109 protein-coding genes and 2 pseudogenes (2 of these 111 running past the window's edge) are annotated in these 115,343 nt (G+C 37.8%); 29 read left to right on the top strand and 82 right to left on the bottom strand.

From position 1 onward, the window contains the following. Positions 1–1,369 carry the 3' portion of an aldehyde dehydrogenase (NADP(+)) gene (locus HLV59_RS09095; RefSeq protein WP_171429804.1) on the top strand. 209 nt of this gene lie to the left of the window's left edge, so only the last 1,369 of its 1,578 coding nucleotides appear in the window; the start codon falls outside the window, past its left edge; it ends in the stop codon at positions 1,367–1,369. 80 nt (positions 1,370–1,449) lie between these two features. Here the strand turns inward: HLV59_RS09095 and HLV59_RS09090 are convergent, their stop codons facing one another. Next, a complete protein-coding gene (locus HLV59_RS09090; protein WP_031948380.1) occupies positions 1,450–2,070 on the bottom strand; it encodes a TetR/AcrR family transcriptional regulator in 621 nt (206 codons plus the stop codon). Positions 2,071–2,236: 166 nt separating this feature from the next. Between HLV59_RS09090 and HLV59_RS09085 the strand changes: the two genes are divergently transcribed. Together HLV59_RS09085 and HLV59_RS09080 are read left to right on the top strand one after the other, a co-directional pair. After that, a complete protein-coding gene (locus tag HLV59_RS09085) occupies positions 2,237–3,814 on the top strand; it encodes an MFS transporter (RefSeq protein ID WP_171429803.1) in 1,578 nt (525 codons plus the stop codon). Then, positions 3,811–4,896 (top strand): HlyD family secretion protein, encoded by a 1,086-nt coding sequence (locus tag HLV59_RS09080; protein ID WP_171429802.1) that lies wholly within the window; start codon positions 3,811–3,813, stop codon positions 4,894–4,896. Before HLV59_RS09085 ends, HLV59_RS09080 begins: the two co-directional genes overlap by 4 nt. 89 nt (positions 4,897–4,985) lie before the next feature. On the opposite strand, the gene HLV59_RS09075 is transcribed toward HLV59_RS09080, so the two are convergent. From HLV59_RS09075 to HLV59_RS09055, 5 genes are all read right to left on the bottom strand, one after another. Beyond that, entirely contained in the window at positions 4,986–6,329 is a 1,344-nt protein-coding gene (locus HLV59_RS09075; protein ID WP_087088603.1) for an MFS transporter, read from the bottom strand. A 111-nt stretch (positions 6,330–6,440) separates the two neighbouring features. Continuing rightward, positions 6,441–7,142, bottom strand: a complete 702-nt coding sequence (locus HLV59_RS09070; RefSeq protein ID WP_171429801.1) for a fumarylacetoacetate hydrolase family protein — start codon at positions 7,140–7,142, stop codon at positions 6,441–6,443. A 31-nt stretch (positions 7,143–7,173) separates the two neighbouring features. After that, positions 7,174–7,812: a maleylacetoacetate isomerase gene (gene maiA, locus HLV59_RS09065; RefSeq protein WP_171429800.1), complete on the bottom strand. Its 639-nt coding sequence runs from the start codon at positions 7,810–7,812 to the stop codon at positions 7,174–7,176. Next, positions 7,809–9,029: a 3-hydroxybenzoate 6-monooxygenase gene (locus HLV59_RS09060; protein ID WP_171429799.1), complete on the bottom strand. Its 1,221-nt coding sequence runs from the start codon at positions 9,027–9,029 to the stop codon at positions 7,809–7,811. The genes maiA and HLV59_RS09060 overlap by 4 nt, the downstream gene beginning before the upstream one ends. A 27-nt stretch (positions 9,030–9,056) precedes the next feature. Further along, positions 9,057–10,094: a cupin domain-containing protein gene (locus tag HLV59_RS09055; RefSeq protein WP_171429798.1), complete on the bottom strand. Its 1,038-nt coding sequence runs from the start codon at positions 10,092–10,094 to the stop codon at positions 9,057–9,059. A 154-nt stretch (positions 10,095–10,248) separates the two neighbouring features. Here HLV59_RS09055 and HLV59_RS09050 point away from each other — a divergent pair, with 154 nt between their 5' ends. Beyond that, positions 10,249–11,142 carry a LysR family transcriptional regulator gene (locus HLV59_RS09050; RefSeq protein WP_171429797.1) on the top strand — a complete coding sequence of 298 codons (894 nt, stop codon included), beginning with the start codon at positions 10,249–10,251 and terminating at the stop codon, positions 11,140–11,142. 99 nt (positions 11,143–11,241) lie between these two features. Here HLV59_RS09050 and HLV59_RS09045 read toward each other — a convergent pair whose 3' ends face one another. The 3 genes from HLV59_RS09045 to HLV59_RS09035 all read right to left on the bottom strand — a co-directional run bounded on the left by HLV59_RS09045 (position 11,242) and on the right by HLV59_RS09035 (position 15,745). Continuing rightward, positions 11,242–12,633: an amino acid permease gene (locus tag HLV59_RS09045; RefSeq protein WP_171429796.1), complete on the bottom strand. Its 1,392-nt coding sequence runs from the start codon at positions 12,631–12,633 to the stop codon at positions 11,242–11,244. 108 nt (positions 12,634–12,741) lie between these two features. Next, positions 12,742–14,307 carry a CoA-acylating methylmalonate-semialdehyde dehydrogenase gene (locus HLV59_RS09040; RefSeq protein WP_171429795.1) on the bottom strand — a complete coding sequence of 522 codons (1,566 nt, stop codon included), beginning with the start codon at positions 14,305–14,307 and terminating at the stop codon, positions 12,742–12,744. Positions 14,308–14,362: 55 nt separating this feature from the next. Beyond that, positions 14,363–15,745, bottom strand: a complete 1,383-nt coding sequence (locus HLV59_RS09035; RefSeq protein WP_171429794.1) for an aspartate aminotransferase family protein — start codon at positions 15,743–15,745, stop codon at positions 14,363–14,365. Between the two features lie 96 nt (positions 15,746–15,841). Here HLV59_RS09035 and HLV59_RS09030 point away from each other — a divergent pair, with 96 nt between their 5' ends. Then, positions 15,842–16,759 (top strand): LysR family transcriptional regulator, encoded by a 918-nt coding sequence (locus HLV59_RS09030; protein ID WP_125698678.1) that lies wholly within the window; start codon positions 15,842–15,844, stop codon positions 16,757–16,759. A 98-nt stretch (positions 16,760–16,857) separates the two neighbouring features. On the opposite strand, the gene HLV59_RS09025 is transcribed toward HLV59_RS09030, so the two are convergent. The 3 genes from HLV59_RS09025 to HLV59_RS09015 form a co-directional block, all read right to left on the bottom strand. Beyond that, positions 16,858–17,043 carry a hypothetical protein gene (locus HLV59_RS09025; RefSeq protein WP_125739880.1) on the bottom strand — a complete coding sequence of 62 codons (186 nt, stop codon included), beginning with the start codon at positions 17,041–17,043 and terminating at the stop codon, positions 16,858–16,860. 99 nt (positions 17,044–17,142) lie between these two features. Continuing rightward, the gene (locus HLV59_RS09020; protein ID WP_171429793.1) at positions 17,143–17,502 is read right to left on the bottom strand and encodes a hypothetical protein; all 360 of its coding nucleotides are present in this window, start codon (positions 17,500–17,502) and stop codon (positions 17,143–17,145) included. A 231-nt stretch (positions 17,503–17,733) separates the two neighbouring features. After that, a complete protein-coding gene (locus tag HLV59_RS09015) occupies positions 17,734–17,949 on the bottom strand; it encodes a hypothetical protein (RefSeq protein ID WP_016145359.1) in 216 nt (71 codons plus the stop codon). Positions 17,950–18,300: 351 nt separating this feature from the next. Here HLV59_RS09015 and HLV59_RS09010 point away from each other — a divergent pair, with 351 nt between their 5' ends. After that, on the top strand, positions 18,301–18,477 hold the full coding sequence (locus HLV59_RS09010; RefSeq protein ID WP_016145360.1) for a hypothetical protein: 177 nt from the start codon (positions 18,301–18,303) through the stop codon (positions 18,475–18,477). 251 nt (positions 18,478–18,728) lie between these two features. Here HLV59_RS09010 and HLV59_RS09005 read toward each other — a convergent pair whose 3' ends face one another. The 18 genes and pseudogenes from HLV59_RS09005 to HLV59_RS08925 all read right to left on the bottom strand — a co-directional run bounded on the left by HLV59_RS09005 (position 18,729) and on the right by HLV59_RS08925 (position 31,546). Beyond that, positions 18,729–18,965, bottom strand: a complete 237-nt coding sequence (locus HLV59_RS09005; protein WP_016145361.1) for a hypothetical protein — start codon at positions 18,963–18,965, stop codon at positions 18,729–18,731. Positions 18,966–19,158: 193 nt separating this feature from the next. Further along, the gene (locus HLV59_RS09000; RefSeq protein ID WP_087088582.1) at positions 19,159–19,299 is read right to left on the bottom strand and encodes a hypothetical protein; all 141 of its coding nucleotides are present in this window, start codon (positions 19,297–19,299) and stop codon (positions 19,159–19,161) included. Between the two features lie 279 nt (positions 19,300–19,578). Next, entirely contained in the window at positions 19,579–19,896 is a 318-nt protein-coding gene (locus HLV59_RS08995; RefSeq protein WP_031948392.1) for a hypothetical protein, read from the bottom strand. A 100-nt stretch (positions 19,897–19,996) separates the two neighbouring features. After that, the gene (locus HLV59_RS08990; protein ID WP_125698676.1) at positions 19,997–21,034 is read right to left on the bottom strand and encodes a hypothetical protein; all 1,038 of its coding nucleotides are present in this window, start codon (positions 21,032–21,034) and stop codon (positions 19,997–19,999) included. Positions 21,035–21,162: 128 nt separating this feature from the next. After that, positions 21,163–21,264 (bottom strand): annotated as a pseudogene (locus HLV59_RS18645) (TetR/AcrR family transcriptional regulator); the annotation flags it as partial. 413 nt (positions 21,265–21,677) lie between these two features. Further along, positions 21,678–22,139: a hypothetical protein gene (locus tag HLV59_RS08985; protein WP_171429792.1), complete on the bottom strand. Its 462-nt coding sequence runs from the start codon at positions 22,137–22,139 to the stop codon at positions 21,678–21,680. Positions 22,140–22,257: 118 nt separating this feature from the next. After that, entirely contained in the window at positions 22,258–22,737 is a 480-nt protein-coding gene (locus HLV59_RS08980) for an SMI1/KNR4 family protein (protein ID WP_171429791.1), read from the bottom strand. 66 nt (positions 22,738–22,803) lie between these two features. After that, positions 22,804–23,310, bottom strand: a complete 507-nt coding sequence (locus HLV59_RS08975) for a DUF2247 family protein (protein WP_171429790.1) — start codon at positions 23,308–23,310, stop codon at positions 22,804–22,806. A 101-nt stretch (positions 23,311–23,411) separates the two neighbouring features. Continuing rightward, positions 23,412–23,696, bottom strand: a complete 285-nt coding sequence (locus HLV59_RS08970; protein ID WP_320158873.1) for a hypothetical protein — start codon at positions 23,694–23,696, stop codon at positions 23,412–23,414. Positions 23,697–24,009: 313 nt separating this feature from the next. Next, positions 24,010–24,588 carry an SMI1/KNR4 family protein gene (locus tag HLV59_RS08965; protein WP_171429789.1) on the bottom strand — a complete coding sequence of 193 codons (579 nt, stop codon included), beginning with the start codon at positions 24,586–24,588 and terminating at the stop codon, positions 24,010–24,012. Between the two features lie 78 nt (positions 24,589–24,666). After that, a complete protein-coding gene (locus tag HLV59_RS08960; RefSeq protein ID WP_171429788.1) occupies positions 24,667–25,182 on the bottom strand; it encodes a hypothetical protein in 516 nt (171 codons plus the stop codon). Between the two features lie 134 nt (positions 25,183–25,316). Then, positions 25,317–25,646 carry a hypothetical protein gene (locus tag HLV59_RS08955; protein WP_228721994.1) on the bottom strand — a complete coding sequence of 110 codons (330 nt, stop codon included), beginning with the start codon at positions 25,644–25,646 and terminating at the stop codon, positions 25,317–25,319. Between the two features lie 56 nt (positions 25,647–25,702). Continuing rightward, entirely contained in the window at positions 25,703–26,266 is a 564-nt protein-coding gene (locus HLV59_RS08950) for a TetR/AcrR family transcriptional regulator (RefSeq protein ID WP_216606768.1), read from the bottom strand. Between the two features lie 743 nt (positions 26,267–27,009). Beyond that, the gene (locus HLV59_RS08945; protein WP_171429787.1) at positions 27,010–27,567 is read right to left on the bottom strand and encodes an Ltp family lipoprotein; all 558 of its coding nucleotides are present in this window, start codon (positions 27,565–27,567) and stop codon (positions 27,010–27,012) included. 306 nt (positions 27,568–27,873) lie between these two features. Beyond that, positions 27,874–29,103, bottom strand: a complete 1,230-nt coding sequence (locus tag HLV59_RS08940) for an NADH:flavin oxidoreductase/NADH oxidase family protein (protein WP_171429786.1) — start codon at positions 29,101–29,103, stop codon at positions 27,874–27,876. 28 nt (positions 29,104–29,131) lie between these two features. Next, positions 29,132–29,986, bottom strand: coding sequence for a metal-dependent hydrolase (locus tag HLV59_RS08935; RefSeq protein WP_171429785.1), 855 nt, complete (start codon positions 29,984–29,986; stop codon positions 29,132–29,134). Positions 29,987–29,999: 13 nt separating this feature from the next. Continuing rightward, the gene (locus HLV59_RS08930; protein WP_171429784.1) at positions 30,000–30,746 is read right to left on the bottom strand and encodes an acetoacetate decarboxylase family protein; all 747 of its coding nucleotides are present in this window, start codon (positions 30,744–30,746) and stop codon (positions 30,000–30,002) included. Then, positions 30,743–31,546 (bottom strand): SDR family NAD(P)-dependent oxidoreductase, encoded by an 804-nt coding sequence (locus HLV59_RS08925; RefSeq protein ID WP_171429783.1) that lies wholly within the window; start codon positions 31,544–31,546, stop codon positions 30,743–30,745. Before HLV59_RS08925 ends, HLV59_RS08930 begins: the two co-directional genes overlap by 4 nt. A 107-nt stretch (positions 31,547–31,653) precedes the next feature. Here HLV59_RS08925 and HLV59_RS08920 point away from each other — a divergent pair, with 107 nt between their 5' ends. Then, positions 31,654–32,721 carry an AraC family transcriptional regulator gene (locus tag HLV59_RS08920; RefSeq protein ID WP_171429782.1) on the top strand — a complete coding sequence of 356 codons (1,068 nt, stop codon included), beginning with the start codon at positions 31,654–31,656 and terminating at the stop codon, positions 32,719–32,721. A gap of 52 nt (positions 32,722–32,773) precedes the next feature. Here the strand turns inward: HLV59_RS08920 and HLV59_RS08915 are convergent, their stop codons facing one another. Next, entirely contained in the window at positions 32,774–33,631 is an 858-nt protein-coding gene (locus HLV59_RS08915) for an SDR family oxidoreductase (protein WP_171429781.1), read from the bottom strand. Positions 33,632–33,757: 126 nt separating this feature from the next. On the opposite strand from HLV59_RS08915, the gene HLV59_RS08910 reads away from it, so the two are divergent. From HLV59_RS08910 to HLV59_RS08885, 6 genes are all read left to right on the top strand, one after another. Beyond that, positions 33,758–34,117 (top strand): winged helix-turn-helix transcriptional regulator, encoded by a 360-nt coding sequence (locus HLV59_RS08910; protein WP_163120134.1) that lies wholly within the window; start codon positions 33,758–33,760, stop codon positions 34,115–34,117. Positions 34,118–34,223: 106 nt separating this feature from the next. Further along, positions 34,224–34,658, top strand: coding sequence for a winged helix-turn-helix transcriptional regulator (locus HLV59_RS08905; RefSeq protein WP_031948403.1), 435 nt, complete (start codon positions 34,224–34,226; stop codon positions 34,656–34,658). 348 nt (positions 34,659–35,006) lie between these two features. Further along, the gene (locus HLV59_RS08900; protein ID WP_171429780.1) at positions 35,007–35,810 is read left to right on the top strand and encodes an oxidoreductase; all 804 of its coding nucleotides are present in this window, start codon (positions 35,007–35,009) and stop codon (positions 35,808–35,810) included. A 41-nt stretch (positions 35,811–35,851) separates the two neighbouring features. Continuing rightward, positions 35,852–36,850, top strand: a complete 999-nt coding sequence (locus HLV59_RS08895) for an NADP-dependent oxidoreductase (RefSeq protein WP_171429779.1) — start codon at positions 35,852–35,854, stop codon at positions 36,848–36,850. Positions 36,851–36,950: 100 nt separating this feature from the next. Beyond that, positions 36,951–37,520, top strand: coding sequence for a TetR/AcrR family transcriptional regulator (locus tag HLV59_RS08890; RefSeq protein WP_061875112.1), 570 nt, complete (start codon positions 36,951–36,953; stop codon positions 37,518–37,520). Positions 37,521–37,661: 141 nt separating this feature from the next. Then, the gene (locus tag HLV59_RS08885) at positions 37,662–38,681 is read left to right on the top strand and encodes an MBL fold metallo-hydrolase (RefSeq protein WP_016145380.1); all 1,020 of its coding nucleotides are present in this window, start codon (positions 37,662–37,664) and stop codon (positions 38,679–38,681) included. Between the two features lie 57 nt (positions 38,682–38,738). Here the strand turns inward: HLV59_RS08885 and HLV59_RS08880 are convergent, their stop codons facing one another. Next, complete coding sequence (locus HLV59_RS08880; RefSeq protein WP_031948407.1) at positions 38,739–39,107, bottom strand: hypothetical protein; 369 nt, start codon at positions 39,105–39,107, stop codon at positions 38,739–38,741. Between the two features lie 405 nt (positions 39,108–39,512). Between HLV59_RS08880 and HLV59_RS08875 the strand changes: the two genes are divergently transcribed. Beyond that, entirely contained in the window at positions 39,513–40,061 is a 549-nt protein-coding gene (locus tag HLV59_RS08875; RefSeq protein WP_016145382.1) for an RrF2 family transcriptional regulator, read from the top strand. Between the two features lie 157 nt (positions 40,062–40,218). Continuing rightward, positions 40,219–41,424 carry an NAD(P)/FAD-dependent oxidoreductase gene (locus tag HLV59_RS08870; protein WP_171429778.1) on the top strand — a complete coding sequence of 402 codons (1,206 nt, stop codon included), beginning with the start codon at positions 40,219–40,221 and terminating at the stop codon, positions 41,422–41,424. 94 nt (positions 41,425–41,518) lie between these two features. Here HLV59_RS08870 and HLV59_RS08865 read toward each other — a convergent pair whose 3' ends face one another. Next, a complete protein-coding gene (locus tag HLV59_RS08865; protein WP_031948411.1) occupies positions 41,519–42,211 on the bottom strand; it encodes a type 1 glutamine amidotransferase domain-containing protein in 693 nt (230 codons plus the stop codon). A 156-nt stretch (positions 42,212–42,367) separates the two neighbouring features. Here HLV59_RS08865 and HLV59_RS08860 point away from each other — a divergent pair, with 156 nt between their 5' ends. Further along, the gene (locus HLV59_RS08860) at positions 42,368–42,784 is read left to right on the top strand and encodes a MerR family transcriptional regulator (protein ID WP_031948412.1); all 417 of its coding nucleotides are present in this window, start codon (positions 42,368–42,370) and stop codon (positions 42,782–42,784) included. A gap of 76 nt (positions 42,785–42,860) precedes the next feature. Beyond that, positions 42,861–43,667, top strand: coding sequence for a type 1 glutamine amidotransferase domain-containing protein (locus HLV59_RS08855; RefSeq protein ID WP_031948413.1), 807 nt, complete (start codon positions 42,861–42,863; stop codon positions 43,665–43,667). A 60-nt stretch (positions 43,668–43,727) separates the two neighbouring features. Here the strand turns inward: HLV59_RS08855 and HLV59_RS08850 are convergent, their stop codons facing one another. The 3 genes from HLV59_RS08850 to HLV59_RS08840 all read right to left on the bottom strand — a co-directional run bounded on the left by HLV59_RS08850 (position 43,728) and on the right by HLV59_RS08840 (position 47,040). Further along, complete coding sequence (locus tag HLV59_RS08850) at positions 43,728–44,795, bottom strand: saccharopine dehydrogenase family protein (protein ID WP_171429777.1); 1,068 nt, start codon at positions 44,793–44,795, stop codon at positions 43,728–43,730. Positions 44,796–44,810: 15 nt separating this feature from the next. Continuing rightward, entirely contained in the window at positions 44,811–46,049 is a 1,239-nt protein-coding gene (locus HLV59_RS08845; protein WP_171429776.1) for an NADH:flavin oxidoreductase/NADH oxidase family protein, read from the bottom strand. 160 nt (positions 46,050–46,209) lie between these two features. Next, on the bottom strand, positions 46,210–47,040 hold the full coding sequence (locus HLV59_RS08840; RefSeq protein WP_004792098.1) for an alpha/beta fold hydrolase: 831 nt from the start codon (positions 47,038–47,040) through the stop codon (positions 46,210–46,212). 329 nt (positions 47,041–47,369) lie between these two features. Between HLV59_RS08840 and HLV59_RS08835 the strand changes: the two are divergent. Beyond that, positions 47,370–48,264: pseudogene (locus HLV59_RS08835) on the top strand (acetoacetate decarboxylase). 379 nt (positions 48,265–48,643) lie between these two features. Further along, a complete protein-coding gene (locus HLV59_RS08830) occupies positions 48,644–50,254 on the top strand; it encodes a bifunctional 3-(3-hydroxy-phenyl)propionate/3-hydroxycinnamic acid hydroxylase (RefSeq protein WP_171429775.1) in 1,611 nt (536 codons plus the stop codon). 33 nt (positions 50,255–50,287) lie between these two features. Here the strand turns inward: HLV59_RS08830 and HLV59_RS08825 are convergent, their stop codons facing one another. From HLV59_RS08825 to hcaE, 9 genes are all read right to left on the bottom strand, one after another. Beyond that, positions 50,288–51,184, bottom strand: coding sequence for a LysR substrate-binding domain-containing protein (locus tag HLV59_RS08825; RefSeq protein ID WP_171429774.1), 897 nt, complete (start codon positions 51,182–51,184; stop codon positions 50,288–50,290). 1 nt (position 51,185) lies between these two features. Continuing rightward, positions 51,186–52,376 (bottom strand): MFS transporter, encoded by a 1,191-nt coding sequence (locus tag HLV59_RS08820; RefSeq protein WP_171429773.1) that lies wholly within the window; start codon positions 52,374–52,376, stop codon positions 51,186–51,188. Positions 52,377–52,544: 168 nt separating this feature from the next. Continuing rightward, positions 52,545–53,750: a 3-(3-hydroxy-phenyl)propionate transporter MhpT gene (mhpT, locus tag HLV59_RS08815; RefSeq protein WP_144729816.1), complete on the bottom strand. Its 1,206-nt coding sequence runs from the start codon at positions 53,748–53,750 to the stop codon at positions 52,545–52,547. Between the two features lie 419 nt (positions 53,751–54,169). Next, positions 54,170–55,390: a 3-phenylpropionate/cinnamic acid dioxygenase ferredoxin--NAD(+) reductase subunit gene (gene hcaD / locus HLV59_RS08810; RefSeq protein WP_081173830.1), complete on the bottom strand. Its 1,221-nt coding sequence runs from the start codon at positions 55,388–55,390 to the stop codon at positions 54,170–54,172. A gap of 10 nt (positions 55,391–55,400) precedes the next feature. Beyond that, entirely contained in the window at positions 55,401–56,357 is a 957-nt protein-coding gene (locus tag HLV59_RS08805) for a 3-carboxyethylcatechol 2,3-dioxygenase (RefSeq protein WP_081173828.1), read from the bottom strand. Positions 56,358–56,419: 62 nt separating this feature from the next. Continuing rightward, positions 56,420–57,235 (bottom strand): 3-phenylpropionate-dihydrodiol/cinnamic acid-dihydrodiol dehydrogenase, encoded by an 816-nt coding sequence (hcaB, locus tag HLV59_RS08800; protein WP_171429772.1) that lies wholly within the window; start codon positions 57,233–57,235, stop codon positions 56,420–56,422. A 2-nt stretch (positions 57,236–57,237) separates the two neighbouring features. After that, positions 57,238–57,564, bottom strand: coding sequence for a 3-phenylpropionate/cinnamic acid dioxygenase ferredoxin subunit (hcaC, locus tag HLV59_RS08795; RefSeq protein ID WP_081173824.1), 327 nt, complete (start codon positions 57,562–57,564; stop codon positions 57,238–57,240). Further along, positions 57,564–58,124: a 3-phenylpropionate/cinnamic acid dioxygenase subunit beta gene (hcaF, locus tag HLV59_RS08790; protein ID WP_081173822.1), complete on the bottom strand. Its 561-nt coding sequence runs from the start codon at positions 58,122–58,124 to the stop codon at positions 57,564–57,566. Before hcaF ends, hcaC begins: the two co-directional genes overlap by 1 nt. Further along, the gene (gene hcaE, locus HLV59_RS08785; RefSeq protein WP_171429771.1) at positions 58,121–59,524 is read right to left on the bottom strand and encodes a 3-phenylpropionate/cinnamic acid dioxygenase subunit alpha; all 1,404 of its coding nucleotides are present in this window, start codon (positions 59,522–59,524) and stop codon (positions 58,121–58,123) included. The genes hcaF and hcaE overlap by 4 nt, the downstream gene beginning before the upstream one ends. Before the next feature lie 264 nt (positions 59,525–59,788). Between hcaE and hcaR the strand changes: the two genes are divergently transcribed. Continuing rightward, positions 59,789–60,688 (top strand): DNA-binding transcriptional regulator HcaR, encoded by a 900-nt coding sequence (gene hcaR / locus HLV59_RS08780; RefSeq protein WP_081173819.1) that lies wholly within the window; start codon positions 59,789–59,791, stop codon positions 60,686–60,688. Positions 60,689–60,800: 112 nt separating this feature from the next. On the opposite strand, the gene HLV59_RS08775 is transcribed toward hcaR, so the two are convergent. The 12 genes from HLV59_RS08775 to HLV59_RS08720 form a co-directional block, all read right to left on the bottom strand. Continuing rightward, complete coding sequence (locus HLV59_RS08775) at positions 60,801–61,661, bottom strand: alpha/beta fold hydrolase (RefSeq protein ID WP_171429770.1); 861 nt, start codon at positions 61,659–61,661, stop codon at positions 60,801–60,803. 173 nt (positions 61,662–61,834) lie between these two features. After that, complete coding sequence (locus HLV59_RS08770; protein WP_171429769.1) at positions 61,835–63,145, bottom strand: OprD family outer membrane porin; 1,311 nt, start codon at positions 63,143–63,145, stop codon at positions 61,835–61,837. 414 nt (positions 63,146–63,559) lie between these two features. Beyond that, on the bottom strand, positions 63,560–64,579 hold the full coding sequence (gene dmpG / locus HLV59_RS08765; protein ID WP_081173813.1) for a 4-hydroxy-2-oxovalerate aldolase: 1,020 nt from the start codon (positions 64,577–64,579) through the stop codon (positions 63,560–63,562). 11 nt (positions 64,580–64,590) lie between these two features. Beyond that, positions 64,591–65,496 carry an acetaldehyde dehydrogenase (acetylating) gene (locus HLV59_RS08760; protein ID WP_081173811.1) on the bottom strand — a complete coding sequence of 302 codons (906 nt, stop codon included), beginning with the start codon at positions 65,494–65,496 and terminating at the stop codon, positions 64,591–64,593. An 11-nt stretch (positions 65,497–65,507) separates the two neighbouring features. Beyond that, positions 65,508–66,305 carry a fumarylacetoacetate hydrolase family protein gene (locus HLV59_RS08755; RefSeq protein WP_171429768.1) on the bottom strand — a complete coding sequence of 266 codons (798 nt, stop codon included), beginning with the start codon at positions 66,303–66,305 and terminating at the stop codon, positions 65,508–65,510. A 477-nt stretch (positions 66,306–66,782) separates the two neighbouring features. Further along, positions 66,783–68,078, bottom strand: coding sequence for a DcaP family trimeric outer membrane transporter (locus tag HLV59_RS08750; RefSeq protein ID WP_171429767.1), 1,296 nt, complete (start codon positions 68,076–68,078; stop codon positions 66,783–66,785). Between the two features lie 149 nt (positions 68,079–68,227). Continuing rightward, the gene (gene aliA, locus HLV59_RS08745) at positions 68,228–69,868 is read right to left on the bottom strand and encodes a cyclohexanecarboxylate-CoA ligase (protein ID WP_081173767.1); all 1,641 of its coding nucleotides are present in this window, start codon (positions 69,866–69,868) and stop codon (positions 68,228–68,230) included. Between the two features lie 140 nt (positions 69,869–70,008). Continuing rightward, the gene (gene aliB / locus HLV59_RS08740; protein WP_081173765.1) at positions 70,009–71,166 is read right to left on the bottom strand and encodes a cyclohexanecarboxyl-CoA dehydrogenase; all 1,158 of its coding nucleotides are present in this window, start codon (positions 71,164–71,166) and stop codon (positions 70,009–70,011) included. Between the two features lie 14 nt (positions 71,167–71,180). Further along, positions 71,181–71,963 (bottom strand): 2-ketocyclohexanecarboxyl-CoA hydrolase, encoded by a 783-nt coding sequence (gene badI / locus HLV59_RS08735; protein ID WP_081173763.1) that lies wholly within the window; start codon positions 71,961–71,963, stop codon positions 71,181–71,183. 48 nt (positions 71,964–72,011) lie between these two features. Further along, on the bottom strand, positions 72,012–72,779 hold the full coding sequence (gene badH / locus HLV59_RS08730) for a 2-hydroxycyclohexanecarboxyl-CoA dehydrogenase (protein WP_081173761.1): 768 nt from the start codon (positions 72,777–72,779) through the stop codon (positions 72,012–72,014). A 471-nt stretch (positions 72,780–73,250) separates the two neighbouring features. Beyond that, positions 73,251–74,447: an acyl-CoA dehydrogenase gene (locus HLV59_RS08725; RefSeq protein WP_081173759.1), complete on the bottom strand. Its 1,197-nt coding sequence runs from the start codon at positions 74,445–74,447 to the stop codon at positions 73,251–73,253. Between the two features lie 33 nt (positions 74,448–74,480). After that, the gene (locus tag HLV59_RS08720; protein ID WP_171429766.1) at positions 74,481–75,635 is read right to left on the bottom strand and encodes an acyl-CoA dehydrogenase family protein; all 1,155 of its coding nucleotides are present in this window, start codon (positions 75,633–75,635) and stop codon (positions 74,481–74,483) included. Positions 75,636–76,032: 397 nt separating this feature from the next. Between HLV59_RS08720 and HLV59_RS08715 the strand changes: the two genes are divergently transcribed. The 3 genes from HLV59_RS08715 (at position 76,033) to HLV59_RS08705 (ending at position 80,019) form a co-directional block, all read left to right on the top strand. Next, complete coding sequence (locus HLV59_RS08715; RefSeq protein WP_081173755.1) at positions 76,033–76,893, top strand: IclR family transcriptional regulator; 861 nt, start codon at positions 76,033–76,035, stop codon at positions 76,891–76,893. 73 nt (positions 76,894–76,966) lie between these two features. Continuing rightward, positions 76,967–78,679: an electron transfer flavoprotein-ubiquinone oxidoreductase gene (locus HLV59_RS08710; RefSeq protein ID WP_171429765.1), complete on the top strand. Its 1,713-nt coding sequence runs from the start codon at positions 76,967–76,969 to the stop codon at positions 78,677–78,679. Between the two features lie 122 nt (positions 78,680–78,801). Then, entirely contained in the window at positions 78,802–80,019 is a 1,218-nt protein-coding gene (locus HLV59_RS08705; protein ID WP_081173751.1) for a CaiB/BaiF CoA transferase family protein, read from the top strand. 52 nt (positions 80,020–80,071) lie between these two features. Here the strand turns inward: HLV59_RS08705 and HLV59_RS08700 are convergent, their stop codons facing one another. The 3 genes from HLV59_RS08700 to HLV59_RS08690 form a co-directional block, all read right to left on the bottom strand. Beyond that, positions 80,072–81,004 (bottom strand): electron transfer flavoprotein subunit alpha/FixB family protein, encoded by a 933-nt coding sequence (locus HLV59_RS08700; RefSeq protein WP_081172975.1) that lies wholly within the window; start codon positions 81,002–81,004, stop codon positions 80,072–80,074. A gap of 17 nt (positions 81,005–81,021) precedes the next feature. Then, positions 81,022–81,771, bottom strand: coding sequence for an electron transfer flavoprotein subunit beta/FixA family protein (locus HLV59_RS08695; RefSeq protein WP_016140229.1), 750 nt, complete (start codon positions 81,769–81,771; stop codon positions 81,022–81,024). 70 nt (positions 81,772–81,841) lie between these two features. Beyond that, a complete protein-coding gene (locus HLV59_RS08690) occupies positions 81,842–83,152 on the bottom strand; it encodes an MFS transporter (protein ID WP_171429764.1) in 1,311 nt (436 codons plus the stop codon). A gap of 278 nt (positions 83,153–83,430) precedes the next feature. On the opposite strand from HLV59_RS08690, the gene HLV59_RS08685 reads away from it, so the two are divergent. Next, a complete protein-coding gene (locus HLV59_RS08685; RefSeq protein WP_171429763.1) occupies positions 83,431–84,201 on the top strand; it encodes an enoyl-CoA hydratase/isomerase family protein in 771 nt (256 codons plus the stop codon). A gap of 196 nt (positions 84,202–84,397) precedes the next feature. After that, positions 84,398–84,874 carry a MarR family winged helix-turn-helix transcriptional regulator gene (locus HLV59_RS08680; RefSeq protein ID WP_081173743.1) on the top strand — a complete coding sequence of 159 codons (477 nt, stop codon included), beginning with the start codon at positions 84,398–84,400 and terminating at the stop codon, positions 84,872–84,874. 231 nt (positions 84,875–85,105) lie between these two features. On the opposite strand, the gene HLV59_RS08675 is transcribed toward HLV59_RS08680, so the two are convergent. Genes HLV59_RS08675 through HLV59_RS08650 form a run of 6 tightly spaced genes read right to left on the bottom strand, consistent with a single transcriptional unit; the run spans position 85,106 to position 92,275 of the window. Continuing rightward, on the bottom strand, positions 85,106–85,723 hold the full coding sequence (locus tag HLV59_RS08675) for an NIPSNAP family protein (protein WP_081173741.1): 618 nt from the start codon (positions 85,721–85,723) through the stop codon (positions 85,106–85,108). Beyond that, positions 85,720–87,456, bottom strand: coding sequence for an FAD-dependent oxidoreductase (locus HLV59_RS08670; RefSeq protein ID WP_081173739.1), 1,737 nt, complete (start codon positions 87,454–87,456; stop codon positions 85,720–85,722). The genes HLV59_RS08675 and HLV59_RS08670 overlap by 4 nt, the downstream gene beginning before the upstream one ends. A gap of 12 nt (positions 87,457–87,468) precedes the next feature. Beyond that, on the bottom strand, positions 87,469–89,244 hold the full coding sequence (locus HLV59_RS08665; protein WP_081173737.1) for an FAD-dependent oxidoreductase: 1,776 nt from the start codon (positions 89,242–89,244) through the stop codon (positions 87,469–87,471). 5 nt (positions 89,245–89,249) lie between these two features. Beyond that, on the bottom strand, positions 89,250–90,077 hold the full coding sequence (locus tag HLV59_RS08660; protein ID WP_171429762.1) for a sugar phosphate isomerase/epimerase family protein: 828 nt from the start codon (positions 90,075–90,077) through the stop codon (positions 89,250–89,252). Continuing rightward, entirely contained in the window at positions 90,067–90,882 is an 816-nt protein-coding gene (locus HLV59_RS08655) for a shikimate dehydrogenase family protein (RefSeq protein ID WP_081173733.1), read from the bottom strand. The genes HLV59_RS08660 and HLV59_RS08655 overlap by 11 nt, the downstream gene beginning before the upstream one ends. A gap of 37 nt (positions 90,883–90,919) precedes the next feature. Then, entirely contained in the window at positions 90,920–92,275 is a 1,356-nt protein-coding gene (locus HLV59_RS08650) for an MFS transporter (RefSeq protein WP_081173731.1), read from the bottom strand. Between the two features lie 209 nt (positions 92,276–92,484). Between HLV59_RS08650 and HLV59_RS08645 the strand changes: the two genes are divergently transcribed. Next, a complete protein-coding gene (locus HLV59_RS08645) occupies positions 92,485–93,255 on the top strand; it encodes an IclR family transcriptional regulator (protein ID WP_081173729.1) in 771 nt (256 codons plus the stop codon). 89 nt (positions 93,256–93,344) lie between these two features. Here the strand turns inward: HLV59_RS08645 and HLV59_RS08640 are convergent, their stop codons facing one another. After that, a complete protein-coding gene (locus HLV59_RS08640) occupies positions 93,345–94,553 on the bottom strand; it encodes an MFS transporter (protein ID WP_171429761.1) in 1,209 nt (402 codons plus the stop codon). A 101-nt stretch (positions 94,554–94,654) separates the two neighbouring features. Between HLV59_RS08640 and HLV59_RS08635 the strand changes: the two genes are divergently transcribed. Then, on the top strand, positions 94,655–95,272 hold the full coding sequence (locus HLV59_RS08635; RefSeq protein WP_081173725.1) for a TetR/AcrR family transcriptional regulator: 618 nt from the start codon (positions 94,655–94,657) through the stop codon (positions 95,270–95,272). A 38-nt stretch (positions 95,273–95,310) separates the two neighbouring features. Here HLV59_RS08635 and HLV59_RS08630 read toward each other — a convergent pair whose 3' ends face one another. The 5 genes from HLV59_RS08630 to HLV59_RS08610 form a co-directional block, all read right to left on the bottom strand. After that, a complete protein-coding gene (locus HLV59_RS08630) occupies positions 95,311–96,657 on the bottom strand; it encodes a carbohydrate porin (RefSeq protein ID WP_171429760.1) in 1,347 nt (448 codons plus the stop codon). 199 nt (positions 96,658–96,856) lie between these two features. Beyond that, positions 96,857–98,209 (bottom strand): MFS transporter, encoded by a 1,353-nt coding sequence (locus HLV59_RS08625; RefSeq protein ID WP_081173721.1) that lies wholly within the window; start codon positions 98,207–98,209, stop codon positions 96,857–96,859. An 87-nt stretch (positions 98,210–98,296) separates the two neighbouring features. Then, positions 98,297–98,629, bottom strand: coding sequence for an NIPSNAP family protein (locus HLV59_RS08620; protein WP_081173719.1), 333 nt, complete (start codon positions 98,627–98,629; stop codon positions 98,297–98,299). Continuing rightward, on the bottom strand, positions 98,619–100,403 hold the full coding sequence (locus HLV59_RS08615) for an FAD-dependent oxidoreductase (protein WP_171429759.1): 1,785 nt from the start codon (positions 100,401–100,403) through the stop codon (positions 98,619–98,621). Before HLV59_RS08615 ends, HLV59_RS08620 begins: the two co-directional genes overlap by 11 nt. A gap of 311 nt (positions 100,404–100,714) precedes the next feature. Continuing rightward, positions 100,715–101,521, bottom strand: a complete 807-nt coding sequence (locus tag HLV59_RS08610) for an IclR family transcriptional regulator domain-containing protein (RefSeq protein WP_005305842.1) — start codon at positions 101,519–101,521, stop codon at positions 100,715–100,717. 190 nt (positions 101,522–101,711) lie between these two features. Here HLV59_RS08610 and HLV59_RS08605 point away from each other — a divergent pair, with 190 nt between their 5' ends. After that, a complete protein-coding gene (locus tag HLV59_RS08605; RefSeq protein ID WP_081173715.1) occupies positions 101,712–102,452 on the top strand; it encodes an SDR family NAD(P)-dependent oxidoreductase in 741 nt (246 codons plus the stop codon). Positions 102,453–102,909: 457 nt separating this feature from the next. On the opposite strand, the gene actP is transcribed toward HLV59_RS08605, so the two are convergent. The 10 genes from actP to HLV59_RS08555 form a co-directional block, all read right to left on the bottom strand. Beyond that, complete coding sequence (gene actP / locus HLV59_RS08600) at positions 102,910–104,562, bottom strand: cation/acetate symporter ActP (protein ID WP_016145390.1); 1,653 nt, start codon at positions 104,560–104,562, stop codon at positions 102,910–102,912. After that, on the bottom strand, positions 104,555–104,866 hold the full coding sequence (locus HLV59_RS08595; RefSeq protein ID WP_016145391.1) for a DUF485 domain-containing protein: 312 nt from the start codon (positions 104,864–104,866) through the stop codon (positions 104,555–104,557). The genes actP and HLV59_RS08595 overlap by 8 nt, the downstream gene beginning before the upstream one ends. 27 nt (positions 104,867–104,893) lie before the next feature. Next, positions 104,894–106,528 carry a long-chain-fatty-acid--CoA ligase gene (locus HLV59_RS08590; protein WP_171429758.1) on the bottom strand — a complete coding sequence of 545 codons (1,635 nt, stop codon included), beginning with the start codon at positions 106,526–106,528 and terminating at the stop codon, positions 104,894–104,896. Positions 106,529–106,672: 144 nt separating this feature from the next. After that, positions 106,673–108,556, bottom strand: a complete 1,884-nt coding sequence (locus HLV59_RS08585; protein ID WP_171429757.1) for a sigma 54-interacting transcriptional regulator — start codon at positions 108,554–108,556, stop codon at positions 106,673–106,675. Positions 108,557–108,579: 23 nt separating this feature from the next. Continuing rightward, the gene (locus HLV59_RS08580; RefSeq protein WP_171429756.1) at positions 108,580–109,347 is read right to left on the bottom strand and encodes an SDR family NAD(P)-dependent oxidoreductase; all 768 of its coding nucleotides are present in this window, start codon (positions 109,345–109,347) and stop codon (positions 108,580–108,582) included. A 19-nt stretch (positions 109,348–109,366) separates the two neighbouring features. Beyond that, complete coding sequence (locus tag HLV59_RS08575) at positions 109,367–110,527, bottom strand: acyl-CoA dehydrogenase family protein (protein WP_171429755.1); 1,161 nt, start codon at positions 110,525–110,527, stop codon at positions 109,367–109,369. Then, entirely contained in the window at positions 110,524–111,252 is a 729-nt protein-coding gene (locus HLV59_RS08570; RefSeq protein ID WP_171429754.1) for a histidine phosphatase family protein, read from the bottom strand. The genes HLV59_RS08575 and HLV59_RS08570 overlap by 4 nt, the downstream gene beginning before the upstream one ends. Next, positions 111,245–111,589 carry a hypothetical protein gene (locus HLV59_RS08565; protein ID WP_081173708.1) on the bottom strand — a complete coding sequence of 115 codons (345 nt, stop codon included), beginning with the start codon at positions 111,587–111,589 and terminating at the stop codon, positions 111,245–111,247. The genes HLV59_RS08570 and HLV59_RS08565 overlap by 8 nt, the downstream gene beginning before the upstream one ends. Continuing rightward, the gene (locus HLV59_RS08560) at positions 111,586–112,575 is read right to left on the bottom strand and encodes a phosphotransferase family protein (RefSeq protein ID WP_062848810.1); all 990 of its coding nucleotides are present in this window, start codon (positions 112,573–112,575) and stop codon (positions 111,586–111,588) included. The genes HLV59_RS08565 and HLV59_RS08560 overlap by 4 nt, the downstream gene beginning before the upstream one ends. 274 nt (positions 112,576–112,849) lie before the next feature. Beyond that, the gene (locus HLV59_RS08555; protein ID WP_171429753.1) at positions 112,850–114,652 is read right to left on the bottom strand and encodes an acyl-CoA dehydrogenase C-terminal domain-containing protein; all 1,803 of its coding nucleotides are present in this window, start codon (positions 114,650–114,652) and stop codon (positions 112,850–112,852) included. Between the two features lie 371 nt (positions 114,653–115,023). On the opposite strand from HLV59_RS08555, the gene HLV59_RS08550 reads away from it, so the two are divergent. After that, positions 115,024–115,343, top strand: partial view of a phytanoyl-CoA dioxygenase family protein gene (locus tag HLV59_RS08550; RefSeq protein ID WP_171429752.1) — the 5' end (the start) only. It continues 523 nt past the right edge of the window; the window shows 320 of its 843 coding nt (coding positions 1–320); the start codon lies at positions 115,024–115,026; its stop codon lies beyond the right edge, outside the window.

The raw sequence follows: 115,343 nt of genomic DNA, 5'->3' as shown, positions 1-115,343 counted from the left end.
AGAAAACATTGCCGATGAACTTGATGCCTTGGGTAATGATTTTTTAGAGATTGTCTCACAGGAAACCGCTTTGCCACTTGCACGCTTACAAGGTGAACGTGGCCGTACCAGTGGGCAAATGCGCCTGTTTGCTAAAGTGTTACGTCGTGGTGATTTTTTAGGTGCCCGTATTGATACAGCTTTGCCTGAGCGTCAGCCTTTACCTCGTCCAGACTTGCGCCAGATTAAAATTGGTATTGGCCCTGTGGCAGTCTTTGGGGCAAGTAACTTTCCACTCGCTTTTTCAACTGCGGGTGGTGACACTGCTTCTGCACTGGCAGCTGGTTGTTCGGTAGTGGTGAAAGCGCATAGTGGTCATATGGCGACAGCAGATTTTGTGGCTCAGGCAATCGAACGTGCTGTCGAAAAATCAAATATGCCTAAAGGTGTATTTAACATGATCTACGGTAATGGCGTGGGTGAACCCTTAGTGAAACATCCTTTAATTCAGGCTGTGGGTTTTACAGGTTCATTACGTGGTGGCCGTGCTTTATGTGACATGGCAGCAGCCCGTCCACAGCCGATTCCCGTATTTGCTGAAATGAGCAGTATTAACCCGATGCTGATGTTGCCGGAAGCCTTGAAAAACCGTGGCGATAAAATTGCACAGGACTTGGCAGATTCAGTTGTTTTAGGCTGTGGTCAGTTCTGTACCAATCCGGGTTTAATTTTAGGTATTAAATCAGCCGAATTTAGTCAGCTCATTCGTAACCTAACCGAAATTATGGGCGCTAAGCCTGCACAAACTATGCTGAATGCCGGAACCTTAAAAAGCTATACCGCGGGTCTTGAGCATTTAACACAGCATCAAGGCATTGAACATTTGGCAGGTCAAGCCCAACAAGGCAATCAGGCACAGCCACAACTGTTTAAAGCTGATATTGAGTTGTTATTGGCAGGTGATCAGCTTCTGCAAGAAGAAATCTTTGGGCCAACAACTGTCATCATTGAAGTTGAAGATAAAGCCCAACTTGTGCAAGCCCTACAAAGTATGAATGGACAACTGACAGCAACTTTAATTGCCGATGAAGCAGACTTCACCGAGTTTGCAGATGTGGTTCCAGTATTAGAAGAAAAAGCCGGTCGATTACTTATAAATGGCTACCCAACGGGTGTTGAAGTATGTGATGCCATGGTACACGGCGGACCATATCCAGCGACTTCTGATGCAAGAGGTACCTCAGTTGGAACCTTGGCAATAGACCGTTACTTACGTCCAGTGTGTTATCAAAACTACCCGCAAAGTTTATTGCCGGAAGCCTTAAAAGACAGCAACCCATTGCAGATTTTAAGACTTGTAAATGGTGAAATTACCAGAGAAGTAATCTAATAAAATAAAAAAAGAGACCGCTAGCTGGTCTCTTTTTTAAATTTCTACATTCAGAACTTGGTAGGAAAAAATTTCCTAAATTAACTTGGTTTGTAATTTATATTTTTTAAAAATAAATCAACTGCATACTCAACCCAAGTACTAATTTCATTATCAGAAATTGTATAATTAGGATGTGTTAGACATTTTAGATGCGCATCACTTCGCAGTAATGCTAAAAATATATTTGCTGCTATAGCGGCAGAAGAATTCAATTCAATTTCTTTATTTTTTTGAGATTTTTCAAGATAACCTGCAATAATATTTGCAAGTTTTTGTGGCCCTACTTCAAAGAATTTTTCAGATAACTCTGGAAAGCGAACTGCTTCTGCAATACAAACTCTAAAAAATGCCAAGCCTGAATGCGACAATATAAAACACAGATAGGTTTTTCCCATCTCGGTTAAAGCTGACCGTAAATTTTCAGCTTTTGTCTCGACTAAAATAATTTGCTCTTGCATGTTCGTGCATTGTCTTTCAATGACGGCAGCAAACATCACTTCTTTATTTTTATAACAACCATACATGGTTGCTTTTGAAACGCCCGCTTCCTTTTGAATCATGTCTGTTGTTGTGCCACTAAAACCATGGGTCAGAAAAAATTTGGTAGCTGCATCCAGAATTTTTTGATTTTTTTCATTAGTTTTAGTTGAACCTGACATATTGACCTTATAAAAATTTTAGCGATTTCGTCCTAAGTGTAACTCATCGAAAAGTTAAAAATCGAGAATTGACGGGAATTTAATTAAAGAGTAGAGTACCGATCGGTACAGTACAGTAAATATCTGCTCCGTGCAATGAATGGAAGTTTAAGATTTAAGGTAAAAAATGAATACAAAGCCACTCATCGGTTTAGCAGGTGCAATATTTGCTGCAATGACTGTTGAATTTAACAACCGAATTACCAGTATTACCTTAGTCGACATACGCGGCGCGATGGGAATTAGTGTTGACGCCGGTTATTGGGTCAACAGTATTTATGCCAGCACCATGATTATTGGCATGATCCTGTCCACGAGTTGGGCCGTTATTTTTTCTATGCGAAGAGTTCTGCTTTTTGCGATAGGACTTTGCCTTGTTTCTAGCGTTTTGATTCCATTTAGTCCCAATATAGAAATATTTTATCTATTACGTGGCTTACAAGGTCTCGCCAATGGTTTAACCATTCCTTTGCTCATGGCCTGTGCACTTAGATTTTTAGGACCTGACATTCGGCTATGGGGCTTAGCTTGCTATGCATTAACCGCAACATTCTTTCCGAACTTAAGTGCTGCACTCGCTGCTTTTTATTTAGATGTGATTGGCTGGAAAATGATATTTTTCCAAACCATTCCTTTTTGTGCGCTAAGTGCTGCTCTGGTTTATTTTGGTATTCCACAAGACCCATTAAATTATTCAAGAATAAAAACTTATGATTGGATGGGTGCCGTTTTAGCGATTATTAGCTTAGCAAGCCTGAGTACAATATTGTTGCATGGCAATCATTTAGACTGGTTCCATTCTCAATTAATTTGTGTCTTGGCTTTAATCACTGCCATTACTTTACCTTGGTTTTTCATACATGAATGGCGTTATCCGTCACCATTAATTAAACCGCAAATGCTCGAAATTCGAAATTTTGCGTATGCAATTTTTGCTTTATTTTGCTTTGTCATTATTGGTATGTCTACCAGCACATTACCACTGAATTATCTCAGTGCTGTGCATGGCTATAAACCGACCCAGACCATGTGGATTGGCTTACAAATTGCGGCATTGCAATTTATCTATATTCCTATTGTTGTGAAGCTTTTAAATCAGGCTTGGGTGGATAGCCGATATGTGCATGGGTTTGGTTTACTTCTAGTCATTGCGGGCTGCCTAGGTGCAAGCCAACTTGATACTACATGGAATCAAGATCAGTTTTATTTTTGGCATGCAATCTCATGTTTGGGGCAAACCTGTGTCGTGCTCTCGCTCTTAATGATGGGAACAAACAGTGTTCACCCAACTATGGCAATTTATGCATCACCGATGATTAACACCCCGCGTGCTATTAGCGGTGTACTGGGTGTTTGTATTTTGGATTGGATAAACCGAGTACGCGGTGAATACCATTCAACACGGCTGATTGAAAATACTGCCCAACATGTTTTCCAAAATATTCAAGGCCCTGTTATTAATCCGCTTACTCCCCCTGTGCTTAACGCAAATGGTGCAGATCGTATTTCAGGTGGTTTATCTGCCCTAAATTCTGCGATTCAAGCGCAACAATCTGTTTTAGTTATTAGCGATCAATATCTCATCTTAGCTGGCCTTACCGCTATTTTGTTCATTGTGATGTTGATTTTGCCAGTTCGAACTTATCCGCCACGTATTGCTCTCATTAAGTTAATGAATAGTCATAACTCAGGAAAATCTTTATGAGTACTCTCGAAGCCCAAGACACCACCCACACTGAACAACCCAAGTTAACCAAGGTGCAATTTCTCAAAAAGCATTGGGTTATGGCTATTGCGTTCATTATTGTCTTAGCATCTATTTTGTGGGTTTTAAAACTTATATTTTTGCCATCTTCGGTTGTTGAAACAGACGATGCGCGTGTGGATGTAGAGTATTCAACCATTGCCCCTAAAGTATCTGGCAATATTGAAGAAATTTATATTAAAGATCATCAGACCGTAAAAAAAGGCCAACTTTTAGCAAGGATTGATGCACGTGATTATCAAGCTGCTTTGGCAGAAGCTGAATCTAATTACGCAAAAGCACAAGCTGATGTGAGTGAAGCAATGCTGGCGGTAGAAAGACAACCGACTGTTATTCGAGAAACTGAAGCACAGCTGAGAAAAGTAGAAGCTGGAATTAAACTTACCAAAGACAACACGGCGCGTTATGAGCAACTACAGGCACTTGGGGCGGAGTCTAGATTAATTACACAGCAATCTAAGACTACTTTGACTGAACAATATGCTGACTTAGACAGCAGTAAAGAAAAAGTGATTGATGCACAGTATCAGCTCAATCAATACAAGATTCAGGTACAAGCCAAACAAGCTGCTCTTAAACAAGCACAAGCAGCACTTGATAAAGCAAAACTGAATTTGAGCTATACAGAGGTTCGTGCGCCTATTGATGGCATGATTGGTCAAAAGTCAGCTAACGTAGGTAACTTTGTGAGTGCTGGTAATCCACTCATGGTGGTTGTACCTTTAGACCAAGTCTATGTAGAAGCAAACTTCCGTGAAATTGAGCTAAAACAAATAAAAATTGGACAACCTGTTAATGTCTATGTAGATGCTTATAACGTTGAGCTAAAAGGCGTAGTAGATAGTTTTTCTCCTTCTACTGGCGCATTTTTCTCTCCAATATCAGCGACCAATGCAACTGGTAATTTTACTAAAATCGTTCAGCGTCTTCCTTTACGAATCAAGCTCATTGAAAATCAAAAAGACGTTAAATTATTACGCCCTGGTTTATCGGTTTTAGTATCAATAGATACGAATAAATAGATACGAATAAATAGATAGTCTGATTTTAAAATATGAGAAAAAAGAGACCATTTACGGTCTCTTTTTTAATTATAGAGTTATAAGACTGTTCAGCTTAGGTTAGTTAAAACTTGGTGGTGTTCTTTTTTGAGGTGTTTAATGAGTAACAACGAAACCGCTGCACAAAAAGCAGGTATCGCTAAAATGCTTAGAATTTCAAAACTGGAGAGATTTAATGACATTAACCAACCACCCATAATTGATCCAACAATCGACCCTGAGCGCCCTACTGCATTGGCCCAACTTACCCCTGTTGCACGGCAATGTGTTGGATAAAAACTAGATGCAAAAGCATTTGCTCCTACTTGCGAACCACTAATTCCGGCACCCACACCAAACATAGCAAACATCAATAAAGCCGTATTTGCCTGTTCAATTCCAAATCCTAAACAAATCAGGAAAAAACCACCAAAAACATAAGCCGTACTTAAAATTTTGGTTGCATCCATCTTGTCCATCAGTAGGCCTAAGACAATCGCACCAATGGTTCCACCTATTTGAAAAATTGAAGTCAGCCATGACGCGTTGGATAAATTAAAGCCCTCATTGGTTAATAAAGTAGGCATCCAACTTGAAATCATATAAATAATGAGAAGGCTCATAAAAAAGGTAAACCAAATCAAAAAAGTGCCTAAAGCAAAGCCTTTATTAAACAAATCTTTCAAACTTGATTTTTCGACTTCATTGACTGTTGGAACCAACGTAGGAGTACTATTTAAATGCGGTGCGATACGGTGAATAATCTTTTCAATTTTCTCGGTGCTCTTCTTTTTAAGCACTAAAAATCGGATAGATTCAGGTAATAAGAAATATAAAAAAGGTACGGTCGCTAACGGCAATACGCCCCCAATGAGCAAAATACCGTGCCAACCAATATGCGGAAGTAACTGAGCAGAAAGAATACCGCCAAGAGCAGATCCAATGGTAAAACCACAAAACATCATCGTCACTAAATTAGAACGGCGAGATGTTGGCGCATATTCAGAGGTTAAAGTAATTGCATTGGGTAAAGCCCCGCCTAAGCCCAAACCAGTGAGAAATCGCCAAATAATCAGGGTTTGTAAATCTGCTGAAAAAGAGGCAAAAACACTGGCAATTCCAAACATAATGACCGAACCAATCAAAATCGGTTTACGGCCTAATTTATCGGATAACGGTCCAAAAATGAGTGCACCAGCCATCAGTCCAAACAAGCCAGCGCCAAATAAAGGCGCCAAATCGGTTGCTTGCAACCCCCATTCAGCTTTTAAAGCAGGTGCAATAAACCCAACTGCCGCGGTATCAAAACCATCAATCGCAACAATCAAAAAACACAACCACATAATTAATTTTTGCAAAGACGATAGCGGTATTTCATCAATGAAACTTTGTACGTCTATAGAATTTTGAGACATGAGAGCTCCTTTCGCCAATACATTGGCGTATATGCAATCCTTAGCAAAGATGCCCAACTGTATTTTTTATTTAGGTTGAGCACCTATTTCAATAAATCAGTTCAATTTGATTTATTTCACATTCACCGTAATTCCAGTCAGTCCGGTAATATCTGCTCGCATAACATCACCTTTCACTACCGCACCCACGCCTTCTGGAGTTCCTGTAAAAATCAAATCACCTGCTTTTAGTTCAAATAGCGTCGATAAATTGGCAATCGTTTCGGCCACAGACCAAATCAGGTGACTGACATCGCTGTGCTGTTCAGTTTTACCATTTACCGTTAAATGAATATCGGCACTATTGATTTCACCCGTTTGAGTAATCGGATGAATTGGGCCAATTGGCGCAGAAAAATCAAAAGCCTTACCGATTTCCCATGGGCGGCCTTTTTCACGCATTGCCATCTGTAAATCACGGCGAGTCATATCTAAACCAACGGCATAGCCATAGATATAGTTCACTGCATCTTCAACCGAAACATTTTTGGCATCTTTACCAATCGCAACAACCAACTCGATTTCATAATGAAAATTTGAAGTTTCAGATGGATATGGAATATCAACCGCATCTGTATTTACTGGAACAACCGACTCAAGGTCATTTGGCTTACAAAAGAAAAATGGTGGTTCACGGTCTGGGTCAAAACCCATTTCACGTGCATGAGCAGCATAGTTACGGCCAACACAATACACACGGCGTACTGGAAATTTATGCGCTGAGCCGTGAATAAATAGACCCGCAGTGGTCATTGGTTCAAAAATAAATGACATGTTAAATTCCTTCTATTAAGTTAATCACGACTCAAAATGCGTCGGCCTGCTGTTCAGGTGCCGCTTTTTGAAATGCTTCTAAGGTCATGCAATGTTGGTAAATTTCATTAATGTTTGGATAAGCCGATAAATCGACTTTAAAGCGCTCGGCAGAAACTACTTGTGGAACTAAATAGGCATCTGCAATGGTCGGTTGCTTGCCATAGCAGAACTTTTCGCGACTCTGGTCTTGTTCCAAAATATGCTCTAAAGCAGCAAATCCATCCTGAATCCACTTGGCACACCATGCATTAATTTGTGCTTCATCCAGCCCTAAGGTCTGGCGTAAATATTCAAGAACACGCTTGTTGTTTAAAGGATGAACGTCACATCCAACTAATGCAGCAATGGCACGGACTTTTTCACGACCCAACGCATCTGTAGGTAATAAAGCGGGTTCGGGATATTGTTCTTCTAGCCATTCGATAATGGCTGGACTTTGCAACAAGTTTCCCGACTCAGTTTCAAGTACGGGTACAAACCCTTGCGGATTTAAAGCTTTAAAAGCAGCTTGATGGTGTTCATTTTTAGCGAGCGAGATATAAGTCGCTTCATAGGCCAAACCCTTTAGGTTCAACACTATGCGAGTTCGATGCGATGTACCGCTACGGAAAAAACTATAAAGTTTCATGCCACATTCCCGTGATAGTTTTTCACTGCATCAAGGCAGTTATTGACATTCCAGCCATATAACCATTCCATTGCATCATAAAAACGTTCAGTAGGACGTCCACGCCACAAATCGTTGCGAACCAAGCGTTGCACACCTTTGGCATGGTAAATTTTGCCCATTTCACGTGAAGACAAAACTATGCGTGCTGTACGTGCCACACGTGCTTTTTGGTAAAGATCAAAAGCTTTTAAAATGTCATGGTCGGTAATACGTAACGCTTCGCCTAAAGTTACGGCGTCTTCCATTGCCATACATGCACCCTGCGCCATATATTGCGTGGTGGGATGTGCTGCATCGCCAAGTAATGTCACACGGCCAAAAGTCCATGTTTCAATCGGTTCACGGTCTGCGGTTGCCCAGCGACGCCAACTTTTAGGTAACTCAATCAATTGCCGGGCTTTCGGGCAAATCCCTTGAAAATAAGACAGCACTTCTTCTTTAGAACCATCGGTTACGCCCCACTGTTCTTGCTCACGGCTATGGAACGTCACTACAACGTTATATTCCTTTCCACCGCGCAGTGGATAATGTACAAGGTGGCAATTTGGCCCTACCCAAATACTGGCTGCATTCCATTTCAAGTCTTCAGGAAACTCGCGTTCAGGTACTACAGCACGGTAAACCACATGACCTGTAACCAATGCAGGGTCACCTACATAAGTGTCACGCACAACAGATTTAACCCCGTCCGCACCGATAACTGCCTGACCATGATATTTCTTCCCGTTTTGATCAGTAATCGTTACACCAGCATCATCTTGGTCAACTTTTTGAATATAACAATTAGTGATAATTTCTAAGTTGCCGTATTTTTTAGCGCCTTCGACCAATGAACCATGGATATCGGCACGGTGAATCACCGCATATGGGTTACCGAAACGTTCACGGAATTTTTCATCGGTTGGAATTTTGCCGACTTGATATTCGTCAATTGCATCATGCATAACCATATAGTCGGTATAGACCGCTTTACTGCGAGCAATCTCACCAATTCCTAGCGCATCAAAGGCATGAAATGCATTCGGGCCTAGTTGAATTCCTGCGCCGATCTCACCAATTTCAGGTGCCTGTTCAAAAACCTGTACCTTAAAACCTTGTTTTGCCAAAGCGAGTGCAGCTGCAAACCCGCCAATGCCGCCACCAGCAATTAATATCGGTTGTTGAGTATTTGACATGATTTATATCCTTATAAAATTTTCTATTTACTGGCGCTCACGCACAGAGTACAAACCCAGTTTCCGTTGTAAGGGCGCTTCATCTGCAATAAACAAATAACATGGTTGATCTGAGGTATTGATTAAATCAATATGAGAAAAACATGGCGCACATGCCGTATCAGCTTTGTTTAAATTGAAATCTTTCTGATCAATTTTGACTTGCAGCTGACCGTCAATCACATGAAAAATTTGGGCAGTAGACCGCGGTTGGAGCTGTAAAGTTTCATTTGGTCTGAGCATTAAAGCTGAGTAACCAATAATATTTTGGCAGTCATCACCAGTTTCAGGATTGATGTAAGTCACCTGAATTGGAGCTTGATGGTTTTTATCATCTGCAAGCGCATGCAAAACTTTTTTGGTTTCTTTCCAAGAGTAGCGTATGATCGGATACGAGACATTTTCACGGGTAAAATGTGCAGTTGGCACAATGCCCGTTCCATAATGATGGGCATTTCCGGCATTGGTCACTTTTTGGATTTCACCCGGTTGTACATAAGAAGCTTCCATGTAATAAACCAAAGGTAAATCCAGCACATCTAACCAAATGACAGGCTCATCGCCATCATGTCCATGTTCATGCCAAAGCCCTGATGGTGTAAGGATTAAATCCCCATGCTCCATCATGCATTTTTGACCTTCAACCGTCGTATATGCACCTTCACCCTCAACAATCAGACGTACTGCATTTGGGGTATGTCGATGTGATGGTGCCCATTCTTTTGGCAACAAAAGCTGCATGCCAAGATACATGACTGAACTGGCTTTCATATTTTCCAGACCATGTCCGGGATTTGCTAAAACCAATACACGGCGTTCAGCTTTTTCAATCGGTGTTAACTCACCTGCTTCGAGCAATAAAGGTTTAATATTCTGGAAATACCAAGCGGTGGCTACGGTCTGCGGCATCGGTTTATGCGGGGGCAATACATTACGTAAACTTGGCCATAAAGGGACTAAATTTGATTCTTCAAGTTGACCAAGATAACGTTTCGGTAAGTCATCTAACGTTGCTAACTGTTCCATTTCAGATCCTCTATTTATGGCCGATTGGTACAAGAATGCTTTGTACTTTTACGACCTATTCTTCCTTGATCATCAATGTAACAATCGAAAATTGTTGAATCTATGCACAAAAAACAATAGTCTGTATTGATAAAATCAATACAAGGAAATTAAAGTGTTTGATCTTGATACTCGGCTTTTACAAATTTTCTTTGAAATTTATAAACATAGCAGTGTGTCTAAAGCTGCCGAACAGCTTGAAATTGGACAACCGACTTTAAGTATTGCGTTAAATAAATTACGTGAGCATTTTCAAGACCCACTTTTTGTCCGTATTGAAAATAAAATGCAACCTACTGAGTTATCTAAACAAATATATCCGCTAGTTGTAGAAATTCTGAACCGACTAAAACTTGTTCAAAATTACAATATTGAATTTGATCCACAGACTTCAAATTATCAATTTAAAATCAGCATGACTGATATTAGCCATCTGGTTTTATTACCTAAGCTGATCAATTATTTACGTGCCCATGCCCCCAATATTCGCCTAGAAATTGTCCCAATTGATGCCAATACACCAGTCATGATGTCAAACGGTGATATTGATTTAGCTATTGGTTTTTTGCCTCAGCTTGAAGCAGGTTTTTATCAGCAAACGCTTTTCCAGCAACGTTATATTTGTATTGCCAGTAAAGAACACCCGAGGCTTACAGACACAACGCTTTCAGACCAAGAATTTCGCCAAGAGTTACATGTCGATATTTTTGCAACCGGTGGACACTATGTGCTGGAGCATGAGTTACAAAAACTGGGAGTAAACCGAAATATCCTGGTTCGTTTGCCAAGCTATTTAGGAGTTGGCTTGGTTGTTCAAGACACAGACGCGATTGCGACTATTCCTCATTATTTAAGTCAGGTGCTTTTAGTCAGAGGTGGTTTAAAAGTTTTAGAACCGCCTTATCATTTTCCAACTTATAGTGTAAAGCAGCATTGGCATGCACGGGTTCATCAAACACCCAGTAACCAATGGTTAAGAAGAGTATGTTTTGAGCTTTTTTCTGAATAGAAAATTTAACAGACACCATTAAAAATCTAATAAAAACAAAAGACTTTGCATAGGTGAACGAGATTTCACTACACAAAGTCTTTATACAATCTTTTTTAGTTAATCTAAATTCATGGCAACCGATCTGGATGCTTTACGCTTTCGCGTGACAAATAACCCGCAAATGACCACCAATAAAGTTACGCCTAAAGATAAAGTGGTTTCATAACTATAGGCTGGTGACAAGAACATATAACCTAAAACAGTCATAATCACTAAAATTACAAACCACGTTAACCACGGGAACAACCACATTTTAAAAGATATTGCTGCTCTTTCTTTTTCCAATTTATGTCTTAAACGTAGTTGTGAAAATGCAATCACTAGGTAAACCAGTAATGCGATTGAACCTGTGGTGGATAACAAGAACCCAAAGACTTGCCCAGGAAACATATAGTTCACCGCACAGCAAATCACACCAATCAAAGTAGACAAAAACACAGCAGAAGTCGGTACACCTGCTCTATTAATTTTTGTCACAACACTCGGTGCTTCCTGACGTGTACCTAAGGCAAATAACATTCGAGACGAGGTATAAACTGCGGCATTCATACAGCTTGCAACCGCAATAAAAACAACAGTGTCCATAATGAGTTTAGTCTCGGGAACATTCAGACTCATTAATACAAACTGAAAGGTGCCAAATTTTTGTAAGTCTGGTGAACGCCAATCGACCAAAACAACCGCAAGAAAAATCGAAACTACAAAGAATAAAATAATTCGGTAAAGCACTAAATTTGTAGCACGTTTAATTTTTTCTTCTGGATTTTTAGATTCTGCGGCAGCAATAGAAAGAATTTCTATTCCAAAAAATGAAAATGCCGAGATTAAAATTGCTGATAAAACACCGCCCATTCCGTGTGGCATAAAACCACCATTTGAAAATAGGTTACCAACACCACTGACATTTGTTGCTAAAGGCCACATTCCAAATACAGCCATTGCTCCAATAATAATAAACACTACAATCGCAATGACTTTAATGAGTGCAAACCAAAACTCAAACTCACCAAAACTTTTGGTACTAAAAAAATTGGCTAGGCTAAGTAAAATAATAAAGGCAAGCGCATAAACAGCACTGGACATTTGCGGGAACCATGCGTGTAAAATTTCAGCTCCCGCAATCGCTTCAATTGGAATCACCAACACCCAAAACCACCAATATAACCATCCAATGGTAAAGCCTGCCCAAGGACCGATGGCTTTACGGGCATATGTAGAAAATGAACCTGTATCAGGTTGGGCGACCGCCATTTCACCCAGCATGCGCATAACCAGAAAAACTAAAATACTTGTAATGATATAAGCGAGTACGGCGGCAGGCCCTGCTTTTGCAATTGCCGCAGAAGAGCCGACAAATAAACCTGCACCAATAACACCACCAATACTAATCATGGTGATATGTCGATTAGAAAGTCCTTCACTTAATTTTATTGTTTTCTCATTGTTCATATTCGACTCCTTCAAATTGACAAACTGATTTCAAAACCGTCTTAAAAATGTACTTCTCCAACTTGTACAAAACAAAAAAGGGAAAATCAGAGTTTTCCCTTTTATTGATTAATTTAATGTAGGCATAGCAAATTGTTTGGCTTCACGGACCTGCGTTGAAGGCCAACGTTGGGTAATGGTTTTACGACGTGTATAAAAACGCACACCATCTGGGCCATACGCATATAAATCACCGAACAATGAACGCTTCCAACCACCAAAGCTATGATATGCAACTGGTACAGGTAATGGCACATTGACCCCAACCATTCCCACTTGAATATTGCTGGTAAAATAGCGTGCTGCTTCACCATCACGAGTATAGATACACGTTCCATTGCCATATTCATGGTCATTAATGAGTTGCATTGCATCTTGCATGGTTTGTACACGAATGACCTGCAAAACAGGGCCAAATATTTCTTGCTGGTAACTTGTCATGTCTGGTGAAACTTGGTCAATTAAAGTCGGCCCAACAAAAAAACCTTTCTCATAACCTGCTGGTTTTGCATCACGACCATCTACAACAATTTTAGCACCTTGTTGCTCTGCACTTTGAATAAAAGCTTGTACTTTATCTTTATGTGCTTGCGTAATGAGCGGTCCGAAGTCATTACCTTCATCTGCATAGTGCCCAAACTTCAATTGCTTCATTTCTTGTTTTAATTTTTCAATCACCACATCGGCAACTTCATCGCCAATTGCAACTGCGACTGATAACGCCATACAACGTTCGCCAGATGAGCCAAACGCTGCACCTAACAAAGAAGTCACGACATTATCAATATCGGCATCAGGCATAATAATCGCATGATTTTTTGCTCCGCCTAAAGCTTGGCAGCGCTTACCATTTGCCGTTGCCGTGCGGTATATGTACTCTGCAATAGGCGTTGAGCCCACAAAACTAACCGCTTGAATTTTAGGATGATGCAGCAATGTATCAACTGCCTCTTTATCGCCATTTACAACGCTAAAAACACCATCAGGCAATCCAGCTTGTTTTAGAAGTTCCGCTAAAAATAAGGCAGCAGAAGGCGCTTTTTCTGAAGGTTTTAAAATAAAACAGTTACCGCAAACAATTGCCATCGGGAACATCCACAACGGAACCATTGCTGGGAAGTTAAAAGGTGTAATCCCCGCAACCACACCTAGCGGTTGGAACTCGCTCCATGAATCAATATCTGGACCCACATTTTTTGAATATTCACCTTTTAAGAACTCAGGTGCTCCGCATGCATATTCAACATTTTCAATGCCGCGTTGTAATTCACCTTTGGCATCGTGGCAAATTTTTCCGTGTTCCTCGCCAATCAGCTGGCAAAGCTTGTCAGCATTTTCTTCGAGTAGTTGCTTAAACTTAAACATGACACGTGCGCGTTTAATCACTGGTGTATCACGCCATGATGGAAAAGCCTGTTCTGCAATTTGAACCACTTGATTGACCAACTCAGCATCTGCAAGTGCAACTTCTTTGGCACTTTCACCAGTAGCAGGATTATAAACAGGCTGTTTCTTGGTGGTTTTAGTGACGAGTCCACCATCAATAAAATGCCCTACCACTTTAATGGCTTGCTGGCTTGAATCTGTATCTGTATTAGCACTAGTGTTGCTATCAAAATTCTCTAAAGTGTTCATCTTTATTCCTTGTGTCTACTCATCTTTTCCAGTTAAATCTCAAAATAAATAACCGTTATTTCACCTGATAAATTGCCTCACCCACGGCATTCATGAGCCGTTGCAACTCCACCTCTGTGCTATTAAACATTGGGCCAAATTGAAGCGTATCTCCCCCAAAACGCACATAAAAGCCTGCTTTCCAAAGCTGCATGCCAATTTCAAAACCACGAATCGTCGCATCGCCATCACGGGGTGCCAATTGCACAGCACCAATCAGCCCGCAGTTGCGTATATCGATAATATTTGGAGCACCTTTTAACTCATGTAGAAGTTTTTCAAAGCTTGGAGCCAAATCAGCCGATTGATGAATTAAGTTTTTCTTCTCTAAAACATCGAGCGTCGCTAAGGCCGCCGCACAAGCTACCGGATGCGCCGAATAGGTATAGCCATGGGTAAACTCAACCGCATGTTCAGGTAAATCTTGCTGCATAAAGGCATCATAAATTTCATGGCTGGCCACCACGCCACCCAGCGGAATAGCTCCGTTGGTAATTTGTTTGGCAAAATTTAAAATATCTGGCGTAACGTCAAAATACTCTGAAGCCGTCCATTTACCCATTCGCCCAAAACCAGTAATGACTTCATCAAAAATAAGTAAGATATCGTGTTGATCGCAAATTTCTCTTAAGCGTTTTAAATAACCAGTCGGCGGCACAATGCATCCTGCCGAACCAGAAACAGGCTCTATGATGACCGCAGCAATATTCGAAGCATCATGTAGCTCAATTAACTTAAGCATTTCATTGGCAAGCTCTACCCCACCGGTTTCTGCACAGCCTTTGGTAAAACTTAAATCGGGCTGTAAAGTATGTGGTAAGTGGTCTACATCCATAAGCTGACCAAACATTTTTCGGTTGCCACCGATACCACCTAGGCTTGTTCCCGCAACATTTACACCGTGGTAGCCACGTGCACGTCCAATCAGCTTGGTTTTGCTTGGTTTGCCTTTAATTCGCCAATAGGCACGTGCCATTTTAATTGCGGTGTCGGCAGATTCTGAACCTGAGTCGGTAAAGAACACATGCTGCAATTTTTCAGGCATATGCTGAATAATTCGTTCAGCCAATTGAAACGACAATGGGTGACCAAACTGAAATGCCGGTGAGTAATCCAGCTTTGACAACTGAGTACTCACGGCTTGTTGGATTTCAGGAAGCGTATGCCCAGCACCACAAGTCCAAAGGCCCGACAAAGAGTCGTAGACTTCGCGGCCTGCGCTATCAATTAAATAAGATCCTTTAGCACCAACAATCATGCGTGGATCTTTATGGAAATTACGATTTGCAGAAAATGGCATCCAATGCGCTTGATAATTTAAGCTCATCTGAGCATTTGATTGAACGGTTTCCGATGCAGAATCATCATCAGTTAATTTGTCGATATCAAACATAATCACTCTTCTTGTTTTGAGGCTATTTTTTGAGTGTACATAGCGATATAGTTTTGATAAATTCAAATTATCTTGAGTTTAGATTTAAAAAAACAAACCTAAATGAAACCTAAAAAATTAAATCAAGTCACTGATTTTGATATTAAATTACTTAAAATATTTAAAACGGTTTGTGACTGTCACAGCTTTACATCTGCCGAAAGTATTCTTGGTATTAGTCGTTCTGCAATTAGTTTGCATATGAGCGATTTAGAAAATCGTCTGGGCATTCGGCTATGCCAACGTGGCCGCGCAGGGTTTGCATTAACTGATGAAGGTCGGGAAATTTTAGAATATATAGAAGTGCTCACCGCTTCTATCGAAGACTTTCGCTCTAAAGTCAATCAAATGCATAACCGTCTAAAGGGTGAATTTAATATAGGTATTATTAATAACCTTGTGACCATGCCAAGTGGCTATATTACCAATACGCTGGCACAACTCGCCGAAGAACATTCTGAAGTAATTATTAACATTAGCATGAGTACACTTTCAGATATTGAGTGCCGTGTATTAGACAACCGTTTACATGCGGGAGCAATTCCTCTTGTTACTCCGCTGTCTGGCCTAGACTATTTTGATTTATATAGTGAAAGTTCGTTTTTATATTGCGGCAAAAACCATCCCTTGTTTGGCAAATGTAGCAAGATGGATTTAGATGAATTAAAAAAATGGCAAGCGGTACTTCCCAATTATGCAATCACACCTGAAGCGGCAAAGTTGCACCAGCTTTTAGACTGTAAAGCGACAGCAAGTGACCGTGAAGGAATCGCATTTCTAATTTTAACTGGAAAATTCTTAGGTTTTTTACCCGACCACTATGCAAAAAAATGGGTAGAAGATGGTTTTATGCAAGCTGTATCAAAGGAAAAAATGCATTACAGCACCCCCATTTGCTTAATTACTCACAAAGGTAAAAACCATAATATTATTTTAAAAACCTTTATGGAAATGCTTGAGAAGCGGGTGCTTAACAGCTAAATACTATCTGAACTTTATTGTTAATTGATTTAAAAACAAAAAACCTCCCAAAGGAGGTTCCAAGCAAAACCTAACTCATACTGTAATTATTATAAGTTTTAGCAATTCCCCTTTTTCGCTTGTCCAGGAGGACAAAAACGGCCATGACTACGTCCATCATGATAGCCACCGTCAATCAAGCGACCATCTGGATCAACCACAACACTTCCTTCACGAGTATGTACAGCACAAGCTGTTAAACTCAATCCACTCAACACAGTCAAAATCAATAAAATATTTTTCATAATTAACTCCTTTTTTCTCTTCAAAAATAAAATTAGTTAGAGCTTTTTTCAACCAAGAATTTGTTATCAATACTTTAGTTTTTAGGTATTCTTAATTAATTAACCACATGAACTAGCCACTATTCTTTTTGTTTTTGGGGCGATTACTATAGTGACTCTGTCTGGACGAAATTCTTCTGTAACTGGTTCTCCAACGTAAGCACTTCGATAAACTCTCGCATTAGTCATCGACAGAACTTGTTTGTCTGTTAAGCCAGTTTTACCAATAAGATTTTTAACTTTAATAGGATCACAATCAAAAGACGTGTCCCATTCTTTACTTGTGCTAGTGACTGGTGGCTTAAGTTTTTGATCTTGTTGTTTTCCTTGAACTTGTTTAGGAATCTCAGAATTTAATTTATTATTTGAACAAGCTGAGAGCAAACTTATCAAGAGACCAACACAAATATATATTTTCATATCTTTTAAATTTTCTAATTATCCAGTTGCTATCAATATATCATGAGTTAAAAAAGAGAAATTATTATTCTATCTAATGCTTACTTCTACTTGGTTTATTACACTTTTTCATTACTGTTTTCATCTATAACTATCAAAACTGAGCAAAATTAAACAAATTTGTTTTTTGATCAAAGTAGAACGCATCATTATCCTTTTAAAATCAACTATTAAAAAACCCACCTAAGTGAGTCATTTATATTCTATATAATAGCTGTTGCCATCGGAACTGTTGAAAACCATATTTGAAGTAGGGTAAATAAATTCCCCTCTTAACAAAATATATTCAACAGTGGTTCTTTGAACTCTAGATGAATAATTGATTTTATTAGTATTTACCTCTTTATAGCTTGCCTGTGCTCTTAGTTCCTTTCCTTGATAATCAATAATGGTAATGTCTTTTAGCATTCATATGCTCCAATTTAATCAGACATAGTATGCTTAACAAAATTTTTATACTATCAATATTTTGTAGACAATTAGATTGAGTGATTTTTTAAAATTTATGCATTCACTACTTTGAAAAAATTTATATATGTGTGCTTTATGTACCCTACTTGAAATATGGATAGCATAATTCCAAGTTTTAAAGGAAAGGATTCAACGAGTTGTATATAATTGATTTTATTTATGAAATATGTAGTCGTAATAAAACCCATTTCTATGACATATCAACACATATCAGTCTTAAAACTACCGCAATGTAAAGGCATTTAAAGCGTACTATGGGCTTTCCCTAGTAAAGATAAGAAGATAAAAATGTCAGGTTTTAAAAGTTTTTCTCAAAATACAACTAACCACGCTAATATCATTAAAGCTCAAATGAACAAGCATTCTGCAACCACGCCCCCTACTGAAACTCAACCTTCAGAAGTTCCTGGCACCGTAAAAGATCTGCCAGAGAATAATGATCAACCTGATCCGAACAACAAATAATTTCTTATTAACAGTGCCTTAAGTTGTTTTAAGGCTTTGCTACTATTAAGAATAAATTAGTGCACTGATTTATTATACTATTAACTACTTTTATCAATTTGATTTGTTTAGTTATTTAAGAAATTGCAGCCATTCATCCCAGAAAATTGATATGACTAGTCTCTCAGATATGAGGGGCTTTTTTAATTGTTTTTCCACTTAACCAGTCCTTATCTTCTCATAAAAAAGAGCACCTCAGTGCTCTCTCATCCTTATTGATTTTTATATAAGGCAAAATTTATGGCCCTATCATATGCCTGTTCCTGTAACTCCGTATATACATAGAAATGCTGTTCTGCCTTGGTAACAGGATTAATAAGTTTCATTGGTTCATAACTATGAGTATTTAAATCATGAGGATCAACATCAAAAGCTTCTAATTGCTGCTCTCTCCACTCTCCACTTAGTACACCACCTACACAAAGCCATTTCGTTGTATTGTCTGACATATCTAATCCTTATTTTTGGAGGTGTACACATACCATATCACGCCGACCTTTAAGCCGTATTATTTTTTTCATGACTAAAAAAATCGATCATCTAATTAAATGACATCTTCAACAAAGTAATTTTAGGATCCATCACAACAAAAAAGCCCATCTTCCGATGAGCTTTTTTATTAATTAAGATTATTAATATGTATTAGGCTTTAAATTCTGCTAATACAAATTTTTTAACGATTTCATCGAAGTTTGGGTTCAGAAGAGCTGGCTTGCTATTTTTTATAGTTTTATACCAATAACTCGCTGCAACTCCCATACTAACCAAAGCTAACAATTTCATTGTTCACCTCACTTATTGGGAAGAGTGAAACTTAAAGTATCATTCGCGTTTGTAGCGTTCCAACTCGTTTTAGGGAGGTTTCTGTATATATTTTAAGCAATGTGTAATATAAAGAATCACATCTTTGTGAGCTTTTTAAGCTTCAGAATGAGAATATCTTTATATTATTCCAGACCATATTAATTCCCCCTCCTATAATAACCTACACAGAAAATAGGCTCTATGAGAGAGCATCCTTTCAAAACAAGATGTTTCCAAATAGATTAACTTCATTTTACATCATTCTTTACACTTAACTTTCAAAATCGCTGCTTTTGTATTCACTGGAATAATCATTCCTGAATTGTAGGCAGTGTGATGATTTACAATTTTGTTATTACTATCTAACTCATCAAAACCTTTATTCTTGCATACTTCTTCCGCCTTATTGATGAGCTTTGATCGTAAAGCATCTCTTGAACCAAATGCATTGCTTTGAGCATGAAGTTGATAAATTCCAGGATTTATCTCAGCTACGGTAGGCGGAAACATTTGCAAACAGCCTGACAACATGAAGGAAACTATGCCCAGAATAGTTATTAATTTGGTCTTTTTCATTTAAATGATCTTCAAAAATAATTAAGCACAATAAAGTTTAAAAATGACAATATAATTTCAATAATTAAGTTCTCATTTTTGAGAATAAAAACATCTGAAATTAATTCAATAAAGTCTGATTAATCAATGATTCAATTTTTTGAGAAGCAACTGAATTATAGTAAGTACATTCATTCTTTGCTTCTTCAATCGCACTTTGGAACGAAATTACATCAATATTATTATTAAATGAATCAAGTGATCTTTCATAACCTGCAACTAAAGTCTCAATTGAAGTATTAGGATTCTTTTGCCAATAACCTGAAGCTAATTTATTGTCTATATTCATATAAACCGAAATCGTATAATACTTAGGATCATTTGCCTCAGTATTTAAATAAGCCCACTGTACATTGCCCCATTTTCCAGTAACGGCATTACTTCCGGCTAAGGAAATATAATTTGAAAGGTTATTAACACTAACACCATTAACAAAAGCCAAGCTGTCCGTATTTGTGATTACATAATAAGGTACTGAATAGCTTGTTCTTTCAACCTGAAAACATTTCGCTCCTGCTGGAAATATATTTTTCTTAGTTAAAGCTAAAAAATCTTTAAACTGATCACCAATAAGTTCTGGATGAAAAAATACACTTGTAGGAATTTTCTCGGCAAGAAGATTCCAATATACAGCGGTTCTGTCACTTATCCTGACATTTTTTAAATCAACCCAGCGTCCTTTCTCTTCTATAACAATATTTTTTAGACCATCTTTGTTATAAGGAGTTTTTCTAAGTGTCGTTCCATCTTGTGAAGTAGATCTCAAAATATAACGTCTATAACCCAATGGATACTTCGTCTCATCAGGTCTATAAAGGCCATCTGTACTTAACATTAAGCGTCCAATATCTGGTTCAGTACCTTTATCTAACTTAGGATAATCAGCATACCAAATATTTCCATTTCTTGAATTCTTTGTAATCTCAACAAATGTTGTATCAAACTGAATAGATCCCCATTTGTAAGAAGTAGTATTATCAAACTCTGTATTAAGAATTTCATCTTTTGTTGTGGCAACAGTATCGCTACTTCCTCCACCACCACACCCCACTATAAGACCTGAAAGTAGCAAAAGAAAAATAGTTTTATTAAGTGTCATCAAATTTACTCTTTTTTATCGACTGGTATAAAATGCTTTTAAATATAATAATTTAAAATTTTATTATATGAAATCATTAATTCTCAGTTTTAACTATCTTTAATAGCAGACGTGATAATAAAAAACTATTAACGGCCCATCCCACCCAAAAACCTCTCCACCACCACATCCTGATCCTCCAAACTCTTTGAGCTTAAAATCTGGAACATCAAGCCATCAATTAATTTTAGGAAAGTGCCCTGAGTGTGTTAAGTACTTACAGACAGTGAAGAGTAATATAAAATGTTTGAGGAGTTAAATAAAAAAGATACAGAATAAAAGTATGAAAATACGTTTATGCTAAGTCACATATATCCTATATACAAAAAGCCCATCTTCCGATGAGCTTTCAAATATCTTCTATAATCTTCATGTACATCAAATGAACCATTTTTATATAGTTTTATACCTGCCCCTACTTTTAGATCTTTTGGCGCTGAGTTAAAGGTTTGAACACTTGAAATTTAGTCATTTTGAATAATGATGAGCTTGATATTATGATCGATAATGCACTAAAAACAGTAGAAAATTAGATACCTTTAAGTTCAAAAATCTGTTGATATATGACGATAAAAGCCCTCGTTGAGAGGATATTCAGATTTAGCTACTCAAAGATAATTTTTGACTCAAATGATAATTCGCCATGCTCGTAAATATCTTTAAATAATTTTAATGCCAACTCTAAATCTTGATTAACATATTTCGCTTGCCATTCATCCTCATGTGGCTCAAAAACATAAACTTCTTCAGGATTTTTAGCTTTTCTGTTCACAAGGTGTAAATAAGTACCTTCAGGATATTCTTCATTTTCACTAATACTGCATCCAAACAAATAACCATATCTAGAATCACAAACCATGCTATAGCTATCAATATCACTATACGCCAATCGCCCAGAATCTTCGGAATAATTAGCATCTGTTTTATGAATAATGACACTACCACCCACTGAATAAACATTCTTGACTATATTTGATAGTTTTTCCCAACCGATTTCTTTTAGATCAACTCTTTTTTCTGAAAAAAATGGTTTTCTTAAAACATAACTACAAACATATAAAATCATTAGTAACCTTTAACATTCACTGTACCAACTGCTCCGTCTCCAAACTGCTATTTTTTAAACTACTGGCACTCTGTTAAATAACAGTATTAGTTAAAAATCAAAAAATTATCATAGAATGCTAATACTCAATAAATTCATGTAATGAATTTATAAAATGTGCAAAGTTATCTGCTAGATACAAAACCTTTCTTTTACCCTCATTCATTCCAAAATCATAGAATTCATCGTGTAAAACAAGCACGATCTTAGGTTGATCTTTTATCCAAGGGAATCTGTAATCGAAACAAATGAAATTCCCACCAGGTGTAGATCCAAAGCTAATTAATTTTCCCTCATAGTCATCATCACCTTCGGGAAATTGCATCCCTTCTATTCGAGGTTCATGCAAGTATCCTCCCAACTCTACTGTACTGATATTTAGTTCACCATCAGTGTCAACATAATCAAAGCTAGAAATTTCAGGATAAATGCCATCATGCTGAGAAATAAGTTCAATATATTCTGGCGGAAATACTACCTCTAAGGTAGCTGCAAAATTTTCAATAATTTCTTTATTAATTGCGCCATTTGGATACTGATCCCCAATATCTTGTAGCATTTGATGGTTCTCCAGTAGTAAAAAAATTTGCCTAATATTCTTAAGTGTCATAAATCACACAGTGCTTTATTTGTACTTTAGAGCACTCTGTTGTAAATAATTTTCCCAATTCTTCATTAAGCGACTAATATTTTCTGTATAAGAATACAATGATGGATTATATCCATCCGTAGGAGGCATATATTTAATAAAATTATCGATTTCGGCTGGATAATCAAAATCTGTATAAATACGTTCCACCTCATCTAAAGGATCTTCAAAACTTTCTCGATTAATCCAGAGCCAACTAAGAATTACATATAACCATTTTTGACTGATGTTCTCATATTCATTTTCTTTAAAGTTAGGACATAGTTCATTAATAAAAGGAGTGATGTCATTTGATTCACTCGGGATAAGGAATGACAGCTCAAGTTCAGCTTTAGTATAGTCCCCTGTTAATAAACTATTTTCTGCTTTTTTGATTGGTATTTCTGAAGTGAGAAGATTATTTTCATAGCCCCATTTGATATCACACCATGAAAGGTTCACCTTTTCATCAATAAAATCAGCAGGTATTGGAAACAACGTCATCTCTTTGTGTCTCGGTTCTTAATAAAAAGACTGTAATTCTACTATGTGCAAAATCTTAACAAGTAATAGTTTATTGATTATCAAGCATATATTTAAAAATATTATAACAATTTCAAACTCAGTCTTTTAGCCTCGGCTTCATCACCATACCACCACACTGGTATATCTTTGACTTTAGCTGACATTTCTTCATTAGGACCTAGATCACTTTCTAATGAATAGTAGTCCCCATTTTGATATCTCGGCATAATTATACTATTTATAAATAAATCATAGGCTTGTTGATAGCAATGTGGACATGAAGGTAAAGAGTTTAAAAACCTTTTAGTATTATTCTCAATATAATTACGATAAAGAGAACCACCATTAACAGCATATTCTGGCAAATCCTCATTTAAAAAAGTATATCTTCCCCATCTATGGTATCTAGTATATGTTTTTCATAAAATTTTAACGAATACGCCAAATTTTCAATACTATATTTTTTATAAGCTTTTAATAATTTATTTAATTCTCTTATTTCTTTCATCAGGCAATCTCAATAGTTTTCACAATAAAAAAATATTCCTTAAGAATAGTTAACTTAATAATTATAAATTTAAAAACCAATATTTCGGAATAAAATAATTTAAAATTCATAAGATAGTTTTAATATATAGGTTGCAAAACTTTTTAAAAATAAAGTTGTGTTATTTCTATTTAGCTAGAAAGCAATAATCTTCCTGTTGTTAACTCATCGAATAAAGTAGGATCTTCATCACCTCGAATTGTGCCTTGAGATGAATATGAACCTAATCTCTTTCTGTATCGAATTAAGTACTCAAATAGTGTTCCAAATCTTTTTACTGTATTACTATTTTCATTCCACTCATAAACATAATCATTATCATCCTTTGTATACATAAAGAAAATATTAGCATGTTCATTCTCACCACAAATCTCAAAATATTGTTCTTCAGCTAAATCTAATTTCTCACTATTCTCTCTATAATTGATAGCAAGTTCTTCATCAGCCATTAAATTTTTTTGCCTTTGTATATTAAATCCCGCATTTCTATAATATCTGTATATGTAAAAATCATCACCAAAAATCAACCCTCCTGAACATTTACCCATAGTTGTTAGCAACTCTTTCAATTGACCATGCACAGAAATATTATTTAATTTCTCAATTTCAGCGATTTCTTGTTCTGAATATCCATTAACCTTTTCTAATTTTTCAATAAAATAATTTTTTTCAGCTTTAATAGAAGAAAGCATAGTCACCAAATTACTCATATAAAGTACCTTATAGATTGGGAAGCCTTAAAATAGATCTATAAATATTCACAACTTAGTATACCAAATTAAAAACTTTTACACATAATTACCATTCTCATCCAGCTCGTCTTTTGGCCTATTATGATAATCAGAAATTAAAAAACTAAAATAATCCATCATATTAGCCATAATGCTTCTTGAAAAATTCAAGTCCATATAAATTCCATATTTTATATTTTTATGTACATCAAAAAATGTTTGCATAATTATACTGAAGAAATCCAACCAATCATCATCAACATTTTTATTGTTGTTATTGGTTATAGTTATTGATAAAATTTCATTTCTTTTTTCTAGAAAAACACCAATGAGGTATCCTCTTAAGTAGTCATGAAATGCAGACAAATTACTTCCAAAATGTTTTGTATTTGCATGAATGTCATTCAAATGCTCCCGATTATTTCCATATATTTTATCACCAAAAAAATCATAAACTTCTTGAATTTCTTCAAAATCAGATATATCAAAGCAAACTTTAATAACTTGCTTACTTGTAATATCTTGCTCAGTAAAAAAATGACATGAGTCATCTTTCATTTTAATATTCTGCACAATAAAACTCCAACACTATGAAAAGATTAACGTAGTTTTCATTCATACTTTTCACTGTCGTATATCCAATCTATACATAGCCACTCCTATGTTAAATTAACAACTATATTTTTGAAAAGTTAATTCATATAGACTCAATAATTAATATTTCCAAGTTGTTTTTTAAATATTTTTAATGCTTCATGTCTAGTTTTTTGTGTATATCTTTTTGGCATACTTGCTATTTTATTGAGTATTAAGATTATTTCATCAGAAATATACTCGGATTTTTTATTCAATAGGTTTAGAGCTAATATTGTCCAATATTCTGAAGTACTATCTGATAGAGCAAAAATAAGTATTTCTCTAATTTGTTCAAAAGAATAGACTTCAACTATATTCTCAACTTCTTTATTTTCAAGTATTAATAAACCATCCCTCACATCTTGCATTAAAATCCTCTCAATTATTTGTTTAGTTTTCATGGTCTACAGTTATAACTTTAAATTAATCTCTAACCTTTAGTTAGTAAAATTTAGAATTAAGCATTATCAAATGTTACCCCAAAAAACCTCCCCTCCACCACATCCCTCTCCTCCAAACTATTTGAACTTAAAATCTGGAACATCAAACCATCAATTAAGTTTAAAACCATGTCTGCACTTGGTTTTAATGCATGAGTTTCCAAACTAAAAACCAGATCAAAAAGTTCTCGAAGCAGCCATTTTCTATACTCAATTGCCATACGGTAGGCCTGCGGGTAAATCTGTTTAATTTCAAAAATGGCTTTCAGTAATAGATGGTACAGGCTATTAAAATTGACATGTAAAACAATAATCTCTTTGATTTTATCGCTTGAAGTTCGATAATGGCTTGAGTAAATAATTGCTAGAACTTCTTCTTTGAGTTTGCTTTTTTGAAAGGATACGCACATTTCAATAAGCCGCTGTTTTGAGTGAAAGTAGTTATAAAAAGTGGCTTTAGGAATTTTGGATTTTTTGACAATTAAGTCCACACCCGTATTGTGAAATCCATAGTTATTGAACAGTTCTATTGCGGTATGGATGACTTGTAATTTTTTGGAAGATTTTTCTAAAGTTGGCATAGTTTTACCGTTATAAATAAATTTTTGTTGTATATAAATGAGATACTTTTTTGGGAGAAAAAAAGGCACAGCAAAGCCGTAAAGACTGTGCTTGGCACATCTCAAGTTTTATTGTTGCTAAGTTTTAGACGTAATGATTTAAAGCCTGAAAAGCCTAACGGCGATCGAGCTGCTTTAAAGTGATTTAAGTTGTGTCGTTGTAGACCTTGGCAATGTCTGCCAATAAATGATGAATGTGCATAGCCAACTCCTTCTATTGGGAGTTCTGCCGAAACATTATAAATTATGGTGGCAGAACGGAAGCAGGTTGACGGACTGGGTTCGACATCCAGCACACTCGAAAGTGTCCCACTCCCGTCCTACCGCTACGGGAGGGAACGAGGTGTGCACACAAGACTATTCCTCAGAAGAAATAATCCTGATGTGGTCGATCATCGGTCCGTCAAAACCGACTGGCAATGTAGGCCAGCCCGTAAATGGTAATCTTCAATATTTGAGCTGTCAATGTAAAATTGGCTAGAAAATATTTAATTAATTATTGTTTTTCATTTAATTACATAATTAAGGAATATCTTAAATATTGACTTAATAAAGTTGTTAGTTGTAAATAATTATTTAAAGATTTTATATTCTGGATAAAGAAATCCGCTAGGCTATTAATAATATTAAAGGCGTAGCGGAAAGTTATAATGATAATGAATTAGTCATCCATAATTTTTAGATGTTTCTTATCCAGTAATAACTTACGAACATGCCCCTACTTGTTGTGCTCCGTATTGGGCTTGTTGTTCAGTAAATCTGTCACCAGCACTGGACGAAAGTTGGTCAATAAGACCTCTACAAGAAAAACCTGTTAGTTCTATATATTGTTGTGCTGCTTCTACTGCTTCCTGATTCCAATCTACATCCATGCTATCGACCGCAGCTTTAGCATCTGCATAACTAAAGCCATCTCCAGCGCTTGAAGATAATTGATCAATTAAGCCTTTACGAGAAAAACCCATCAGATCAAGATATTGCTCTGCCGCTCTAACAGCATTGCGTTGTTGATTAGTCAGATTAGAGTTGATTACAACTGTCGTATTTTGATTGTCGGCTTTATTTGCTGCATCAACTGCTGCTTGTGCCTCTTTTGCAGCTTCAACTGCTTCACTTGCAGCAGTGATAGCTTCTTGCTTTGCTGATTCACTGGCATTATTTGAGGAAGATGATGATACTTTTGAACTGTTCCCTCCCACAATAAGAGCTAACACAAAAATAATAGTAAATAGAATACCTACCCACATAAAAAATGTCTTCATATCCTATTTCTCCTAAATTTTTAAAATCGATATTGTAAAAGTAAAGTTATGTGTTTTCTGTGTTATTGGTTTGTATTTAACCTAATTATTAAGGTAGATTCAAGAATAATTAGCTCTTCTAGCTTTACTTTAAGCTGTACAAAAAAAATTCTTCCTAACTCGTCAAATAATTAATTATATTTATAATAATAGAACGAATTACATCTTAGCTAATCCAGATTATTAGTATTTTATTTCTATATATTCCTAACTATAGCCGCTCAAACGTCGGCTATAGACCATGAATAAGATGAATAAAGGTCTTATTCATGATTTCTGAGTTAAAATGTTGCAGCCCATTCGCGGGCCAAATGACATAACTGTCCGTAACAATCCTTTAATTGGTTTAGGTGGTTGCCCTCGGCTAATACGACTGAATTGAGCTAAATGCCATGCAAGCTGTAAATATGCATCTACGGGTTTATAACCCACTGATGGAACGTCTACTGTTTCAGCGATAGATTTTCCAGCCAATAGTTTGATTGCCAAATCTGGTTCGATTGCAAATGGTCGCGCCATGCCTACTAGGTCAACGATGCCCTCGGATATAATCTGGTTCATGAAACTAGTGTTACGTAACCCTCCAGTTAACATGAGTGGTAATTTGCTTTGTTTGCGAAGTGCAGTGGCATAATCAATAAAATATGCATCTCGCTGAATAGAACGATCAGGCGCATATCCAAGCTGAGCTGGAGACTCATAATTCCCTCCTGAAATCTCTAATAGATCGATACCTTCCGCTTCTAAAGCTAATGCAATTTGTAGAGATTCTTCCTGACTTAAACCTCCTTTTTGAAAGTCGGCAGAGTTGAGTTTTACACTTAATATTTTGTCTTTGCCGATTGCAGCTCGTACAGCCCGAACTGTTTCAATCAACATACGGCGTCGATTTTCAGGACTACCTCCCCATTGATCGTTTCGAACATTTGAGAGTGGTGACAAAAATTGTGAGAGTAAATAGCCATGGGCTGCATGTACCTGTACCCCATCAAAACCAGCCTCAACTGCAAGTCGAGCAGTTTGAGCAAATCGATTAATCTGCTCATATATTTCTGCCTCAGTCATTGCACGTGGTATGCGAATAATGTTCATAGCTGGTAAATCAAGGCCAACTGCCGAAGGAGCTATAGGTTTTTTCAAAAGAGGTAAAACCGCAACACGACCTGGGTGGTTAATTTGCATAATAATTTTAGCGCCATGTGCTTGAGCAGCCTGAGCCCATAACTTGTTTTCTTGTAGAAACTTTGCCGATTCTAAAACTACATTTCTTGGTTCTACCAAGGCACGACTGTCTATCATGACATTGCCTGTAATCAGTAACCCTGCTCCACCTTTGGCCCAAGCTGCATACAAATGTTGTAATTCAGTGGTCGGCGAACCATATCGATCGGCAAGTTGCTCACTCATGGCAGATTTAGTGATCCGGTTTGGAATGGTAATGCCACACGCTAAAGTTAATGGGCTTGCTAATGTGGGCTTTGGATTAGATTTGGTCATTTTCTTTCTTCCTAAATTTATAAAATAATTAATGCAGATATTGATCTTTTAATTTCATCATTTGCTCACGGTTATCGTGCTGCCAAGGATGAAAATCTTTCGAATAAAAATCTAAATATGCTCGACTAATTTTTCGAATAACCCCTTGTCTGCCAAGCAAATATTTCAAACCTTCATATAGACTTTGAAAATCTTTATTCTTACCCGAAGCCTTTAAAAGCTCTTTTGTTCCTCTGCTGGTAATTATGAGAAAAGAAAGCGTGGTTTCTAACATCACCAATCGCAAGAAGTAGGGTCTATTCACTAAAGATTGATAAACATCAAACGCCACAGCTTTATGTTCTGTTTCTTCAATGGCATGCCAAGCCCAAATTTTTCGCAAATGAACATCAAACAACTCTAAATCTTCAGGCGCGATACGAATAAAATAGTCCGCTAAAATTGCTGTTAGATGTTCCATACATACCGTGCAAGCCAATTGATGTTCTACAGAAAATCGTTGCTGCAACATACGGTTCATCTTTTTAAAACGTTTATAAATGCGTTCAACTGGATAACCTTTTTTAAGCATCACAGCATTTAGTGCATCGTGTTCTTTACCGTGATGTGCTTCTTGACCAATAAAAGCTCGGACCTGTTTAAGCAAAACAGGGTCGCTAATTTTGTCCTGATAATTACGCACACTATAAATAAACTGCCGTTCACCGTCTGGAAATGCACTCGATAAGGCAGTAAATAACATAGTCAGCAAAGGGTTATCTTTAAACCAAAAGTCTGGTATCTCATCTGGAAAAGATAAGTCTAATTGACGCACTGTAATGTCAATTGATGCTGAAATTTTAGAAAAGTCTTGGGTTGGCTGTGACTGAAAGAATGTATTCATGTTTATTCTCCAGTTATAAAACACGTGGATTAAACTGACGTAATAAAAATAACGGCGTGCGTAACCTAGGTATTTGAATCGGTGGAATTAGCCCTCCCGATAAATCAACGCGATGTAATCTGGCCTCAACAATCTTGCCTAACCCCATATCGTGTAAAGGATCGTTTGCAGTGCCTGTAAAGCATAGGTTCATTTCAACCTGACGCACTTCAACAGTATGCTCTTTGGGGGTAAATCGAACTTCACGTGGTAAACCAATTCCTAGTCCACCAGTAATATTTCGATGCGGTAATCCTAAAATTGGAGGCGCATCATGAATGACTTCACCCAGCGTGGCTTCCATTTCAATAAGTGTGGTGCCTCGGCGTGAAGCTTTGCTTAAAATACGTTTGCCATCGTTTTCCCAGCTAATTTCACCCATCTTTTTAGGGTAGCCTAACAACTCACGGCCAATAATCATGGCGCGGTCATCGTCCAAAATCATCCAAGGACAAAAGATTCCAGTTTTGTTGCCAACTTTAATATGAACAAATACACCCGCTTCATGGTAAGCGCCCGTATAGACATTTTCGGGGAAATAAGCACAAAACAAATCGGCTCTGGCAGGTTTAACGAGTGTCATTCCAGAGGGTAACCAACGCGCCATCGCTTTTTCATCGACTTCAACTACAGCAGTCAAATAGTGGGCATTGTGATAAAGCTTATTTCCAAGATTGGCTAAACCCACAGGCACACGTAAGTCATTAATCAATTGTTTCATGAGCTTAATCTCGAAAATACTTGCTTAAGAATAGGCAGCAAAATAATGCGCGGCGTGTAACGTCCTCCCAAAGTTTGGGCCTGTGCCACGAAACCCGGAATCACAATTCGACAATTACGATCCATTCCTTGAATAGCTTCTTTAGCTACGCGTTCTGCTGTTACCCAAACAAGGCCTCCACCAACACCATCAATTTTTGTAATACCAGCAACCTCATTAAAACCAGTTTTAGTCGGCCCCGGAGCAAGCAAAGTACAGCTCACACCCGTCCCTATGAGCTCGCTGTGTAACGACTCAGCAAATGAGTTTGCAAATGCTTTTGTTGCTGCATAAGTTGCATTTGCAGGTGTCGGCTGATGGCCAGAAGTAGACCCTACAATCAGTATTGCCCCAGCTTTTCTTTTAATCATTTGTGGCAACACAGCTAAGGTTAGGTCGTGAATTGCCACAGCATTGACTTCCACTTCTTCACGTTCACGGTCTGCATCTAAATCTTGCAGGCAACCAAAAGTCGCAAATCCAGCATTATTACAAAGAATGGCAACATCAATATTTTCTAAATAATGACGAAATTCAGTTCTGGCTTCTCTATGCCCCAAATCACATGGATATAAATCTACTGATATTTGATATTGAGCTTTTAGTTTGTTAGCGAGTATCTCTAATTTTTCTATACGGCGAGCGACTAAAACTAAAGAATAACCTCGTATAGCAAACTGTTTTGCTAACTCTTCACCAATGCCTGATGAAGCACCTGTAATCACAACTCGTGATGAAGGTAGTGGAATGGGTAAGCTCATAATTCATGCTCAAAATACATTAAATTGATTATTCCGAACTTTTAACTTGAGCGTGAGGTGTAGATCAGACATACTACTAATCATTTTCGGCCACAATAAAAATTAATATGAAAGATCCATATGGGCTTTCCAAAGCCAGTATTCCCATTTCTTATGCGCATTTGTTATTAGAAATTATGGTGGATAAAGGTTTTTATGGGCTTGAAATTTTGAAAAAAAGTAAAATTCCTTTAAACCTTTTAGATCAACTAGACGCACGAATTACCCCTGTACAGTGGTCTAAACTGGCGTGGGAAAGCTTGATCTTGGTAAAAGATTCTGGCTTGGGATATGAATATGGCCTAAAACTACGTTTAACCGCTCATGGCCCTATGGGATATGCCCTCATGAGTAGTCCAAACTTACGTCAGGCTATTGAGGTTTCAACGCAATTCTTTAACATGCGATTAAAAGATTATCGTATTGCTTTACATGAAAATAATGATTTTTCTATTATTGAAATTAACGAAACTCATCCGATTATCAGCAACCAACCAGAACAAGCGGAAACACTTAGACGATTTTTTTATGAATGTTTGATGATTGGCGTGATTCAAACTGGCCAATTTTTGATAGAACATGACTTTGCCGAAATTGAGTTATGGGTAGATTGGCCCGAACCTAGCTATCACAAAGTGTATCAACACTTACTGCCGCCTATTCGATTTAACCAAGCAACTAATCAAATTCGATATAACCAAAAGCTTCTAGATTTACCCATTAAAATGGCAGATCCAATAGCTTTTAAACAAGCCCTAGCACAGTGTGAAGCTGAACAAATCCGTTTTTCCGAGCAAATTAAGGATATCTGCCTGACCGTAAGAGCGGAATTAAACCTAAAACCACAGGTGGGTTATCCCTCATTTGATGAAATTGCAACTCGCTTAAACATGTCTAGCCGAACCTTACGGCGCCACTTAAACCAAGTCGGCTCTTCATATCTGCAATTGCTTGAAGAAGTTCAACAGAAAGAAGCTGAGCATTTGTTACTTCATAGTGATATGGATGTACAAGAAATTGCACTTTATCTCGGCTATATACAGCCTACAAATTTCACACGGGCTTTTAAGAAATGGACAGGAATGACACCAATCCAATTTCGAAAGACATATATAAAAACTAATATAAAGGTTTAAACACTAATGATTTAAACCTTTTTGTTTTTTAGATAAGAGTTATAGCATCGACTTAAGATAAAAATTCTTTAATCGTCTCATGCATACTCGTAGTGGCACGACCAATTAACTGGTGTAGGTCTTTGCGATCACTATATAAGCCGCCCTTAGATACGCCTTCATCTGAATCTGCCAAGATATTAGCAAACCCTTCTGGGATACCCAATTGTATCAAAATCGCTTTATATTCTTCTTCTGATAGGTCTTGATAAATTACCTCTTTTTTACTGTGTTCACTTGCCCATTTTGCAACATCATCAAGGGTATAACTCGTGTCACCTGCCAGTTCATAAACTTTATTTTCATGTCCTTCTTGAGTTAATACCACAGCGGCAGCAGTCGCATAGTCTAAGCGTGAAGCAGAAGCAATTTTCCCGTGATGCGTTGCCCCTAAAATTTTGCCGTGCTCAACTGCTTGGGCAAGTCCCATCGCATAGTTTTCGTTGTACCAGTTGTTACGTAATATTGTATGGGGAATATTCGAGGCTTTTAAATATTGTTCAGTCTCAACATGTTCTTTTGCTAATAGAAGCGGCGTTGTATCTGCGTTTAATAAACTCGTATAAACAATAAATTTTATCTGCGTAAGTTTTGCCGCATTAATCACATTTTGGTGTTGTACTGTACGTTGACCAATTTCATTTGACGAGATTAATAAAAGCTTATCAATACCAGCCAATTGTGCTGAAAGTTTATCTGCATCTTGAACATAATCAAAAGCACGAACCTCTACCCCTTTTGCGCTTAAGTCTGATGCTTTTTCAGGGCTGCGGACTAATGCCACAATATTTTTTGCCTCAGTACGTTCGAGTAATTGAGAAATAACAAGTTGGCCAAGTTGACCTGATGCACCAGTAACTGCAATACGCATGATGATCTCCATCTGATGTAGTTGATATCTTTCAATCATCGTAGTACCTTAACTTACTAAAAGTAAGTACTTACCTAAAAGTAAGTTTAGAAACAAATGTAAAGTTTTGTAATTAAGGTGTGCATGATGAAAGGATACGTTTTTTCAGCAGATTGTCCTTCTCGGAAAATTTTGTTGACACTCACTAGCCGTTGGAGTGTTTTAATTTTAGTTGCACTGCGAGATCAACGTTTGCGCTTTAGTGAATTAAAAAAACTAATTGATGGCATTAGCGAAAAAATGTTGGCACAAACCTTAAAAACGCTTGAGCAAGATGGTTTTATCGTTCGTCAAGATTATGCAGAAATACCTCCTCGTGTAGATTATCAATTAACAGACTTTGGACGAGAAGCTTCCGAACGACTTTTTGACTTAACCACTTGGCTTGAAAATAATTTATCCAAATTATTAGAGAGCCAATCTAGTGTAGAAATAGTTGAAAATTAACTGGGGAAATAAAAGTATTATCGTATATCACGCGATCAAACTCGCTTCATTCACCACTTTGTGTTAGTATTTTTTTAGTAGTTACTATTGAGTTTATTAATTCGATATGAGTAAAAATAGCAATCTTGAAGTCTGCCCCATCGCTAGAAGTCTTTCTGTTCTAGGTGATGCATGGAGTATGTTGATTTTACGTGATGCCCATGCGGGCTTTACTCGTTTTGATCAGTTTCGTAAAAGTTTGGGTATTGCACCTACAATGCTAACAAAACGTTTGTCTGTTTTAGTAGATGAAGGATTACTCGAAAAAAGACAATATTCTGAACACCCTCCTCGTGAAGAATATGTATTAACTCAAGCTGGTAAAGATTTTCTACCTGTCTTATTTGTGATTGGCGCATGGGGTCGAAAATATAAACCTTATGAACAGCCTGAGAAAATGGTGACTTTCATTGATGCAGAACAAGGTACTGAAATTAAGCCTATTGTGATTGATCAAATGACTGGCGCCGAAATTGGTACCCGCCCGATTAGTCAAAAATAGCGAATTACTCAATAGAAAAAAAGCACTCAACTGGAGTGCTTTTTTATGTTTATAGTGCTTTAAATCGGACAGTCTATACAGATTCAGTTTTCTAAAATGAATTTTTATTACCAAATTAAGCTCTTAAAAATCAAAAACTAAATATTTTTAAAAATTATATTCAATCTTTTCTAAAGCCTATATTCAACATAAACAGATAGTTACTATCAAAAAAATACTAACAACAAGCTAACAGACCAAATAGTAACTATCTTTTTAGTAGTAACTATTTTATTTTTAGATTATGATGAAAAAATCAAGCCGAAATTGATTTGGTTCAGGCGACAAAGTTTAAGTAAGGAATATCATATGACCAGCAAAGTAGTTCTGATTACAGGCGCATCTTCGGGTATTGGTTTAGCAACTGCAAACCTTTTACATGAGGCTGGATTTATTGTTTATGGCACAAGCCGCCAAGCAAAAAACTCATCACAGCATAAATTTCATCTGATTGAATTAGATGTAAATCAAGATGATTCCGTTGCTCAAGCCGTTGAAAAAGTAATTGCGAATGAAGGCCGAATTGATGTCTTAATTAACAATGCCGGGTTTGCAATATCACCTGCTGGTGCTGAAGAAAGCTCAATGCAACAAGCACAGGCCATTTTTGATACTAACTTCTTTGGTGCTGTTCGAATGACTCGCGCAGTTATTCCGCACATGCGTCAGAAAAACTCAGGACTTATTTTAAATATCAGTTCAATTCTTGGACTTGTGCCTATGCCTTTTAATGCTCTTTATTCTGCGTCTAAACATGCACTTGAAGGTTATTCTGAATCTTTAGACCACGAGCTTAGATCACAAGGTATTCGTGTGTCTTTGATTGAACCTGCTTATACCAATACATCTTTAGGAGTAAACTTACTCGAAGCAGACAATAAAGTTTCTTTTTACGATCAAACGCGTGAAAAGCTACACAAACAAATGATTCATTCAATTAATAAGTCAGATGACCCGAGCGTAGTTGCCCATACCATTTTAAATGTCATTGACAGCCAAAACGTCGTACCTCGTTATACAGCAGGTAAAACTGCAAGAAACTTAAAAGCCCTTCGACGCTTTGCTCCTGTAAAAGTCTTTGACAAGTTAGTTCAGCGAAACATGAAGATATAGTGAGAACCAAAAATTAAAATATTAAAAAATAGAGGTTTAAAATGAAAGCAGCCTACATAAGCCGTTATGGCAAGATTGATGATGTACAAATCAATGAACAAGTCAAACCCTCTCTAACCGAAAATTCAGTACTTGTTAAAGTGCATGCTGCCAGTATTAATCCTCTAGACTTAAGAGTTTTAGAAGGTGAATTTAAGGCAATTCTGCCCGTTTCATTTCCTTTTATCTTGGGTAATGATTTTGCAGGTACAGTTGTAGAAGTAGGCTCGAATGTTACCCAGTTTAAAGTCGGAGATGAAGTCTATGCCAAGACCGATTTAAACGGTGCATTTGCTGAATATACAGTTGTTCAAGAATCTTCTCTGGCACTTAAACCGCAAAATATTTCGATGGATCAGGCAGCAGCTCTACCTTTAGTTGCCTTAACTTCATGGCAAGCACTAGTTGAAATTGCAAAAGTTAAAGCTGGCCAAAAAGTGCTTATTCATGCAGGTTCAGGTGGTGTGGGTTCAATTGCAATTCAACTTGCCAAGTCTCTTGGTGCTACGGTTGCGACCACAACCAGTGCCCAAAACAGTGGTTGGGTGAAAGAGCTAGGCGCTGACATTATCATTGACTATAAAACAATGGACTTTGAGCAAGAGCTTAAAGACTACGATGTTGTTTTAGATACACAAGGTGGCAAAATCTTAGAAAAATCAGTAAATGCTCTTAAACGCGGTGGACGTCTTATTAGTATTTCAGGGCCACCTGACCAAGCTTTTGCAGAGGCAATTAATCCAAACTGGTTCCTAAAATGTGTCATCCCGATGTTAAGTTGGTCAATTCGACATAAAGCAAAAAAACGCGATATTACTTATTCATTTTTATTTATGCAGCCGAATGGTCAACAGCTCTCAAAAATTACCGAACTGGTAGAGGCTGGAAAAATTAAACCTGTGGTAGACCAGACCTATGGCTTTGTTCAAATTAAAGAAGCGCTTCAATATGTAAATACGGGCCGATCAAAAGGGAAAGTCGTTTTACAATTTGACTCGTAATATTTCTTTTCACCTTATTATTAAGCTTTATTCAAAATTTGATTGCTCTCTCATTATTTTTATGTATGATTGAGTAATCACTCAATTAATATGTTTGTATATGGCTCGTCCCCGTAGTGAAGATAAACGTAATGCGATTTTAAGCGCTGCTATTGAAACATTAGCTGAGCTCGGCGAGCGTGCGTCTACCTCAAAAATTGCTAAAGTTGCTGGCGTGGCAGAAGGTACTTTATTTACCTATTTTAGTAGTAAAGAAGAGCTGCTGAACCAGTTATATCTTTCACTAAAGGCCGAACTGCGTCAGGTGATGATGCTTGGTTACCCTGCTAACTCCGACTTACAAACACAAATGTCGCATATCTGGCAAAGCTATTTGGACTGGAGTTTAGAAGCTCCTCTGAAACGTAAAGTCATGGCACAGCTTTCAACCTCGGAACAAATTACCGAGCAAAGCAAACAAATTGGTATGCAAACCTTTTGTGACCTCACCCAAAACATTCAAGAAAGAATTAACGATGGCAAACTAAGAGATTACCCACCGTTATTTATTGCTTCAATTTTAGGTGCACTTGCCGAAGTCACACTCAATTTTATTGCCCAAGACCCTTCTCAAACCGAGCGTTATCGCAAATCTGGTTTTGAAGCGTTTTGGCATGCAGTTTCAATATAGATTAAAGAGTAAGGATGCATGGCGTCCTTATTTTTAAAGCAATTAATGAGTGAGCAAATACTCATTTAAATAAATCAAAATAAGTACTTAGCCCAAGTTCTTATTTGTACATATAGGTTTGTTCCCATAAGGAAAAACAAAATGACTATTTCAAACACACCTGACTTGCCTGCTTCCTTAACGTCATCTCAGCAACACAATGGCAAATTTAGAAATACGCGTCCAAACCAACACAAGCCTTCTTTTGGCAAAACGCTTCAACTCATGTGGAAGTTTCTTTTTAACAAACCAAAAGACACCGTTCCAAACCGAGAAATTCCTGTTTTAAGTTTGTCGAAAGAACAACTTTTGAGTGCGCCTGACCGTTCTCTATTTCGTTTGGGGCATTCAACGATCTTGTTAAAACTGCAAGATGAATTTTGGTTAACCGACCCTGTTTTTTCGGAGCGTGCCTCACCTTTTCAATGGCTTGGACCAAAACGTTTCCATCAGCCCCCAATTAGCATTGCCGAATTACCCCCCATTAAAGGCGTGATTTTGTCGCATAACCATTACGACCACCTCGACTACCATGCAGTGATGCAACTTAACGATAAAGTTGAGCATTTCTTAACACCACTTGGTGTGGGTGATACGCTCATTAAATGGGGAATTCCAGCAGAAAAAGTTCAACAACTTGATTGGTGGGATACTACTCATGTGGATGGATTAAAATTGGTGGCTACCCCTGCTCATCATTTTTCAGGCCGTGGTATGGGCGATAGCAATGCGACGCTTTGGGCTTCGTGGGTAATTATTGATAATGACTTACGTGTATTTTTTAGCGGTGACACAGGCTATTTCGATGGGTTTAAAGAGATTGGACATCGTTATGGTCCCTTCGATCTGACCATGTTAGAAACTGGTGCTTACGACCCCGAATGGCCAGATGTTCATATGCAACCCGAGCAAACGCTGCAAGCACATATCGATTTAAAAGGTCGCCATTTGCTGCCTGTACATAATGGTACTTTTGACTTGGCACTGCATGCTTGGGACGACCCGTTTGAACGTATCGTGGCGTTGGCTCAACAAAACGAGTTAGCAATTAGTACCCCGCAAATGGGTGAACTCTTAAACTTAAATGAGCCAAATGTTGAAAATTATTGGTGGCGTTCGTAAGTTTGAAAAAATTATTTGGAGAGTAAAAGAATGCTTTTGCTCTCCAATCTTTAAATTTTAACTTGTCTTATGTGCTTTCCAAGGAAACTTAATTGTGCACAAAACAAAAACCAGAAATAAAAATTGGGAAATATACATATAGTTGAGCAAGTCTCGGCCCACTTTTAATGTAATCCAAGTGTTGTGTATGACATCACTAAATATAATAAGAAAAGTTAGAATTAAGCCAATACGTGGCCTATAAAATAGAAGAATTGCTGCAATTGGATCAATAAACGTTAAAGATGTCCAATAAATACAGGTAAATAGTGGTGCATTGTTATAATCCCAAAACAAACCGTACATTAGAACTGTTTGTAAATGGTTGAACCCTGCACCTATAAGACAAAGCGCATAAATACATCTAATAATAAATTCAGTTTTCAAAACAACTCTCTTATTTATTCATCATGCTATTTAAAAAAATATTTTTATTCAGCTAAAGCTATTCAATATTTTAATTGAAACAATCTACATAAATATAATTTAAAAGACTCTATAAATAAATGATAAATACCTATCCCCCTTTCATCTATTTTACTTATAAGTTGTGAACTACCTCATTAAACATCTATTAGATATTTTTACGCTCAAGAGAAATAAATAAATTTTTATAAATTATTAAAATCTTTTTATTTTATTAAAATTTAAATTATTCAAATAGATAGACTAATAATTAACACTTTAACAAAGCCCACTTAAAACTAGGACTAACTTTATCTTAGTTTTATTATTGACTTAAAACACAGACTGCATTAGTCTGTGTTTGTAGTTGATCAATTATGAAATTAAATGGCTTATATCACTAGTAGCGTCGAGTATGCGATTCACTGTCTTCTTTTTCTTGTGAACAATGAAGATAAACCTTTAAGTAGTAAGGATCTTGCCGAATTACAAGGAGTCTCTCCAAGTTTTATGGCTAAGATTTTTCCTAAACTTGAAAAGGCTGGACTTGTTGTAGCACAAGAAGGTGTTCGCGGCGGATATTTACTGGCTCGCTCTGCGCACGAAATTAGTTTTTTAGATATCGTGAATGCAATTGAGGGTGAAAAACCGCTTTTTGAGTGTCAAGAAGTTCGCGGTAAATGCGCGGTCTTTAACAATGCCCCACCAGATTGGGCAACCAGTGGTGTGTGCGCAGTGCATGCAGTCATGCTACAGGCTGAAAAAGCCATGCGAGACGCTTTAGGTGCTCATACACTTGGTGATATTGCAGACCGTTTTGGCCGTTATGCACCCGACGTATTTTTTAGTGATGTAAATGGTTGGATCAGTGAACGCATTGAAGGAAGAACAGCAAAAATGCGAAAAAGTAAAATATCACGGGATACACCCGACTAATAAGCTGATAGGGCTCCGCGCCCTAAAGTAAACTCCCCCTAATCGTTTTAAACGCCTTCTCAGATTTTTTCGGACAATCAGAGAATGGATTCGCTCACCCTAAATTTTGTGATGAGCTGGAATGTGTTGTCCGAAAACTTATCAAAAGGATAATCAAATGAGTAAACGTATTATTATTGCAGGTTCTGGCTTTGCTGGTTTATGGGCTGCACTTGCTGCACAACGGGCAATTCACTTAGCGTCGCAAGAACAAAACATTGAAGTGGTAATGGTTTCCCCTAGTCCAAATGTGGATATTCGTCCTCGTCTTTATGAAGCTGTACTTGAAAATATGTACCCTGATATTTCAGAAGTATTAAGCGTAGTTGACGTTAAGTATGTAGCCGGCTGGGTAAATGAAATTGATGCTGCTGCCCAAAATCTTGTGATTACCACAACTCAAGGTGATAAACAGACTTTAAGCTATGACCGTTTTATTCTGGCAACTGGAAGCACGACGTTTATGCCACCTATACCGGGGCTTACTGAATATGGATTTAGCGTAAGTACATTGGAAGATGCAGAAAAATTAGACCAGCATCTTAAAAACCTAGCTAACAAACCTGCTAATACAGCTCGTAATACTGTAGTTATTGCTGGTGGCGGCCTGACTGGGCTTGAAACAGTGACTGAAATGCCTGAGCGTCTGCGTAATATTTTAGGTGAAACTGATATTCGTGTGGTTTTAATCGATTCATCAGCAGAAATTGGTGCAGCCTTGGGTGACGAAGCTGCGGCTGTCATTCGTGAAGCTCTCGACGAGCTAGGTGTGGAAGGTAAAGCTGGGCTACGTGTTACTGCACTTGATGCTTCTGGTGTAACTCTTTCTAACGGAGAAAGAATTGAAGCAGAAACTGTCATTTGGACTGCCGGCATGCGAGCGAACTCACTTACCTCTCAAATTGCAGGTGAAAAAGATAATTTAGGCCGTATTTTAGGTGATGCTTATTTACATGCACCTGATGCAAAAAATATTTTTGTGACGGGTGATACGGTAAAAGTTCCAACTGACGATTTAGGTAATTTTAACGTGATGTCATGTCAGCACGCGATGAGCTTAGGCCGTGTAGCTGGTTACAATGCTGCCGCAGAATTGGTTGATTTACCATTACATGCTTATAGCCAACCAAAGTATGTGACTTGTGTCGACTTAGGCCCATGGGGCGCACTTTATACCGAAGGATGGGATCGAAAAGTTCAGTTTGTGCGTGAAGAGGCAAAAAAAATTAAACAAGAAATTAATACGGTGTGGATTTATCCGCCAGTTGCAGATCGTGAAGCAATTTTTGCCATAGCAAACCCTGATTTTGTGATTGTTCCTTAATATTAGTTTTCTAGAACAAACTACTTTATTTAGATACCCTAAAAGCAAAGCCGTCACTGATTTTGCTTTTAGGGTTTATTTTTGAGTCATTAAGTTATGACTTTTCTAGCTCTTCTATTATCGCTAAAGCCGTTTTTTTAGCAGAAAACGGGTTTTGTCCTGTAATTAAATTGCCGTCTTGAACTACGTGCGGTGCAAATGGAATAAAGGCCTTATCATAATGTGCACCATATTCTTTAGCTAACTCTTCGGCATTATATGGAACTTTTTTTGCGACTCCTGCCAGAACCTCTTCACTCCATGCAAAGCCCGTTAACTTTTTGTCTTTTATCAGTCGTTCGCCATTTGAAAGCCGTACATTGAGCAAGCCGCAATACCCATGACAAACACTCGAAACAATGCCACCCTTTTCATAAATATTTTTGGTGATTTCTTGCAGTTCAGGATTATCTAAAAAATCCCACATAACACCGTGACCGCCTGTGTAATAAATCACGTCATAATCTTGCCAATTAATATCGGAAGGCTTAAAAGTATTGGCCAATAAAGTCATAAAAGCTTGATCATCTTCTCTCGCTTTTACAGATTTGTCAGAAACCAAAGCACCTAATGATTTTGGTTCAATCGGAGTTTTTCCGCCATTGGGACTAACAATATCTTGTACATAACCTTGCTTTTCAAATTCGTCATAGGCATGAGTAAGCTCGCCTAGCCATAGTCCTGTTGGTTCATCGACATCCTTGTAGCGTGAAACATTGGTCACGACATGTAATATACGTTTAGCCATTTCCTCACCTCATTTTTCCATATTTATAATTCTATCTTTCATCTATCAAAACATAGAAAGCTGTTACTGAAAGTGTGCGCTTGGTAAAGTTATGAACCTTGCTTTTACATGACTATAAGTCTAAAGTTAACTTGAAAGTCAATAGAGTATGTGGTTATGAATATTAGCGAGTTATCTAAACTAAGCGGTTTAAGTACCCCTACCATTCGTTACTACGAGCAAATCAAACTCTTGCCTAAAGCCAAAAGAAAATCGAATGGCTACCGTGAATATACTGACAACGATTTAAAGCAACTTTCTTTAATTCAGCAAGCCCAGCAAGTTGGATTTTCTTTAGCAGAAATTAAAGCCTTTTTGCCTTCAAAAGTTGCTACTTGGGACCATGATGCACTCATCCAAACGCTTGAATCCAAAATTCAGGAAATTGAACTTTTAGAACAAAAACTAAAAGTGAGTAAGCAAAATTTACGAACCATGGTTGAAGCGATTAATAACAAACCAGATGAAATTACTTGCGAAGAAAATGCAGAACGACTCATGAACCTCTATTACGACAAAGCAAAAACACCGTAATTTCTTAGACGACTATTGACCTTAAAGTACACTTTAAACATACGATGGATCTCAGGTGATAGATGAGGAACCTGTGATGTTTAAAGTTTGGGATTTTCAGCGTTGGTTAACAATTATTTTTGCTATTTTTTTGACTACCAATGTAGCACATGCCGCAGAGTCAGATAAAGCTCAGAGCCCTACTAAAGCAAATGGAAAAATTTTAGTCGTGATGACCAATCACTCGGCTTACCCTTCCCGTTCAGATAAAACAGGACTTTGGCTGACCGAGCTCACTCATTTTTACGATGTCGCTTTGGCTGCTGGCTATGATATGGATTTTGTAAGTCCACTAGGCGGTCAAGTGCCGTTAGATGAACGTAGTTTAAAGTCTATTTATTTAGACAAATCAGCACAAGATCACTTAGCTGACCCAGCATTTATGCAGCGGTTAAAAACAACATTAGCTCCAAATATGATTAATCCTTCGCAGTACAAAGCCATTTACTATACTGGTGGTCACGGTACCATGTGGGATTTCCCAACCAATACAGCTCTGCAAAACATTAGTGAACAGATCTATCGCCAAGGTGGGATTGTTTCGGCAGTATGTCACGGCGTGGGTGGTTTATTACCTCTTCAAGATGAACACGGCAAACCTTTAATTGCAGGTAGAATCGTTACTGGTTTCGCAAATATTGAAGAAACTCTATCTGGTATTAAGTCTCAAGTTCCGTTTTCACTACAAAATGGACTCATTGAACGTGGAGCAAACTACAAACAAGCATTTGTTCCATTTACGTCGTATGTAGTTTCAGACGACAGAATTATTACAGGACAAAATCCGCAGTCGAGTAAAGAAATTGCTGAGGCAGTTGTTAAGCGTTTAAGTACGACTCAATAAATTGATAAAACATTCAAATTGAAAAGCCAATTATAGATTAACTCTCTAATTGGCTTTTTTTTAAGTAATGATCAGTGAACCAGAACCCGGCAGTTCGGTCACTAGCTTATAACCCATCAGTTTTGCTGGTGTATATGTACCGCCTTTAACGGTATTTTTGAGTAAATAATTCACTACAGTCAGAGAGCCATTTACGGTAAGGCTATAAGCATTTTCTGTTTGGATACGGGCGGTTTTTATTTCCCCACGTGAGTTTCTCGCTTCACCCCACACATAGGTCGGTACTTTCGCACGGAGTTCCTCATTTGGCCCAACGACCGTTTTTTCAATACGAGACTTAATAAACTTCTGCACAGCTTTCAGTTTTAATACTGGGCGTACATAGTTCATCATTTTCGCGCCCATAATCATTTTGGGAAATGCGGGTACAAACACTTCAATGTTTGGAATACCTGTTGTATAGAACGCTGTAGATACGTCTCCCCACGGAACGCTCATAGCACTTTTTTTACCATCCCCAAAATCAATAGTCCGGACGTAGTGCGCTAATGGAACTGTAGTAATTTTTCCGTTTTTACGAATTTTTCCACCTTCACCCATACCTTCTATACTTGTCTTGGCCGTACCTGGTGAAAGTCCAGTTCTTGAGTCGAAACCAAGTGCTAAATGGGTCGCATCTGGCAGTGCTTCTTTCAAGGCAGCTGCCACACAGTCTGTCGGAATCACATCGAAACCAACACCCGGACAAAGCACGATATCGGCTTTTTCGGCTTGGCTGTTAAGTGACTGCGCTAATTCAAATACCGCAATTTCACCAGTAATATCGAGATAGTGAGCTCCTGCTTTTATACAAGCTTCCATCATGGGTTTCGAGGTCGCTGAAAATGGTCCTGCACAGTGCATCACCAGTTTAAAGCCTTGGAGTTGCTCACTTACTGCATCTACGCTATCAAGTCCAAAAGCCTTATAGTTGAGCCCCAACTCTTGAGCGAGTGTTTCAACCTTGGCTTTGTTACGACCAGCCAAAGTTGGTTTTAGACCTTGGCGCACCGCTTCACGGGCGATTAACTCACCCGTGTAGCCATTTGCTCCATAGATTATCCAATTTGAATCGTTAGGATTTGTCATAACACTACTCTTTTATTAAGAAGCAAATGAATAATCACGCATACCTTTTTTGTATTGGCGGGTACGGCATGACATCGCTGATTGTTGCAAAATTAAAGCCCAAGCTGGTGAAACATTTGGTTTTGTTTTTTTGCCAGAACTTAAATTACGTAACTGGAATTTGACCACTGCCATATTTGCAAGTGAAGCGAGTGTTTTATTCTTCCAAGTAATTGGTTTTAGCTCTGGTGTGACATTGTGGCCTTGTTTCCAAGCATTTGGCAAATTAGGTTCAATTGCGAGTGCTGTAGCAATACCGACCATATCTACACCACTTTCAACCACTTGCTCTGCTACCTGCTTACGGCGTATGCCACCTGTTACCATAACAGGCATTTTGGCAACTTTTCGGATTTCTTGTGCAAACTCTAAAAAGTAAGCTTCACGGGCAAGTGTTCGACCATCACGCGCTTGACCTTGCATTGCTGGCGCTTCGTAACTACCGCCTGAAAGCTCCACCAAATCGACTGCATGCTCATTTAACATTTTAACCACTTGTTGAGCGTCTTCAGCACTAAACCCGCCACGCTGAAAATCAGCTGAATTTAGTTTTACCGCCACAGTAAATTCAGGTGAAACCACTTTACGAACTGCATCCACAATTTCAATTAAGATACGAGCGCGGTTTTCTAAAGAACCACCCCACTGATCTTGGCGTTTATTGCTGAGTGGAGAAAGAAACTGGCTTAATAAATAACCATGCGCTGCATGAATTTCTACACCAGTAAAACCTGCTTTTTCACCTAACCGCGCAGTGTTTGCAAAACGCTGAATCACCTCTGCAATCATAGATTCAGTCATTTCGATTGGCGTATTAAAACGGTCTGACATTTTTCCTAAATCTAAAGCAACAGCTGAAGGCGCCCATGTTTGTTGCCCTAAATTTGACTGCATTTGACGACCAGGATGATTGATTTGAAGCCAAACCTGAGCGCCTTTTGAACGACCAATTTGTGCCCATTTTTTGAAAGTATCTATATGCTTTTCATCTTCCAGCACGACACCACCCGGTCCAGTCATTGCGCGGCGATCTACCATTACATTTCCGGTAATGATTAAACCTACGCCACCATTAGCCCAAGCTTGATATAGACGCATCAACTCTTCTGACGGTGCATGGTTTAAATCAGCCATGTTTTCTTCCATTGCCGCTTTAGCAATACGGTTAGGAACATATGAGCCATTTGGAAATACTAATTTTTCGAACACTTTCATTGGAATGACCTCATTCAATATGGCTTTACTTTAAGATTAAAGCTAACTTTAATGTCAATACCTTTTAGTATTTCTATATTTAATATTTTGAATTTATTAATTTTTATATAAAAAAAGAGGCACTCATTAGGCCTCTTTTTCGAAGTTTAAACGCTTTTAATTATTCGCGAATAAAAGCCAATAAGTCAGCATTAATCACTTCATGGTTAACAGTTAACATACCATGTGAAAAACCTGGATAGATTTTGAGTTGGCTGTTTTGAAGTAATTCAGCAGATTTCACGCCGGAAGTTTTATAAGGCACGATCTGATCATCATCACCATGCAATACCAAAACAGGAACCGTGATTTTCTTTAAATCTTCAGTAAAGTCGGTTTGTGAGAATGCCACAATACCATCGTAATGTGCTTTTGCACTACCTGTCATGCCTTGACGCCACCAGTTAGAAATGATGCCTTCAGATGGCTTCGCATCAGGTCGGTTAAAACCATAGAATGGACCTGATGGAAGGTCACGGAAAAATTGCGCACGGTTTGTGAGAACTTGATTTTGCAGGTCATCAAAAACTTCTTTTGGTAAACCTTCAGGATTATTTTCAGTTTTAACCATAAGCGGTGGTACTGCACTGACAAGTACAGCTTTCGCGACATTTTCTTCACCATGACGCGCAATATAATGAGCTACTTCACCACCACCCGTTGAATGGCCAATGTGAATTGCATTTTTAATGTTCAGGTGTTTAACCACTTCTGCAACATCATCTGCATAGTGGTCCATATCATGACCATCCCACACTTGACTTGAACGCCCGTGCCCACGTCTGTCATGAGCAACTACACGAAAACCTTCTTTAAGGAAAAAAAGCAATTGTGTGTCCCAATCATCTGAACTTAAAGGCCAACCATGATGAAAAAATAAAACTTGGGCATCGCGTGGTCCCCAGTCCTTATAAAAAATTTCTACGCCGTCTTTTGTCGTTACATATCCCATCTTTGTTCTCCTGCTGAAAACCGTTTATAGATTCGTTATAAAAGTTTGAATATTTATACTAAGCTTGAAGTTAACTTCAAGGTCAATCATCTTAAATCATATTTTAAGAATAAAATTTATATGAAGACTCTACTCAACTTTGTATCTTTTTAATCTTGAATTGTTTTTATTTTATTTCTTTTAAATGTCAAAGATTTGACATGTCAAAATTAAAGCCTTGACTTTAAAGTTAGCTTTAATCTTATAGTGCCCACATTGGCTATTAATTAACATGTCTAGATATGGACAACAGTAGCTACTCGGTCATTAAATATTAAAGGTGAACTCTCATGAATATAAAACAACAGTTTACTGAGGTTGAGTTTGGGCAACAAAAAGTCAAAGTACCCAAAGATGGTTATTATGACCGTTTTAGAATGAACCCTGATCTCAAAAGTCGCTCAAGATCCTGCTGCGGGCAACATCGATTTTTTCCGCCATATTCCTAAAAAAATTGTAGAGTCACGTGTAGGTCCTGTCTGGGCACCCAACTTTTATTATCGTAGTGCAAATGTACAGCTTTTAATGCTTGCTCCAATTAAGCTCATTAAAGCAAAACTTCCTGCTGCTTTAACACCATTACAACCATTTCCGGGTTATGGCTTGGTCGCCGTCACGTTCTTTAACTATTCAGTTTGTGATAATGACCCTTATAACGAAGTGTCGATTGCGATTGTTGTACGTCAACCTAATGCTCGTGGGCCACACATTGCAGAATTGATCAAATCGATGCGTCAGCGTCATTTCCATGCGCATGTTTTAGCTTTACCTGTCGATACAGAAATTGCCAGAGTGCGTGGTGTATATGGTTACCAGCTACCAAAATGGCTGACTAAAATTGACGTCAACATTAATTCAAAAGAGGTTCAAGCTAAAATTTTCGATGTGAATGGAAAATTAGATTTAAGCTTGAAAACCTTAGTACCAACTTTAAAACATGTCGCTTCTGAAACACATATCAACAAAGCCACTATGCTCCATGTAGTCGATGGAAAATGGCATCAAACAGAAGTTCAATCCAATATTCTTTCTTTTGCACAAAAGCTTTTTCCAAAGAATGTTCAACTCGAGAAAAATGAGGGACCTTTAGCTACATTACTAAATGAGCTAGGTGCCTCAAGAATTCTCCGCTTAGATGTTATTGAAGATGCTCAAGTGGTGCTTAATTTGCCTACTCCGCTATAGATTTATTTTTAAAATATGAAAAGAGACCAACGAGTGGTCTCTTTTTTTATTTTATTAGATTGCTTCTTTGGTCATCTCACCATTCATGAGTTATAAAAAATATCATGCTTAAGAAAAATGTAATATCCGAATCTGTGATTAATCAGAGGTTGATTAAACATTCTCCCCAATTTCCATACAATTATATATAATTTAAAACAATGATTGGATTAAAAAAATCTATTATAAAAAAAATTAAAAATCTTTTAAATACAGTTCATTAAAATAAAAGATGAATATATTAATCGTCAAAAATCTGAGTTATTAAACTATTGATTAGATTCCACCTTCTTTCAATTTTGCTATTAATAAGGAAACTTGATAGTAAGGGATATTTACTGTGAATCAGACTCAGCATCACACCACGGAAGTTGCAATTTTAGGGGCAGGCCCTGTTGGATTAACAATTGCAAATTACTTAAGTAAGCAAGGTGTACAAGTTACTGTTATTGAACAATTAGATCAGCTTATTGATTATCCAAGAGCTATTGGTATTGATGATGAATCATTACGAACAATTCAGTCAGTAGGTCTGATCAAACAAGTTTTACCGCATACCACCCCAAATCATGCAATGCGCTTTTTAACCCCTAAAGGGCGGTGTTTTGCAGATATTCAACCTATGACTCGCGAATTTGGTTGGCCACGTCGTAATGCATTTATCCAACCCCAAGTTGACCGTGTTTTATTGGAAGGTTTAGCGGCCTATCCAAAAACAGAGGTACGCTTTTCACGTCAATTAAATAGCTTTACTCAAGACAACGACTACGTGACGTTAAGCCTAACGACAAAAGATCAAAAACAGGAAGTTGTTCAAGCACAATATTTAATTGCTTGTGACGGTGGAAATTCATTTGTACGGCGCACGCTTAACATTAATTTTGAGGGAGAAACTGCACCTAACCAATGGATTGTTATTGATCTTGCTAACGATCCACTCGCGACTCCTCATGTATATTTATGCTGTGACCCTGTTCGTCCTTATGTATCAGCAGCTTTACCACATGGTATTCGTCGTTTTGAGTTTATGGTAATGCCTGGAGAAACTCAGGAAGAACTAAGTAAACCCGAAAGTATCAACCGATTATTAGGTAAAGTTTTACCTCATACCGACAACATTGAAGTGATTCGTCAACGCGTTTATACCCACAATGCACGTATTGCAGACCGTTTCCGTGTAGATCGTATTTTATTAGCTGGAGATGCCGCACATATTATGCCTGTATGGCAAGGTCAAGGTTACAATAGTGGCATGCGCGATGCTTTTAATCTTGCTTGGAAAATGGCTTTGGTCATTAAAAAAATTGCAAAACCAGAAATTCTAGACAGTTACCAACTAGAAAGAAAAGACCACGCTCAAGCCATGATTAATTTATCTGTTCTGGCAGGTCATGTACTTGCTCCACCAAAAAAATGGCAAGGTGCCATGCGTGATGGTATTGCTTATGTATTAAATTACATACAACCGATAAAACGCTATTTATTAGAAATGCGTTTTAAACCTATGCCGAAATATCATCAAGGCATCTTGGCACCCTTTCCAGAAAAGAATACCCCTGTCGGAAAGATGTTCATTCAACCGCATGTTCAGCTTGAAAATAAAGACAAAGTTTTACTGGACGAAGTGATTGGCAATAATTTTGCCATACTTGCTTGGGGAGTTAATCCTACTTGGGGGATATCACCAAATGTAATGAAAAAATGGGGCAAGTTAGGAATTAAGTTTATTCAAGTCGTACCTGCTGTTCAGTTAGATGCGCCGAACCGTTCTTCTCATGAGCATGTAATTACTATTGGCGATATAGATACTGAACTTCGCTCTTGGTTTAGTCAAACGAATCAATCTATGGTGATTTTAAGACCTGATCGTTTTATAGCAGGACTCGCTATACCTCAAACAGTAAACAGTATAAGTGAAGAGTTGTTCCAAAAAATACATTTGGTTAACTAAAAATAATTAAGCCATTCTTTAGAATGGCTTTTTTTAAAAGGCAAAATTTAGATGAAATTGTTTTTTGAGTACATCCAATATCAAATCTATCGCTTTGTTAACATGATCTTTTCTATAAGAAACATATAAACCTATCATAGGCAAAGGCTCTATGGTCTTTTTCACTACAATTTTGTCTCCCAAAAGGGGGATGACATACTGCGGAACGAGACTCCATCCAACTTCCATTCCAACCAAGTTAACATTCAGTAAAATGTTAGTTGAATACTGCACAACATTGACATTAAGTTTAGATTTTTTAAAAAAACCATCAATAATTCGATAAAGTTCAGGTGAAGCATCTTCATTACACATCACAAAGTTATGGTTCTCAAAACTTTTTATACTAATGCGTTCCTGTTGAACATCTGGCGAGTTTTTAGGAATAATTAAAGTCAACGGTTCTTGGAAGATTTGAATAGAAACCAGTTCATCGGTATTAGCTCCGTAACGTGTAAAAGCAATATCTATCTCTCCCTTCTTAAGCGCCTGTAGTTGAGCATCATCGGTTAAGCTTTGAAAATCAATTGTAAGCTCGGGGAAATGTGCTCTAATATTCGGCATGATGTAAGGGAAAACTTTCATTTCAGCTACGGGAACAAAACCAATATTTAATTGCTCTTGTTCAATTTTCGCAGTTTGTCTAGCCAAACTAATGGCTTTGTCGGTGTGTTCTAAAATAATGAGAGCTTCTTTAAAAAATACTTCACCTGCTTTCGTAAGCTCCACTTTTCGCTTGCTACGTATAAAAAGCTGAACACCGACTTCATCTTCTAAATCTTTAATCTGTTGACTTAATGAAGGCTGTACCGTATGCATGCGCAGTGCAGCTTTTGTAAAATTTAGCTCTTCAGCAACCGCAACAAAGTAACGTAAGTGACGTAATTCCATGTCATATCCCAATTTTTGTCTTTATATCTCGATCACATAGCCAACGATATAAAAATAAAGTCATTATCGTCACCCATGCACACAGTTGGTAAGTTTTTTCATAGCCTATATGGGCAATAATAAATCCTACCAGAACCGAACCAATAGCCATCCCTAAATCAAATAAAGTAAAAAATGTTGAAACCGCATAACCAATTCTTTTTTTCTCAACCGTTTGTATAGCCATCGTTTGAAAAATAGGAAAAAGTGATCCATACCCTGCACCGATTAAAGCCGCAGCAAACCAATATTCCCACTGTGTTTGCATTTGACTCACCAAGAATAATCCTATCGCAAAAAGAATAAACGAAGGATAAACTACTGAGTTAGCCCCTCTTTTATCATATGAATAGCCAACCCACGGACGTGCGATAATCATTGATATTGCAAAGATAATAAAAAAGATACTTGTCGCAGTGAGTAAGTTTTTAGTTTCACTATAGATACTTATAAAACTCATAATACTTGAATAAGCCATTGCAACAAATAATGCAATCACACCTATAGGTACCACTCTTTTTTCGATAATATTGTTTAAAGTAATCTTTCGGGTTGTCTGAACCAAAGGCTTATCTTTTAACGAAGACACCGGTATAAGGAAGCAAAAAACTAAACCTAAACACACAATTAAAGTGAGAAGAATAAATAGGTTATAAAAACTGGTGTAGCGTATAGTGGCTAAAGCAATCATCGGGCCAAATACTACTGCTAAATTCGTAGACATTACGAAATACCCCATACCTTCACCCTTTCTCTGCTCTGGTATGAATTCATTCACAATGGGTACTGTTACCGTAGTTAAAATACTAAACCAGATTCCATGCAAGAACCGAATCAGCAGCAATATCCATAGTTGATTGACCCATAAATAACCAAAGGCCAAAAATGCAAACAGTAATGCTGAACCTCGTAATGCATTTTTTTCACCCAACCGATCAATAATTAGACCGGCAAAAGGACGAATGGCAATCGATGAAATCAAGAATAGAGTTAATGCTAAACCTGCCTGACTAATTGAACCAGATAATTCTTTTAAAATATAAAGAGGTAGTATGGTGAGCAAAGCATAGTAATACATGAATAAAAAAAGGTTGTTCAATATACAGAGGATAAATGAACGATTCCAAAGCTTTTCCTTGGCAACTGGGTACATTACTCTTACTCAATTTAGATTCTTATTTAAAATACGAAGTAAATTCGTATGATAGTTACAATGATCGATTTGCTTTAAGCTTAGAGTGGATAGATTTGAGACTTCTTGAATGAGGGGAAAAATGGAAAAAGCTCCGAGAATAAGAGTTTTTTCCATTGTTCTATTTGACTATTTAACCTGATGTAATCGACGAATCACCAAAAGCATCAGTAATGCTGAAATAACAATTCCAGGAATAGCAGCAGAAATAACACCTGCAGCACCACTTCCCATAGCAAGCAACTGACCAGCAATTGCAGGACCCAGCATTGCTCCTATACGTCCAACGGCTGCTGCACTCCCTACGCCAGTTGCTCGGATTTCTGTTGGATATACAATACTGCCAAAAGCATATAAAACGCCTTGACCACCAATAGTAAATGTTCCCATTAAAGCTGCTGCTGCATACATTGCAGTTAAATTTCCAGCCCCATTCAAACTAAATAAGCCAGCTAAAATACCTATATACATAAGGATAATCACATAAGCTTTATTCCAGCGGTCAATCAAAATACCCAGTACAACGGTACCTATAGCAGCTCCCATTTGGAAAAATACTTGAGCTAAGCTGCCCTGTTGACGAGAGAATCCCAACTCCATAAATAGAGACGGTAACCAACTCAACATGATGTATACAACCATCAAAGTGAAAAAATAGCTCGCCCATAACAAGATAGTTTGACCTGCATAGTTATTTCGGAATAGATCTTTAAAAGAGCTTTCTATGCGAGCCATAGACTTATCGCGAAATCTAGTTTGTAAAAACTCTCGAGATTCTGGCAAAAATTTAATCATGAGTGGAATTACAAGAAGTGGAACTACTCCACCGACATAAAAAATTGTTTTCCAATTTCCAGTTACATCATAAGCCGCAATCAATGATACTAATATGGCACCTATTGGCATACCACAGTACATCAAACCTACTGCACGCCCACGATTTTGGTTAGAAACAGCTTCCGAAGCTAAGGCAATTAAATTTGGCATTGCTGCCCCTAATCCCGCCCCGGCTAAAAAACGTACTAATAACAAAGTGTAGAAACTATTCACCCAAACTGTAAGAAGGGTAAATATTGCAAAAATAGTCACTGCCCCGATCAGCACCATCTTGCGACCAACACGATCTGCATAACGACCGCCCATTAATGCACCAGGTAATAATCCCAAGATGCCTGCACTAAAAAAAATACCTAGCTGAGAGCTATTTAAACCAAAATGTTCTCGAATACCTACAGCAGCGATACCTGCAGCCTGTATATCAATTCCTTCAATCACAGCTATTAAAAAACAAATGACAATTGTAATAATAGAGTGCTTATTTCCTGCACGGTCCATAGAAAAATCCTTTTCTACTAGTTTAAAAAAATCCTTTGATATCTTTTATTAAAGGTCTCTTTTTCTAAATTAGCCTTAAGTTTTATAAATTTATAAAAATATGAATGAATGTCTTAACAAGACAGCTCATGTATTAACTTGTTATATAAAATTTTTATAATAAATTTAAAAATTAACATAAATTACAATTACTTAATTAACAATCAAAGACAAAATAAATTTTTACTATATAAAAAACATCTTACATAGCGAACTTTAATGTTTTTTATTAATAGTTATAAATTATAATGTAGTTTAAAATAAGTATTAATCTTATAAATTCATATAGTAATCGTATGATTACCCATAAAAAAACCGCCATATAATCATGACGGTTTTTATCTTTAATATTAAATAGGCTTTTAGTATAAGAATCCTAATTAAATGAATTTACGTAATTCAATCGATACATCAAGTAGCTTTTCTCTATCAAAGGTAATAGAACTAGAAACCAACTTTTTTAAATGCCGTACATTTTTAGCTTGATTAACTGCAATACCAGCAACAATGATGCCTTGATCTAACCCAAATAAGGTGAAACTAACATTTTGGTCCTCTTGCGTATTCATGTCGCCTCGTATATGCCATTCTTTTGCAGACATATCACCAACGAATTGAAAATTAATATCATATTGGTCGGTCCAAAACCATGAGGGATTCGTTTTCGGCTGTTCTATTCCCATCACATGACGAGCAAAAATACCTGCTTGATTATTGGCATTTTCCCAAGTTTCTATACGAGAATACTGACCATCTGCACGCAACTGAGTTGCTACATCACCAGCAGCATAAATATCCGGATGAGAAGTCTGACAATTTTCATTCACTTTAATAGCGAAATCGACGTCCAAGCCAGCGTCTATAGCCAACTGGGCATTCGGTACAATTCCAATACCATAAACAACTGCATCAGCAATGAGTTCCTCACCGCTTTCCAAAGTGATGACAATCTCTTCACCGCGCAGTTGGGTTTCAGAAATTTTCACATTTAGTCGAATATCAACACCTCGGCTACGGTGCTGATTAAGTAAAAACTCACTAATAATTGCTGGTGAACGCCCCATAATCATTGGAGTTTGTTCTAGCACAGTCACATGACAGTCTTTAAATCGAGCACTAGATGCTAACTCAAGACCAATCACGCCACCGCCGACCAATAAAATACGCTTACCCGGCTGTAATACTGGAATTAATGCCTGCGAATCTTCTAAATTCCGTAAGGTATAAACATTTTTACCCAATGCATCTAAAACTGGAAGACGGCGAGGTGCACCACCTGTTGCTAACAATAATTTGTCATAATGGAGATGTTCGCCATTTTTCAAAATCACTTGATATTGTTCAGGTACAATCTTTACAACAGCATTATCTTTAATAAACTCTACGCCTAAGTCTTCTAATTTCTGTTGTGACAGTATTTCAATCTTAGTCTGTTCTGGTCGTAGAATCATGTCTTTAGACAATGGTGGGCGTTCGTAAGGTAAATGAGGTTCATCCCCTATCAGGATGATTCGACCCTCATATTTATTACCACGTAACTCTAAAATAGCACTTGCACCAGCTTGTCCAGCACCAATGATGACAATAGTTTGAATATTCATTGCTTACCCTTTATTTCAACTCGGCAGACACTATGCCAAAGCCCGCAATCCATTCACTGATTGGTTCATAGCAATGCAAGGTCATTTCATAATCACCTACAGTCTGTAATGCAGCAAAAGCAGCCATCCAAGTACGGACTTCTTGTCCCCCACGCCCACCTTCACGGCGGATTTCATCTTCGGTCATTGCTTCAAGTGCAGCGAAGTCTGCATTTTTGAATTTTTCCAATAACTGTTCATCCCATTCCGGATTAAGTGGAACAGCTACACTTTTGTCTCCTGCAGCCAAACGCTGTCCAACTGAAATGATTTTAGCCTGACGTGCATTTCGAGCTTCAGTCGTCGGGTTACGTCCAGCAATGAGAAACTCTTCGACTTCTGGTGGCACTGAACCCATTTGAGGCGTTGGTGGATCATGTGAAAGCCCACCTGTCCCCAGAATTAGAATACGTTCATTTTCCTGATTAATTGATTTGATGAACGCTCCAATTGCACGACCTAAAGCAAGCGTTCGCTTTGTGGTAGGCATTGGTGCAGCAGCGCCATTAATAAATATAGGAATCGTTGGATAACGGTTCAGTTGACCATCACATAAAAAATGAAGCGGTTGAGTTACCCCATGATCTGCTTGCATCCGATATGAATAAGCTACATCTACGCCTTCATCAAGTACCTTTCGGATTAAGCTTAATGCTGTGCTTTCCGGCACATTAAGCTCACCAGGACCATAATTCCAATCACCTGCTGCTGTCGCACGTATACCAACACAGAAACTAGGCATCAGGTCATAAAAGAAGCCATTAAAATGATCTGGTCCAAAAGCAATAATTAAGGTTGGGTTGTATGCTTTGACTTCTGCAGCAAGTTTTTCAAAAGTCTTACGTACCGTTTGTTCTTGCTGTTGTTCTGCCGGAGACGCAAATTCCATTAGCGGGCTATGAGAAGCACAAATAAGTTTAACAGTCATGTTTAGCTCCGAAATAAGACAGTTTTTAGCTGCCTTATTAGTCCATTAATATCGGATTAAAATTAAGTATCAAAAAAACCAGCGTTCGCTTGGCGTAAGCCACGAATGCCTAGACCACAGTCAGCATTAATAAAAACGCCGGATAATGGACGGTTATTTTGACGAGATGCGAGCAATACATAAGAACCAGTCATGTCTTCTGGTTCTGGTAAGAATCTCAATGGCATACCCTGCCCAATTTTTTGGGGATCGCGTGCATCAAGTAATCCTAGATTTTCCTGCCCAAGGGATGCGGCGCCTTTCACATTGACATTCATGCCAGATGGAGCAACTGCATTCACACGCACTTTCGGTGCCAACTCATAGGCGAGTTCACGTACTAAACCCACACCAGCATGTTTTGATGCGGTATAAATTGGACCACCACCAGATGAATAAAACGCTGAGTTAGATAAGGTAAAAATCATCGAGCCTTCAGTTTTGAGTAACTCATCTAAAGCAGCTTTTGCACCAAGCAAATAACCTTTCGTGTTAATACTCATGATTTCATCAAAGGCTTTATCTAACTGTTCGCCACTCATGTTGACGATGTCAGCATAATGATCCCAAATACCAGCGTTACCAATAAAGCAATCTAGCTTTCCAAAGCGCTCCACTGTGGCCTGCACGGCACGAACGTTATCCTGAAAACTAGCTACGTCTCCAGTAACCGCTACAATTTTGTCACCATAGCGCGCAATCAATTCATCCACTTTTGATTGAGATCGTTGCAACACACCAACATGTGCACCCTCTTGTAAAAAACGCTCAACTAACGCAAGCCCCAGCCCTGAACCACCACCAGTAATTAGCGCAACTTCACCCTCTAGCCATCCCATCATTATGCTCCTGTCATTTCAACGTATAGTGCACCGTCTTCAATCACGACAGGGAATGTCTGAATTGGATCAGTCGCTGGTACACATTGTGGTACACCAGTTTTTAAACAAAAACGCGATGCATGAAGTGGGCATTCAACCGTGCCATCATCCTCCAAATACCCTTCTGACATAGAAGCATTACCATGACTGCACTTATCATTCATGGCAAAAAACTCACCATTGAAATTAAATACTGCGAGTGCGGCAATATCGCCTACATTACAATCTACTTTCAGCGCTTCGCCTTCATCCAACTCATCAATCTGACAAACGAAAATTTTATTCATTAGAAAAACACCGTAATATTGTGAGAAATCAAAGTCGCTTGATCGAGAGTGATATCGCGTTTAGCAATTTTCCAACCCAAGCTGCTACTATCATCTTTTCGAATCAGGTCAACACGTTTACCCACATAGACCAGCACGTCTTTTTCTTTCTGTGAGCGATAAAGCAAATAGTTACTAAAAACCTGATATTCATTCGCCTGTTCTGTTGCTTCGACCCGAATATTGGTAATCAAGTGACGTGTACGTGATGGAGGTTCTTCTGACCATGACATACCGGTTTCTAATTTGGCTACACGACGCTCTAGTACAAATTTATCGTCGTGATAAATCCATGTTGATGGTGGTGCTATACATTTACGACGATCACGTGTTTGCGCATTTGTAGTCGTTTTGAGCACATATAAAATGTCTTCGCTTAAGATGTCTAACCAATCACGAAACTTCCAGTCATCTAGCAACTGTGCTTCTGCATATAGAAACTGGCTAATGTCGTGGTGGAGTTCTAATCCGATAGAACGCCATACTGGCTGTGGTTTTAATGAGTCAATGATCTGGTTCATTTCACAAGCTCCTTCTCATCCTTTTTAGCCGCTTTTTTCAAAAGCTCTTGCTCATAAGCCTCATCTGCCCGTTGTACGTCTTCCCATTTTTCATGCATCAACAAGTTTGCCCAATGACGATACATGCCACGTGCAGCTGTTTCAGAGAAAACATGGTTGGTAATACCAGGGATACCATCTTCACGGTATTTTTCATTACCAAGGCCCATTTCCATGATGAGTTTGCTCTTACGCGCTTTATATCCCCGTAAAACTTTCTGGATTTCAATCCAGTTTTCACCGTCATCGGCTTCCGCAAAACCAGCCGGACCAAATGCTCGACAAGCATTCAACTCCATCGCTTCTTTGATGTGCTGTGGCGCTGCTTTGTCCGTGATACAGAAAGCCCAAACTTCAGTTTTATCTGGTCCACGTGGATGCCAAATACGCATGGTCGTCATACCATTTAGCCAAGACAAAGTTGGGAACATGGTGTTATGGCCTGCCAAACGTAAAGCACGAGTGTCGCCCAAACGCTCTTTTGTTTCTTCATAAGTTTCGCGGAAATAATCTGCCACCTGACCATCCACCCAGAAATTAGCATCTGGTTTTTCGGTCAGAAAGAAGCCTGAACCATGGCCACGTTGACCATATTGCACACAGCTTTCTGCAGTTTCCCAAACTGGTCGTGCAGTTTGCGCGCTACCTAATGCTTTAGAAGTATCATCATTTGGTTTTCCACCTAACACTTGTACTGCTGAGGCATGTGAGTAAGGCGCATGGTATTGGTCAGAAGCGAACTGTTCTGCTGCAAATTTCCAGTTACAGTTAATCTCCCATTTATGGATGCCACCAATCACTTCAGAGCCACCTTCGCGGCGGTCAATCATTGCATCGAGATACCATGCAATATCACCCATATAATCAAGTAATTCAGGAGTATCTTCAGCCCAGCAACCAAAAATTAAACCTTTGTAGCTAGCAACACGTGGAACTTCTTGCAATCCCCATTCTTCTTTACAAGCGCCATGTGGGAAAGCAATACCTTCTAATGGAATATCTTTAAGAGAACCATCAATCCCGTAAGACCAACCATGATATGGACACGTGAATGCGCGTGTATTACCACAGTCAGCATAGCTCACACGCATAGAACGATGACGGCATTGATTTAATAATGCCTTAATAGAACCATCTTTTTGGCGAGTAACAATAATGGGATCTTCTCCCATGTATGTGTTGAAAAAGTCTCCTGATTTTGGAATTTGACTTTCGTGGCAAAGAAATAGCCAGCAACGTCCAAAAACACGTTCTAACTCTAGTTCGTATAATTGTGGATCTGTATAGATAGTTGGCGAGATACGTCCATTTTGTGCATCGACTAAAGCATCGATTTCACACACTTCAATTTTTCCATTCATGAGAAGCTCTCCTGCTGCCACCAAAAAGCGCACAACTTAAAATTCAATTTGAATGGATAATGATTTTTTAACTGTTTTAAGTGAAATATTTTATTTGTTTCAAATTAGACTTTTTATGAATTATTCATTATAGATTTTAAATATTAAAATTAAGTTCGACTGATACTGATCAGTGGTTTTATAAAGGGATTTATAGTTTTCAAGCATTTAGCATATTTTATTAACACCCCAAAGTTAATAAAAAGATTTTGGATCACAATTGATATGGAATTACGTCATTTACGCTACTTTATAATGGTCGCAGAAGAGCTCAACTTTAGTAAGGCAGCGCTACGTCTTTACACAGCACAACCTTCTCTAAGTCAACAAATTAAAGACCTCGAAGATGAAGTCGGCGTAAAATTATTACACCGCACCAAACGTAAGGTAGAACTTACGGAAGAAGGTACTGTATTTCTTAATCAAGCCCGCCTGACTTTAGCTCAGGCGGACAAAGCAATTGCAATGGCTCGTCAAGTTTCAAAATTTAAAAAACAACAACTGACCATTGGTTTTGTTCCTGTAGTAGAAATGAAAGTTTTCCCGTCTGTTCTTCCAAGTTTACGCATACAAAATCCAAACTTAAAAATTGAATTACGGAGCATGAATAATACCGAACAAATGGAAGCTTTAAAGAAAGGTGAAATTGACATTGCCTTTATGAGAGATAACTTAAATAACGATGAAATTCAGAGTCAGTTTGTATTGCGTGAACCTCTAATGCTCTTGCTTCCTAGAGATCATCCACTTGCTCAGTACGAGCGTATTCCAGTGAAGCTTTTAAACAATATTGATTTTATTATCCCATCGTCAGAACAGTCGTCGATTTTACATCATACAATTCTTAATTTTGCTGAACTTCATAAAATTAAATTTAATATTGTACAAACTGCTCATAATATTTTATTTAATATTAATTCAATAGGAATGGGATTGGGTTGTGGAATTTTACCTAGCTATATAGAGCCGCTAACTTTAAACAATATTGTCACTCGCCCCTTAGATGTTGATCTACCTTTTTTAGATTTATTTGTAAGCTACCGCAAAGATGCAGAATCTTCAGGAGTCAAAGAATTCATGGATTTATTAAGTAAAGTTTTTTACTTAAATATTAACCAGATCTAACTTATCTTATTTAATACAAAAGTCTAAGATAAAATGACGAGGCCCAGCAAAAAACTAAAAAAATTAATTTAAATACAGGAAGAATAAATTATTCTTCCTGTATTTTTATATCTTATTTAACATTATGTACTGCTAAATATTGCTTAATAAGCTGATTAAACTCATCAGCTTTTTCAACTTGTGACCAATGTCCACATTGACTAAAAATATGTGCATCAGCATTAGGTACAATATTCAAAATATCCCAAGTACGTGATACAGGAATAACTACATCTTGCACACCATGAATGAGTAATACTGGAATCTGAATATCTTTCATTTTTTCGAAGTCGAGAGGAAATTCAAAGCGGTCACGATCTCGTGCTCCAACTACTTCCATCAATCGATCCGATGCATAGTCATTTTTAGCAGCCTCAAAACGAACTTTAACTAGCTCATCCGTAACTAAAGACTTATTTACTACAAACATTTCTAAAGTCTTACGGATACCAGCTTCTGTCAATTCAGGATTAGCATGTGCTTTAAGCGCTGCTGTCTGCTTAGCACCACCAGTACCCATTGATACAATACCAAGTACACGCTCTGGATAATCTAAAGCAAACTGGAATGCTAACCAACCACCTAAAGAATTACCTACTATCCAAGTTTTTTCAATGCCTAGCGCATCTAGTACCCGAACCGCATGATCTACCCACGCACGGATACCGTAAGCAGTCCCGTCCACAACAACAGTTTGACCATAACCAATTGAATCAATTGCGATACAACGTCCTTGCTCAGCAATTTGTGGTAAGTTTAACCACCAATTTGCTGCTGCTGAAACACCTGTACCAGAGCCATGCAAAAATAAAATCGGAGTACCTTCTCCAACCTCATGATAATGAGTTAATTCACCTGTCGCTGTTTCAATCCATTTATCTTCCAAACCAAAAAATGGATCTGTTTTATATTCGGGGATTTGTACTGTGCCCATGTCATTCCTCTTACAATTTATACAGCTAAAATCAAGATTAAGCTGCTTTTAATAGGCCAAATTTTAAATATTTTACTCATCCATCTTACCTGTTCACAGCGCCTAAACTGATACTTGTTTACGATGAGGTGATACAAAAAAAATATTAATAACCATTTGTTATTTAAATATATTTAAAATTTATAGGTGTATATCGTTGCAATACGATGTTCCTGCAAATCACTTGCTTGGCCTGCAATATTGTCGAAGTTCACATCAATATACATCCACTGAAAACCTAAGCCTTTTAACTTCCCGTCTGGCACAACGTAATTCAGAATAAAGTTGAATTCATCTTCTTTGCCTTTACCTGTTAATGCACTTGATTCATAAGCTGAATCAATGCCCCAACCATGCCAATATTTTGCAGTGGTTTTTAAACCTTTAATGCCGAGATCACTAAAATCATAGCCATAAGCCACTCCCACCGATTTTTCATCTTTACGGATAAAGCTCGCAACTGACCAGTTATCCAAATAAGGCTGAGGTACCCAACCTGCGAGGGATGGGAAATATGGAGCACCAGTTGCTGCACTCGGGTTACTACCATGGTCACCAAACATTTGCTGATAGGATAAACCTACGCTGTGTGAGCCATAAGTTAAAGTTGAGCCTATAGATAATGCCTGATTATCAATATCACCATACAAGGCATCTCCCGACTCTGAATTGTCGAAAAAACGCATGTGTGAATCGACTTTTAGCTTGTCATAATTGTTTTTATAGTTCACACCCAAGTAATTTTGGCGATAGATATTCGTTACATCACCATAAAAGTAACTTGCAGACCAGTTTTTATTTAACTGGTAATCTATGCCTGCAACATACATCCCATCAGTTTTACCATCATTATTTAATGCTTTAGGCCACAGACCAAAATCCATTGGCTGATTTTCATAACGGGCATTGATACTATCCAAATAACCTAACGTTAATTTGGTGTTTTTAAGATCTTTTGTCTCTAGCCACACCCCATTATAAGTAGTCAATAATTGACGTGATGGATCAAAGTGAACCACTGGTGTTGCTGGTAAAATTTCACCAACTCTTAATTCAGTTTGGCTGATTTTTGCTTTAAGAGTTGCTCCTATTTTGCCAAATTGTCGCTCTTGTTTCCCTGTGCCTGTACCAGAAGCTCCATTGTATGGAAGAACCCAATCGGCATTACGGTCACGACCATCCAGACGCACAGCATACTGTGCTAACACATCAACACCGAGTTGTAATGCCCCAAACTCTACATAGCCCGATTTTGCATCCAGTGTCACAGCTTGCGACCAACTCCCCCAGTTTTTTGCAGGGGTGTCATCATACTGACGATCTAAATAGAAGTTTTTAAATTTCAGCTGAACCTGACTATCTTCAACAAAACCAGCATATGTGCCAGTAGCCCCTATTGTTGCTATTGCGCAAGCGATTGCGATCCATAACGTTTGACGACGCATGCGTACTTCCTTTCAATCAATCCATGAAACCAAGTCCTATCATGCTCAACTCTATTTTTATGAAAAATTCGACTAGAGTATTAAGATATTTTTCTTTTTAAACTCAATGCTTTAAAAAAATGTTACTTTTCCAGTAATTAGGATTTTTAACAGATCACTAAAAACGATTAATCATTATCTAAAAACCAACACAAGCATTTGTTATATATGTATTTATTATTAAAATAATATTATTTAAATTCACTATTTTTAATTTTATAATCGTTTTTTTATTTAAATAGAGACTTATCCAATCTGAAATACTGTCCATCCATTTATAGAAAATAACGCTTATATCCAAGTTATTTCATCTAGATCAAATCATTAGATGTAAAAAAGCACTCTCGCGGAGTGCTCTTTTTCACTTGTAAAAACTTATGCGCTCATTACTTTCGCTTTTGACATGGTTAAGGCAAGATCTTCAATCATATCCTCCTGTCCCCCAACCGTACCACGGCGACCAAGTTCTAATAAAATTTCACGAGCAGAAACACCATATTTAGCTTCAGCACGTTTTGCAAACAGTAAGAAAGATGAATACACACCAGCATAACCTAATGTTGCTGCATCGCGATCAGCACGAATTGGATTTAGCATCATTGGTATAACAAGGTCTTCGGCAATGTCTTGAACTTTAAACAAGTCAACACCAGTTTCTATCTGCATACGATTTGCAACTGCAATAAATAGCTCAAGCGGTGTATTACCTGCTCCAGCTCCTAGTCCAGCTGCAGCTAAGTCAACCCGAATTGCCCCAGCTTCAACAGCAGCAACCGTATTAGCAACACCCATACCTAAGTTATGGTGACCGTGGAAACCTAACTCAATATTGCTATCAAGTTCTTGACGGAGTAACCCAATCCGATCAGTTACATCTTTCGGTAACATATAACCAGCAGAGTCTGTAACATAAATACAGTTAGCCCCATAAGACACCATCTTTTTTGCTTCTTGTAGCAAATGCTCTGGTGTAGCCATATGCGCTAACATCAGAAAACCTACTGTATCCATTCCCAATTTACGGGCAACAGTAATATGCTGTTCAGATACATCCGCTTCTGTACAGTGGGTCGCAACACGAATCGTTGAAACACCAATCTCGTGTGCCATTTTCAAATGATCTACAGTTCCAATACCAGGTAATAAAAGAGCGGATACCTTAGCATTTTTCATACGTGGCACAACCGCAGACAAATATTCTTCATCTGTTGCAGCGGCAAAACCATAGTTAACGGAACTACCACCTAAACCATCACCATGAGTGACTTCAATCAAGGGTACACCCGCCTCATCTAAAGCAGTTGAAATAGCAATCATTTGCTCAACTGTAGTCTGATGACGTTGAGGATGCATTCCATCACGTAGTGTCATATCATGCACAATAATCTTAGACATACAGTTTCTCCTTAAACAGCTTCTACTTTTTGATTAGATAAAACACGTTCTGCAAACATTTCTGCTGTACGTGCAGCTGCCGCAGTCATAATGTCAAGGTTACCGGCATATTTAGGTAAATAATCCCCTAAGCCTTCTACTTCAAGAAACATAGAAACACGATAGCCATCAAAAACAGGTCCATTCACTAGTTTGTAACCTGGTACATACTTTTGCACTTCTTTGATCATGGCATTGACAGATTCAGTAATTGCTACTTGGTCAGGCTCTCCCTCAACTAAACAATGTACTGTGTCGCGCATCATTAATGGTGGTTCAGCTGGATTAATAATAATGATGGCTTTACCTTGTTTTGCACCACCAACTTTTTCAATTGCGCCAGCAGTAGTACGAGTAAACTCATCAATATTTTTACGCGTACCAGGGCCAACCGATTTGGTCGATACAGTCGCTATGATTTCAGCATAATCAACTGTTTGTACACGTGAAATTGCAGCAACCATTGGAATAGTTGCTTGCCCACCACAAGTTACCATATTCACATTAGGTACTTCACCCGCGTCTAGCAAAGCTTCCAAGTTCACTGGTGGAACACAAAATGGACCTATTGCTGCAGGAGTCAAATCAATCATTAACACGCCAAGCTCATTAAGCTTACGGCTGTTCTCTGCATGCACATAAGCAGAAGTTGCATCAAAAGCAATTTTGATATCATCTTCAAGTATATGAGGTAATAAACCGTCAACTCCGTCTGATGTCGTTTTTAAACCCATTTTTGCAGCACGAGCTAAGCCTTCAGAAGTGGGATCAATCCCCACCATCCAAACTGGTTCTAATACTTCGCTACGTTGTAATTTATATAATAAATCTGTTCCAATATTTCCTGGACCGATTAAAGCGCATTTAATCTTTTTCATTTCCCTATCCTTTATTCAGCAGCAAAGCATGCAACAACCGAATTGAAGCCTTCAATTTCAACTTTAAACTCATCCCCAGGATGAGCCACCACCATTGGACCCAATGCCCCAGTCAGGACAATATCTCCTGCTTGTAACGGACGTCCACGTCGTACCATTTCATCCGCCAACCAAATTGCTGCATTCAATGGATTAGCTAAACACGCTTTACCAATACCTTGAGAAACAATCTCATCACCACGAGTCATGACCATTTTGCAGTTAACCAAATCAAGCTGATTAAGCTGTACTGGATGTGAACCCAACACAAAAGCTGCACTCGAAGCATTATCAGCAACTGTGTCAATTAATGAGATTTTCCAGTTCTCAATGCGACTATCGACTATTTCAATAGCTGGTAATGCATAGTCTGTCGCACTAATAATGTCTGCATATGTATGTCGGGTTTGGGTTAAATCTTTTTTGAGAATGAGCGCAATTTCAGCTTCAACTTTGGGCTGAATCATCTTGCCCACTGGAATAGCTTCACCATCGCCATATGCCATATCGGCAAATAACATCCCAAAGTCAGGTTGATCTACGCCGAGTTGAGCTTGTACCACTTTAGAAGTTAGACCAATTTTACGACCTACTAAACGGCGCCCTTCCGAGAGTGCACGTACAGTATTGATTTCCTGTACTGCATAAGCGATATCCACATTTGCCTGTTCACCACCGAGTTCAGCACGAATAGGAATAATCGCAGTTTGTGATAGTTCAGCTTGTCTTAAGGCAAAAGCAACTGAATCAACAACAGCAGAATTCGACATCAATATTTCCTTAAACTGCAAAATTGAACGTATACTGCGTTACTGAAGGTATAAAAACGGAATACGAAGTTCAGGCAAAGTTAGACACAACAAATCCCTTGTGTTTTCCGAGATGGCTACCTACTGGAACGTGTACATAAATCAGCTTAAGAATGGAAAAAACCCTAATTAAATGCCAATACTTATTTTGTTTCACACAATAGTTTTTATTTATAATCAAGATATGAGGGTCTTTGAAGATTGATATTGCATCTACACCATAAATATATTAATTAATATATTTCAAAAATATCTATTTCAATCTAAGAGCTTTTTTCATAAAAATATAAGTTGTGATTATTTATTTGAATAAAAACTTAACTTTAAAGCCAAACTAAATAAATTGAAGTATAAAAAATATAAAAGTGTCAATCAAAGTGTATGAATACTAATTATTTAACTAAAGGTAGCCTCACACTACCTTTAGTATGAAACACTTTAGAAATCGTAGATAATTGTAGCATTTATACGATTATCAATTCCTTCTTGATCATTAAAAGTTGTCCTTTGGCCATACATATATTCTAAACCAATATTTATTGCTTTTACCGGTGTATAAAAGGCATTAATCCATCCTTCTATCAACTCTTTATTTTGCGTCAAATCATTTTGTACGAGTTCAGAAAATGAATTACTACTATTAGCACGCATATAGCCTAACCCGACTGAGGATCGTATCTTAGGCGTAAATTTTTGAGTTAACCCAACTGTTACTGTGTCAAATTCATTTGGTTTAATATGACCATTTCCATCAAATACATAAGCATAGTTAGACCACAGTAAATTTTTAGTATCACCCTTAATATGATTGTAATCAGCTCGAATTAAAGTATTTGGAGTGACTTGCCACTTGCCGCCTAAAGCTGCTCCCCAAGCGATAAACTCATCATGATCACCTGCTGATGTTGCTTTTTGAGTTATAAAAACTCGCCCAGAAAGTGCAGATCCATTATCAAACTTATAATTTACACGTCCTGTTGCTGAAGGTAGTTTCAACTTTGCATTAGCATCCGTTTTGAAGTTCTGTGTACCTGTAGTCGTAACAGTTTCAGACTTAGGATCTTCAAGGCTAACTGCAAAATTCAAATGTGAATCCACAGGATGACTATATTTTATTTGAGATACACGTGTTAAAGAACCACCTACAGAAAGTGCTGCATCTACTGTTTCCGGGAAATACTCAATGGCATTAAAGTTTGACCATGTTTGACCGATTAACCAGTCATCAAAGGTAATATAAGCATGACGGAGGCGGAATGTATCACGCCCCGCTCCACCAAAGAAATCCATCTCTAACTTACCACCTACTTTGTGATCCCAAGTACTAGGCGCAGTAAAATTAAAACCAAAACGGGTCGCATTTAAGGTACTTTGGAGTTTATCAGAATTATGTGTTTCAGCTTCGGTATGCTTCAAAGGTACGGTACTGATGTTGTTATACATCGCACTAGGACCCTTAATTTGATATGAAGCATCGGCACGAATATTTCCATACAACTCAAATTCCGCGCCACCTTTGGTCACAAGGTGTTTAAGGTCCGATGAGCTAGTTGATGACGTAGCTAGTACTTTTTTATCTTCATTTTGTTTATCGAACTTTGCTTGTAATTCTTGTATTTGCTGCTGAAGTTTTGCAATCTGCTCTTGAGTCACTTCTGCATAACTCGATGTAGCCACAGCAAATATTGCAAGGCTTAGTGTACTTCTATAGAATAATCTTACTGATTTATTCATGTTAAACTCCATTTTTTGTGAATAGTCATCCGTAAAGCAGTTTTAGGCATCATGCCTAAGAGATTGCTTTTTGGTTTTAATAAGGAACATAGGCCTCTCACCACAAGCAGCTTATGTTTTCCTTATATTTATTAAAGATGAGTTGGTTATTAAGAATTAGACGTAATCATTTCTCTTAATTTAAATTTTTGAATTTTTCCTGAAGGTGTCATTGGAATCTCATTCCAAACCTCTAGGCGTTCTGGGATATACTGCACAGCAAGTTTATGCTGTTTAAGAAAATCAACAATTTCTGAAAGTTCTATAGATTCCCTATGTTCTTTTAATTTGATAACTGCACAAGCACGCTCTCCAAGACGTTCATCTGGATATGAAACTAAAGCAACGATAGCGATATCTGGATGTTGGTAAAGTAATGACTCAATTTCAGCAACCGGAATATTCTCACCACCACGAATAATAACGTCCTTATTTCTTCCGCAAATTCGTATATAACCTTGCTCATCTTGATATGCTAAATCGCCAGTATCAAACCAATCATCATGATCAGTAGCATTCAAATAGGGACGCTTAAGATATCCCCCAAAATTTGAACATGTCCGAATCATTAAAGAGCCTGGTTCATTAATTCCTTTCTCTTTACCATCATGATCAATGATTTTAATTTCAACGCCTGGTAACGGTAACCCATCTGTATTAAAAGACCTTTCATCATCATCTTCAGGCCTTGTCATGGTTACGGCGCCACATTCTGTCATTCCCCATGCCGAAATTACTTTTACTCCAAGATTTTCTCTTGCTTTCTTTACTAAAGGACCTGGGATCGGTGCGCCTGCGCAAAGGAATGTTTTTAATGAATGAAATTTTTTGTCGCCTTGTGATGCAGCATTGGATAAATCATTTAAAAAGGGAGTTGATGCCATCGTAAATGTAATTTTATATTTATCAATCAAATCTATAGCTTTATCTACATCCCAAATATCCTGAAGAATAACCTTAGCTTTTAGAATAACAGGCATGATAAGGCCATACATAAAGCCAGTCTGATGCGCCATTGGTGACGCCATCAAAATTACATCCTCATGATTTAAATGTAATCGTTCCGCATAAGGCACTATATTTGCAAACAGTGTATTTGCGGTATGCATTACACCTTTCGGTTCACCTGTGGTTCCAGATGTAAAAATTAATTGTGCGATATCATCAGCATTAATTTTTATGTCATTAAGCGTATTTAGGATTTGAGGATCTTTATCTAATCCGTGATTGAGTAAAACATCAGCAAAGTTATTTTCTCCATTTCCATCAATCACAATAACATGTTGTAAGCTATTGATATTCTTTTGAAGTTGATAAGCCAACTGTTCATAATCAAATTTACGAAATACTTTGGGAACAATAAAAACCTTACTTTCACTATGCTTTAACATAAATGTAAGTTCACGTTCACGAAAAATTGGCATTAACGGATTTAAAACTGCACCAATACGTCGGCATGCAATATAAAGTAAACTGAATTCCCACCAGTTAGGCAATTGGCAAGAAACAATATCATTTTTTTGTATGCCTAATTTTCTTAATCCCAGAGCAATCTTATTAGAAGTGTGTAATAACTCACGATATGTAAAACTTCTCTCTGGCTGATCATCTTTTATACTGACTAATGCTGTTTTATCCGGATATTGATGAACAGCATCATTTAGCGATTGAAGAATGGTTTTATCCAACCAATATCCCTGTTGAATCATTCTTGCTCTTCGCTGTGGCAAAAGTACTGCATCGAAATCCATTCTTTAACTCCTTGTTATATTCTTTCCTTGATTTATAGACTACTACCAAGATCATTTTTTAAAGTTGAAGCCCACCAAGTGACTAAACATTTTGTTTAGTCACCTTCAATAATCAATTGATAATAATAAATAAATTAAATTTAAGCTGGCACAGCCTTGCGACCTGCTTTATGTCTGGCAATAATTGTTTTCATAATCTGGGCCGTACCATCACCAATTTGAAAACCGAGTACATCTCGTAGACGCTGCTCCATAACTCCACGATCGTATCCAGCATGACCAAAGGTTAATAAGCATTGATGTACCACATCATAAGCAAGTTTAGGTCCCCACCATTTACACATTCCAGCTTCAGAAGTATGAGGAAGATGATTATCTTTCAACCATAAAGTCTGTAAACACAATAATCGAGCAGCTTCAACTTGGGTTTCATAATCAGCCAAAGGATGAGAAACACCTTGAAATGCAGTCAATGGCTTGCCAAAAGCTTCACGCTGAGCTGCATATTCCCAAGCTTCATCAAGTGAAACCCTTGCCACAGCTAAGACTTGTAAACCAATCAGTGCACGTGAAAAGTCAAAACCTTGCATGACTTGTACAAAACCTTTATTTTCTTCCCCTAAGCGGTGATTTACAGGAACTCGTACGTTATCAAAGAAAATAGAACCTCGCCCAATAGCACGCTGACCATGACAATCAAATCGTGTAGTACTAATTCCTGGTAAATTCATAGGTACCAATAAAGCAGTTACACCATGTGCACCAGACTCAATTGAACCAGTACGGCCGAAAATAACAGATGCATCGGCTTGATCAGCGGCTGAAATTGAAGTTTTTTCTCCATTAAGAACATATTCATCTCCATCACGCTCAATTTTCAAACGTAAATTTGCCGCGTCAGATCCACCTCGTGGCTCAGTTAAACCTATTGAAAAAATAGCCTCTCCCGCCGTAAGTTTTGCCAACCATGGACGGACAACCTCTGGCTCCCCATGTTCAGCTAGAATCTGACCATTTAAAGAAGCGAGTAAATTAATATATGAAAAACTCAAATCAGCTTTAGCAATCGCTTCATGAATGACACCTGCCGCCAGACGTCCCATACCCTGCCCACCATATTCTTCAGGCAACTCAGGTGCGATAAAACCCATCTCTCCCATTTTTTTAACTAAATCTCGGTCAAAAGTTCTAGTCTGGTCACGTTCTAAAAAACCGGGAGCGATATATTTTTGGGAAAATTTCTCAACTGTTTCAGCTAGATATTCCAAATCTTCTGTAATATAAGGATTTTTACTCATTTCATTCTCCTTAATTATTTGAAATATTTTCGAAATTCTGGCTTACGTTTATCTTTAAGGGCATTTACCCCTTCACGAGATTCCTCTGTATCATAATAAAGCTTCAACGCGTACATACCCATACCAGCAATTCCGGCTTGATGTGCAGTATCCATATTGAAACTACGCTTTGCGATTGCTAATGCTGTTGGACTACGTTCGCAAAGTTCTTCTCCCCATGCTTGAACTTCAGCATCGAGTTGATCAGCTGGAACACATTTATTTGCCAAGCCCATTGATACAGCTTCTTCTCCAGTATAACGGCGACACATATACCAAATTTCACGAGCTTTTTTCTCACCAACAACTCGAGCCAAGAATGCAGTTCCGTAACCTGGATCAACAGAACCCATTTTAGGACCAACTTGGCCAAAAATTGCTTTATCAGAGCAAATTGTTAAATCACAGATGGTTGCCAAAACATTCCCACCGCCAATCGCATAACCTTGTACACGTGCGATTACAGGCTTAGGAACATCGCGAACGGCCGTATGTAGCTCTTCCATTGGCAAACCAATTGTGCCACGTCCGTCATAGTTTCCATTATGAGCAGATTGATCTCCACCTGTACAGAATGCGCGATCACCGGCACCAGTTAAAACAATTGCCCCCACATCTCGATCATAACCAGCTTTATTTAGTGCTTTAATAATTTCATCACAAGTCTGCCCACGAAAAGCGTTCATTTTTTCAGGACGGTTAATGATGATCCATGCCACACCATTTCTAACTTCGTATAAAATATCTTCAAAATTCATTTTTTCATTTCCTTGAACTGTTATTCGTTATTTATTCCAAAATTGGAATTAACCATTCATGGTTAATCCACCAGAAACACTTAATACTTGACCAGTAACAAATCCAGCATCATCACTTAAGAAGAATGTAATAGCCGATGCTAAATCATCTGGTTGACCCAATCGGCCAAGTGGTATAGCACGTGTAAAAGCTTCACGAAGTTTTTCTGGATTCGAAGCGCCTTCGGTTACGCCAGCCAATAAAGCCGTATCTGTTGGCCCTGGACAAATAACATTGAAAGTAATGTTATTGCGTGAATGCTCACGCGCCAGTGTTTTAGAAAAAGAAAGTAATCCACCCTTACATGCTGCATATACAGCTTCACCAGATGAACCAACTCTTGCAGCATCAGACGCGATGTTCACTACACGTCCATGATTTCGTTCAACCATTACTGGTAAAACAGCATGGTGCATGTTCAACATGCCAATTAAATTGATCTGAATTAATTTTTCCCATTCATTCGCAGATGTTTTCAAAAATGGTTTAAATACATCCCAACCTGCATTATTTACCAAAGCATCAATTGGCCCCAATTGTTCTTGGGTAGATTTAACTGCGGAATCAACAATCTGACGATCTGTAATATCACACTCAATTGCAATTGCCTGACCATTATTTGCTTCAATTTCCGCAACCAGGCTCTTCGCTGCTTCTAAATTCATATCAAATACTGCAACTTTTGCACCTTCTTCAGCTAAGCGTTTACAAGTTGCTGAACCAATTCCACCAGCACCGCCTGTCACGATAATTACTTTGTCTTTTAGTCCTTTCATAAGTTTTCCTTGTCCATTTAGTGAGCTAAATTTTTCATTCCATGTTGATAATTTCAAAATAGCTAACAAGAAAATTAATTTCAATTACTAAATAACAGAGCTCACTATGCGAAATATATAAATAAGTTGACATATTTTTATAACAATTTGTTTTTTAAAAAAAATATATTTATTTTTGCAAAAATAATGAAATAATTAGTTACATTTATTGCGCAAAAACAAGATGCTTAACCGTCAATTTCAAGAATTAAAAATACAAGATTGGAAATATTCCAAAAGAATAATTAGTAATATTAATTTTTAGATTATTTAATAAATTGAGCAGATATAATTTTTCAAAAAAAAGCCCTTATTCGTGTAATCCACAAATAAAGGCTTTTTTTCAATTTTATTTTTTGAAGAAGATAGTAATAAACACTATTTCTTAAACTATATATGGTTTAAGAAATAAGACCTTCAGAAAGTCAAATCTTAATTAGAAAATGCAGCTATACCCGTCTGAGCGCGCCCAAGAATAAGAGCATGGACATCGTGTGTTCCCTCATAAGTATTTACAACCTCTAAATTTACAAGATGTCGGGCGACACCAAACTCATCACTAATTCCATTTCCTCCCAGCATATCCCTAGCTAGCCGAGCAATATCAAGAGCCTTACCACAGTTATTACGCTTAATTAGGGATGTACCTTCAACAGATGCAATGCCTTCATCTTTCATACGTCCAAAACGTAAAGCCACTTGCAAACCCAAAGCAATTTCAGTTTGCATATCTGCAAGTTTCTTTTGAATTAACTGATTTGCTGCTAAAGGACGCCCAAACTGCTTACGATCCATCGTATATTGATGTGCTGTATGCCAGCAAAACTCAGCTGCTCCCATTGCACCCCAGGCAATACCATATCGTGCACTATTCAAACATGTAAACGGACCTTTTAAACCCCGAATCTCTGGAAATGCATTTTCCTCTGGAACAAATACGTTATCCATTACTATTTCACCAGTAATGGAAGCCCTCAATCCTACTTTTCCATGAATTGCAGGTGCAGAAAGACCATCCCAACCTTTTTCTAAAATGAAACCTCGAATATCACCAACATTGCCTTCAGGTGAAACTTCTTTTGCCCATACTACGAATACATCAGCAATAGGACTATTAGTAATCCACATTTTAGCGCCAGTTAAACGATAACCACCCTCAACTTTTTTAGCGCGAGTAATCATACTGCCAGGGTCCGAGCCATGGTCAGGTTCGGTTAGTCCAAAACAACCAATGTATTCACCTGTAGCGAGTTTAGGTAAATATTTTTGCTTTTGCTCTTCAGTACCAAATTCATTAATAGGAACCATAACTAAAGAACTTTGAACGCTGGCCATTGAACGATAACCTGAGTCTACTCGTTCAATTTCACGAGCAATTAACCCATAACTCACATAATTTAACCCTGAGCCACCATATTGTTCAGGAATTGTAGGCCCTAAAAGACCTAGCTCGCCCATTTCACGAAAAATAGAAGCATCTGTTTGCTCATGACGAAATTGTTCTAATACACGTGGCATTAACTTATTTTGACTATAATTAAATGCAGTATCCCGAATCATTCGCTCTTCTTCAGTTAACTGATTTTCTAATAAAAAAGGATCTTGCCAATTAAATTGAACTCTACTCATTTTCTCATTCCTTTAGGTAAAAACATCCATCTATTAAGTTGTAGCTTGTTTAATCATGTCTCGAGCAATAATGATTTGCTGAATTTGTGTTGTTCCCTCATAAAGACGGAATAAACGTACATCTCGATAAAATCTTTCAATTGAATATTCACTGATATATCCTGCGCCTCCATGTATCTGCAAACAACGATCAGCTACTCGGCCACACATTTCAGTCGCAAACATTTTTGCACACGATGCTTCTGTACTAATATTTTCCCTTAGATCACGACGACGTGCTGCATCCAACACCATACATTTCGCAGCATAAATTTCTGTTTTTGAATCTGCCAACATCGCTTGAATAAGCTGAAAATTAGCAATTGATTGACCAAATTGTTTACGTTCTATTGCATATTGCAAAGCATCTTCCAACATACGCTCTGCCATTCCTGCACTATAAGCAGCTATATGTAAACGGCCTTTATCAAGTACTTTCATTGCTGTTTTAAAACCAATACCTTCAATACCACCGATCAATTGGTCTTTATGGACACGACAATTATCAAAAATGACATCACAGGTATAAGAACCTTTTTGTCCCATTTTTTTATCAATTTTTCCTAAAGTGAGCCCAACTGTACCGGCCTCAACCAAAAAAGCAGAAATGCCTCCAGCACCTTTAATATCTGGGTTAGTTCTAGCCATAACGGTAAAAGTTGATGCACGAGGTGCGTTAGTAATAAAACGCTTGGTACCGTTTAAAATATAATAATCACCATCTTTGACTGCAGACGTCTTCAAAGCTGCAGCATCTGAACCTGAGTCTGGTTCTGTTAAGCAGAAAGAACCAATAATTTCTCCGCTAGCATAACCTGGTAAATACTTTTGCTTTTGCTCATCAGTACCATCAATAATAATTCCACTTGAACCAATGCCATTATTTGTACCAATCAAAGAACGGAATGCAGCAGAAGTTTGCCCTAACTCAAATGCAACCAACACCTCTTCTTCCATCGTAATTCCCAGACCACCATATTCTTCTGGAATGGTTAAACCAAATAAGCCTAATTCCTTCATTTGTTGGACAATATGATCTGGTATAGCATCAGTTTCGTCGACCTCATGCTCTAAAGGTCTCAATGTATTCTTAACAAAACTTCGAATTGTAGATAACAACTGTTCTAATGTCTGTTGATCACGAATCATCTTTCTCTCCTTATATCCTTATACAATGCTATCCAAAGCACCATTTTGTAATACAAAACCACAGGTAATTTCGTTATACGAAATAAAATAGCAGCACACTTCTAAACAAACAAGAATTTTTTGCTTAAAATTTCGCAATACAGAATTAATGTTCATTAATTTGTGCAAATATATTGATTTAACTCTCAAATAAAGCTAAATTTAAATGACTATTTATTTTGTTATACGAAATTAAAGTTTGTGATTGGTTGATTCTTCTTTTCAGTTTTTATTTTAGTCAACATTGCTGTTGACTAGGTGAATCATTTAAAAAAGCATCAACTATTCTAATTTTTTTTGTATAGCGAAATATAATTGATATGATCAAGAATAGTGTTTGATCAAATACGGGAATGGTATGCATTTAGAATATAATCAACTAAAAGAACAAGTCGAAAAAAAAGTGAACTTTGATGAAATCCGTTTAGATCCGATTTCTCACATTCACCGCGAAAATAATCCTCAATTTATTGCTTCCTTAGCGCGTGGATTAGAGATATTACGTTGTTTTTCAGCATCTAACCAAGTTCTAGGTAATCAAGAACTATCTCATCTTACAGGCTTACCTAGACCAACAATTGCAAGAATTACGAGTACATTAGTGTCCCTTGGTTACTTAAAGCAACTTCCAAATTCTACCAAATACACTTTAGATATTGGGGTGCTGGCACTTGGTTACGCCGCATTATCGAGTATATCTATACGATCAATTGCCCATTCTTACATGGAAGAAATGTCCAGATATGCACAAGCTCCAGTTGCTATGGCAATGAGAGACCGATTAAACATGATGTATCTAGATGTTGTCCAAACCGAAACCAATTTAACTATGCGCAGACCAATTGGTTCGACTTTACCCTTACATAACACATCTATGGGAAGAGCCTGTTTAGCAGCTCTTCCTGAAAATGAACGTGAATTTATTTTAAAAGCATTAGAAAAGAAGCACACTGCTGAAGAATGGCCAGCAATTAAACGTAGTTTAGATCGAGCCTTTCATGATTATCAAAACTATGGATATTGTTTATCTTTAAGCGAATGGCATAAAGAAGTGAACTCTGTTGCCGTTCCCTTAATACACCCAATTTACGGTTTATTGGTCTTTAACTGTGGAGCACCAAGCTACTTAGTTAATCAAGAAAAACTTGAAAACGAAATTGGCCCAAGATTAATTCATATGGTTCAAAATATTCAAGATGCTCTGAACACTTTGCACTAAATAACCATTAAAAACTGAACTATAGTTCAGTTTTTTTGGGAGTAATTTTAATAATGAAACTGGATTTCGTAATATGGAAAATTTAGAACGTGAATCGATGGAGTTTGACGTTGTCATCGTAGGTGCAGGACCTGCAGGTCTATCTGCTGCGATTAAGATCCGTCAATTAGCGATTGAAAAAAACTTACCCGATCTTTCTGTTTGTGTAGTTGAAAAAGGCTCTGAAGTAGGTGCGCATATCTTGTCTGGTGCTGTGCTTGAGCCACGTGCCATCAATGAACTTTTCCCGAACTGGAAAGAAGAAGGCGCGCCTCTTAATGTCCCTGTAACTGAAGACAAAACATTCTTCTTACTTTCAGACACCACATCAAAAGAAGTACCACACTGGATGGTCCCTAAAACCATGCACAACAACGGTAACTATGTGATCTCGTTAGGTAATGTGGTTCGCTGGTTAGGTCAAAAAGCTGAAGAGCTAGAAGTTTCGATCTTCCCTGGCTTTGCTGCTTCTGAAGTGCTTTACCATGAAGACGGTACTGTAAAAGGGATTCAAACTGGCGACATGGGTGTTGGTAAAGATGGCGAACCAACGCATAACTTTACTCCGGGCTATGAACTTCACGCTAAATATACCCTCTTTGCTGAAGGTTGCCGTGGTCACTTAGGTAAACGCCTGATTGCGAAATACAACCTTGATAAAGATGCTGATCCACAGCATTACGGTATCGGGATTAAAGAGCTTTGGGAAATTGATCCAGCAAAACATAAACCGGGCTTAGTCATGCACGGTGCAGGTTGGCCTTTAGCCGAAACAGCGTCTTCTGGTGGCTGGTGGTTATACCACGCTGAAAACAACCAAGTTACTTTGGGTATGATCGTGGACTTATCTTATGAAAATCCACACATGTATCCATTTATGGAAATGCAGCGCTGGAAAACTCACCCACTGATTAAAGAGTATTTAGAAGGTGGTAAGCGTATTTCTTACGGCGCACGTGCTGTAGTGAAAGGCGGTTTCAACTCATTGCCTAAACTAACTTTCCCGGGCGGCTGCTTGATTGGTGATGATGCAGGTTTCTTAAACTTTGCAAAAATCAAAGGCTCACACACTGCCATGAAATCAGGCATGTTATGTGGTGAAGCTGTATTTGAAGCCATTGCTGCCGGTGTAGAAAAAGGCGGTGATCTTGCGATTGCACGTGTTACTGAAGGCGAAGATTTATTCGTTAAAGAATTGACTTCATACACTGACAAATTTAACAACAGCTGGTTAAAAGAAGAGCTTTATAACTCTCGTAACTTTGGCCCAGCAATGCATAAATTTGGTCAATGGATGGGTGGTGCATTTAACTTTATCGACCAGAATGTCTTTAAAGTACCATTCACTTTACATGACTTGAAGCAAGACTTCGCGGCATTAAAAACTGTTGATGCAACCAGCTTCAAGCCAAACTATCCAAAACCAGATGGCAAGCTTACATTTGACCGTTTATCTTCTGTGTTTATCTCAAACACTGTACATGAAGAAAACCAGCCAGCTCACTTGAAGCTTACTGATCCTTCAATTCCAGTGAACGTAAACTTACCGAAATGGGATGAGCCTGCACAGCGTTACTGCCCTGCTGGTGTTTACGAAATCATGGAAAATGATGATGGCTCTAAACATTTCCAGATTAACGCAGCAAACTGTGTTCACTGTAAGACTTGTGACATTAAAGACCCATCTCAGAACATCACATGGGTAACGCCGGAAGGCGGCGGTGGTCCGAATTACCCTAATATGTAATTCCTTGCGACACGGCAAAGCATTGCTGTGCTAGCCGTGTCTCATATCCAAATATGTAATATCGGACGATATAGCAGAGTTTCAATTGATCAATAAAGCAAGATATAAAAAAGGATAATCTAATGGGTGCATTAACAGGATATAAAGTATTAGATTTAAGTCGTATATTAGCCGGCCCTTGGTGCAGTCAAATCTTGGCAGACCTTGGTGCAGAGGTTATAAAAGTTGAACGTCCTTATTGTGGAGATGATACTCGACAGTGGGGACCACCTTGGTTAAAAGATAATAAAAAACTAGATACTCAAGAGGCTGCTTATTATCTATCAGCAAATCGAAATAAATTTTCAGTCGCTATTGATATTTCAACGTTTGAAGGCCAAGCCCTGATTAAAAAAATGGTTTTAGATACAGATGTTCTCATTGAAAACTATAAAACAGGCACCCTTAAGCGCTATGGACTAGATTATGAGAGCTTATCCAAAATCAACCCTCGTTTAGTATATTGTTCTATTACAGGTTTTGGGCAAACTGGCCCCCGTTCTAAAGAACCTGGATATGATTTTATCATTCAAGGCATGGGAGGAATGATGAGTGTCACGGGAGAACGTGATGATTTACCAGGCGGAGGCCCGCAAAAAGCTGGCATTGCTCTTGCCGATTTAACTACTGGCTTATATTCCAATATCGCAATTCAAGCTGCTCTTCTTTCACGCCATCAAACAGGTGAAGGCCAATATATTGATATGGCATTATTAGATACTCAAATCGCTTGCATGTCCCAGCTTGGAACAAATTACTTAGTATCAGAAAAAATTCCTGGGCGTTATGGAAATGCTCACGCTAATATTGTGCCTTATCAGGTTTTCAAAGCTCTTCAAGGTGAATTCATTATTGCCTGTGGTAATGACAATCAATTTACTTCATTGTGCCAAAGTATTGGCTTAGCTGAATTACTGCATAATCCTAAATTTTCAACTAACGCCCAACGTGTAATTCATCGAGATGCTTTGATACAGATATTACAGTCACACTTTTTAAGTGATACTGCGGAGAATTGGGTTGCTAAAATTCATGCGGTTCAAGTTCCTGTTGGCATGATTAATAATATTCAACAAGCTCTCTCGGAACCACAGGCTATAGCACGCAACATGGTAGTCAAAATCCCCCATCCTCTACAAAGTAACTACCAAATGATTGGGTCACCAATTAAGCTTTCAAAAACACCTGTTGAATATAAAAAAACTCCTCCTCTTCTAGCAGAGGATAGTAATTTAATTTTGCAGCGTTATCTTAACGAAGATGAATTTACTGCTTTGAAAAATAAAAGAATTGTTCAATAATGAAAAAACCCTTAGTTTTTACTAAGGGTTTTTCGACTTTAATCAATGAAGATTAAAGTTTAGATACCAACTCAGGAACTACAGTGTTCAAATCACCAACTAACCAGTAGTCAGCAACACTGTTGATTGGCGCTTCTTCGTCTTTGTTGATTGCAACAATAACTTTAGAATCTTTCATACCAGCTAAATGCTGGATCGCACCAGAAATACCTACAGCAACATAAAGGTCAGGTGCAACGATCTTACCAGTTTGACCAACTTGGAAGTCGTTAGGTACGAAGCCCGCATCAACTGCCGCACGTGAAGCACCTTGTGCTGCACCAAGCTTGTCAGCTAATGGATCAAGTACTTTATGGTAGTTCTCACCAGAACCTACACCACGACCACCAGAAACTACGATGCGAGCTGCAGTTAATTCTGGACGGTCAAGTTTAACGATTTCTTCAGATACGAAGTTAGAGATACCTGCATCTTTTACTTCGCCAACTGTTTCAACAGCAGCTGAACCACCTTCCGCAGCAACTGGATCAAATGCTGTACCACGAACAGTACCAACAATGATTGCTTCGTCAGATTGAACCGTTGCAATCGCGTTACCAGCGTAGATAGGACGCTTGAATGTGTTTGCAGATTCAACAGAAATAATATCTGTGATCATGCTTACATCAAGAAGAGCAGCAACACGTGGAAGAATGTTCTTACCAGTTGTTGTAGAAGCAGCTAATACGTATTTGTAACCTTTAGCCAAGTCAGCAACTAAGCCAGCTACGTTTTCAGCTAATTGGTTTGCATAAGCGGCGTTGTCAGCAAGTAAAACTTTGCTTACACCAGCAACTTTAGCAGCAGCATCAGCAACTGCTTGAGCACCAGAACCAGCAACTAATACAGTAATATCACCACCGATTTTTTGTGCTGCAGCAACAACGTTTAAAGTAGCACCGTTAAGTACTTGGTTGTTGTGATCAGCGATAACTAAAATACTCATGATTTTATCCTTCCGTATTAGATCACTTTCGCTTCATTTTTCAATTTTTCAACAAGCTCATCTACAGATTTCACTTGTACGCCAGCTTTACGTTCTGCCGGAGCTTCAACTTTAACAGTTTTAAGCTTAGTACCAGCTGTAACGCCATAATCAGCAGGAGATTTGGTATCAAGTGGCTTCTTACGAGCTTTCATGATGTTAGGCAATGCTGCATAACGTGGCTCGTTCAAACGCAAGTCAGTCGTGATGATTGCAGGAAGTGTAAGCTCAACAGTTTGTAAACCACCGTCAACTTCACGAGTTACTTGTACTTTACCGCCATCAACTTTCACTTCAGAAGCGAATGTACCTTGGCCCGCACCTAATAATGCACCAAGCATTTGGCCTACTTGGTTAGAGTCATCATCAATTGCTTGTTTACCAAGAAGGATAAGTTCTGGTTTTTCAGCGTCAACAACACCTTTTAAAATTTTAGCAACTTCTAAAGCGCCAATTTCATCAGTAGTTTCAACTAAAATACCGCGGTCTGCGCCTAGAGCCATTGCAGAACGGATTTGTTCTTGAGCTTCTTTAGGACCTACAGAAACAACAACGATTTCTGATACTGTTCCTTTTTCTTTTAAGCGAACCGCTTCTTCCACTGCGATTTCACAAAATGGGTTAATTGACATTTTTACGTTGGTAAGGTCAACCCCACTATTGTCCGGCTTAACACGAACTTTAACGTTGGCATCAACCACGCGTTTTACAGCAACAAGAGCCTTCATGTAATCCTCGAGTAAAGATAAAAAATGGTCTATTACTTCATATTCATGTGATAGACCATGCCATAGTGAATTATTTTGAAAATGAACGATTATGATTAATAAGTGATAATGCAATTGCACCGATTAAACCTGCTGCCGCAATTACCATAAAGTTTTGTTCAATCGGTAGATTCAAGGCCATAATCATTCCTATCAGTAATGGTGCTCCTATAGCGCCTAAACGACCAATGCCAGATGCCAAACCTATACCCGCTGAACGAATCTCACTAGGATAAAACTGACCACAATATGAATAAGCAACAATCTGAGCGCCTGTAGAACAAGCTCCAACCACTGCAATAGTGATATACAACATGTGTATTGGCATTGGCAAAGTCATCAAGTACAAAAATACGCTTCCCAAACTGTACATAAACACCAATACCCATTTGATATGCATACGGTCAGCCAACCAACCTCCACCTATGGCACCAATGATCCCGCCAAAATTGAGAGCAATCACGAAGCTTAATGCTGAGCCAAGCGTATAACCCGACATCGCCATTAACTTAGTCAGCCACGTACTCAGTGAATAGACCATAAATAGCCCAGTAAAGAATGCTACCCAAAACATGATTGTGCTAAAACCACGTCCATTCGCGAATAAATAAGAAACAGAAGAGCCCGCATGGGTTGGATCTGTAATATTGAGCAGTGCTACATCATCATCTATTTGAATATTGGGTTCAATCAATCGAATAGTCTGTTTTAGTTCTAGATCTTTCTTGTTTTTACTCAGATATGCCAATGACTCTGGCATTGATTTCATAATAAAAGGTATGAGCAATACAGGAATACCAGCCGCAAAAAATACGACTTGCCAACCAAATTCCACAATAAATTGTTTACCCAGTAAAGCTGCCAATATACCGCCTATAGCGTACCCCGAGAACATCAAGGCGGTCATGAAATTACGTATTTTTTTGGGAGCATACTCAGTCATTTGTGCTACGACATTTGGCATCACCCCACCAATCCCCAAACCTGCGATAAAACGCATAATACTAAAACTAATAGGATCATTCGTCATTCCAGCTAGTGCAGTGAATACGCTAAAAAGAAATACGCAGATTGCAATTGTCAGACGTCGGCCAATTTTATCGGATATGGCTCCTAAAAAAATAGCCCCCACCATCATGCCAAATAATGCTGAACTAGCCATAAAGCCAGCTGTCGAAGCACTGACACCCATTTCTTCCATGATTGAAGGAATAGCTATACCAGCAACAGCAATGTCATAGCCATCAATGATAATAATAATGAAACACCAAACTAATACTTTGGCATGGAACTTATTAAACTTTGCATCATTAGCAATTTTGTGTACATCAATGTACTGCATGATCATCTCCTTGATATTCATGGCTCTTTATATTTTCTTGAATTTTGTTAATTACATTTTTGCCCTTATTTATTGATTGGAGCTGTAATACTTCATTTCGACCAAGAGTAATCATTGCAATAATTTATGTCAATATATTGATATAAATTAAATAATAAAATATATAACTTTCTGTTTACTATGATTTTAAATTAAAAAATATTAATTAAAAATGTAAATATGTTGACTCAAATAAATAATTCAATATGCTTTTAACTATCAAAAAAGGAGTTTAAAAGATGAACGCAACACTAAATTATCAGGACGATATCGCCATAATTACTCTTTGCCGACCAGAAGCAAGAAATGCTCTAAATAAGGAGATGATTCAAAATATTGATGACTTACTTAACAGAGTCATTCAAAGCCCTCCTCGTGTTCTCATTTTTACTGGTCAAGGAGAAAAAGCTTTTTGTGCTGGAGCAGATATCACTGAACTACAAAATAAAACCCCTACAGAATATCTAGAGCTTTCACGTAAAGGGCAAAATGTTTTCAATAAGATTAGTAATTTATCATTCCCTACACTAGCCGTAATTAAGGGCGCAGCTCTAGGTGGCGGCTTAGAATTAGCAATGGCTTGTACTTTTCGTATCTGTAGTCTTAATTCTAAGTTTGGTTTACCTGAAATTAAATTAGGCCTACTTCCAGGATATGGAGGAACTCAACGCTTACCTCGTATCGTAGGCTATGCAAAAGCATTAGAGTTAACTCTAAGTGGAAGAATTTTTGATGCGCTTGAAGCAAAAGAAATAGGTTTAATCACACAAATTACAGCGACTGAAGATTCAGTTCAAGCTGGCTTAGATTTTTTATCAAGTTTTGGAGAATCATTTCCTGCATCCACAGCATTTATCATAAAAGCTGTTCAATCTGCATTAGATTTGAATATTACTGATGGATTAGCACTGGAAAGTGAAATGTTTCTTGCTAGTACCCAAACTAAAGATGCGACTGAAGGTATACAAGCATTTATTGAAAAGCGTAAAGCAGAATTTACGAATCAATGATGCTACTAAACCAACTTTAAATATTGCCTAATATATAGCTGATTTGATAATTTTCGGTAAAAACTATCAAATCAGACTATCTAAATCGATACCAACATTACATAAATCATCAATATTCCATTTTTTATTTTCAATAAATGCATCTGGTTATAAGTATATAATATAGATAAATCCTCAATACTTAGCAGTTTAGATTATGACCCAAAAAGATCAACAAAGTTATGATCATTCTCTTTATCCAATTCACAACAGATTATTCTTCAGATTGTTTCAACTTGGAAACTCATTAGATCGTCAATGTGTAAATGAGCTAGGAATTTCGTCAGTACATTGGGCAGTTTTAGGTGCATTATCAAGGCCACAAACTAATTCGGTTATGTCATTTACTGAGTTAACTGAATACCTAGATGTAAGTAGACAAAATTTAGATGGTGTTTTGAAGCGACTCGAACGCGAAGGCTATGTAATACGCCAAATTGACACAACAGATCGCCGTGCAAAAAATATCATGTTGACCAAAGAAGGAATAGCTCGATGGGAACAATTACAAGAGAATATTTATAATTTTTATAAGCAAGCTTTAAATGGTTTCACTTTAGACGATATGATTACATTTACTCATTTAGCGAATAAATTAACAAATGGCCTGAATGATATTAAAATAAACGGTTAAGCTAGAATGATCTATTAAGATTAACTAATAAATTAGGAAATATTGTTTTCCTAATTGTACAATTTGGAGAATTTAATAGTAATTGTTGTACAAGAGAATTTTATACGCAATTAGTTAGAATATTTTTTAGTTTAATTTTTTAAAAAATAACGTGCATTTATCTATTACCTCTTTTTTTAGAACCAGCCCACCAATTTAGTAGGCTAGTTTTCAATACATTATTACCAAACTTTATTTCAGTGGTGATACCGAAGTTGGCAGACCAATCATTGACTGCATCTCATGGGTTAACCACTGTGGACCGCCTTTGGGTGGCCAAATACCATCTGCAACCGATTTAGCACGAACTTCCGAACGCTCATTCAATGATGAGTATGGCCAAATACTTACAATACGCGGCGTGCCCTCAAGAGCATACATCGCTATTGTTAATTTTGAGTATTGAGTACGAGTTGGCACTGCATTTTTCCATGCCTCAAGAACATGAGGAACACCGCCATGCTTCAACTCATAAGTACGAATTTCATAGACAGGACCAAAATCACCTACCTCAACTTCTGGTAAGAAGTCGAAACCAGCAAAATTTTCAACTGAATATTTGATGATATTTTCTGATGTATCAAATAAGTTGTCTTGTGCGGCTAAACGTGCATTTTCATCGTCAAGTTCTTGTTGTGAAGAGTAGCTACGTAATACAACAACTTGATTGAGTTGACCTATATCTGAGAAAAAAACTCCGAGTAGCTTACCTTTAGCTTTCGTATTTTGGTAAAAACTTTGAATACCTGTCGCAACAGTTGCGGTTGTACCCATTTTGATAGTGATATTAATCAGTTGATAAAGCTTCATGCGGTTCTCCGTGGTTGTGTCATTTGTGTAGGTTGTTCAGTCACTTGTTTATTTAGTTTTCCTGCGGCAAATTGAGCAATTCGCCAAGCAAATACCATGCCTGGCCCTAACGTTGTTCCGGGACCTGGGTATGTTCCTTTAAAAATTGAAGATAGGTCATTGCCACAGGCAAATAGCCCAGTGATCACCTGATTATTCTGATCAAGCACTCGACCATAAATATCACCAGCTAATCCACCGCTACTTGCACAGTCCATTGGAATAACGGGTAAAGCGTAAAATGGTCCTTGCTCAAGTTTGCCCAAACATGGATTTGGTTTTACCTCAGGATCCCCGTTAAAACGGTTCATCACACCACTACCTTTACCAAAGTCGGTGTCTGCACCCTGTTCAACCAATTGATTAAAACGCTGAACAGTACTCACTAATCCTTGAGCATTGATTCCAACTTTTTGGGCAAGCTCCTCTAGTGAATTTGCAGAGAATAAATATTTTGCCTTGAGGTAGTAATCGAGTTTTTTTGCACCAGGCAGAACAAAACCTAACCCATATTTTTGAATCGCAGTTTGGTCGCAAATCAAATAGGACTGAATTTTTGCTTTACCTTGATTTATTTTAAGCTGCGCCATGCAAAAGTCATGGTAGGAATCTGACTCATTGACAAAGCGTTTGCCATCATCATTGACAGCTATCACACCTGGTTTAGCCCGATCTAAAATAATGTGTGGCCAAATAGCTTTATAGCCGTTGGCATGAACATGAATGGAACATGGAAAATAAAGCACACTACTATCCACAGATGGGTCAAGTTTTGCACCCTTTTCAAGGGCTTTACTGAGCCCATCACCTGTGTTTGAGTCGGGAGACAATGAGTCTGCGGTTAAACCATTTGGGAACAATTGTTGACGTAAATTTGTATTCCACCCCACACCACCTGTGGCTAAAACTACACCTTTTCGGGCATGAATGACTTTTACACCTTGTTCAGTTTTAATTTTGGCTCCTACCACTTTGCCTTTTTCGACTAGCAGCTCTTGCAGTGGCGCATTAAACCAAACTGGTACATTCTTTTGTTTAAGGTTGTAAAATAAACTACCCACCAGAGCGTTGCCCATAACAAGGCGTGTACCCCGATTAAAACGTAACCTTGAAAGCAAATAAGGCACCACAACTTTCAAAGTGGTCATAAAGTTCTGAAAACTATGTATAGGATTTAATAGTGCATTTAACTCACTACGATTGACCATCATGCCGCCTAAGCCCATAAACTCGGCCCGTGGAGGACGTACATATTTAAAGTCAGCACCTAAAACACTTGCATCAAATTCAGCAGGTGCAAGCGCACGACCGCCAAATGCTTCACCAGGTTGATTTTTCACATAATCGGGATGCGCTAAACAAGCATTAAGCTTAACTGTTGTTTTCTCATCTAAATCACGAATCATATCGGCACATGAGGCTAAAAATGCTTCGCGAAGTTCTTCACCACCACGTTCACCCACTACAGATTTAAGAAAAATTCGCGCTTGCTCAATATCATCAGGAACACCTGCTTGAACACTTAAATGTGATCCTGGTGCCCAAATTGTTCCACCAGATGTTGCTGAAGTACCACCTACTTGGGAAGCCTTTTCACAAAGTAAAACATCTAATCCATTAAGCTTGGCAAATAGTGCTGCGGACATGCCAGCTGCACCACCGCCAATAACCAATAAATCAACTTCTTTATCCATGTTCAATTCTCCTTAATCTTGCTTATGTGACGTGAACGCTACTGTTTCAGTTCGAGCTTGTTCAGCAATTTTTTTTGCAGCAAGATAACCAAATGTCATGGCTGGACCTAAGGTAATTCCACCACTTGGATATTGGCCCCCCATGATGCTATTGAGATCATTTCCAGCCGCAAATAATCCATTAATCGGTTGCCCTGCTTTATTTAGAACTTGGGCATATTCATCTGTAACCAGTCCTGCAAATGTCCCTAGACTTCCTGGCACCACTTCAACTGCATAAAATGGTCCACTTTCAATTGGAGCAATACATGGGTTCGGATGATGATCGGCATCACCCTGCGCTTTTTGATAAGGAGTAGTACCCCGCTGAAACTCGGGGTCTTGACCTAAATAGGCATATTGGTTGTACTGCTCAACTGTTTTTAAAAACTGAACTGGATCTATATCGCATGCCACAGCCAGCTCTTGAATAGTGTGTCCTTGTTTTAAGTACCCGTTGTCCAGCCAAGGCCCTAGAGAAATTGGAAAAGGTTTAACAGCGCCTAATCCATAACGGCGAATAAACTTATGATCACAAATCAACCAGCAATGTGCTTGCTCACTGTACGCGGTATTTTTCAATAAATCTTTAATAAATAAAGGATAGGATTCACCTTCATTCGTGAAACGGCATCCATTTTTTAAAACTGCAATTAATCCTGGTTTACCTCGTTCAACCAAATGCGGAAAACGACCTAAAGTTCCATCTAAACGCGGAATTAATGAAACAGGAGCCCATGCGCCAGACCAAGGCAATGTTTGGTCAACAGTTGCACCAATTGCTTCTGCAGCACTTAAACCATCGCCTATATTTGTTTCAGGAGCAGCTGAATGATGGGGGGTTCCTTCTCTCACATGTTTAAATAAAGCTTGCTTACGTTTTTCATCATGTGGAAAACCGCCTGTTGCTAGTACCACACCATGTTTTGCTATTACCTTAACGATGCCAGCTGGTGTTTTAAATAATGCTCCTATCACTCGACCATTTTCTTCAACTAATTCAGTCATGGCATGATTTGCCAAGAGTTTTACATTGTAATCGAGTGCAGATTTGAGTAAGCGCGCCACTAAAGCATTACCATTCACAATTTGAGTCGAGCGCTTAGTGAAAATTAAGTCAAAGAAATGCCGTAACACACGTTTGGTCGCATAAATAAAGGATGGGATTGCATTAAAAGTATTAATGAAGTGCTTCATATCTGCGCCAGAGGCGATACCCATTCCCCAAAGTGTAGTTTCAGGAATTGGTGGACGTAGGATATTTAGTTTCTGACCAAGTAAACGGCCATCGTAAGGTGCAGCAACAATCGAACGCCACCCAACCCTAGCACCTTCAATATTAAAAAAGTCAGGCACCGCTGCACCAATGTTAAATTTAACCTCAGTTTTAGCTTCGAAAAATTCCACCATTTTTGGTGCTTGAGTTAAATAAGTATGGATTTTAGTTTCATCATACTTTTCACCCAAAATATTTTTTAAATATAGCTTAGGTATCTCAATTGGTTCGGCTTGTCCTTCACGTTCAGCATGAGGTGTATTAGGAATCCATAACCATCCTCCCGATACAGCAGTAGTTCCACCAAATACGGATGCTTTCTCTGCGACAATAACCTTTAATCCTTCAAATGCTGCGGTCACGGCGCTTGAAAGCCCACCTGCACCTGAGCCAATGACTAAAACATCACATTCGTAGCATTCACGAATTGGCATTGGTGTCATCTGAAATGGTTGTTGGGTTTTTGCGTTCATACTTCTTACCCCGTAACAGTGCCCAATTGAGCGAGCGCAACGAGTTGTTTCATTGCTTGCAAATTAATTTCAGCGCGTTCGAGAGCTGGACGTTCAGCTAGTACCAAATTGGGGACTTCTGCAGCTAACATAATTTCTTTAGGCAAAGCACGAATTAACCCTATAAGATCAATTTCGCCTTGCCCTGGTACTAATCGATTAGAACGTGCAATCTTAATTAAGCCTTCATCACTCGGATCATATTCAGCAAAGCCATCGCAAAGCTGAACATAGTTCAATTGCTTTGGATCAAGTGCTTTGATCTGCTCAAGTGTTGAATCTGATCGGTCAAAATGTAATGCATCAATTAAAATGGCAGCATTTTCTTGCCCTGATTGATTGACGATATATTCAGCCTGCGCCAAAGTTTTCACATTGGTCCACGGCATGAACTCTAGGTCACAACTCAAGCCAAACTGTTTACTTAACTCACAAAATTGTGCGAAGTGATGTATCAGTCGTGACTGAACAGGATCATTTCCTGCAACCAAAATATGCCTTGCACCGAGCTGCTCAGCGGTACTTAAAAACTGTAAATATGTATCTGGTTCAAAGTCAGAAGTAATTCGTACAATTTCAACATCAGCAATACGAACACCTGTATCATCCAAAGCAGCCCTTGTTTCCTTAATTAGCTTACTATCATTTAAAATTGGATAATCTACTTCATTAGGTGCTGCTGGCAGCAGGCGTAAGCCCACTGCTGCATAACCACACTTTGCTGCAATTTTGACTGCTTCTACAGGACTCACATCTGCAACGGTCAAAAATGAAAGTGAATATTCACGCGACATCTTGTTGCTCCTGCTCTTTCTCAAGTAAATAAGCAATCATTAAGTCGCGAACCTCAATAAACATGTCCGTTCCTTTGACTGCGTTACATCCCAAAGTCGATGCATGTTGAATAAATGGTGTGTTTTCAGGACTAGTTACAACATCTGCAACCGACATTTGTGCAGTTATTTTTTCTAATTGAAAAGCTGCTGAAGGATCACCATTCATTCCCATAGGTGTCGCATTGACCACAACGTCGAATCCTGTTGGATCATTGTTATGTGCAACAACTTTGCCTTTACCTAGTTGTTGAAGTTGTTCAACCAGTTGTTGTTGACGTGTTTGATCCACATCAAAAATTGCTAGTTCTGCTACCTCAGCAAGAAGTAATTCATAAGCAATCGCTTTACCTGCTCCACCAGCTCCTGCCAAAATGGCGCGTTTATCTTTTAACTCGATTAACTTATTTCGTATCGCTTGTACCATGCCTTTACCATCAAGCATGTCTCCTTCCCACCCTTCTTTACAGCGGCGAATCGTATTTACCGCCCCAATAAACTGTGCGCGTGAAGTTAATTTTTGGCAGCAATTCAAAGCCGAAATTTTATGAGGAACCGTGACAATCAAGCCGTCACTATTATTCAAATACAAATTTTGCTGAACAAAATTTGGGAAGTGTTCTGGTGCTACATCAGCAGGGACAACAATCGCATTTAAATCTTTTTTAAGCAGTTCCATCGTTACACCCTCAGGTGATTTGACCTGTACAATCGGATGTCCGACCACAAAATAAAGACGAGTTGATCCATTCAATTGAATATCCATTATTCAATCTCCTTAAAAATCGATGAGTTAGAAAATTTTAGATTTGAACTTTTTTAAGTTCGTGCTGACGTATCTTTGTTGGCGAATAAACCAGTTTCATAATGATTAATGCTGCGACCATACCGGCGGTTGGTAAGCAAAGTACAAGGAAGATTTTGCTCGTCGCCCATCCTAGGCTTAAAAAATATGCTCCGGCAAATGCGCTACCCACTGCTCCTAATCGGCCTATCCCATGCATCCAGCTGTTGCCGGTCGCGCGAGCAAAAACTGGATAGAATGAACTTGAAACACTGTTCAGACCTGCATTCGCACCATTCATCCACATACCGATGAAGAAACACATCATGCTATACATTACAAAGTTATGGCCCACTGCACCTAGAAAGAACATGAAGCCAATCGCTAAAAGATATGCAATCACTAAACCAAGGTGTGGATTCAACTTGTCCATCAAATAACCACATGCGATACAACCCACAGGGCCCCCTAGCTGATAAATCGCAGTAATAATTGAAGCTTCACTAATGCTGAAACCAAATTCATGGCTCATCATTGGTAACCAACTTCCAAGTAAATACACCACAAACAAACCAGATGCATAGCTCCACCAAAGCAAAAAGCTGCCTAAGAAATAAAAAGGACTGAGGACTGCTTTTACTGGATTATCGACCGTATTGGTTTTTGCTTTAGGTAAAACAAAAACAGTGTCAGTTGTATCAAAATCTGGTGCCATTTTATGGATAATGGCATCAATCTCTACTTTTGGATGTTCCTTCAGGACTTTATAACCAATAGATTCAGGTAATTTAAATACTGCGATAACGGCTAGAACAAGTGGTAAGACTCCACCAATAATCATCATGGCATGCCAGTTAAAATGTGGAATCACCCATGCAGCCAAAAAACCTCCAATAGCAGCACCAATTGTGAATCCACTTAGAATAATGGTAACCATACGGCCATTCATTTTCATAGGTGAGTAATCCGTTACCAACGTAACAGCTTGCGGCATTACTCCTCCCATAAATAAACCAGCAATAAAACGGAACATCATTAGCTCAGTCACATTGGAAGAAACTGCTGCACATAAAGTAAATACACCAAAACCAATTAAGTTAATAATGAGTAGTTTTTTACGTCCAAACTTGTCTGCCAAAGGTCCTGAAATCACTGCGCCTACAGCTAAACCAATTAAAGCTGCGCTCATTACAGGTGCAAGATCAGTTGTAGTAATTCCCCATTGCTGCTTAATGACGGGAGCTACAAAACCCATGATTGATATATCGATACCATCAACAACGACAATCATTAAACATAAAAAGATGACTAGTTTTTGTATTGGGGATATACGATTTTCATCAATAAACTCCCTTAAATTTACCTGTTGAGTCATACACTTACTCCATTAGTGTGTATCAGCAAATATGCGTTTTCCATCGCTTATTCAGTTTTGCTCCCTACTTATTCTCAAAAGCTGAATAATTAGGAAACTCCGTATCTGAATGATTCATCTGTACAGCATTTGAGATAGAATCTAAAACAACTATAATCTGTTTTTAATTTTTTTGGAACAGTGTTCCAAAAAATAATATTAGGATTTTTATGCTCAGCAATACCGATCGTTCTTTGCTCATCCTCGAAGCACTACTAAAAGAAGTGGATGGATGCGCACTTAGTCAGCTTTCTGTTGATCTTGATATCCCAAAGTCTGCAATGCATCGCATCCTGACTGCAATGAAAGATATGGGATACATCTATCAAGATGAAATCACGCAGCACTACAAGCTCACTCTTAAAATTGCCTCAATGGGTTTGAGTTTTCTGTCATCGCGTTCGATTACCGAAACATTTCAGCCTTATCTCGATGAGTTGGCAGAAACCTCTTCTGAACTGGTTCGCCTCGGTTTAATCGAAGACGAAAAAATTATCTGGATTGGTAAAGCTCAAGGAGCCAAATCAGGTCTAAAATATGATCCTGACTCTGGCAACGTGGCCTATTTGCCAGCTTCAGCTTGTGGTTTAGCGTATTTATCTATCCTTGACCCAAATGACTTTTCACGAATTGTGGAACGTGAAGGTTTCGATAAAGCCAAGAACTTTGGACCAAACTCACCAAAAGACCTTACAGAACTAGAGCAAATGATTAAGGCTTCTAGAGAGCGAGGTTATGGTGTGATTAGTGACACCTATGAGCTAGGCATGTCTGCTATGGCTAAAATCATTCTCAATCCACAGACAGGCCAACCTTTCGGTACAGTCAGTATTGCAGGACCTTCTGTACGCTTAAGTCCCAAACGTATTGAAGAGTTAGCACCAGCACTCATGGCGACTTCCGAAAAAATTGCATCCATCATCAATTTAATCCATATCTAATTTTTAGCTTCTAAGGCAATCAAAATCATATTTCGATTGCCTAGACTCCCTTTAAAAACATTTTTCAAGCTCCACAAACTGAGCAATCATTATTTATGACAAGCTAATATAGGCCCCACCTTAAATTTAAGTTGATGCATCAACCAAACGATAGTCACCATTAATAATGCTGCTATCAGCCCTAATGTGATGACCACCCCGAAATATTCAATAAAATAACTGGAAAGGATGACAGGCCAGATCGTACCTTGATAAGCAATAAACAAATAACTAGAAAAGATCAGCGGATTTTTTTCCCGATCCATCATATTGCCAATAAAATGGTAGACAGCACTTAGGGTAAAACCATGCCCCATACCCGTCAGTAAAATACTGATCAATAAAAACCAAACTATGTGTTCGACTTCTGCCATCACCAAACTAATGGTTCCAAGCAATAAAGCGAATAGTCCTGCATACAACACATGCAATTCTTTAAACGATTTACAAAATAATTGACTCAGCACTGACACAAATAAAATGATTGAAATTGATACACCAGTTAAGGTGGCTGATGATTTAATGGGTAATTCTTTAATAAAAGTCCCGGCCAAAGCTGCATATAAGCTGAAGGCCCCGAAACTACAAAGTGCAGCCACACTACAGACCCAGAAAACTTTACGTGAAGCCATCTGCGGTAATGCTAAACCTTGTAACTTTAATAACTCATTTAACTGATATTTTTTTTCAATTTTAAATCTGGGTTTGACCCAAAACACACTGATAAATATTAGAAGTGAAAAAAAGATAATAATCCAATAAGGATCAGCCAAAGGTTGCACAGTATGATCAGCTAATACACCACCGACCAAAGGACCCAAACCAAAACCCAAAACAGTAATTATAGAAGTAAGCTTTTCAGCTAATGCCTTATTACGAAACGGATATTGGTCTTTGAGTCCCACCATTGCAGCGGTGGTAATAAGTCCTGAAGCAATTCCTATCAGAAACCTTGAAAAGCCCAGTAACCAAACAGAACTTGCCAATGCAGACAACACTAAACCTAAAATGGTTAAAGCCAAACTGACCAAAATCACATTTTTATAGTGATAAATCGCATTGAGCTTATTTAAAAATAGGAGTGAAAAAACTACCCCTAACATATAGGAAATGAAGATATAACCTATTTGAGATGTTGAAACTCCCCACTCTTGTTCATAGATTGCATATAGAGGGCTTGCCAGAGCAGTGCTTAAAGCAGCAAGGCACAGCGCAAAACTAATAATGCAATATTGAACACTGGACTTTGGTGTCTGCATAATTCAACCAAAAGTGACTTTTAAGTCGATTTTAATTCAAATATGACCCACAGGTCAATTTATGTTAGAATAATCTTGGTAACAATTAAATCTAGTTCAATATGACAAAATCTAAAACACGCGGCCCAAGTCTAGAAAAGACGCAAGAAACTAAAAAGAAAATTATTGACTCTGCTCTACAACATTTTATTGAAGTGGGTTTTGCAAGAGCAAAAATTTCAGATATTGCAAAACATGCTGAATTAGGCAAAGGTACGATTTATTCTTATTTTGAAACTAAAGATCAGCTATTTGAAGCAGTAATTGATGCTCTCATCAACGATTCATTTCGTCCTATTCGCGCCTCTGAAATCACTCAAAATGAAACCGTTTACGAGTTTATTTGTAAAAAGATTATTCCCAGCGTTTTAACGCTTGAAACGACGGGTCGTGCTGATATGGCACTCCTAATTTTACGTGAAGGAAATAATTTTCCGCATATCCGTCAAACTTACGTGAATAAGATTTTTTTACCTATTCAGTATGAGCTTCAGCAATTAACCAGTTTAGCGATTCAACGTGGAGAATTATCAACCACGATTTCCCCACAGCAATTTGCATTGCTTATTGTGAGCCCTATGTGGATGGGTATGATTCACAATGGCATCCTGAATCCAAATGAAGTTTTATCACTTGAAACGCTTTTTCAAGAAAATCTAAAAATCTTGTTTGGAAAATAAAAAGGCAAATGTCTATTTGCCTTTTTACTCATACATATTTAAAAATTAAGCTTCATGGTCACACCTGCGACCCAAGCATCATCCACTTGTTTTACACCACCAGCTTGATGCACATATTGAATATTTGGTCGTAAAGCAATACTAGGTGACCATTGAAAGTTATAGTTCAATTCAATATTCAATTCGTCATATTGAATCGGTGTATATTTCGGATTCGCATAGTCAGCTTCGGTTAATCCCAACAATTGATTAGATGCATTTTGGCGTTCTCGGACACGATCATTCACATCAAAACGTGCCAGACCTAAACCAATGGTATCATTTGGTCGATGCTCGAATATGCCCTTATACCAAAGCGCTATTTGCTGTGTGCTTTCAACAACAGTTGTAGATTTATCATTAAAAGTAAAGTTTGCTGAAATAAATAAACCACGCTTAGGATCGTCCGCAGGCGCAAAAACCTGTTGCTGCGCATTAAGCCAAACACTATGCTTATTTTTTTGCCATTTCCGATCTGCTGCATTTGGCTCAATATTACCTTTTTCATCTGTACTAACATTACGTGCATCTGCCGTTGACAAAAAAGCACCGACTTTATATTCACCACCTAAGCTATTGAACAATGCAAGATTGGGTTTCCACGATAGTTCCACAGGAATTAAAATACCTTTACGTTGATCCATATCCAAATTAAAACCATGTTGCTCTAAAGCATTTTCAGGATTGACCTCATAAATCCCTGTTCCAAACCAGAGCGAAGGTAAAAATTGATATTTGGCGTTAATTCCCCATTGGCTTACAGGACTATTAAACCAAATATCTCCTACTGTTTTACCTAACTGACCTCCGCATAACATTAAGTTCTGAAACTCACAATGCGATGCATTGAAATCATCTGAAAGCCCCATACGACCTACCTTAATTTGTAGATCATTATTCAAAAATCCTTTTTTAACCCATGCACTGGTTAAACGCCACCATTGTCCACGACCATAAATCTCTTGAGCACTACTAAATTGCGGCGCTCTAGGATCACTAATCCGATCAGTAGAAAGCGGTTGTCCATCTCGTTTCGTGATGCTCAACTGTGCTTGAGTATCTTTCCAACCTGCGATTTTCTCTAAATCTAGACGTGTACCAAATGTCCATTGGTTTGCATTAAACAGTCGTGGTGAATCGTCATATCCCCCACTCAAATTAACAGCACTTTCATTTTGAAAAGCGGCAGTAAATTGATAACCTTGCTGTTCGAGTTGAGTCCGTTTTCCGTTCCAATCGCCCAATATCCATTTTTGATCCTGAGCTAAAGGATCCAAGGCGAATACTGCACTACTTGCTAATGTAAAAGTTGAAATCATCGCAAGCGAAGTCATAGAAAATTTCATTAATGCTGTTCCTTAGCACATTGTTTATTATGAACATAAAGCCTTGAATTATTTCAACTGAATCAACTGCTATACATTTTTTAAATGTATTTATCCCTACCTGACCAGCATGCTGATCAAGCTAATTCAAAGCCCTAGAAAATATTTAAGAAGCAAAGATAGATTTTAAAATTGTTAATCAACTTGCTTTACTACTGATTTAACTCAACTGTGTTTTAGTTTGCACAACAGACTGTTTCGTTTTAATACCCTGAATTAAAACAGCAAAACCAGAAAGTACAGCAGGAATCATTAACAATGAAAACATCATAGAAAATGACATACCCGAACTGATCATGGCAGCTCCAGCGAACGCACTTAATATTGCACCAAAACGTCCAATACCATTCATCCAGCTTGCTCCAGTTGCGCGAGCAGAAGTCGGATAATATCCAGTTGCTAAAGCACTCAAACCAACGGCCCCACCATTAAAGGTAAAACCAAGAATCCATGCAAAAACACACATAAGCACCATATCATGGCCAAAATGCCCTAACCCAAAGGTCGCAAGTGCACCAATCAACATGGCAATAAAAAGAACCAAACGTGGACGGTAATGATCCATACACCAACCAAGAGTGATACTCCCAACAGGACCACCAATTTGAAAGAACGAGGTTACAATGGCAGCTTGAGAAATCGTAAATTGATTCGACTTAATTAAAGTTGGCAACCAGCTACTGCATAGATAGATTAAAAATAATGCCATGAAATAACTGATCCAGAGCATAATCGTGCCATAGCGATATTTACTAGATAAAATTAGACCTAGACCAGATTTCTCGGTTTTTACTTCATTCAGATAAATTTCTTGATTTAAAAAAGAAGATTGTGGAAATAAGCGTTTTAAAATCGCTTTGATTTTACCTTGTGAGTACGATTGCTTGACTAGATAGGTAATTGATTCAGGCATTTTCCAATATAAAAATGGTACCAAAATTAAAGGCAGTACGCCGCCTAATATCAACATACTACGCCAGCCAAACTCAGGAATCAGCCATGCTGCTAAAAAACCACCTGCTGCAGCGCCTAAAGAAAAACCACAGTAGGCAACAGTAACTGAAAATGAACGGCGATGATCTGCTGCATATTCTGAAACTAAAGTTGCTGCATTGGGAGCAGCAGCACCTGCACCTAATCCAGTAAGAAAGCGATAAATTAAGAGATGTGTGATATCAGTTGAAAATGCTGTCAGCAAAGTAAAAATACCAAAGCCAAGTACGCTTAAAATTAGCACTGGTTTTCGGCCAAATTTATCTGATAAAGGTCCAGAAACTAAAGCACCTATTGCTAATCCAACCAATGCTGCACTTAAAACTGGTGCTAGATCTTTTGCACTAATGCCCCACTCCTGAATAATCTGAGGTGCAATCAGTCCCATGACTACGACATCCAGACCATCTAGGGCAATAATAGCAAAGCAAAAAAATAGAATGAGTTTTTGTAGTCCACCCATCTTATTTTCATTTAATATGCTTTTTATATCTTTCCTTTGTATTTGACTTGTGCTCATGAGTTTCTCCTTATAAAAGCACGAAGTTTCCCTCGGTGTTTTTCTCAAAACACCGTTCCTTAAGGGAATTTTTAAATAAACTGCTATCTAAGGCTTAATTAATGAAGCTAAGTTCACTGGCCTTAAAATTTGATTCACCTGTGACATCACTAAACCCTCAGATGCTTTCAAATAAATTTGGAAGTCAGGATCTGTATCTCGGGCATAACTACGCTTTTCATAGTCATCCAGACTGTCATAACCCCATAAATGTACGACCTGATTTAACGTACCGATATGACTAATATAAAAACCAAGCGGCTCACCCAAGTGTTTTTTCAAAATAGGCATCGCCAGCTGATCGAATACCTCAAGAAATTTAGGCATACATCTTGGAGTAATATTATAAATTCGATGATCAACAATCGGTTTATGAAACATGAAAAGTCTCCTTAACAGATTGAGAGTTGGTAGATTTAGAATTTTTAGATGATATAAAACCGTTGCCTCCTTTAGCTAAATCAGCAATATGTGATCCTGTGATATAACCAAAAGTCATGATTGGCCCTAAAGTAATTCCTGCACCCGGATAGTTTCCACCCATAATACTCGCACGGTCATTACCAACTGCGTATAAACCTTGAATGGGTTGATGAAACTGATTTAAAACTTCACCAGTAACAGCTGTTCTGATTCCGTCAAATGTTCCTAAATCGCCCATAAACACCTTCACAGCATAAAATGGGCCTTGCTCAATTGGTGCTACACATGGATTTGGTTTGTGATCTGGATCGGCCAAATATCGGTTAAATGAAGTAGAACCACGGTGGAATTCTGGATCTTGGCCTTTAACAGCCCCTTCGTTATAACGCTGTACTGTTTTAACCAACTGCTCAGCATTAATCCCCACCTGCTGTGCCAGTTCTTTTAAACTATTACCTTTAAAGAGATAGCCTTTTTTGATTAAAGATGAAAGTGGCATTGGGGCTGGTTTGGCATAACCCAAACCGTATTTGCTAATCGTTTTATGATCACATATCAACCACATGGCTGTTTCATCAAACTCCTCACAGGCCCTAAATAAATCTGCACCTACATCATGATAAGAGTTTGATTCATTGGTAAAACGTTTACCGTTTTTAAGCACACCAATAATTCCAGGCTTATAACGGTCTAATAAATGTGGGAACACGCCATAGCCATCTGTATAAGGGACTTTTGACACAGGCATCCATGCAGCAGAATCCGCATATTGAATATCCACTACACCACCAACCGACTCTGCAAGGCGACAACCATCCCCTGTATTAGTCTTTGGCACAGGCGAGATGTGTTCACCACCATGTTTCAGGTGCGCGTAAACTTGTTTGAGTCGTTCAATATCATGTGAAAAACCACCACATGCCAGCACGACTCCGTTTTTAGATTTAATCTGGCAGTGCTGATCTTGTTGTTGAACTTGTACACCAACAACTTTGCCATTTTCAAAATTTAACTGCTTAACTTCAGCTTCTGTATAGATTGGAATATCTAAATCAAATGCAGATTTAGCCAAACGTGCAGCCAAAGCATTACCGCTTGTGACATTGGTACCACGACCATAGACAGCCAGTTCTTTTAAATGAATAGCTAATCGCTTTGCCACATAGATAAATGAAGTAAATGATTTAGTGGCATTAAAAAAGTGCTTTAAATCCGCATTAGATGAATTAAACATCATGCCAATAAAGGTAATGGTTTTAAGAGGCGGACGTAGGCGCTTCATATTCTCGCCCAAACCACGAATATCATAGGGTGCAGCTAACACAGAGCGACCAATATCAACCCCACCAGGAGCATCTGGATGATAGTCTGGATAAAGTGTCGGGATAAATTTAACCGAGGTGTATTGTTCGAAAAAATTTAGCATTTCAGGTGCATAATCCAGAAATGCGTTTATAGCCTCCGCATTAAAAAATTCTTTGGTTTCATGCTTTAAATAGGTCAATGCTGCTTCACGGCTATCTTGTATACCATTTTGTTTTGCATGATGATTTCCTGGAACCCATAGTACTCCACCAGAAAAAGCTGTTGTACCTCCGAACACATCGTCTTTTTCGAGGACAATAACATTTAAGCCTTTTTTCTTAGCAGTAATCGCAGTCGACAAACCGCCTGCACCTGCACCCACCACAACCAAATCGCATTCAAGCTGTTGGGGTAATTTGGTATTCATTGTTGTCACTCCTTGCGACAGATCCATGCGTTCACTTGCCTAAAATAGCTAGCTACACCATCCTGATAGTGTTGTATCGAACGCTTTTCTTTTTATTAAACTACGGGGCTATCACAGTTCCGACTAGACCACTTTCTTTTAAATTGAACGATGATCGCGCAAACACATCTTATATCGTTCACTGTTTATAAAATCGTCTCTTCCAACGGTTATATAAGACAAAATAAATAGTCTTAAAATATTCATAAAATTATTTTAAATATAAAAAAACGCCCACTACGGACGTTTGATTGAAACCACAGAACAATAAACTAAATCATGTCTCGAATTTCTTTGGCTGCCTCTCTTAGTAATGGCAAAACCGTATTAATCAGATAGGTATCATTTACTTTAGAAATCGGAGCAACAGCATTTAATCCGGCAATAATATCACCAGTCTGATTAATAATCGGTATCGCAATTGCTGTTACGCCTAGCTCATATTCTTCAGCGGAAATACAATAACCATTGTCCTTAATGGTCTGTAATGCAGCTAGAAAACTGGCTTCTTCTGTATATGTATATGCAGTAAATCGTTTGAGTCCATATAACTTAATCCAGTTTTTCTGCTCTTCTAAGGATTTATGCGCTAATAAAACTTTACCCGTTGATGAAGCATGAGCAGGAATTCGGTTACCTAGATGAATACCAAAAGGACTTACCCGGAAATGATCATTTTGCGGGACACTTCTAGCAATCGGAACGACCTCATAATTATCTTGAACCACCACTGAGAAAACTAATGTCGTTTTTTCAGATAAATGATTTAAGACAGACTGCGATATTTTTGGTAAATGTGCTGTACTTAAAAAAGCCCCTGAAAACTTAAGTACCTTATGTGTTAACCAGTAATAATATTCATCAGTTTCAAGATAGCCTAAAAACTTGAGTGTCTTTAAATATCTACGTGCTGCTGTACGGGTAATATTAGTTCGCTCTGCGACTTGAGTAACATTTAAACGCTGTCGATCTGTGCCAAATGCTTCAAGGATATTGAGGCCCTTTGCTAAACCTGCAATGTAGTCATCGTATTTAATCGTCTCTTCTGAGAGCGGATGTTGAATAATCTGATCCCTCATCATTTTCCCTTTTCTAAATTCCCTGTCCGATATTCGCTCAGTATGTCTGAATATCGTCTTCATTCCCAGATTGTATCTAGAGCTCGTTTGGCTAAATACGTATTTTAAGTCTTACAGGAGAACTTCAATATTTAAGCATCTATTTCACAAAGAGAGCTTAGATCAAAACTTAGGATTTAGGAAATTTATTATGTCTAGACTACAAAATAAAGTCTGTATTATCACAGGTGCAGCCTCTGGTATGGGAGAGTCGGAAGCAATTACTTTTGCACAACAAGGAGCAAAATTAATTATTGCCGACATGAATTTTGAACAGGCCGACCACGTTGCCGAGAAGATCATCAATGCAGGTGGAGAAGCCTTTGCTTTTCAAGTTGATGTCACTCAATTTGATCAGCTCAAGCAGTTAGTCGAATTCACATTAGATAAGTTTGGACGAATTGATGTACTACTTAATAACGCAGGTATTTTCGACAAATATACCAATAGCTTAGATACGACCGAAGAACTTTGGGATGCGATGTTCGCCATTAATGTAAAAGCCGTATTTAATTTAAGTAATTTGGTTCTACCAAAAATGATTGAACAAGGTACTGGTGCAATTATCAATATTGCATCTATTGCGGGTCTAGTTGCTCAAATGGGTGGCGCTTCTTATACAGCTTCAAAACATGCTGTAATTGGTTATACAAAACATCTAGCAGCAGTGTATGCCAAACATGGCATCAAAATTAATGCTATTTGCCCAGGTACTATTCGTACGCCAATGACAGCCAAAATGCTAGAAACCCGTCCGACTGATAAAATTCCATTGGATCGTTTTGGAGAAGCGACTGAAGTTGCCGAGTTAGCTATTTTTCTAGCTTCCGATGAAGCCCGTTTTATGAATGGCTCATGCATTACAATTGATGGTGGATATTCTATTATTTAATAAGATATTTTTACTAATCTAATAGAGACATCTATTAGATTAGTTTTAAAAACAATAGTAACTTCTTTTAGGGGATTTCATCTTTATTTACTTTTAAGAAACTATTTATACAAGCTTAGTACTCTAGATAAGTTTTTTAGAAACTAGAAAAATACCAAACATCTCATCTTTTCTGACCTTATTTATATATAAAAACCACGCTAGATAATTCTCCGCTTAGATGTTATTGAAGATGCTCAAGTGGTGCTTAATTTACCAGTTAAAATTTAGTAAAGCGATTAAAGAGTTACCCGTGTAATTCCTCATACTAATTTAATTCATGACTATGGAGCCAAATCTGTTAGCGATGCACCATCTAAAATAATGCTTTAGTACATTTTATTAACGTAAATCTTATTATAAAGAAAGCATGATAAAAACATCATGCTTTCTGATTTTTTCGAATTATTTAATAGACTTAATGCAAAGGCATTTTATCTAATGTACTTTGCTGAGCTCCTAGCTCAGAACGCACAACCTGCAATTCAAATCCTTGTCGATCTAGCACAGCTCTAGCGCTTTTATCGGTTAATGAAAAGAAGATGCTGACTAAAAAAGCTAAAGGCATCGAAAATAATGCAGGATTATCAAACGGAAATATCGCTTTTTCATGTCCTAATACTCCAACCCAAACTGTCGGAGATAAAACTACGAAAACAATTGCAGAAATAATGCCTGTAAAACCACCATATATAGCTCCTCGAGTGGTCAAATCTTTCCAATACATAGAAAGAATGAGTACAGGAAAGTTAGCTGAAGCAGCAATACCGAACGTGAGACCCATTAAAAAAGCAATGTTCATTTTTTCAAATAAGATTCCACATGCTATTGCGATCACACCTAAAACTACCACCGAAAGTCGAGATACGACCATTTCCTGTTTTTCAGTTGCTTTACCTTTCTTAATGACTTTTTGAAATAGATCATGAGATATTGCTGAAGCTCCAGCCAATGCCAAACCAGCAACAACCGCCAAGATCGTTGCAAATGCTACAGCAGATAAAAAGCCAAGTAATAAATTTCCACCAAGCGCCTTTGCTAGATGCATAGCAACCATATTACTACCACCAATGAGGTCACCACCTAATTGTCCACCTACAAAATAGTGTGGATTAGTGCCTACTATAGCGATTGAAGCTAAACCTAAAATACAGACTACAATAAAGAAATACCCAATGTAACCAGAAGCGTAAAACACTGAACGGCGTGCTTCAGCAGCATTTGGTACTGTAAAAAAGCGCATAAGAATATGTGGTAAACCAGCTAAACCAAAAATTAAACCAATAGACATAGATAAGGTATTAATTGGGTTTGATAGCATTGGTCCTGGTTCTAAGACTTTTTGTCCAAGTTTATGCGCATTAACGGCGGCCGTAGCCATATTATTTAGACTGAAACCAAATGCTTTAAATGCCAGAAATACTAAAACTGTTCCACCAAAGAGTAAAAGAATTGCTTTAACAATCTGTATCCACGTTGTAGCAAGCATTCCTCCAAAAATGACATATACCAGCATTAAACAGCCAACAAGAATGACTGCAATTTTATAATCTAATCCAAACAGTAACTTAATAAGCTGGCCTGCTCCCACCATTTGCAAAATTAAGTAGCAACACACCACGATGAGCGAGCCACAAGTTGCTAAAATACGCGTTCTTTGCGGATCTAAGCGATACGAAACAATATCCGCAAAAGTGTATTTACCAAGGTTTCTAAGTCTCTCGGCCATTAAGAAAGTTAAAATCGGCCAGCAAACAAAAAAGCCCGTTACATAGATAAATCCATCATACCCTTTAAAGAAAACCATACTTGAAATACCAAGTAGGGTTGATGCCGACATATAATCACCAGCAATCGCCAGACCATTTTGTTTAGCAGAAATTGAATTGCCAGCTGTATAAAAATCTTCTTTTGATACGGTTTTCTTGGCAGCTTTAAAGGTAATAAGCAATGAAATACCGACTACGCATCCAAACATGATGATTGCAGTCCAGTTTCTTGGTTCAGTTGGAGCCGCCCAAGCACCCGAGCTAAGTAAAGCGAGAATAGTAAAAGCTATATATTTATTCATAACGGTATTCCTTTCTTAATTTTTCTTTTTGTTTGTCAAAATATTGATTTGTAATGAAGATATATAAGCCTGTTATTAGCCAGCTCGATACAATAACAATTGCAGCAATAGGCCAACCAATTGTGACCTTGCTTGCTTCTAATGGCATTGCAAGCAACTCAGGGCGAAATGTGGCTGTTCCTATAAAAATAAAATAAATGCTAAGTACGATTAAACTTAAAAAAACAGCGAATCGGTTTCTTTGCTTCACCATCTTTTTAAATTTAGTATCTAAGACAATGTTTGCTTCCTGAGAGTAGTTCATATAAAAATTCCTTTTTTATGTAGATCATTATTTACATTCAGCAAAAGCACTATTGATGAAATAGTCGTGATACCGTTCTCTCAATATCTTTTTACTGATTTTTCCAGTCGGTGTATGAGGTATTTCTTCTACTAATATGGTTGCCGAAGGAATGGCCCATTTATGTAATTTAGAAGATAGGAAAACTACAATTTCTTCATGTTCAATAATTTGTTGTGGAGATTTTGGTACCAATATTAAAAGTGGGCGTTCACCCCATTTTGGATGATTGGCAGCAATAACAGCGGCTTCAGCAACTTTTTCATATCCCATTGCTGCATTTTCGACTTCAACACTACTTACCCACTCTCCTCCTGACTTAATCATATCTTTGGCACGGTCTGTAATATGCATATATCCATATTCATCTATGCACGCGATATCTCCTGTATCAAACCATGTATTATTTTCATCTAAGGTTTTGGGTTGATTGATATATTGCTCAGCAATCGTATGTCCTCGTACTTCTAAAATGCCTTCATGAACACCATCGTGAGGAAGTAATTGATGATTCTCATCACGTAATCTCATTTGAAGGCCAAAGATAGGTTTACCGCACTTAATGGATTGAGTTTCAATATTGTTTTTGATTTGATCTAGTCGATTACAAGTTCCCATTGAACTGGTTTCAGTCATTCCCCAAGCATTCTCAACAGCAACTCCATATTGGCTTAAAGACTCAATTAGCGAATATGGTGCAGCAGATCCACCAGAAATCGCACGTTTTAAACTGACTGATGAAATATGGTGATCTTCAAGATAATTTTTAAAAGAATTCCAGATGGTAGGAACAGCCATAGAAATATCGACGTGCTCCGATTGGATCAAATTGAAAATTTTCTCAGTCTGACCGGCAAATGAATGAGGCCAAACGATTTTTGCCCCTGATAAAACGGCGTTAAATGGCATTCCCCATGCGCTAATATGATAAAGAGGAACCAAAGGCATAATACAACTGTCATGCGTTAACCCAATCGCATTTGGCATGCTGAGTATTAACGCATGTAATACCGTACTACGATGTGAATAAAGAACACCTTTGGGATCGCCTGTTGTACCAGATGTATAGCAAAGTCCACTTGCACTTTGTTCTGGGATATCTGGCCAATCATATTGAGGCTGCTCTGAAGCAATGATCTCTTCATAAAACATAAAATCAAATTTTGCTTGTAGATCTCTATTAGGTTCACCTAGCACGATAAAATGCTTTATGACTGGCTTTATATTTTCATAAATAGAATCAAGCAATGCTAAGAAATCAGGCTCAATAATAAGTACTTCATCTTGAGCAGAATTGATAATTTGAATTAATTGTTCAGATGCCAATTTAGGATTAATTGTATGATAAATTCTTCCCGTACATGGGATGGCATAATGTAATTCAAAGTGCTGATATGAGTTCCATGCCATTGTTCCGACTTTAGCATCAGGACTTACACCTAATCGATCTAACACATTGGCAAACTGAGCAACTCGCCCGAAAGCATCTTTATATGTATATCGATGCTTAGTGACCCCATCTGCCTTTAAGGATACAATTTCGTGATCTGCATAAACTGTCAAAGCATGCTGCATTATTGAAGTAATATTTAAATTACAATGCATCATTAATCCATTCGTCATTCTTATTCCCTCACACAATTTAGCAACTGATTCAGATGCTTATATGAGTCAATGCAACTATGGTGCCAAATATTTTTATTATTATTTTCAACAACTTATTAAGTTTTATTATTTTTCTTTTTTGAAAAAATTTCAATTTTGAAATTAATTATTTATTAACTTCATTCTACGCCACAAAGTAGTTCGGCTAATTCCGAGTTTTTGTGCAGCAAGGTCTAAATCACCATCTACTTCTGCAAGTATTTGTTCAATTAAACTCAATTCCTGATTTACCTTTACCTCTTTCAATAAAGGTTGTGCAGTTTGATTCATTTGTGTCTGAAAGAGCTCTGGTAATTGTTGCTTTAAAAATTCTGGAGTTAAAATTTCCCGATCAAGCTCCAATAACACATTAATTCTTTCAACAATGTTCTCAAGTTCACGAATATTACCCGGCCAAGAATAATGATAAAAAGCCTGCTGTAAAATATTAGGCAAATCATCCAGCGTTTTCTTATACTTCTCTAAAAATAGATTTGCTAAATACAGAACATCTTCTTTTCGTTCTTTTAAAGACGGTGTATACACTCTTAGAATGTTTAAACGATAGTAGAGATCTGCCCTAAACGTACCATTTTGTACTAACTCTTCTAAATTCGCGTGGGTTGCAGCAATTACACGTATATCTAAATGATGACTCACCACTGAACCTAAGCGGTTAATCTGTCTCTCTTGCAATACCCTTAAAAATCTCGTTTGAAGATGTAATGGCATATCGCCAATTTCATCTAAAAACAGTGTTCCGGTATGCGCCGCCTCAATTAAACCAATACGCCCACTTTTTTTCGCTCCTGTAAAAGCTCCTTCTTCATAACCAAATAATTCACTTTCTAATAAACTTTCAGGAAAAGAAGCACAGTTGATTGCGACAAACGGCGCTTTATAACGACGGCTATGATTATGAATACTTTGTGCCAGCACTTCCTTGCCCGTACCACTCTCACCCGTAATGAGAATCGTACTATCGGTTTTTGCGTATGCTTTTGATAACTTGATAATCTGCTGGAAATTGGAATTTTGAGTGAAAATCTGGTCAAAGGTATATCTGGTATTAAAGTTCTTAGACGAAACCTTTCTAAATTGGCTATTAGATTGCTCTAAGGCATTTAACTCCTGCACTCTTAAGATATAGCCATCTATATAGTCATTTTTTAGCTTGGAAATATATACAGCAAGCTTTAAATTTTTAAATTGAACGAGTTGATGACTATTTTCTTGATCAATATCAAAGTTGAGCCCTTCAAAAATCTCTAATGCTGGTTTGTTTAATACATCTGAAGGATCTTTTTCGAGTAAAGCACTCATAGAGTTATTAATTAAAGAAATCTTTTTTTGTTGTGTGATAAAACAAATGCCTTCATTTAAGTGATTAAAAATCTCGGTCAAACGTAAAGTCGAGTACTGTTCCCTACGAATCTTTTCAAGGGTACGCGAAGCATTTTGCAGCAAGTCTTTTAAAGACGGCACACTAATGGCTAAATGCCCGACTAGATTTTCATTCAGTGCCAGCTCTACTGCAACAGGCGAACCAATAATGGCATCAAAGCCTTGCTTCTTAATTAAATGAATGGTTTTCTTGGCATCTAAATATGAGTCATAGTTAAATTGTTGTATATCTAAAGCAAAAATATCCGAATAGTTCTCAAGATCAACTGTAGACGTGTTCCCAACCAAAGCAATGCGCTTATATTGTTTTAAATTTGATATGGCCTGAATGACATCAAAAGTACCGGTTCGAATAACCTGAATATCTATATTTAATTTCTTTTGTAGAAAACTTGCTGTGGCTCCCGTACAAAGAAGAATCTGACAGCCATTTTCTACTAAAGTTTGAGCAACATCTTGTACATCCGAAATATGGCATTCCACCAAATCAATTTCATCAGAATCTACTTCATTTATTGCCAGCTCGACCAAAGAGCGAAAACCATTAATATTAGGTTTTTTAATATAGGTGACCAAAATATTAATTGGTTTTCGATTTAGCATTTTTTACTCCATTAAAAAACGTTTTATATAGGGGCAGAACTATGACCACCGTCGACTTTAATTTCGATGCCTGTGATGCCTTGGCCCGCTTGAGAAGCAAGTAATAGTAGAGGCCCATTTAAATCATCAAATTCTACAAACTTCCTTGTAGGAATCTTCTTTAAAAGCTGTTGCCCTGCTTCACTCGTTAAATATTCCTCATTAATTTCAGTAATCATATAACCTGGAGCTATAGCATTTACATTTATACCAAATCTAGCTAACTCTACTGCCATTACTTCTGTTAAATGACGTAATCCAGCTTTTGACGCACAGTACGGGCTAACACCAAGGTTAGTAGACTGAGAAAGAATTGAAGTAATGTTGATGATAGACCCTTTTTGTCCAGCTTTAATCATATGCTGCACAACTTCTTGAGTACATTGCCAAGGGGCTTTAAGGTTAGTATCTACAATCTTATCCCAGTCTTCATCGTTATAATCAAGAAAACGCTTGGTATCACCTACTCCAGCATTATTAATTAACACATCTATGGTCACTCCTTCTACTTCTAAGGCAGTGAGCATATCTTTTACAGCTAAACGGTCATTTACATCTAATGAAAAAGTATGAACTTTTACTCCAAACTCATTTTTGATATAGGACTCTAACTCTTTCAATCGTTCTAATCGTCTGGCACAAATGACAATATGAGCGCCTTCCTGAGCAAACAATTCAGCCATATGATGTCCCAAACCACTTGAAGCACCCGTAATTAAAATATATTTATCTTTTACGTCAAAAATATTCATTCTTTTATTCCTCCCTTTATTATGCCTGTTTCCCTAATAGCTTTTTAGCAATGCTCATGCGATGAACTTCATTTGCTCCATCATAGATTCTGAAACCACGAGCATCTTTAAAAATTTTGCAGACTACTGACTCATCCGTCATGGCCTGACCACCTAAAATCTGAACTGACCGATCCACCACACGCCAGATACCTTCAGAACTGATCACCTTGACTAAACTGGACTCGTAGTTTCCTTTCTCGCCCAAATCTAAGACCTGCGCGCAATAATGAACAGCTAATCGAGTCGTTAAGATATCCATTTCATTGTCGGCAAGCATAAAACCTACACCTTGATGGTCGCCTAATCTCTTACCAAAAGATTGGCGTTCACGTGCATATTGTGTAGCAATATCATGTGCTCTCTTGGCTTGTCCCAGCCATCTCATACAATGTGTTAAACGAGCTGGGGCTAGGCGAACTTGAGCATATTTAAAGCCTTTACCAATTTCACCCAAGACATTTTCTTTAGGTATACGTAAGTTCTCAAAGCGTAAAATGCCATGTCCTCCCGAAAAACATGAATCCATAGCATTCATACTTTTTTCCAATATAAAGCCATCAACATCCGTATTTGTTAAAAACATAGAAGCAGTGCCATCTTCCATCTTTGCCATAATAATAGCGACGCTTGCTCCTTCTGCTCCTGTAATTAACCATTTATGCCCATTAATAATATAATCATCACCATCAGCAATTGCGGTTGTTTGAAGCATAGATGGATCTGAGCCAGCACCCGGTGCAGGTTCAGTCATAGCAAAGCAAGATCTAATTTCCCCCGCGACTAGCTTTCTTAACCATCTTTCTTTTTGCGCATCATTCGCTACAGCATCTAATAAATGAATATTTCCTTCATCGGGTGCATGAATGTTTAAAGCAATTGGACCTAAAGCAGAATATCCTGCTTCTTCGAAAGCTACAGCCTTTTGCAGATGCGACCAGCCTAGGCCACCCATTTCTTGACTTGCATGGGGAGTTAGCAGCCCCCAACCACGCGCCCGACTCACCAATTCTTTACGTAAAGCTTCACTAGGGCCATGGCTATCTTGACGAGGATCATTTTCTAATGGAATTACCTCTTGTTGAATAAATTCTCTAACTTTCTGTTGTAGTTCTAATAATTCATTAGATAGCGTGATCATGAGCTGAGCTCCTTTAATTTAAAACCTTGGGTCGCGATATACGTTTCATACACATCATCCATAGCGCTATTAAATAGCTCATTTTTAATCAGATTATATGCAGTGAAGTTTTGGAGTTTGATTCGTTTACTTATAACAATTTGATTTTCAATCTTTAGATCAAGAATATTTAAACAGCCATAATCCTGTTCCTGCGAATAGACATCTTTGCAGTCATGCCCATATACCCAATTAATAAGTATTCTGTTCACAATATCGTGCGAAGAAATAAGAATATTCTGGTCTTTGTTCGCCGTTAAAATTATCTTTTCAAACCATGTCAGTACACGTGCAATAAAAAGAGACCAACTTTCACCTTGTACAAACAACTCAAGATTGTTTTTATGGAACTGATAGGCCTTTTTTATTTCCAGTTCGGCACGATCCAACGAAATTTCTCTTAAACGTCCCGCTTTAATTTCTCGAATATCATCAAATGACATAATGTCTTTAGGTTCGCTTTGATAGCTATTCAGAATCTCTGCGGTTTGTATTGAACGAGGCATGGTAGACGAATAAATTTTTTCAAAATTAATATCGCGTAATTGATGCGCTAAACCTTGTATTTGTTCTATTCCACGTTGAGATAACTGGGCAAATTTAGGATTAATCGGATTATTATCTGCATCAAAATATGAAACATGCCCATGACGAACCAAATAAATACGTAGCCGATGCTTATCCATGATGAGTCACCTTGGTTTCAGTAATTTTTAGGTCTTCAGAATTAAGAGCTTTTAATATTTCAAATGTATGCTCAGATTGTTTACCCTCACGTATATCGGCAATAAACAATTGAATAGCATCTTCAACATCTTTGATTGGAAAAGAAAAATAATCTTGCAAAATTCCTGAGCTATGTAATGAACAAGTTTCCTTTTGCAAAATATAAGCCTGCAAAATTTCAAAGCTTCGCATCAGCATTAACAAGTTATATTTCTGACTGCCCGATTGCGGTAAAAGCTCATTTTTAATCACTGCTTGACTTGCTTTGATCAGGTCAATCATTTTTTGCTCTTTCATTCTTTTTCTCCCAATATTTCCAAGATATTCTTTTCAAGGCGAGGAACTAAAAATTCCGTTAGGGCTAGTTCAAGTGATGGAGTAGTCATTTCATTGTTTCGGTCAGACTGCTGCATGGCAATAATTGCCCATCGAACATGAGACAGCACATGCCAGAACTTCATTTCAAATTCAGGGATATAGATATCGGAAATTTCAGCATAGGCTTTGGCAAAGTCTTTATATGAACCTATACCCCCTGCTATATTTTTATCTTGACCAAAACGCCAGCATTTTGAGGTAAACCAACCTATATCTTCTCTACGGTCACCCCACTGGGTAAACTCCCAATCTAAAATTCCAGAAATCTGATCATCATTAATCATGATGTTACCGATGCGGTAATCACCATGGACTAACACTAGATCATCTACTTTTGGAATATTGTTAAACATCCATTGAATGGCATACTCAAGAATTGGACGATGTCTTTTCAAGCTATCTAGCTGCTCTATAAAACTTTTAAGTTTTTTCTCTAAATATTGATCTCTATCTGGCTTAGGAAGTAATTTTTCTAATATTTCGTCTGATTGAATGGCATGTATTAAAGCCAGTTGTTTACCCATTTCTTGAGTAATTTTTTTTCGTTTTTCTTCTTCAGCAATTCGAACTAATTTATGGCCTTCTGTTACACCATCAATTTTTTTCATAATGAAGAAATCACTATTTAAAAAGTTAGGTGATTTTTCAAAATAAAGCGGCTGTGGCACTTTAATTCCAAAATGATAGAGACGATTTAAAAGTAAATACTCTTGTTCACGATCTGAACTGGCCTCTACGCTCGACTCAGCATTTTTTCGCAGAACTAAAGCAAAATCTTGAGTTTGAACGAGCCAATTTTCTTGAATAGCCCCACCACTCATCTTTTTCAACTGAATCTCATGAGGAATTAACCCCAAATTTTCCTGCAATAGGCCGCTCAATTGCAGTATATGGTTAGCATTCATTATTCACTCCTTGTAACTATATGCGGTGGAGCAAATTGCATGCCATTATTTTTTACATTAAAATTCAAACACTTAAAAAGTCAAAAACATTTCAAATATGAAATTAATTTCATATTTGAAATGTTTTTCATTCTAGAGCTTTAATAAGTGTTTTGTAAAAAAGTTAAATTTTGATGGATCAATTTTTTAAGCTTAAAAATATCATGATTTATTTTTTAGTGAGTTCACGAAAAGCTGCCGATAGTATTTATCAACAGCTTTGTATGAAATGAAATTAATCAAATTTGAATGATTGAGGATTTAGTTTAAATAATGATTCTGTATTTGATTTAATCAACGCTGAATGAGTTAAAGTTCTCGGTAGAATTCTATCAAAATAGAATTGCGCCGTAGAAACTTTTGCAGAATAGAACTCATCTTGGGTTCCTTGATCAATTTTATTTTGAGCTACAATCGCCATCTTTGCCCACAAATAAGCAAAAACCACGTAACCGGAATAATATAGATAGTCTACGGAGACTCCTCCAACTTCATCCAGATTTTCTGGATATTTACTTTGGATAAATGTGGATAAATCAAGCCATTCTTTAACGAGTAGATCAAGCTTTGATAGCATATTCTCTGTGAGACCCATACCGCGATGTTCTTTTGTAAAAGACTGAATTTCATCAGTTAATAAGAATAATAAGCTTCCCTTTGAACCAATGACTTTACGAATTAATAAATCGATTGCCTGAATTTCAGTAGTCCCTTCATATAATGTTGAAATGCGAACATCTCTAGCAATTTGTTCCATTCCATGTTCAGAAATATAACCATGCCCACCATAAATCTGCATACCATGTTTAGCAACTTCTACTCCCAATTCCGTTATAAATGCTTTTGCAATTGGAGTCAGTAATGCCAATTTATCTTCAGCTACTTTTTTTTCAGACTCATCTGTAGCTAATTCAGCAATATCCACATAAGTCGACAGATAATAAGCTAATGCACGAGAACCCTCGGTAAAAACTTTTTGTGTTAAAAGCATGTTCCGCACAGCAGGATGTTCAATAATTGGATCAGCAGGTAAATCCGGAAATTTAGGACCGGATATTGAACGCATAGCCAACCGTTCTTTTGCATATACCAATGCACCTTGATAGGAAGCTTCAGAGGCAGCTAACCCTTGTACCGCCGTAAAAACTCGTGCTGAATTCATGAAGGTAAACATGCAATTCAAGCCACGATTTTCAGGGCCAATTAAAAAACCTTTAGCATTTTCAAAATTTAATACACATGTTGCATTTCCATGGATACCCATTTTGTGTTCTATAGAACTACAGGTTACTCCATTACGGCTATCAATATTTCCATCAGCATCAAGATTAAATTTTGGCACAATAAATAACGATATACCCTTAGTGCCACTTGGAGCATTCGGTAAACGGGCTAAAACAATATGAATAATATTTTCAGATAAATCATGTTCACCCGCTGAAATGAATATTTTTTCCCCTGTAATAGCATAACTCCCATCGCTATTTGGGACAGCTTTAGTTCTGATTTGGCCTAAATCTGAACCTGCATGTGACTCAGTAAGGCACATGGTTCCAGTCCACACTCCAGAAACTAAAGGAGTTAAAAATTTTGTTTTTTGCTCATCTGTTCCATGATTCTCAATGGTATACATTGCTCCATGGGATAAGCCTGAATACATTCCCCAAGCCCAGTTAGTCGACGTCAAAATTTCTGAAATGGCGATCCATAATAATCCTGGGAACTCTTGTCCTCCAAACGCTTCCTTACCGGTTAAAGAGGGAAATCCTAATTCTATATATTTTTTGTAGGCTTCCTTAAAACCATCGGGTGTGGTGACCACTCCATCTTGAAGCTTACATCCTTGTTGATCTCCTATTTGGTTTAACGGATGCAGTTCTTTTTCACAAAATTCAGATGCTACTTCTAAATATGGGACGACTATTTCACGGGTCATTTTTTCTTTTGACTGAGGATATTGTGAATAGAGTGATTCAAAATCGAGTAAATCGCTTAATACAAAATTAATGTCACGAAGTGGTGCTTTATACATTGGCATATTAACTATTCCCTACATTTCAATTTTGGAATCAATATTCCTAATTGGGTCCTAATGTGATTGGATATTTAAAAAATTATTTCATCATACGAAACAATAGATTTTGGAAAGAAAATATAGTCAAAAAAATAAGAATAAAAATAACTACTGTGCATAGTTAATCATTTATTTAATTCATTTTATTCATTATAAAAAATTAGTTAAGCTCAAAAGATAGTCATAATTTGGGATAAATAAGAATTATAAGGATGTGGGTTTAACACGATGATAACTGCCCATAACTCTATATATTTAATAGTTATTTTCCAAAAAAACCTCACACAATTTGGAAATTAATTATTTTATTTATTAAAAGTTCAAAGGAATATGATATGGAAATTAAGCCTACCAAAACTCAAATAGAAGCTTTTCGTAATGATGGAGCTTTTCTTTTTGAAAATTGTCTTACTGAAAAGCAAATTTCAGACTGCTACGAAATATTTAAATGGAATATGGCTCATCCGGGGCCAAGTAATTTTCGTGCTTTAGATGGTACCAAACTTCAAACCCATATAGATAATGCAAATCCATTATCTAAAGATAAGTTAGATAATTTAGTAAAAACCTTGCCTTTCGGTAAGATTTTTCAAGAACTTTGGGGATCTGAAAATGTTTGGTATTTCGCTGAAGAAATTTTTGCAAAAGAAAATGG

It is taken from the genome of Acinetobacter lactucae, assembly GCF_013122135.1.
Taxonomy (GTDB): Bacteria; Pseudomonadota; Gammaproteobacteria; order Pseudomonadales; family Moraxellaceae; genus Acinetobacter; species Acinetobacter lactucae.
The sequence above is the reverse complement of the archived record's forward strand: the minus strand, read 5'-3'. Positions and strand labels throughout refer to the sequence as shown.

Bases quoted from the DNA above. Each gene is read 5' to 3' on its own strand.
- HLV59_RS08875 (WP_016145382.1), top strand. From the start codon at position 39,513: ATGGCTTATATCACTAGTAGCGTCGAGTATGCGATTCACTGTCTTCTT.
- HLV59_RS09040 (WP_171429795.1), bottom strand. From the start codon at position 14,307: ATGAACACTTTAGAGAATTTTGATAGCAACACTAGTGCTAATACAGAT.
- HLV59_RS09005 (WP_016145361.1), bottom strand. From the start codon at position 18,965: ATGTCAGACAATACAACGAAATGGCTTTGTGTAGGTGGTGTACTAAGT.
- HLV59_RS08695 (WP_016140229.1), bottom strand. From the start codon at position 81,771: ATGAAGGCTCTTGTTGCTGTAAAACGCGTGGTTGATGCCAACGTTAAA.
- hcaR (WP_081173819.1), top strand. From the start codon at position 59,789: ATGGAATTACGTCATTTACGCTACTTTATAATGGTCGCAGAAGAGCTC.
- HLV59_RS09010 (WP_016145360.1), top strand. From the start codon at position 18,301: ATGTCAGGTTTTAAAAGTTTTTCTCAAAATACAACTAACCACGCTAAT.
- HLV59_RS08865 (WP_031948411.1), bottom strand. From the start codon at position 42,211: ATGGCTAAACGTATATTACATGTCGTGACCAATGTTTCACGCTACAAG.
- maiA (WP_171429800.1), bottom strand. From the start codon at position 7,812: ATGAAACTTTATAGTTTTTTCCGTAGCGGTACATCGCATCGAACTCGC.
- HLV59_RS08610 (WP_005305842.1), bottom strand. From the start codon at position 101,521: ATGAGGGATCAGATTATTCAACATCCGCTCTCAGAAGAGACGATTAAA.
- HLV59_RS09030 (WP_125698678.1), top strand. From the start codon at position 15,842: ATGAAACCTAAAAAATTAAATCAAGTCACTGATTTTGATATTAAATTA.
- dmpG (WP_081173813.1), bottom strand. From the start codon at position 64,579: ATGTCTAAGATTATTGTGCATGATATGACACTACGTGATGGAATGCAT.
- HLV59_RS09015 (WP_016145359.1), bottom strand. From the start codon at position 17,949: ATGCTAAAAGACATTACCATTATTGATTATCAAGGAAAGGAACTAAGA.
- HLV59_RS08990 (WP_125698676.1), bottom strand. From the start codon at position 21,034: ATGACACTTAATAAAACTATTTTTCTTTTGCTACTTTCAGGTCTTATA.
- HLV59_RS08915 (WP_171429781.1), bottom strand. From the start codon at position 33,631: ATGCGTATTGCAGTTACTGGTGCATCAGGTCAACTTGGCCAACTTGTT.
- HLV59_RS09070 (WP_171429801.1), bottom strand. From the start codon at position 7,142: ATGTCATTTATTTTTGAACCAATGACCACTGCGGGTCTATTTATTCAC.
- HLV59_RS09020 (WP_171429793.1), bottom strand. From the start codon at position 17,502: ATGAAAATATATATTTGTGTTGGTCTCTTGATAAGTTTGCTCTCAGCT.
- badI (WP_081173763.1), bottom strand. From the start codon at position 71,963: ATGAATTTTGAAGATATTTTATACGAAGTTAGAAATGGTGTGGCATGG.
- HLV59_RS08565 (WP_081173708.1), bottom strand. From the start codon at position 111,589: ATGAAAGAGCAAAAAATGATTGACCTGATCAAAGCAAGTCAAGCAGTG.
- HLV59_RS08980 (WP_171429791.1), bottom strand. From the start codon at position 22,737: ATGCTACAAGATATTGGGGATCAGTATCCAAATGGCGCAATTAATAAA.
- hcaE (WP_171429771.1), bottom strand. From the start codon at position 59,524: ATGAATGGAAAAATTGAAGTGTGTGAAATCGATGCTTTAGTCGATGCA.
- HLV59_RS08555 (WP_171429753.1), bottom strand. From the start codon at position 114,652: ATGCCAATGTATAAAGCACCACTTCGTGACATTAATTTTGTATTAAGC.
- HLV59_RS08945 (WP_171429787.1), bottom strand. From the start codon at position 27,567: ATGAAGACATTTTTTATGTGGGTAGGTATTCTATTTACTATTATTTTT.
- HLV59_RS08900 (WP_171429780.1), top strand. From the start codon at position 35,007: ATGACCAGCAAAGTAGTTCTGATTACAGGCGCATCTTCGGGTATTGGT.
- HLV59_RS08720 (WP_171429766.1), bottom strand. From the start codon at position 75,635: ATGATTCGTGATCAACAGACATTAGAACAGTTGTTATCTACAATTCGA.
- hcaD (WP_081173830.1), bottom strand. From the start codon at position 55,390: ATGAATATTCAAACTATTGTCATCATTGGTGCTGGACAAGCTGGTGCA.
- HLV59_RS08630 (WP_171429760.1), bottom strand. From the start codon at position 96,657: ATGAAATTTTCTATGACTTCGCTTGCGATGATTTCAACTTTTACATTA.
- HLV59_RS08755 (WP_171429768.1), bottom strand. From the start codon at position 66,305: ATGTCGAATTCTGCTGTTGTTGATTCAGTTGCTTTTGCCTTAAGACAA.
- HLV59_RS08855 (WP_031948413.1), top strand. From the start codon at position 42,861: ATGTTTAAAGTTTGGGATTTTCAGCGTTGGTTAACAATTATTTTTGCT.
- badH (WP_081173761.1), bottom strand. From the start codon at position 72,779: ATGAAAGGACTAAAAGACAAAGTAATTATCGTGACAGGCGGTGCTGGT.
- hcaF (WP_081173822.1), bottom strand. From the start codon at position 58,124: ATGAACCAGATCATTGACTCATTAAAACCACAGCCAGTATGGCGTTCT.
- actP (WP_016145390.1), bottom strand. From the start codon at position 104,562: ATGAATAAATATATAGCTTTTACTATTCTCGCTTTACTTAGCTCGGGT.
- HLV59_RS08770 (WP_171429769.1), bottom strand. From the start codon at position 63,145: ATGCGTCGTCAAACGTTATGGATCGCAATCGCTTGCGCAATAGCAACA.
- HLV59_RS09060 (WP_171429799.1), bottom strand. From the start codon at position 9,029: ATGTCAAATACTCAACAACCGATATTAATTGCTGGTGGCGGCATTGGC.
- HLV59_RS08660 (WP_171429762.1), bottom strand. From the start codon at position 90,077: ATGTCGCGTGAATATTCACTTTCATTTTTGACCGTTGCAGATGTGAGT.
- HLV59_RS08580 (WP_171429756.1), bottom strand. From the start codon at position 109,347: ATGAATATTTTTGACGTAAAAGATAAATATATTTTAATTACGGGTGCT.
- HLV59_RS08620 (WP_081173719.1), bottom strand. From the start codon at position 98,629: ATGTTTCATAAACCGATTGTTGATCATCGAATTTATAATATTACTCCA.
- HLV59_RS08840 (WP_004792098.1), bottom strand. From the start codon at position 47,040: ATGGGATATGTAACGACAAAAGACGGCGTAGAAATTTTTTATAAGGAC.
- HLV59_RS08670 (WP_081173739.1), bottom strand. From the start codon at position 87,456: ATGGATAAAGAAGTTGATTTATTGGTTATTGGCGGTGGTGCAGCTGGC.
- HLV59_RS08665 (WP_081173737.1), bottom strand. From the start codon at position 89,244: ATGAACGCAAAAACCCAACAACCATTTCAGATGACACCAATGCCAATT.
- HLV59_RS08885 (WP_016145380.1), top strand. From the start codon at position 37,662: ATGACTATTTCAAACACACCTGACTTGCCTGCTTCCTTAACGTCATCT.
- HLV59_RS08590 (WP_171429758.1), bottom strand. From the start codon at position 106,528: ATGACGAATGGATTAATGATGCATTGTAATTTAAATATTACTTCAATA.
- HLV59_RS08760 (WP_081173811.1), bottom strand. From the start codon at position 65,496: ATGAAAAAGATTAAATGCGCTTTAATCGGTCCAGGAAATATTGGAACA.
- HLV59_RS08805 (WP_081173828.1), bottom strand. From the start codon at position 56,357: ATGACTGTTAAACTTATTTGTGCTTCTCATAGCCCGCTAATGGAATTT.
- HLV59_RS08975 (WP_171429790.1), bottom strand. From the start codon at position 23,310: ATGACGTTGTTTCCAATACCTGCTGATTTTATTGATGAAAAGGTGAAC.
- HLV59_RS08845 (WP_171429776.1), bottom strand. From the start codon at position 46,049: ATGAAAGTGTTCGAAAAATTAGTATTTCCAAATGGCTCATATGTTCCT.
- HLV59_RS08635 (WP_081173725.1), top strand. From the start codon at position 94,655: ATGACAAAATCTAAAACACGCGGCCCAAGTCTAGAAAAGACGCAAGAA.
- HLV59_RS08570 (WP_171429754.1), bottom strand. From the start codon at position 111,252: ATGGATAAGCATCGGCTACGTATTTATTTGGTTCGTCATGGGCATGTT.
- HLV59_RS08870 (WP_171429778.1), top strand. From the start codon at position 40,219: ATGAGTAAACGTATTATTATTGCAGGTTCTGGCTTTGCTGGTTTATGG.
- aliB (WP_081173765.1), bottom strand. From the start codon at position 71,166: ATGAGTAAAAATCCTTATATTACAGAAGATTTGGAATATCTAGCTGAA.
- HLV59_RS08860 (WP_031948412.1), top strand. From the start codon at position 42,368: ATGAATATTAGCGAGTTATCTAAACTAAGCGGTTTAAGTACCCCTACC.
- hcaC (WP_081173824.1), bottom strand. From the start codon at position 57,564: ATGAATAAAATTTTCGTTTGTCAGATTGATGAGTTGGATGAAGGCGAA.
- HLV59_RS09090 (WP_031948380.1), bottom strand. From the start codon at position 2,070: ATGTCAGGTTCAACTAAAACTAATGAAAAAAATCAAAAAATTCTGGAT.
- HLV59_RS08955 (WP_228721994.1), bottom strand. From the start codon at position 25,646: ATGAAAACTAAACAAATAATTGAGAGGATTTTAATGCAAGATGTGAGG.
- HLV59_RS08895 (WP_171429779.1), top strand. From the start codon at position 35,852: ATGAAAGCAGCCTACATAAGCCGTTATGGCAAGATTGATGATGTACAA.
- HLV59_RS08675 (WP_081173741.1), bottom strand. From the start codon at position 85,723: ATGAAGCTTTATCAACTGATTAATATCACTATCAAAATGGGTACAACC.
- HLV59_RS08930 (WP_171429784.1), bottom strand. From the start codon at position 30,746: ATGAAACAATTGATTAATGACTTACGTGTGCCTGTGGGTTTAGCCAAT.
- HLV59_RS08910 (WP_163120134.1), top strand. From the start codon at position 33,758: ATGAAAGGATACGTTTTTTCAGCAGATTGTCCTTCTCGGAAAATTTTG.
- HLV59_RS08575 (WP_171429755.1), bottom strand. From the start codon at position 110,527: ATGATCACGCTATCTAATGAATTATTAGAACTACAACAGAAAGTTAGA.
- HLV59_RS09045 (WP_171429796.1), bottom strand. From the start codon at position 12,633: ATGAACAATGAGAAAACAATAAAATTAAGTGAAGGACTTTCTAATCGA.
- HLV59_RS08820 (WP_171429773.1), bottom strand. From the start codon at position 52,376: ATGTACCCAGTTGCCAAGGAAAAGCTTTGGAATCGTTCATTTATCCTC.
- HLV59_RS08645 (WP_081173729.1), top strand. From the start codon at position 92,485: ATGCTCAGCAATACCGATCGTTCTTTGCTCATCCTCGAAGCACTACTA.
- HLV59_RS08905 (WP_031948403.1), top strand. From the start codon at position 34,224: ATGAGTAAAAATAGCAATCTTGAAGTCTGCCCCATCGCTAGAAGTCTT.
- HLV59_RS08650 (WP_081173731.1), bottom strand. From the start codon at position 92,275: ATGACTCAACAGGTAAATTTAAGGGAGTTTATTGATGAAAATCGTATA.
- HLV59_RS08685 (WP_171429763.1), top strand. From the start codon at position 83,431: ATGAACGCAACACTAAATTATCAGGACGATATCGCCATAATTACTCTT.
- HLV59_RS08965 (WP_171429789.1), bottom strand. From the start codon at position 24,588: ATGAGTAATTTGGTGACTATGCTTTCTTCTATTAAAGCTGAAAAAAAT.
- HLV59_RS09000 (WP_087088582.1), bottom strand. From the start codon at position 19,299: ATGAAATTGTTAGCTTTGGTTAGTATGGGAGTTGCAGCGAGTTATTGG.
- HLV59_RS08615 (WP_171429759.1), bottom strand. From the start codon at position 100,403: ATGAATACCAAATTACCCCAACAGCTTGAATGCGATTTGGTTGTGGTG.
- HLV59_RS08640 (WP_171429761.1), bottom strand. From the start codon at position 94,553: ATGCAGACACCAAAGTCCAGTGTTCAATATTGCATTATTAGTTTTGCG.
- HLV59_RS08595 (WP_016145391.1), bottom strand. From the start codon at position 104,866: ATGAACTACTCTCAGGAAGCAAACATTGTCTTAGATACTAAATTTAAA.
- aliA (WP_081173767.1), bottom strand. From the start codon at position 69,868: ATGGATTTCGATGCAGTACTTTTGCCACAGCGAAGAGCAAGAATGATT.
- HLV59_RS08950 (WP_216606768.1), bottom strand. From the start codon at position 26,266: ATGCCAACTTTAGAAAAATCTTCCAAAAAATTACAAGTCATCCATACC.
- HLV59_RS08890 (WP_061875112.1), top strand. From the start codon at position 36,951: ATGGCTCGTCCCCGTAGTGAAGATAAACGTAATGCGATTTTAAGCGCT.
- HLV59_RS08705 (WP_081173751.1), top strand. From the start codon at position 78,802: ATGGGTGCATTAACAGGATATAAAGTATTAGATTTAAGTCGTATATTA.
- HLV59_RS08920 (WP_171429782.1), top strand. From the start codon at position 31,654: ATGAAAGATCCATATGGGCTTTCCAAAGCCAGTATTCCCATTTCTTAT.
- HLV59_RS08715 (WP_081173755.1), top strand. From the start codon at position 76,033: ATGCATTTAGAATATAATCAACTAAAAGAACAAGTCGAAAAAAAAGTG.
- HLV59_RS09085 (WP_171429803.1), top strand. From the start codon at position 2,237: ATGAATACAAAGCCACTCATCGGTTTAGCAGGTGCAATATTTGCTGCA.
- hcaB (WP_171429772.1), bottom strand. From the start codon at position 57,235: ATGGGATGGCTAGAGGGTGAAGTTGCGCTAATTACTGGTGGTGGTTCA.
- HLV59_RS08605 (WP_081173715.1), top strand. From the start codon at position 101,712: ATGTCTAGACTACAAAATAAAGTCTGTATTATCACAGGTGCAGCCTCT.
- HLV59_RS08725 (WP_081173759.1), bottom strand. From the start codon at position 74,447: ATGAGTAGAGTTCAATTTAATTGGCAAGATCCTTTTTTATTAGAAAAT.
- HLV59_RS08680 (WP_081173743.1), top strand. From the start codon at position 84,398: ATGACCCAAAAAGATCAACAAAGTTATGATCATTCTCTTTATCCAATT.
- HLV59_RS08700 (WP_081172975.1), bottom strand. From the start codon at position 81,004: ATGAGTATTTTAGTTATCGCTGATCACAACAACCAAGTACTTAACGGT.
- HLV59_RS08690 (WP_171429764.1), bottom strand. From the start codon at position 83,152: ATGCAGTACATTGATGTACACAAAATTGCTAATGATGCAAAGTTTAAT.
- HLV59_RS08995 (WP_031948392.1), bottom strand. From the start codon at position 19,896: ATGAAAAAGACCAAATTAATAACTATTCTGGGCATAGTTTCCTTCATG.
- HLV59_RS08935 (WP_171429785.1), bottom strand. From the start codon at position 29,986: ATGAATACATTCTTTCAGTCACAGCCAACCCAAGACTTTTCTAAAATT.
- HLV59_RS08585 (WP_171429757.1), bottom strand. From the start codon at position 108,556: ATGCTAAATCGAAAACCAATTAATATTTTGGTCACCTATATTAAAAAA.
- HLV59_RS09080 (WP_171429802.1), top strand. From the start codon at position 3,811: ATGAGTACTCTCGAAGCCCAAGACACCACCCACACTGAACAACCCAAG.
- HLV59_RS08750 (WP_171429767.1), bottom strand. From the start codon at position 68,078: ATGAATAAATCAGTAAGATTATTCTATAGAAGTACACTAAGCCTTGCA.
- HLV59_RS08710 (WP_171429765.1), top strand. From the start codon at position 76,967: ATGGAAAATTTAGAACGTGAATCGATGGAGTTTGACGTTGTCATCGTA.
- HLV59_RS08940 (WP_171429786.1), bottom strand. From the start codon at position 29,103: ATGACCAAATCTAATCCAAAGCCCACATTAGCAAGCCCATTAACTTTA.
- mhpT (WP_144729816.1), bottom strand. From the start codon at position 53,750: ATGGACCGTGCAGGAAATAAGCACTCTATTATTACAATTGTCATTTGT.
- HLV59_RS08625 (WP_081173721.1), bottom strand. From the start codon at position 98,209: ATGAGCACAAGTCAAATACAAAGGAAAGATATAAAAAGCATATTAAAT.
- HLV59_RS08825 (WP_171429774.1), bottom strand. From the start codon at position 51,184: ATGGAATTACGTCACTTACGTTACTTTGTTGCGGTTGCTGAAGAGCTA.
- HLV59_RS08560 (WP_062848810.1), bottom strand. From the start codon at position 112,575: ATGAATGCTAACCATATACTGCAATTGAGCGGCCTATTGCAGGAAAAT.
- HLV59_RS09025 (WP_125739880.1), bottom strand. From the start codon at position 17,043: ATGAAAAATATTTTATTGATTTTGACTGTGTTGAGTGGATTGAGTTTA.
- HLV59_RS09075 (WP_087088603.1), bottom strand. From the start codon at position 6,329: ATGTCTCAAAATTCTATAGACGTACAAAGTTTCATTGATGAAATACCG.
- HLV59_RS08655 (WP_081173733.1), bottom strand. From the start codon at position 90,882: ATGGATATTCAATTGAATGGATCAACTCGTCTTTATTTTGTGGTCGGA.
- HLV59_RS08925 (WP_171429783.1), bottom strand. From the start codon at position 31,546: ATGAGCTTACCCATTCCACTACCTTCATCACGAGTTGTGATTACAGGT.
- HLV59_RS08775 (WP_171429770.1), bottom strand. From the start codon at position 61,661: ATGGGCACAGTACAAATCCCCGAATATAAAACAGATCCATTTTTTGGT.
- HLV59_RS09055 (WP_171429798.1), bottom strand. From the start codon at position 10,094: ATGGAACAGTTAGCAACGTTAGATGACTTACCGAAACGTTATCTTGGT.
- HLV59_RS08850 (WP_171429777.1), bottom strand. From the start codon at position 44,795: ATGACAAATCCTAACGATTCAAATTGGATAATCTATGGAGCAAATGGC.
- HLV59_RS08985 (WP_171429792.1), bottom strand. From the start codon at position 22,139: ATGATTTTATATGTTTGTAGTTATGTTTTAAGAAAACCATTTTTTTCA.